This window comes from Agromyces sp. Y182 (assembly GCF_059445385.1).
Genome location: NZ_JCAIUF010000001.1, coordinates 684,578 through 796,036 on the forward strand (window position 1 = coordinate 684,578; position 111,459 = coordinate 796,036).

Consider the following 111,459-nt stretch of genomic DNA (forward strand, 5'->3'; position numbering starts at 1 on the left):
TGGCCGGGTTCGCCGCCGGCGTGCGGCGAAGCAGCACGAGCAGCGGGAACGCGATCGCGATGATCGCCAGCTGCACCGCCTCGATGCCGAGGTTGAACGCGAGGAGGGAGCCGAGCAGCTCCCACGACCACTGCTCGTCGATGCCGAGCGCGCTCGCGAAGCCGAGCCCGTGGAGGAGTCCGAATGCGAAGACGACGGGCATGCGGAAGCGCGCCGGCACGTCGCGTCGGAAGAACACGGCGACGGCGGCCGCGACGATCGACAGGGCGATCACGGGTTCCACGATCGCGGCGGGCACGCTGACGAAGCCCATGCCCGCGAGCAGGAAGGTCACGCTGTGCGCGACGGTGAACGTCGTGGCGGTCACGATGATGCCGCGGAGGCTGCGGGCGCCGAGCAGCAGAGCGACGAGGAACAGGATGTGGTCGAGGCCGAACAGCAGATGCTCGGCGCCGAGCACGAAGAACTCACCGAGGTGCGGTGCCGCGGCACCGAGTTCGATCGTCGGCGAATCTGCCTTCAGCAGCCCGCTGCCGGCGACGTCGCCGAGATCCCACGTCACGAGCGTCTCGGTATCGTGCACGAACCCCTCGATGTCGGGGAACAGCGCACTCGACGCGGAGAGTGTCGCCTCCGTGCCTCCGCCGCAGTCGGCGGTGTAGTGGAGCACGGCGAACGCCCGGTCGTTCCGGTCGCGGATGCCGCCGGCACCACGTGGCTCGAGCACGCACCGATCACCGTCGGCGTCGATCGCGAACCGCTCGGTCACGTACTCGTCGACGGCGTCGGCGTTCTCGGCCAACTGCTCGATCTGCTCGTCACGATCAGTGGCCTCGTACGCCTCGGCGTACAGCCACGCCGATTTCATGAGCAGGTCGTACTCGAGCTCCAGCTCGACGACGACCGTCGCGCCCGAGCGCTCGACGTCGGCGGCGGCTGAGGTCGTGGCGTCGTGCGCGGCGGCCGGCGCTGCCGGCAGCATGACCGGGAGCACGACGGCGAGCAGGATGGTGCCGATCGCCGCCGCGGTCCGAGCGAACGGACCACGGCGGCGGGGTTGGTCGTACGTCATCCGGCTGCTGGCTCACTCGGCTGGAAGTACGGGAAGAGGGGCGAGCCCTCGTCCCACACGCCGGGCTTGCCCGTGGCATCCTTCGTGATGAACACCGCCGGCTCCGAGGCGGTCTCGCCGCCGCCCGCCGAGCGCGCGGTGACGATCCACCCGTACGCGTTGCCTGGCTTGCGCTTCGGCCAGTCCACCGTGGCAACCTCGCCGGAGGCCACGGTCGCCTCGCCGATCACCGCGGTCGGCGCGTAGATGGCGACCGAGTCGGTCTGGAAGCTCGTCGTGCGGCTCGTGAGGTCGACCGGCAGCACCATGTTGTCTTCGGTGCCGTCGTAGCGATGCCGGTCGTCGTACTCGGTCGCACCGAACTCGTCGAGCAGCGGCGAGTAGGTGTCGACGTTCATGATGCCCCGGTCGACGTCGAACTGGAGGAGCCGAAAGAAGCTCGCGCCGAACTGCAGCTGGTCGGTCGGCTGGTAGCCGCCGATCTCGGTGAGACCGAGCCGGTCGGCTGCGACCGTGTAGAACTGGTAGTCCGCGAGCAGCTCGACGACCCCATGATCGATCTCGCCGACGTGCGGCTTCACGTTGGTACCGACGCCGTGCTCGTGGCCCGCGAGGATCAGGAACACGTTGGCGTTCTCCTTCACCACCGTGTTGTACAGCATCGAGCCGTCGGGCGCGGAGAACGGCGCGTTCCGACCATCGGGCTGGGTGCTCGGCGCGAGGTAGTCGTGCGAGAGCAGGATGCCGTTGCGGCCGGGGAACTGCGCGAACACGTTGCTCGCCCACTCGGCCTCTTCACGCGTCACGCCGTACGAGAGGCCGACCACGACGAAGTCGAGGCCGCCGGCCGAGAACAGGTCGTAGTGATTCTGGTTGTCGCCCTCCTGCCACGGTCCGCCGTACTCGGCCTGCTCCCAGCCGGTTGCGGCGGCGCTGTAGCGGTCGGGACCGTAGTAGCGGTTGAAGATCGCCTCCGCGCCGTTCTCGGTGCCCGACTGGTTGTCGTGGTTGCCCGCGATGACGCCGTTCGGAATGCCGGCGCCGTCGAGCACGCCCTGCTGCTTCGACGACACTTCGAACTCGCCGACGACCTGCTGCGCGAGCTCCTCGGTAGCCGGCTTGCGGATGTTGTTCTCGATGATGTCGCCGGTGTGCGCGACATACGAGATCTTGCGCGACTCGGCGTTCTCGGCGATCCAGTCGACGACGCCGGAGTACGCCGACTCCCAGACTGCGCGCTCCTCGGGCGTCTCCTGCTCGACGGCGCCCTCCGAGATGTACTGGGTATCGGTGAAGTGCGCGATCGAGAAGTCGTAGCTCGCGGGATCGGCGAATCCGTTGGGGTCACCCGCGACGAGGTCGTCGGCGAACGGATCCTCGCCGGTGACCATGACGTGCACTCGCCGTCCATCGAGGTAGCGGTCGTCGACATCGGCGGTGAGCACCGTGTCGCCTTCGGCTGCGCCGCGGGCGCTGCTCAGCACGTCCCAGGTACCGGCCGCGACGTTCCAGGCCCGAAGCGACGCGAGACGGTCGGGGTCGATGATGCCGGCCCACCGCAGCACCGGCGCCCGCACATGGCCCTTGACCATCACGTCGAAACGCTGGAATGCGACATCGCGCGATGCTTCGGTGTCGAGCGTGAGTCCGTCGCCCGGCTCGAGGGGCGATGGGCCGTGGACCTTCTGCTCGCCTTCGACCTGCAGCGTCGTCGGCACACCGTCGGAGGTGCCTTGCCAGACCTGGTTCGGGGTGAGGATCTCAGCCTCCGAGAACGTCGCAGTGACCTCGCCGCCATCGGGCTCGGCGACGCGTGCCGAGAGACTGACGGTGTCACCGATATCCGTGGCGCCGGAGGCGGGGGCCAGCTCGACCGGGACATCCGGAATGCCGGCGGAGGTGAAGACGATCTCACGAGTGGCCGCAGTGCCGAGCCCGTCGACCGCGGTCACCGCGATCGTGTGCTCGCCGGCGCTGAGGCCGGGCCCGATGGGCTCGGCGAGCGCCACGGCGGTGCCGTCGAGCGTGACCTCGGGTCCCGACAGGATTCCGGAGGCGTCGTCGATCTGCACGTCGAGGGCCACCGTCGAAGTGATGGTCTCACCGGCCGCGGGAACGCTCGACACCACAGCGGGGCCGGAGTTGTCGGTGACGAACGCACGCGTCGCCACCTCGCCGGTGGTGGATGCCGCGGCGATCGTGTGCTCGCCGTCGGCGAGGGTCGTCGTGTCGAGATCCGCCCGAAGCCCCTGCTGCGACCCGTCGACCGAGAACTCGAAGCCGGCCCCCTGGAGCAGGTTGGGGTTCGTGCCGCAGCTGCCGTCGCCCATGGCGTACGACGGCTTCAGCCCGATGCCGGCCGCAGTGCCGACTGCCGGTGTCAACGCGAGCTTCGAGATCGTGAAATCGTCGAGATTCACGCCGCACGCCGAGTCCACGCCGCCGAGCACGAGCTCGATGGTGTTGGCGCCCGGCCGCAGCCATTCGTTCGGGAAGACCACGTCGACGCGACTGCTGACGTAGTCGCCGCCGAGCTCCTGCTTCATGCCGTTCACGAGCAGGTAGCTGCGGTAGCGCGCCTCGATCGAGTTCGACCCGACGTTGAAACTGAGCGCGGCGTCGCCCGACCCGAGCGTCGGTACGGCCCCCACCTCGGCGTCGTCGACGGTGAGGGAGGCGACGCCGCCGTCGGCACCGACCGGTTGCGTCGCGAAGATCTGCTGCACGCCCTTGGCGATCGTGCCATCGGCGGGTGTCACGGATGGCGCCCCGGCCGGTGCGTTGTTCACGGTGACGGTGCTCGTGGCGCTCGCGCCCGACGCGGTGGTCGCCACGATCGCGTGCTGGCCGTTCTCGACGGTCGTCGTGTCGAGCTCGGCGGCGAGTCCGGTCGTGCCCTGGGGGTCGCCGAGCACGAAGAACGAGAGCTCGGCGTCGAGGCGCAGCGAGGTGTTCGACCCGCAGTTGCCGTCGCCGAAGGAGTAGCTGTACTCGTTCTCTTCGCCGTCGGCGATCTCACCGAGCAGCTCGAGGCCGATGTTCGAGAGCACGAAGTCGTCGTGGTTGGTCCCGCACGATGTCTCGATCGTGCCCGTGACGAACTCGATCGAGTTCTCACCCTGCACGAGATATTCGTTCGGGATCTCGAGGTCGACCCGCTCGTCGACGATGTCCCCGAGGTCGATGCGGTGGTCGCCGTTCACGAGCACGTGGTTGCCGTAGCGGGCCTCGGCCCCGTTCGACCCGACGTCGAAGCGCAGGTACGAGACGCCGACCGTCGACGTCGCGTCGAGTTCGGCGCCGTCGAGCGTGAGGCTCGTGACGTCGTCATCGACGACGACCGGGGTCGACGCGATCGTCGCGACGCCCTCGAGGAACGCGCCGGATGCCGGAACGAGTTGCGGTGGCGACGCCGGCGGTTGCGGCGGCTTCGGCGTCGGCTTGGGCTTGGGTTTGGGCTTGGGCTTCGCGGTAGCAGCTGTCGCTGCGGTCGTATCGGCGACTGCGGCAGCGACGGTGCCTGCGGACGGCGCGACGACCGCGGCCTGCGCCGGAGCCGGAGCGGTCACCAGCCCTCCCCCGAGCACCGCGGCGATCGCCAGGGCGATCACCCCCGTCGATGAACCGCTGACCCTGCCCCGCGTGTTCCTCCACCGCATACCCGTACACCCTCTCTGGCGTCGCCGTACCCGACCTCGCAGCATCCGCGAGGTGATCCCGGTCAAACGCTGGCGGGGCAGGGTGAACAATCGGGGTTCGCAAGCCGACGAGTCAGCGACGGAATGCCGAACGGTCGCGGTCACTTGCTCAGCGCAGCCCAGCCGCCGGCATGACCTCGCCCTCGAGCGTGCGCACCCAACGGTCCCCCGTCGCCCTGAACTCCGCATGCGTCGCGAACCGGTAGTGGTAGGCGCGGGCGCGTACCCAGCGAGGCGGAGCCCCGTCGAACGGGTCGTGCGCGAGCAGCGCGAGCGTCGGGGCATCCGCTTCGAGCAATCGCAGGAGGAAGACCTCGAACCACGGTTCCCACATACGCCCCAGCGGCAGGAACCACATGAGCCAGTCGAGCCGCAGATGGTACGGAGCCCACTGCCGCGGCACGGCGCTCAGCGCTCCGGGTTTGCCCTTGAAGCCGTACTCGCGCCAGTCGGCGTCGTCGTCGGGGTCGCCTTCGAGCGTGCCCTCGACGACGATCTCTATGCGCCGCTTCGTCACCGTGCCGAACGCACCGTAGGCGTTCACGAGCATCCAGCGGTTGAACGACGCGTTCATGAGCTGACGGCGCGAGAAGAGGTTCTTGATCGGCCAGAAGCTCAGCACGACGAGCAGAGCGGATGCCGCGAGCACCACGATCGCCCACCAGAGCGGCGTCGCCGCGGCATCCGTGCCGAGCTCGGCCGGAATCGCCGGGATCAGCCAGTGCCAGGCCGAGTCGGTGATGGCGGATGCCGCGAGCACGACCGTGATCCAGTTGAGCCACGCGAAATTGCCGGTGACGATGAGCCAGAGCTGCGTGAGGATGACGATCGCCGCAGCCGCCCCGCCCACGGGCCCCGGCACGAACAGCAGGAACGGCACGATGAGCTGCGCGAAGTGGTTGCCGAGCACCTCTCCGCGATGGAACCACGCGGGCAGCAGGTGGGCCTGGCGACTCAGGGGGTTCGGCATGGGCTGCGTCTCGTGGTGGTACATGAGCGCGGTGAGGTCGCGCCACTCGCGCCCGCCGCGGATCTTGATCATGCCGGCACCGAATTCGAGGCGGAACACGAGCCACCATACGGCGACGATGATCGTGACGGGCGGCGGCGACTCGTTCGAGCCGAGGAACGCGACCGTGAAGAGCGCCTCGCAGAGCAGCATCTCCCAGCCGAAGCCGTAGAAGGTCTGGCCGACGTTCACGATCGAGAGATAGCCGATCCAGAGCGCGAGGAAGACGAGCATCGGCAGCCACGGCGGGCCGAGCTGTGGAAGCCCGAGCACGACGGATGCCGCGAGCACGAGCCCCACGACGGCGAGCGCCACGAGCCGCCGGTCGGTGTACCCCCAGCGGAAGAGGCTCGGCCCGCGCAAGCGCGGCGCGAGGCGGAGCAACTCGGGCACGGGCAGGAAGCCGTGCTCGCCGAGGAGCGCCCGGAACTGGTTCAGCGTCGACAGGAACGCGACGAACGCGAGCGCGCCGACGCCGCGCTGCAACACTTGGCGCGCAACCTCGTAGTCGCGCGCGTCGAACCAGTCGAGCCAGTCCACACCCTCACGCTACGCCCGCCATCGTTCGTCGAGTAGCGCCCGACGAAGGAGGACGCGTATCGAGACGCCCCCGAGAAAGGTCTCGATACGCTCGCTTCGCTCACTACTCGACCAACGAATGCCGTGCCCGCCACCGCTCGTCGAGTAGCGCCCGACGAAGGAGGACGCGTATCGAGACGCCCCCGAGAAAGGTCTCGATACGCTCGCTTCGCTCACTACTCGACCAACGAATGCCGTCCCCGCCACCGTTCGTCGAGACACCCCCCGACGAATGCCGTGCCCGCCACCGCTCGTCGAGTAGCGCCCGACGAAGGAGGACGCGTATCGAGACGCCGCCGAGAAAGGTCTCGATACGATCGCTTCGCTCACTACCCGACCAACGAATGCCGTCAGCGGATGCCGAAGCGCTCGCGCAGTGCGAGCTTCGCCGCGAACCAGCCGTTCATGCCGTGCACGGCCGGCCCGGGCGGTGTCGCGCTCGAGCAGAGGTAGACGCCGTCGACCGGCGTGCGCCACGGCGCGGTCGAGACGACCGGCCGTTTCACGAGTTGCGCGAACGTGAGCTCACCGGCGTAGATGTCGCCGCCGAGGTAGTTCGGGTTGTACCGCCCGATCTCCGCCGCCGAGCTCGCCGCGGAGGCGAGCACGACGTCACGGAATCCTGGAGCGAACCGCTCGACCTCGGCCGTCACGAGTTCGGTCGCGTCGAGCGTCGAGCCGGCCGGCACGTGCGTGTACGCCCAGAGCACGTGCTTGCCCGCCGGCGCACGGCTCGGGTCGACGACGGTCGGCTGGGTGACCAGCACGTACGGATGTCGCGCCGCCCCGCCGCCCGCACCTCCGGCCGGCAGCCCGGGCTGGAAGCCCCGCGACACCGCGTTCTCGGCCGCGGCGATCTCGGCCCTGCTGCCGCCCAGGTGCACCGTCGGCGCGAGCCCGACCTCGGCATTCGCCCACGGCACCGGGTCGCTCAGCGCGAAGTCGACCTTCGCGACTCCCGATCCGTAGCGGTAACGACGCAAGGCGCGCGCGTATCGCACGGGAAGCTCGGCCGTGAAGAGCAGCTCGGGCGAGGTGTCGAGCAGCACCGCGCGCGAGCCCGCCACCTCCGAGAGGGAGGTCACCGCGGCATCCGTCACGATCTCACCGCCGCGCGCGACGAGCTCGTCGGCGAGCGCGTCGGCGATCACCTGAGATCCGCCGACGGGCAGTCCCCATCCGACGCCGTGCCCGTGCATCGCGAGCAGCAGGCCCGCGCCCGCCGAGGCGAGCGAGGGCATGCCGCCCGCGGCATGCGAAACGGTCCCCGTGAAGAGGGCGGGTGCGACGTCGTCGCGGAAGCGCGTGTTCCATGCCGCTGTGCCCTGCTCGAGGGCGCGCAGCCCGAATTGCACGGCGGCGATCGGGTCTCGTGGCACACGCAGCAGTTGCGATCCCGTGAAGTCGACGACGCCGCGACTCCGCGCGAGAAGCGGCGCGATCAGCTGCCGCCACGCCGGTCCGTCGCGGCCGAGGCCCTCGACGGTTCGGTCCAGATCACGCCAGGCGAGGCCGGCTCGGCCTCCGTCGAGCGGGTGCGCGTACGACAGCTCGGGCACGATCCACTCGATGCGATCGAGCAGACCGAGCTTCTTGAATACCGGCGAGGCGAGTCCGGCCGGATGCACCGCCGAACACACGTCGTGCCGGAACCCGGGCAGCGTGAGCTCGGCGGTGCGCAGCCCGCCACCGATCGTGGGCGCGGCCTCGAGCACGCGCACCGAGAGCCCGGCGCGGGCGGCGAGCACGGCGGCGACGAGCCCGTTGGGCCCGCTGCCGACGACGGTGACGTCGGTCATGCGCTCAGGTCGATCATGCGACACGTCATGGGTCAGAACGAGTTGAGATAGACCCACGGCAGACGATCCATCATGAGTCGGTGCCGGTTGCCCTCGGCGTCGGGGGCGTCGTCGGGTACGGCCGGCTCGCGATCGCGGATCTCCTGCTCGTCGGCGTACTCGTCGTCCTCCTGCCACACGATCGTCGATCCGCCGTGCCTGACCTTCGCCACGTACGGTCGCACCTCGCCACTGCGCAGTTCGGCGAGCGCTTCGTCGACGGATGCCGCGTGCGCCAGGCCGTGCAGGGTGACCCAGGTGGGCGGCCAGAGCGTCATCGAGCCGGCGGTGTGGCGATCGAGTGCGTCGACCGGGCGCAGCCACTCGGCGGCGGCGACCTCGTCGGGGGCGAGTCGCAATTCGCCGTCGGGCACCCGCACTGCGAAGAAGGTCGTGGTGAGCTGCTTGGGTGCGCCCTTCGGCGGCGTCCAGTGCGAGAACGGCACGAGCTCGGCGGGGTCGAGCACGAGGCCGACCTCTTCACGCGTTTCGCGCACGGCGGCGCGGCGAGCGGCGTCGATTCCGTCGATGGGGTCCCCAGCGGCATCCGTGTCGTCGACTGCGCCACCCGGGAAGACCCACGCACCGGCGAACGAGCCGCGATCGCGGGGCCGCTCGGCGAGGAGCACCTCGAGCCCGCGCTCGCCGTCGCGCAACAGCACGACGGTCGCAGCCGACCCGGTGGTCGCCGGGGCGGTCAAGGATTCGAGATCGCTGTCCATGCCCTCAGACTAGGCCGCGGAGTGCGATGGCGCACCGCTCGCCTACGCCCCCGCCGAGCCGCGGGATACACTGCCCGGATGGATCAGGATGCCGGCCCCGGTGAGCGCGTGTCGACGTTCGCCCGGCTCGTGCTCGCGCCCAACGCCGGGCCGATGACCCTCGATGGCACCAACTCCTACGTGCTGCGAGCGCCGGGTTCGGCGGGTGTCGTCGTCGTCGACCCGGGCCCTGCCGACGCCGCGCATCTCGCGGCGCTCGCGAGCACCGGCCCCGTCGAGCTCGTGCTCGTCACGCACCACCATGCCGATCACACCGAGTCGCTCGAAGCGTTCCATGCGATGACGGATGCCCCGGTGCGCGCGATCGACCCGGCTCTCTGCCTCGGCGGGGCGCCGCTGGCCGACGGCGAACGCATCCACGCCGCCGGACTCGAGATCGAGGTGATCGCGACCCCCGGCCACACGGCGGACTCGGTGTGCTTCGCCCTCCCCGCCGACGTCGTTGCAGGTGAGACTGCGGTCGCGCCTGCCGGCCCGACCGGAACCGTGCTCACGGGCGACACGATCCTCGGCCGCGGCACGACGATCATCGCCGATCCCGACGGCGCCCTCGGCCCTTACCTCGACTCGCTCGAACGCCTGCGTGCCGCCGGCATGCCGGGGCCCGTGGGGGTGCTGCCCGGTCACGGACCCGCACTCCCCGACCTCGCCGCGATCTGCGATGCCTACCTCGCGCACCGCGCCGAGCGACTCGAGCAGGTGCGCGCCGCCCTCCGCACGCTCGGGGCCGGCGCCTCGGCGGGCGCCGTCACCGACCTGGTCTACGCAGACACGGATGCCTCGGTGCGAGGTGCAGCCGAGGCATCCGTTCGAGCGCAATTGGCCTACCTGCGCAGCGCCGGCTGACTCAGGCGGCCCGCGCGGGGGTCAGGCGACGAGTGCGAGGCCCGCGTTCCAGCCGACCTTCTCCTGCACGGCGAGCGTGAGCTGCAGGAAGCCGATGGACTCGAGTTCGCGCGCCCGCGAGAGGCGGCCCGCGTCGACCGCCACCACGCCGCCCGCCCGCACGACCTCGGCGAGTGCCTGCTTCGCGGCGTCGTCGTCGCCGGCGATGAGCACGGTGGTGGGGTTCGAGCCGACCGACCTCGATGCCAGGGTGGCGGCGAAGTTCGTGTTGAAGGCCTTGAGCACCTTCGAGTCGGGCAGAGCGGCGGAAAGCTCGCTCGCCGAGGAACCGTCGGCCGGCACGACGAGTCCGTCGAAGGTCTCGAAGTTCAGCGGGTTCGTGATGTCGACGACGATCTTGCCGGCGAGTTCGGCGCCGCGTGCGGCCACGATCTCGGCGAGGGCGGGGTGCGGCACGGCGAGCACCACGATGTCGCCGGTGATCGGCTCGGCTGTGTCGCGGCCGACGTACTCGACGGTGTTTCCCCCAGCGGCCACGATGCCTCCGATGGCCGTACCCATGTTGCCGTTTCCGATGATGCTGACGGTCGTCATGTTGATCCTCTCGGCGCCGTTCGACGCGATTACTTGTTCCGACAACTATCACCATACGCGCCATCAGTTGTTGCGTCAACTAATGCGATAGACTCCCAGCATGACGGATGACACCCGGTGGCTCGCCTCCGAAGAATCCGCCGCGTGGGTGCGCCTCGTGGCGCTCGCCGAGCTGCTCCCCGGCGCCCTCGACGCGCAACTGCTCCGCGACGCGGGGCTCACTCACTTCGAGTACGCCGCCCTCATGGCCCTCGCCCAGGCGCCCGGCCGCACCATGCGCATGACCGCACTCGCCTCCGCCACGAACGCGACGCTCCCCCGACTCTCCCACGTCGCCCGTCGGCTCGAGGAGCGCGGCCTCATCGAGCGCTTCCCCTGCCCCGAAGACCGCCGGGCGACGAACGCCAAGGTCACCGATGCGGGTCTCGCACTGATCGCCGAGGCCGCCCCTGGCCACGTCGAGACCGTGCGAACGAAGGTGCTCGACGCGCTCGCACCCGAGCAGCTCGAACAGCTCTACGACATCGCCGGCGCCGTGCTCGCACGACTCGACCCCGACGGGCGGCTCGCTGCGACCTCATGCCAGTTCAGCGAGGGCCCCGTCACCCCCGCCACCCCCGTCAACTGACCCGCGCCGTTCCGCGCGTCCCTTGACCCACACACTCCCGCGCCCCCATCACTCGCCGATGCGGTCTACCCGCGCATCGAGAGTGCGCTAGATGTCGGAATCCGGCGCCGAAAACGACAGTTGGCGCACTCTCGACGGGCGGCGGGCGCGACGGGCGGCGGGACGACGGGCGCGATGGGCGCGCGGTCGGAGAGTAGTGACGATGTGCGCTCGGGAACGCGTGCTCAGCGCGGCTCGTAGGTGAGGCAGTCGGCGTCGTCGCTCCCGGCCCCGATTCGCACCGACGGCGCGGTGCACTCCAGTGACGAGTTGTGCACGCACTCCGCACGTTGACACGCCCCGACGTGCGTCACGACCTTGTCGAGTCCGCCCTTCTTTCCGAGCGGGATGAACGTGGCGCACTCGGCATCGCCGACGGAGCCGCCGATCGTGACCGCGGCCGCGTGGCAGTGGGAGTGGTCGTTGTAGGAGCATCCGGCCACCGAGCATTCGGCGACGGCGGGCAGTTCGTCGAGCGTCATGCTCATGGTGACCTCCAGTGCGGTGCGCGGCTGTTCGTTGGGGCGATAGTACGCCCGCGCGTGTCGACCGCACAGCATCTCCGGGACGAGTTTCCGCAGATCATCGCCACTTTCTTCTGAGGCGAGGCTACCTATCCACCAGCCGGGCTCGAATGTCGGAGGGGTGCGGGAGGCTGCCTCCATGGCATCCGACGACTTCGAATTCCTCTACGGCGCGTGGCACGTGCGCAACCGCAAACTCCGCGACGTCACCGACCCCGACTGCACCGAATGGGTCGAGTTCGATGCGACCGCCGAGGTGTACCCGATCCTCGACGGCTTCGGTCACATCGACCGCATGAGCGTGCCCGAAGCGCCCGACGGCGGTGCGTTCGAGGGGTTCACGCTGCGCCTGTACGAACCCGCCGCCGATCTCTGGCGCATCTGGTGGAGCTCCACACGGTTCCCCGGAGTGCTCGACACCCCCGTCGAGGGCCGGTTCACCGATGGGCATGGCGTGTTCGAGGCCGACTTCGAACTCCGCGGCGCGCCCGCGCGCGAACGCTTCGAGTGGCTGACGAGCGACCCCGAGCATCCGCACTGGCAGCAGTCGTTCTCGCTTGACGGGGGTGCGAGCTGGCAGCCGCCGAACTGGCACATGCACCTGACGCGCCGCGCGTCGTAACTCAGCACATGCCCTGACACCCGCCTGCCAGAACAACCGCGGCTCGGCTCAGCTCACCCCGGGTCACCCCAGGTCACCGCGAGACGGTGCCCATGCGGCTCGCGATCGGCTTCAGCACGGCCGGCCGCACGGCGAACCAGCCCGCGACCAAGACCACGAGCGAGACCGCGAAGATGCCGAACCCGAGCCACGATGCGTCGTCGCGGCTCGCGTACATCGCATCGAGGTTGCGCAGCGCGCCGGTGGTGAAGACGAGCGTGACGTGCACGATGACGAACACCACGAACACGAGCATCACGGGGTAGTGCACCGCACGCGCGAGCGAAGCCGGGTAGACCCGGTTCAGTCGCCCGGCGCGCTGCGGCCACACCGACGAGAGACGCAGCCCCGTGATCACGGCGAGCGGAGCCACCACGAAGACGATCACGAAGTAACTGAGCAGCTGCAGGCTGTTGTAGTTCACCCACGCGTGCTCGATCGGCCAGTCGAGCGAGGCGAATTGCAACCCTGCCGACACGGCGTTCGGCCAGATGTCGGCGCTCGTCGGCACGATGCGCATCCATTGCCCGGTCGCGAAGAGCGCCGCGATGAACACGATTCCGTTGAGCACCCAGAGCACGTCGACGGCGTAGTGCAGCCAGAGGTAGATGCCGATCTTCCACGGCGGGTTCTTCGTGCGCACGAGACCCTCGTTATTGCGGACCCACCGGGCCGGCGGCCGGCCTCCCTTGCGCAGCAGCAGCCCGGAGCGCACGAGCAGCACGAGGAAGAACCCGTTGAGGAAGTGCTGCCACCCGAGCCACGCCGGAATACCGACGGGCGCGCCCTCGGGCAGCGGGGTCGTGCCCGGGTACCGCGTGATGAAGTCCTGCACCGACGGTTGCGCCCGCAGCCAGATCGCACCGAGCACGACGGCGGCGAGCAGCGTGACCCCGACGAGTACCGCCCAGACGAACGGCAGCCACCCACTGCGCCGACGGGTCGCGTGATGCGCGGTCGGGTCGGTCAGACGGGTCACCGACACATTTTGTCACGAGGGCCGGTGCGACCGCCGACCACTGCGTCCCAGTGGCGCATGGATGCCGCAGCACCAACGCAGTCCGGTGCAGCGGCACCCGGGCAGCGCTGCCCTGAGCGGCTCTGCTCAGGGCAGCTCCGCTCACGGCAGCACTGCTGTGAGCGGCATCCGCCCCACCGGTGACGGCCCGCACGCACGCTGGATGCATGAGCGATAACGACTCCCCACCGATCCAGCCGATCGACGCCGAACTCACGAAGCGGCTCTTCCACGAGCGCATCATCGTGCTCGGCGACAGCCTCGACCAGCAGGTCGGCAACCGGCTCTGCGCCCAACTCATGACGCTTGCGGCCGACGACCAGCGCCGCGACATCCGCCTCTGGATCAATTCGCCCGGCGGCTCGGTCTCGGCCATGCTCGCGATCGCCGACCTCATGCGGTCGATCCCGAACGACGTGTCGACGATCGCCGTCGGCATCGCGGCGAGCGCGGGGCAATTCCTCCTGAGCGCCGGCACGAAGGGCAAGCGGTTCGCACTGCCGCACGCACGGATCCTGATGCACCAGGGCTCGGCCGGCATCGGCGGCACCGCCGTCGACGTCGAGCTGCAGGCCGACGACCTGCGCTACACCCGAGACACGGTGCTCGGCATCACGGCCGAGAACACCGGCCAGCCGATCGAGCGCATCGCCGAGGACTCCTTGCGCGACCGCTGGTACACCGCCGCCGAGGCCGTCGACTACGGCTTCATCGACCGCATCGCCGACGGCTTCGGCGAGATGTTCCCACAGGGACGCGATCCCCAGGTCGGACTGCGGGCGCAGACCGGAATGCGAGTGCCGGCATGAGCAGCTACACGATCCCCTACGTCGTCGAGAAGCGCGGCAACAGCGAGCGTTCGCTCGACGTCTACAGCCGCTTGCTCTCGGACCGCATCGTCTACCTCGGCACCGAGATCGACGACGGTGTCGCGAATGTGCTGATCGCGCAGTTCCTGCACCTGGCCTCGGAGTCGAGCGAGACGCCGATCAGCCTCTACCTGAACTCCCCCGGCGGCTCGCCCGGCGCTGCGCTCGCGGTGTACGACACGATGCGGCACATCCGGCCGGATGTCGCGACGACGTGCGTCGGCCAGGCGGGCGGGCCGGCCGCGGTGCTGCTCGCCGGTGGAGCGAAGGGGCAGCGGGCGATCCTGCCGCACGGGCGGGTCATCCTGCACCAACCGTCGACGCAGGGGCGCGGCACGATCCCCGACCTCATCCTGCACGCCGACGAGGTGGTGCGCGTGCGGGCCGAGCTCGAGGCGGCACTCGCCGCCGACACCGGTCGCGACGCGGCGACGCTCCGGCACGACACCGACCGCGACCTCATCCTGCCGGCGAGCGCAGCGGTCGAGTACGGGCTCGCCGACCACGTGCTGACGACGCAGGTCGAGGTGGCGGCGTCGCGGGGTTACGCGGCGAGCAGGTAGGCGCCGGGCTCGGCGGGCGCGTACAGCCCGCCGGGCATGACGACGGCCAGCGGATGCTCCGCAGCCGCGCCGACCGGATCGACCACGTGGATCGTGTCGACGTGGTCGACTGCGTCGACCACGTCGGCCCGGAAGGCGAACGACGCCTCCACTCGCAGCAGCTCACGCCGCTCGGCTTCGCGTCGCTCGGCTTCCTGCCGCTCGGCGAGCAACGAGCCGACACGGTGCACGACGTCGACGAGCTCGAGTCCGAGCGACTCGGCGACCGAGCCGAGCACCTCTGACGAAGCCTCCTTGCGTCCGCGCTCGATCTCGGAGAGGTACTGCGGCGAGACACCGGCGGTCGCTGCGACCTCCGTCAGGATCCGCTCCTGGCCGAGTCGTTCGCCGCGCAGCACCTCGCCGAGCGCGTGTCGCCACAGTGGCTTCGGTGCATTCGGCTTCGCCGCGTTCGGCCTCGGAGCGCTCGGCTCCGTGGCGCGTCGGTCAGTGGCCCGTGTGAACTCGACGACCTTGCCCATGGCCCGAGGTTAGCCGCGGCATCCGCTCGCCGTCAGGCCGATCCGCTCAGAGCAGAACGCATCGACCCTGCTCGGTCACGCCGGCGGGTTGGCGGGATCGACCGTCTCGATCGTGTCGGCCTCGACGGCGTTGTCGGCATCGAGGTCGTTCGGGTCGTCACCCTGCGATGCTCCGTTCCGGGCGGCGTCTGATTCGGCCGTCTCCGTGTCGTCGGCCGCGTTGCGCTGCTCGGCGTCGAGGTCGTTGGCACTGGTGTCGACGATGCCCCGAGCTTCGTGTCGTCGTGTCGTATCTCGTGGATCGGTCATGATGCCTCCGCGGTAGGGATGCATCCAGCGTGAGCGGGGTCCGCGGCATCCGTCAAGAGCTTGACGTGGCGCCGAATTCGTTCATCGAACTGAGCTACGCCGCTGGCAGCCGCGGGCGCTCTTCACCGTGCGGGTGAGCCCGAACGCCTGCAACTCGATCATGCTCGGCTGAACGCGACGCGCTGCGATGCTGGCGCTCGAGCCCGCCCGCGGGCAGAATGAACCCACTGACGTGGAGGTGCACGATGACGATTGATGCAGTGCTGTGGTCGATTCTCGGAACGTTCATGACGGTCGGCGGGGTGCTGCTCCTCGCGGCACTCTGGTCGCTCATCCGCCGGCCACGCGAGCACTGACCCGGCGCGAGGCCGTGCGCGGCAGCGCTCGCTCAGCCGAGGGCGTCGGCGATCGGCGTGCCGCCGCCGTTGAACCGGATCGTGCGGCGCGCCGTCTGCGCGCGGTGCAGCACTTCGGCTGCGACCGCGGCGACATCCGCTCGGTCGACGGTACGACTCTCGGATGCCTCGGTGTCGATGCGTCCCGTGCCGTCGCCGTCGGTCAACCGGCTGGGGCCGAGAATCGTCCAGTCGAGTGTCGTGGTCGCGAGGTGTTCGTCGGCCGCCGCCTTCGCCTCGGCGTAGGCGTGGAACGAGTTGTCCTCGGGCACCGTGTGGTCGGGCGATTCGAAGTACGACACCATCACGTAACGCCGAACGCCCGCGCGTTCGGCCGCGGTCATCGACCGGATTGCGGCGTCGCGATCGACGGCGTACGTGCGTTCGGGACTGCCGCCGCCGGCACCGGCCGACCAGACCACGGCATCGTGTCCGTGCAGCAGTTCGGCGAGCGTGTCGACGTCGAGCTGCTCGATGTCGGCGACGACCGGGTTCGCTCCGGCCGCCTCGACGTCGGCGGCGTGATCGGCGTTGCGGATGATCGCGTCGACGACGTCGCCGCGATCGGCGAGCAGCCGTTCGAGTTTCAGGGCGACCTTGCCGTGGCCCCCGATGATGATGATGCGTGCCATGTGCAGCTCCTTCACGTCGTGCAGTCCACGCTACCCCCGACACGCGACGACTCGGGCGGCGAGCGATGCCGGTGACGAGCGCGGGTCTGCTGCTGTTCCGCGAGTCACCCGGGCTCGAGGTGTTCATCGCGCATATGGGAGGGCCGTTCTGGGCGCGGAAGCAGGCCGGCGCCTGGTCGATTCCGAAAGGCGAGTACGCCGACGATGAAGCGCCGCTCGCGGCGGCGCAGCGCGAGTTCGCCGAGGAGATCGGCAGGCGAGCGCCCGAGGTCGACGTCATCGATCTCGGCGACTTCCGGTATTCATCGGGCAAGCGCGTACGCGTGTTCGCCGGCCGGGCGCAGGGCTTCGAGATCGCCGAGGTGGCTTCGAACACCTTCGAGCTCGAATGGCCGCCACGGTCGGGCCGGCTGCGCGAGTTCCCCGAGGTCGACGACGCGCGATGGGTGCCCGTCGCCGAGGCGCGCGAACTGCTCGTCGCAGGCCAGCGCCCCGCGCTCGACGCGCTCCGGGCGCACCTCGACGCGCAGCACGAGTGAGCGCGACATCACGGCGATCACGCTCACGGTGTTCAGGCCATCGCGTCGATGATCCCGTCGACCCACTCGGGCACCACGTGGCTCGCGGGGCCGTGCCGCACCTCGTCGAAGAGCATCGTGATCTCGCTCGGTGCGAGGTTCAGCTCGACGGTGCGCGCGCCGTACTCGGCGGCCGTCGAGACGAACCCGGCAGCCGGATACACGGCGCCCGAGGTGCCGATCGCGGCGAAGACGTCGCACGTGACGAGCGCGCGCTCGATGTGGTCGAGCTCGTAGGGCATCTCGCCGAACCAGACGACATCGGGGCGCAGCATCCGCTCGCCGCAGGCCCGGCACTGCGGCCATTCGATGAGGTCGGCCGCGACGGGCGCCCGGCCACCGCAAGCGGCGCAGAGCGTCGAGCCGAGCTCGCCGTGCATGTGCACGACACCGCGTGACCCGGCACGCTCGTGCAGGTCGTCGATGTTCTGCGTGACGATCAAGAGCTCGTCGTCGGGTCGGTCGTCGAGGCGCTGTTCGAGCCGTACGAGCGCGTCATGGGCGAGGTTCGGTGCGACCGTCGCGACCGCGTGTCGTCGCGCATCGTAGAACCGCTGCACGGTGTCGGGGTCACGTTCGAACGCCTCGGGAGTCGCGACATCCTCGACGCGATGGTTCTCCCACAGCCCGCCGGCGTCGCGGAAGGTCGCCACCCCGCTCTCGGCGGAGATGCCGGCTCCGGTGAGCACCACGATTCGCATGCACCCAGTACATCGCACCCGCGTGCGCCGCGCGCGCCGCGCCGGTTCTTCCTCCCCGACCCGCGATCGGCGAGGATGAGGGCGTGCCCGGGCAATCGCTGACCGACATCGCCGAGGAGCTGTACGCGCAGCTGCCCGATGCGTTCACCGCGGCGCGCAACGAGCTGGCGAAGTCGGTCGCCGCCGACGATCGCGAATTGGCGGCCGGCATTCGCGAGCTGCGTCGCCCTTCGCCTGCGGCATGGCTCGTGAATCAGCTCGTACGGCAGCGCGCAGACCAGGTCGACTCGATCATCGATCTCGGTGCCGAACTCCGCGACGCCGGCGACGACCTCGACGCCGGCACGCTCGCGCAATTCGCCCGGCAGCGGCGCCAGCTCGTCTCAGCACTCGCTCGCGACGCCGGCGAGCTCGCCGAGTCGCTCGGCAACCCGGTGCGCAGCCCGGTGCTCGATGAAGTCGCCCAGACGATGCAGGCGGCGATGTCGGATGCCGCTGCCGCCGCTGCCGTGCGCACCGGACGCCTCGTTCGCGGCCTCGAGGCCGTCGGCCGCGAGGTCGATCTCGATGGGGCGGTTGCCGGCGGCGATGCGGATGCCGCGTTGGGCGTGCCCGGCGGCAGCGAGAGCGGAGCGGACAGCGGAGGCGCCGGTGGACGCGCCGACGGAGGCACCGGTTCGAGGGCGGAGACGCGAACCCGATCGGCAGAGCAGGAGCGCGCGGAATCGGCACGACGCGATGCGCGAGAGCGCGACGCGCGCGAGCGGGCCGAACGTGCAGTGGAGGAGGCCGATGCGCGAGCAGCGGAGGCCGAACGCTCGCTCGACGAGCTCGAGCAGCGCATCGCGACGCTCAGCCGACTGATCGACGATCGCGCCGAGCAGCGCGACGACCTCGAGAAACGGCTGCGCGAGGTCGAGACCGAACTCGGCGATGCCGAGCGCGAACTCCGCCCGCTCGGCCGGGAGCACGACCGCGCGGCCCGGTCGGCGAGCGAGGCTCGCGCCGCAGCCGATGAGGCGCAGGCCGCGCTCGAGTGACGGGCCGCAACCACAACTCGGAGTTCGGGACGTGCGCGTGCATCCACGACGCGTGCGCCGGCGGGATCAGTCGATCCCCCTCGCCCTGCACGAGCAGCACGGGCGCTGACACCTCGGCGAGGTCGAACCCCCACGGCGAGCACCGGGTCGAGCCGTCATCGACGACCGCGAGTTCCCGGGCCGCACGCACCGCCTCGTGAGCCGAGACGGTTGGCCGGAGATCGCCGAGTACGCCCTCACGTGGGCGACTGAGCACGCCGAGGCGGTGGCGCGCACGGCGTGACCCCGCACGGCGTGACCCCGCACGGGACCACTCGAGTCGCACAGGACCGCGGATATCGCCGGTCCGGTGCGAGACGGGTGGTCCCGACGCGAACGGCGCGGATGCTCCGGCTCCGCGCCGTCGCCATGTCAGTCGCTGGACTGATCGAGCAGATCGGCGAGGTACGGCGTGATGTCGACGGCCTCGGTGGGCGGCAGCGAAACCGCCGCGGGGTCGATGGAGTTCGCAGGCATTCGATTCCCTTCGTGCGCGGGTGCGCGCACTCAGGAATGTCCGGCAGCCGACCCTCGGTTCCCGGGTTGTGGACGAATGGCGCTCAGCGCTCGATCGAGCCCTGTCCACCGGAACCGCGGCGCGCGAACACGCTTCGCAGCACGAAGTACACGATCACGGCGACAATGGCGACGATCACGAGCTTGCCGATGAACCAGAGCAGGCTGAACAGCACGTCGACGAGGAACCAGGCGATGACGACGGCGACGATCACGCCGATGACGGTCCAAACGGTGCGGCTCATGGTTCAAGGGTAGTCGAGGGCGACGGATGCCTCGCGGCGGGCGCGACCCGACCCGGCGCGAGCCCGACCCGGCGCGACTCGAACGGCGACGCCGTCAGGGCGCATGCCCGTCGAAGAGCAGCGTCGGCACGGGGCCGAACGGCATCGAACGCACTCGGAGCGGGCGCACGTCGTCGCCCACGAACCCCGCATCGGCAAGCGCCCGCCCGGTGTCGCGGTCCCAGTGGCATCCGTGGCAGAACCTCGCCGTGAACGGCGTCGCGACGCGCTGCAAGGCGCGCTTCGCGGTGCGCTGAGGCGCAGCCACGTGATCGATGAACACCACCCTGCCGCCGGGCGCAAGCACGCGCCGCACCTCGGCGAGCGCGACCGCGGGGTCGTCGACCGAGCACAGCACGTAGGTGGCGACGACGGCGTCGACCGAGTGGTCGGGCAACGGAATGGTCTCCGCCCGCGCGTCGAGCGGCGCGGCGTGGTGACCCCACTCGCGGGCTCGCGTGGCGAGCTCGGCCCGCCGCGCGGCATCCGGTTCGAGGCCGACCCAGTCGACGTCGGGATGCATCGCACCGAAGTTCTCGCCCTCCCCTGCGCCGATCTCGAGCACCCGGCCACGCACGCGACCGACGAACTCGCGCTCGAGGTCGTCGAGTTCGTCGTCGTCGATGAGGCCGGATGCCGCGGCCGGGCGTCGTTGTTCCATGCCGCCATGCGAGCACGTCGGCGGGCTCGCGTCAACTCGCCGGCGTAGTCTCACTCGCCGGCGTGGTCTCACTCGCCGGTCGACGCGACCACTGCGACGGCAGCCGCCGAGTTCGCCTGTACGACGAGCAAGGCGAATCCACTCAGCGCGAGCCCGAGGGCGGGCTGGGCGAGCACGACCATCGCCCAGACCGCGACGACGACGAGCGAGAGCACGCTCAGCACGGGCCGCCGCACGGCCACGACGAGTCCGGCCCTCGCGGCGGCGAGAGCGCCCACCCGTTGCGGCCCGGCGATCAGCACGAGCGCGTGCAGTGTGCCGACCACGGCGAGCGCGGCGACCACCACGGTCACCGGACCGATGAGCGCGGCGAACGGCGAACCCCAGATCACGCCGATGTCGACGACGAGCACGCCGGCGAGGGCGAGGAAGCCCGCCCACACCGCGAGGGCGGGCAGCACGAGCGCGCGCCAGGCACGGAAGAAGTCGCGGAACGGCGCGACATCGCTCGCCGTCTTCGCGGCGCCGAACACCGTGAACGCCGCCGCGAACGCAGGCCCGATCGGCAGCGCGCACACGAGGAGGAACGGCCAGGCCTCGAGCGGGCGCGCCACGGAGACGAACGCGGCGACGAGGGGAAGAAAGCCCGCCGACACCGCGCTGAGCCCCACGCCGAGCGCCAGGTACACGGTCTCGAAGGCCGTCTCGAACGCCGACGCCGACGGCGAGAACAGTCGCCGCAGCGGCCCGCCGGTCATCCCTTCAGCCCGCTCGTCGCGATGCCCTGGATGAAGTGCTTCTGCCCGAGCAGGAACACGATCACGATCGGCACGACCGAGATCACCGAACCGGTCATGATCATCGCGTACTGGGCGTCGAACTGGCCGACGAAGGAGCGGAGCCCGAGCTGCACCGTCCAGAGGTCGTTGCTCGTGAGGTAGATGAAGGGGCCCATGTAGTCGTTCCACACGCCGACGAAGGTGAGCAGGCCGAGGCTCGCGAGGGCGGGCTTCGACAGCGGCAGGATGATGCGGGCCCAGATGCCGTACTCGCTCATGCCGTCGATGCGGGCCGCCTCGCATAGTTCGTCGGGAATGGTCAGGTAGTACTGCCGCATCAGGAACACGCCGAACGCCCCGAATGCCTGCAGCAGGATGATCGAGAGGTGGGTGTTCACGAGGCCGGCCTGCTGCATCATGATGTACTGCGGAATCATGTACGCCTGCCACGGCACCGCGATCGTGGCGATGTAGGCGACGAAGAGCACGTCGCGACCCGGGAACTTGAGCTTCGCGAACCCGTACGCGGCGAAGCTGCCGGTGACGAGCTGCAGGAACGTGATCACGATCGCGAGGAACAACGAGTTCTTCAAGTAGTTCGCAAGCGGGATCCTGCTCCAGATGTCGACGTAGTTCGACCACACGAACTCGGTCGGGATCCACTGCGTCGGAATCTGGAACACCTGGTTGTCGTGCTTCAGCGACGAGGAGATCATCCAGAAGAAGGGCACGAAGACGAGCCCCACGACGATGACGAGCAGCACGTAGAGCAGTACCTTGCGTGCGGTCGGTGTCGCGCCGCCGCGTTGCGGCCGCCGACGGCCGACGGTCGGTTGGGGTGCGGTGAACGCCGCCGTCGCAGTGGTCTCGAAGGGGCCGAGCCTGCTCTCCTCGTCGATCCGGGTGTCGGTCATCATCGCTCCTTCCGCTTCTGCAACGTGAATTGGGCGGCGGTGAAGGCGAGCACGATCACGAACAGCACGAGCGCGATCGCCGAGGAGTAGCCGAACCGGTTCTGCACGATGCCCTCGCGGTAGATGAGCTGCGACAGCACGGTGGTGGCCCGCCCCGGCCCGCCGTCGGTCATGACGACGATCAGGTCGAAGACCTTGAAGCTCGAGATCGTGATCATCACGAGCACGAAGAACGTCGTGGGCCGAAGCGACGGGATCGTGACGTTCCAGAAGCGCTGCCAGGCGTTCGCGCCGTCGACCTCGGCGGCTTCGTAGTACTCGGTCGGGATCGCCTGCAGCCCGGTCAGGTAGAGCACCATGTAGTACCCCATGTCGCGCCAGACGCTCGTGATGATGACCGCCGGCATCGCCCACGCCGAACTCGTCGTCCAGCCGGGCGGGTCGGTGACGCCGAGGAATTCGAGCACCTGGTTGATCGGGCCCGCGGTCGGGTTGAAGAGCATGTTCCAGACGACGGCGACCGCGACGAGCGAGGTGACGTAGGGGAAGAACATGGCCGTGCGGAAGAAGCCGAGCCCCCGGAGTTTGCGATTCAGCAGCAGGGCGAGACCCAGTGACGCGGCCATGGTGAGCGGGATGTGCCCGAGGGCGTAGTACGCGGTGTTGCCGAGGGCGATCCAGAACGACTGGTCACCCACCATTCGCTCGAAATTGTCGAGGCCGACCCACTCGGGCGGGGTGAACGAGTCCCACTCCATGAACGCCAGCACGAACGCCCCGGCCATCGGCACGAGGGTCAGCACAGCGAAGCCGAGGAAGTTCGGCAGGATGAAGCTCCAGCCGACGGCGATGTCGCGACGCTTTCGCTTCGCTCGCTCGCGCGTCGCGAACCGCTGCGGTGCGGGGGCGGTGACAGCCATGATGGTCCTTCCAGACGAGGCGGATGCTGCAGCCCACGACGAGGGCCGGCGGGCCCGTTCCTTCGCGGGAACGGGCCCGGCGGCGTTACTCGCCGAGGACCTCGCTCTTCACGCGGTCCTCCATGGTGGTGATGCCGTCATCCACCGACGATTCGCCGACCATGACGAGGTCGTGCTCCTCGTCGAGGATCGTGTTGACGTCGGCGGTGAACTCGCTGACCGGCATCTCGAGCACGACATCCTTCGGTTCGTTGAAGGTCGTGACCGAGAGTTCATCGGTGGGCAGTGCCGTGAACGCCTCGGTGACGGCGTCGGAGCCGAAGGCGGGAACCACACCGATCTCGGCGATCGCGATGGCAGCCTTTTCACCGGCGGCGAACTCGAGGAACTTCGTCGCGGCCGCGGGGTGCTTCGACTTCGCGTTCACGGCGAACGCCGTTGGTGCGCCGAACGTGACGGTCTCGTCGCCCGAGTCGATCTGCGGCATGGGGGCGACGCCCCAATCGATCGTCGAGGTGCCTGCGTCGATCGCGGCCTTGATGCCGGCGATATACCAGGTGCCCATATGCATCATCGCGGTCTGGCCGGTCTCGAACATGGTGCGATAGCTCATCTGCTGCGACTTCGCCGTGGCGTAGTCGAGCGAGAAGCCCTGCTGCTGCAGATCGAGGAAGAGCTCGTACTGGTCTTTCATGAACCCGTAGTCGCCGCTGACGAGGTCGCCACCGGTCTGCGCCGCCGCGATGGCCTGCGCCGTGGATCGCCAGATGTGCTGGTAGCTGCCGAACACCTTCGGGCTCGCCGCGTCGTCGGTGAGCTGCTCGGAGAGCTCGGCGTACTCGTCCCACGTGATGTGGTCGGGGTAGTCGAGCCCGGCCGCGTCGAAGAGGCCCTTGTTGTAGTAGAGCAGCCAGAAGTCCTGCCGGTAGGGCGCCGCATAGTAGGCGCCGTCGACGTCGTACGGGTCGAGCCCGGCGATCTTGTCGGTCTCCATCGCCTCCACGTTGTCGGTGACGTCGAGCAGCTGGCCACGCTCGGCGTAGCGGAGGTAGTCGGTGACGGTCTTCATCGTGAGCACGTCGGTCGTGTCGCCGCCGGCGAGCATGGTGGTGACCTTCTCGGGGTAGTCCTCGGCGAGGATGTCGACGGGCTCGATCGTGATGTCGGGGTTCTCGGCCTCGAACGCGTCGAAGAGGGCTTTGAACTCGGGGGTCTGGTCGTAGTTCCAGACGGCGACGCTGAGCGTCACGGGGCCCTCTTCTTCGGCCGGTGCCGAGGGCTGGCCGGAGCATCCGGCGAGGGTGAGGGCCGCGAGGGCCGCTGTTGCGACCGCTGCCGTGATGGTGCGCTTCATTGCGTGATCTCCTTTGACTTGGCGATGGTAGTCGACGCCGGAAGCGTCGGTTTGCAGGTGGTCAGCCCGTGGTGGGGAGGGTGACCCGAGCTCGTACGCCGTCACTCCAGACGACGAGCACGTCGGTGTCGCTCGATGCGGTGACGGCGGGCGCCGGCGCGACCGTGCCTGCCGCGAGTCCGATCGCGGCGATGTGCCAGCGCCCGTCGTCGCGGAGCGGTGCGGTGAGCCAGGGCGTGGCAGTGCGTCGCCCGAGGAAGGTGGCGTCGCCGTCGAGCTGCACACCCGATGCGGTGAAGCCCGCGATCGAGCGGATGTCGGTGACGAGATCGTTCGCACGGCCGGTCGCGCTGCCCGTCGACACGTCGACGACCGGCTCATCGCCCGACACGGGCCATCCGCTCACTCGAAGCTCGTCGCCGCGCACCGCGGTGTGCTCGTCGAAGCGGAGGCGCACGAAGCGCACCTCCCAGGCGCCGCGCACGAGCGAAGCCGTCGTGATGCTCGGGCCGTGCCGCACGACTCCGCCGGGCCAGGGCGTGCCGTGGTCCGGGCGGTCGGGAGCCTCGCTCACCCAGTGGGCGCGAGCCGTCGAGACGGCCCACCCGGCGGCCCCGCCGTCATCGCACTCGATCGTCTCGAGCGCGTCGGTCGTGAACCCCGACCGGTCGCTCGCGACGCCGTCGACGAGGACGCCGACCGATTGGTCTGGACGTTCGCCGGCGGCGCCGCCGGCGAGCAGCGGCGCAGTCGCGGTCGAGTAGCCGAACCTCGCGTACAACGGCGCGTCGATGCCGAGCTCGCCTGCCGTGCCGTGGTCGGTGCCGTGGTTCGTGACCCTGATGATGCCGTCGGCCCCGGTGGCGGCGACGAGCCAGCCCGGCGCGGTGAGGCGGCGCACGAAGTCGCCCTGCTCGACGGGCAACGGCTGTTCGACGGCGGTCCAGACGGGGTGCGTCTCGGGCAGGGCGATGCCGAGCATGCCCTTCGACGCCCAGTACGGCGAGCCGGTGCCCGAGTAGTGCTGGGCGATCGGGCGCCACGCGCCGTGCCAGCCGAGCGAGAGTCGCCCGTGCTCGTCGGGCGCACCACGTTCGACGAAATGCGACACGATGCCGCTGGCCGCACGGCGCAGCAGACCCGGTTCGACCGCCGTGGATCCGGCCATGGCGCCGGCCCAGAACGGTGCGGCTGCGGCGAAGCGGTAGGTGAGGCTGCGACCCTGGATGAGCGGGCCGCCGTCGGCGCCGACGAGCGCGACCGCATCGACGAGGTACCGGTCGAGCGACGCCCGGTACCGAGGCAGGCGATCGCGGAACGGGTCATCGGCGGCGAGCATCGTCTCCCAGATCACGGGATAGAGATGCAGCGCCCACCCCGTGTAGTGGTCGAACGAGCGACCGGCGCCGTCGGCGATCCATCCGTCTTCGCGGAAGAAGCCGTCGAGCAGTTCGAGGTCCTCCTCGATGTCGGCACGGGAGTACGGCGCACCGACGCTGCCGAGGAACTGCTCGACGACGATGCGGAACCAGGCCCAGTTGTTGGGCGGGTAGCTGCCGCCGATGAAGGTCGAGAGGTAGTCGACGATCTGTCCTTGCACGCGAGGCGCGAGGTTCGACCACAGCACCTCGCGGGTCAGGTGCAGGCCGATCGCGAGGGCAGCCGCCTCGACCTTGGCCTGGTCGACCTCGTCGGGCCGCGGCCACCGCTCCGGCGACGACGGGTCGGTGCCGGCGTCGAGTCCCTCTCCGTACCAGGCGGCGAGGTCGCCGGTCGCTTCAGGCGCCCCGGCGATGCGGAAGGCGGCGAGCATGAACGTGCGAGTGAACCCCTCGAGCGCGTCGACATCCGTGCCGTAGCCGCCCGGAGTACCCGGGAAGGACAGCTTCGCGTGTCGCGGCGAGGCCACCTGCCGCGCCGCGTCGAGCATGCGGTCGGCGAGTTGAAGCCAGTCGCGACGGCTCCACCCGGTGAGGGGCGCCAGCGGGTCTGCGGTTGCGTTTGCGTTTGCGTTTGCGTGCCCGCTCATGCGCTCACCCCGAGGTCGGCGAGCACCACTTCGCTCTCGAGCGGGAGCCCCTTGGTCCAACGGGAGAGCTCGTCGAGCGCCGAGTCGGACATGCGGCGAGTCTCGGTGCCGACGGATCCGGCGATGTGCGGCGTGATCGACACGTTGGGCAAGCGGTAGAGCGGCGAGTCGAGCGGCAGCGGCTCCGGGTCGGTGACGTCGAGCACCGCGTCGAGCCGGCCGGCGGCGCATTCCGCCGTGAGCGCCTCGGTGTCGATGAGGCTCCCCCGCGCCGTGTTGACGACGGTTGCCCCGTCGCGGAGCAGCGCGAGCTGAGCGCCGCCGATCATGTGCCGGGTCTCGGGCAGCTCGGGGGCGTGCAGGCTCAGCACATCGACCTGCCCGAGCATCTCTTCGAGGTCGACGAGGCGAGCACCGGCTGCGGCGACGGCCGTGGCGTCGGCGTGCGGGTCGGCGACGAGTACCACGACGTCTTCGAGTTGGTGGAGCAGGGCGACCACGCGGCGGCCGATGCGGCTGAACCCGACGACCCCGATCGTGCGGCCGAGGTTCGAATAGTCGTCGGTGACGAAGCGCGTCTTCCAGGCTTCGCGATGGGCGAGCGGCTCGCGCGAGAGGAACTGCGCTCGCTTGTCGGCGAGCACGATCGACGCGAACGTGAACTCGGCGACGGGGATCGAGTTCGCTTCGGCGGCGCTCGTGACCGTGATGCCGCGTCGCCAGAATGCGTCGGTCGTGAGGCTGCGCACCGTGCCTGCTGCATGGAAGACCGCGCGAAGCGCGGGCATGCGATCGAGCCGTTCCGACGTCAGTTGAGGGGCGCCCCACGAGGTGATGAGCACTTCGACGCCCGCGAGCCGAGCGGCGAGGGCCGGATCGTCGAGGTCCGCCACTGGGCCGGAAATCATGAGGTCGACGAGTGCATCGATGCGCTGCATGCGTGTCTCGTCGAACTGCTGGAAGAACACCTCGGGCGACATCGCGATCAACGCAGCTGGTCGTGGCTCGCTGGTCATTCGTCTCCTCGGTGAGTTCCGTGCCCGTGGTTGCGGCCGGGCTGAAACATAGTGAATACTCCATTGCGATCGCAGTCAAAGTGTTCGAACACAAACGAACACTCTCGATCGAAGAACGTCTACTTGTCGGAACGTCTACTGGAGGTCGCGTGCCGCGTCAGAGAACGACCCTCGCCGATCGCGACGACCTCAACCGCGCGTGGGCACGCGCCGAGTGGCACCCTGATCTGCTCTCACCGGTCGCCTCGATCGACCCGGCTGCGGGAGCGGTCGCCGCATTCGTCGAGCGAGCGGATGCCGCGATCGGTGCGCCATGGCCGCAGCCGCTGCTCTCCGACTACGCGAGGTACCCGCGCGAGGGCGATCGCGCGACGTACGAAGGCACGGTGTTCGCCCTCACCGACCGCGTCGCCACCGCCGCGGTCGCCGCCCACGCCACCGGTTCGGTGCACCACCTCGATGAGGCGGCCGATGGACTCCAGTTGCTCTTCGAGCAGTCGACGTGGTGCTGGCCGGCACACGACGACGTCTTCGACCGCACCGGCGGCGTCGCGCCCGATCCGAGCCATCCGTATCTCGATCTCGGCGCCGGTGAGGTCGCCGGTCTCCTCGCCTGGACTCGTTTCGCACTGGGAGACCGCCTCGAGGAACGCGCTCCCGGCCTTCTGGCTCGGCTTCGCGCCGAGCTCGAACGCCGAGTGCTCGCGCCGTTCACCGAGCGTCGCGACTGGCGGTGGCTCGGACTCGACGGCAACCTCGACAACTGGAATCCGTGGATCCATGGCAACGTCATCGTCGCGGCGGCGGCGGCGGCGGCGGCGGCGGCGGGTGACGATCTCGCCCGTGGGCGCGAGATCGTCGACCTCGCGGTCGACGGCATCGACCGCTACCTCGCGGCCCTGCCTGCCGACGGCGGCATCGACGAAGGGGTCGCCTACTGGTGGAACGGCGCAGCACGCGTGCTCGACGCCCTCGAGGTGCTCGAGCGCGCGTCGGGCGGCACCTTCGACTCGGCCGCCGCGCTGCCCGGGCTGCCCGAACTCCTGCGCTTCCCGCTGCGCATGCAGCTCGGTCGGGGTTGGGTGTTCGCCTTCGCCGATGCCACGCCCCGCCCGGCTGAGGCGAGCACCTGGCGGATCCCCCATGCCTGGGGCCGGCGCCTCGGTCTGCCCGAGGTGGTCGCCCATGCGAGCGGCTTCGACCGCGGCGCCCCTCCGGCGACCTCGCCGAACAACGGCCTCGGCCGGATCCTCGCGACGCTCGCCGACACGGAATGGGCGACGGCACCGGCACCTGCGTCGAACGCGCCGCTGCCGGCATCCGTCGTGCTCGACTCGCTCTCGCTCGCGCTCGCGAGGGAACACGCCGGCGCTGGCCTGACGATCTCGCTGAAAGGCGGGCACAACGACGAGAGCCACAACCACAACGACCTCGGCAGCGTGACCGTGTCACTCGACGGCGTGCCGGCCGTCATCGATGTCGGGCGCCCCGAGTACGACCGCCGCACGTTCGGCCCCGAGCGATACTCGCTGTGGCCGATGCGCAGCGACTGGCACTCGGTGCCCGAGCCGCGCGGCGCATTGCAATCCGCCGGAGCGCACTGGCGCAGCGGGCCGATCACGGGCGGGGACGACGGCACCGTCGCCGAGTGGTCGCTCGCGCTCGACGATGCGTGGCCGCTCGCGGACGGCGAAACCTGGAGCCGATCCATCCACCTCGACCGGCAGGCTTCGACCGCCGAAGTCCGAGACGCGTGGAACCTCGACGACGACCCCGACACGCGCACGACCCTGGTGCTCTGGGGCGAGACGACCATCACCGCCGACGGGCTCATCAGGGTGCACCGACCGCAGCCGGGCACCAGGGACCTGCTCATCGAGCACGACGCCGCTGCCGTCGAACTCGACGTGCGCGAGATCGACGACCGCGTGGTCGCTCGCTCGTGGGGCGAACGCATCACTCGACTGCGCCTCACTCCCGCGGGCGGCGCCCGGTCGATGATCACTCGATTCCGAGCCGCAGATGAGGTGACCCGATGAGCGATCCCCATCCGCTGTTCGCGATCGAGCGACGCGAGCACATCCTCGACGAGTTGCGGCAGCACGGGTCGGTCACCGTCAAGCATCTCGCCGAGTCGCTCACCGTCACCGAGATCACGATCCGGCGCGACATCACCGCCCTCGCCGAGCGAGGGCTCGTCACTCGCGTGCACGGCGGGGCGACGCTGCGCAGCCCGCTCGACCGCACGGTCGCCCGGGCCAATGGCGGAAATCACTCGCGCTACCGCATCGGCATGGTCGTGCCGTCGCTCGGCTACTACTGGCCGCAGATCGTGACGGGCGCCCGGGCCGCCGCCACCGCCGCGCAATCGCAACTGGTGCTGCGCGGCGCCTCGTACGATCCGGCAGACCAGCGTCGTCAGATCTCGGCACTCGTCGATTCGGGCTCAGTGCACGGGCTCCTCGTGGCGCCCGAGACCGCCGGGCATGACGGCGCCGCCATTCTGACCTGGCTCGAAGAACTCGACATGCCGGTCGTGCTCGTCGAACGCCGGGCGCCGACGGCGCTCGCGCTGCGCCGACTCGAGTGGGTGACGACCGACCACGAGTTCGGCGCCATCCTCGCCGCACACCACCTGTACCAACAAGGGCACCGCCGCATCGGCATCGCGGTCGCCAAGGACTCGCCGACGTCGGAGCACTTGCGGCGCGGATGGTCGCGAGGGCTCTCGGAACTGGGCCTCGACTCCTCATCGTTACTCGAACACCCGCTCGAGGACCCGGAGAGCGAGCTCCGCGACCGGAACCTGAGCGAACTCGTCGACCGATGTATCGCCACCGGCACAACCGCCCTGTTCGTGCACTCCGATCCGCAGGCGATCCACCTCGAACATCACGTGCTCGATCGGGGGCTGCGGATCCCCGAAGACCTGGCGATCGTCGCGTACGACGACGAGATCGCCGAGAACGGCGAGCCGCCGATCACGGCGCTGCGTCCGCCGAAGGCGCACATCGGCCGGCTCGCGGTCGAGACACTCGTCAACCGGCTCGCCGAGGGCCCGCGCCGGCCGGTGCAACGCGTGCAGGCCCTGCCCGAACTCATCGTGCGGGCGTCGTCGCAAGCGGCGGAGGGCGGCTCCTCGGACTGAGCGAGCGTGACGACCACGAGCTGCCCACGCCATCGGCCGAGATAGATGCGCGCCGTAAGCTGGTCCGATGCTCAGGCGATTCCTCTCGGGTGCCGGCCTGCTCATGCGCGGGTTCGGATTCTGGCGGCGGCGACCCGGCGTCATGCTGCTCGGGCTGATCCCCGCGGCGATCGTCTTCGCAGTCGTCGTCGCCGCACTCGTCGCGCTCGGCATCCAGCTGCCGGCCATCGTCGACTGGGCGACGCCGTTCGCCGATGCATGGCAAGAGTTCTGGGCTGCCTCGCTGCGCATCGCCATCGCCGCGGTCACGTTCGCGGGCGCGGTGCTGCTCGCCGCCGTCACCTTCACGGCCATCACACTCGCGGTCGGCGACCCGTTCTACGAGCGCATCTGGCGAGCCGTCGAACTCGAGCTCGGCGGGGAGGTGCCCGATCGCGGCGCCGGATTCTGGCGCGCAGCCGCGGATGCCGCAGTGCTCATCGCCCTCGGTGCCGTCTCAGCACTCGTCGTCGGACTCATCGGGCTCGTGCCCCTGGTCGGGGCGATCGCCGCGCCGGTGCTCGGCGTCGGACTGTCAGGGTGGCTGCTCGCCCGCGAACTCACCGCGCGAGCCTTCGAGGCCCGGAGCATCACGCCGGCGGCACGCAAGACGCTGTTGCGTGAGCACCGTGCCCAACTGCTCGGCTTCGGCGTCGCCACACAGCTGTGCTTCATGGTGCCGCTCGGCGCCGTGGCAACGATGCCGGCTGCAGTGGCGGGCTCGACGATGCTCGCCCGGGCCGCGCTCGACGCGACCATGCCGCGGCCACCGGATGCAGTCGCGCCTCCCCGCTGACCCCATGAACGGGAGGTCCCGGAGCCGATACGGCTCCGGGACCTCCATTCATTCAAGGTCGAGGCTGCTCGCCCGACCTTCTCGTGTCAGCTCTCGATTCGAGCGCGTCGACGGCGCAGCATCACGAACACCGCTCCCGCGGCAATGAGGATCACCGCGATGCCTCCGAGGATGGTGCCCTCGAAGCCGGTGCTCGCCAGGTCGGCCGAGTCGCTTCCGGCCTCGCCGCCGGCGTTGCCCGAGCCTCCGTTGCCGTTGCCTCCGCCGTTGCCTCCACCCTCGTTGCCCCCGTCACCTGAATCGAACGCGATCGAGAACGAGCCGCGCACCGGTTCGGAAACCCTCGCGCCGAACCCCTGCCTGACTTCGAACACGTAGCTTCCGGATTCGAGCGCAGCACGGAATGGACCGACGGCGGTGCCGGCGGGCCCCGAGCCGGACGCCCCTCGCCCGGATACCTCGATCTCGCCGAGCGGAACCGACCACGTGCCATCCGCCGCCACGACCGCCGCACCGGACAGATCGCCCGTCAACGTGATGGTCGCGTTCGGCGTTCCGGTGCCGCTGAGTTCGTCGACGACGGTACCGGCGGGCAGTTCGCCGCTCGGTGCGGTCGTCGAGAACGACCCCAGGTCGGGACGCGCGGTGAGCCACTGCTCCGGTGTCGTGGGGTGGTCGATCACTCGGGTCTCGCCGATGCACCCCGCCCATCCGTTCAGGGCGTGGTCGTCGACCCAGTCGGCGCCGAAGACCCACGGCATGTCGCCGTTGAGGCTCTGACCCAGCGTGTCGGTGGTGTTCCGCAACACGGGAGCCCCGTCGACGTACATCGTCGTGCGCGAGGTCTCGGGGTCGTTCACGAGGGCGACATGCACCCACCGGTCGAGGATGATCTCGCCCGACCATGAGGTGCGATCGCCCTTGGTCGTCTCGGCAGGCACCTCGGTCCACTGGAACTCCTTCAGGTTCGAGAGTCCGAGTGCGGCCGGCGACGCCGTGTAGTCCCAGCGCGACCAGGGCATGCCGGGGATCGTCGACCGGTTGCCGGAACGCGTGATGGCTTTCATCCAGCCGTTCTGGTCGGCCGTCCACGATCCATCGATCTTCAGGAACGTCTCGACGGTGTACCCGTTCTCGAGGTGCGCGTCGTTGACCGCGGCATCCGCTGCCGTCTGCAGGTAACTGAACCGGCCAGTGGTCTTGTCGGAGTCCGCGAAGCAGACCGCCCCGCCGTCCGACGAGAACGGGTTCGCATCGGTCGAGACCGTGACGTCCTCGACCGTCGCGGTCGGTGAGCCGGACTCGGCGATCGCGACCCGGTGAAGGTCGGCGTCACCGGCGATGTCCTCGAAGACCTGGCCCTCCTGCACGACACCGGGCGTGTCGCCGAACCGCCAGTGGGCGAGCGTGCCGTCGACGGGCACGAAGTCGTCGCGTGAACCGGGCTGCTCGAGCTCGGTCGGGTCCGGGCCTTCGAATCCGTCGAGCAGGATGTCGCGGGCCCGCTGCGTGAGCGACGGCTGGTCGGCCGCGCCGGGGCCGAACTCCGGTGCGAACCCCGCGAAGCGTGCTGCGAAATCGAGGTCGAGGGTGAACTGCTGGTTCGGCCCCTCGAGGAACGGCTGGTCGTAACTCGTGAGCTCATCGTTCGGCTTCTCCACGACCCACGGCGACGCGGTCTGCACCGAAATGCGGTTGTTGCTGAGGTCGAACTCCAGCAACCCGAGGTAGCCGTTGCCGCCCTCGTAGGCCATCTGGTAGTCCATCAGCACGTTCGTGACGGAGTGGCCGGCGTCGTTCAGGCGGGTGAGCTGGGCGGCTCCGTGGAAGTGGCCGTTGAACGTGAGGAAGATCTGGTCGTTCCCGCGGATGAGTCGCTCCCACAGGCGCGCGCCGTTGGCGTCCTCCTTCGGGGTGACGGTGTCGGGCTCGACGTTCAGCAGGGAGTGAGTGGTGAGGATCGCCGGCAGCGTCGGATGCTCGTCGAGCACCTGCTGCGCCCAGGCCAGCGTCGCGTCCGACGCGCGCCAGCTCAGCGCGAGCACCAGGAACTGCTGCCCTGCGGCCTCGAACACGTGGAACTGGTTGAAGCCGGTCGGGTCGCTGCCGCCGTAGGTGGCGACATCCGCTGCTCGCGTCGGGCCGAACCATCGCAGGAACGGCTCGTTCGCGAGGTCGTAGTCCGTGTCGAACCAGTCGTCGGCGGAGTTGAGCACATCGTGATTGCCGGCGAGGATCGAGTACGGCAGTGCGTCGTCGTCGAGCGCGGCGATCGCATGGTCGGCAGCCTGCCATTCGGCTTCGGTTCCGACACGGTCCACGACATCCCCGAGGTGGGCGACGAACGGGATGTTGAGCTCATCGCGGTGCTCCGCGAGCCATTCGGTCTGCGTCGCGAACGGATCGGAGCCGTAACGCGGCACGAACTGGTCGGCCGAGTACCGGGAGTAGAACTGGGTGTCGGGCAGCACGGCGAGCGTGAAACGGGCGGCGAGGTCGGTCTCATCTTCCGCCGCCGCGGAGAACGCAGGCACGGCGACGAGGGCGGCGAGCATGGTGACTGCGGCCACGGCGGCGGCGAATCGACGAGGGCGTTGCCAGTTGTGCGTCGCGGCGGACGCCGGTTCGGGTGGTGCGAGGCTCACTCTGATCCAATCAGCGGACGGACGCCGCCGCCGGGAGATCGGCAGCGGCGTCCCCACCGTGGCGTCGACGGGTGAACGGCTCCCCCACCCCGTGCGACCCGCGGCTGAACGCGGTGCGAAGCGCGGGTGCCCGCGCGGGTCGCCGACTTCGGCGCAATGCGGCGCATGCAGTGAGCGGATGCCTCGGAGCCGGATCGGCTCCGAGGCATCCGCTCACTCGTTCGAGCCTCGCGTCAGGCGGAGCGCGACCCGCCGAAGAAGGCGCGGATGTCGTCGGCGACGAGTTCGGGCACCTCGAGCGCCGCGAAGTGGCCGCCCTGCTCGAAGCGGCTCCAGTGCACGATGTTCGAGTTGTCGCGCTCGGCGAAGACCTTGATCGTCTGGAAGTCGTCCTTGAAGACGGCGACTCCCGTGCGTGCGGCGCTGACCTGCGGCTCGGCTGCAGCGCGGGCGTTCTCGAGATAGCTTCGGCTCATGCCCGCCGCGGCATTTGCAAACCAGTTGACGCTCACCTCGGTGAGGATCTGCTCGAGCGACACGAGCGAGGTGCCGTTGCCGAACGAGTTGAAGAGCTCGCTGTAGGCGAGCAGTCCGATGGGCGAGTCGCTCAGGCCGACCGCGACGGTCTGCGGACGGCTCGCGTTCATCGTGTTGTACCCGCCGACCGACTGGAACCATTGCATGTGCTCGAGCCCGGCGTAGTCCAGCGGTGTGAGGTGCTCGAACTCGGTGGGGTCGCCGCTCGGGAACGAGAAGAGCTGCAGTACGTGCAGGCCGAGGAAGCCCTCCGGGTCGAGGAGCCCGAGTTCACGGGCGACCAGCGCGCCGTTGTCGGAGCCGTGGATGCCGTACTCGGCATATTCGAGGCGGCGCATGAGCTCGTCGTAGGCGCGGGCGGCGCGGGCGACGGTCCAGCCCGCCTCGGCGACCGGGTTCGAGAAGCCGTAGCCCGGCGCATCCGGAATCACGACGTCGAATGCGTCTTCGGCGCGGCCGCCGTGGGCGACCGGGTCGACGAGCAGGTCGATGAGGTCGAGGTAGTCGACGGATGACCCGGGGTAGGTGTGAGCGAGCAGCAGCGGCGTCGCGCCGGGGTGCGGCGAACGCACGTGGATGAAGTGGATGTCCTGCCCGTCGACCTCGGTCACGAAGTGGGGGAACGAGTTGATGCGGGCCTCCACAGCACGCCAGTCGAGGGTGCGCCACGCGTCGAGCGCCTCGCGGAGGTAGGAGTTCGGCGTGCCGGCATCCCAGTCGTCGGTGGGCGCGGGCTGGGGCAGCCGGGTGCGGGCGAGTCGCTCCATGAGGTCATCGATCTCGGCCTGGGCGACCTCGATCTGGAAGGGGCGGAAGTCGGTGCCGGATGCGGTGGTGTTCGTCATGTCTTCGACGGTACGGTGCATATAGGCACGTTCAGTTCCTAATCAAAACAGTTCCCGGAGATTGTTTCCCGGAGCCCTCCGAGAGGCTCTCGTCATCGCCGACACCGCCACACGACTGCTCGCCCTGCTCGCCCTGCTGCAGACGCGGCCCGACTGGACGAGCACCGAACTGGGCGCACGACTCGGGGTGACGCCGCGCACCATCCGCAACGACATCGACCGATTGCGCGAGCTCGACTATCCGGTCGACGCGACGCGCGGCGCCGCCGGCGGCTACCGGCTCGGCGCCGGTGCGAAACTGCCCCCTCTGCTGCTCGATGACGAGGAGGCGGTCGCCGTGGCGGTCGGCCTGCGTGCCGCGACGGGCATCTCGGGCGTCGAGGAGTCGAGCTCCCGTGCGCTCTCCAAGCTCGAGCAGGTGCTGCCGTCGCGGCTGCGGCCGACAGTCGCAGCCCTCGCGACCGTCGTCGAGCGCGCGCCCGAGAACAACGGCACCGACGCACCGGATCCCGAGGTCGACGCGGCCGTGCTCACGGCGATTGCGGGCGCCGTCCGTGACATCGAATGGTTCCGGTTCGACTACCAGGGCGCATCCCGCCTCATCGAGCCGTATCGGCTGCTCAGCTGGCAGCGCCGTTGGTATCTCGTGGGGCGCGATCCCTCGACCGACGAGTGGGGCACGTTCCGGGCCGACTGGATCGAACCGCGCATGCCGACCCGGCGCCGCTTCTCGGCCGTGTCGTTGCCGGGCGGGGACTACACGGCGTTCGCGATGCGTTCGATCGCCGCGAGCGGGTGGAAGGTGCATGCGCGCCTTCGCATCGCGGCACCCGCCGACGCCGTGCTCGCGCGCATCAACCACACGGTGGGGGTCGTCGAAGCGGTCTCCGACACCGAATCAGTGCTCGTCACCGGCGCCGACAGTCTCGATACGATCGCCGCCTACATCGGCATGCTGGGCATGGACTTCACGGTCGATTCGCCGGCCGAGCTGCGGCCGCTCCTGCTCGCATACAGCGAGCGGTACGCCCGCGCGGCTCGAACGCCCGACTGATCCCGTCAGCTCAGCGACACGACATCGATCGCTGGATGAGCTCGTCGGAGGGGTGACCGTAGAGCCATTCACCATTTCCGTTGGGGTCGGTGTGCCCCATGCCGATCGCCCACGCGACGGCCCACAGCTCGTTGTCATCGGCGTACTCACCGACGATGTCGTAGCACTTCGAGGTGATCGCGTGACCCACCTCGTGAGTGACGAGCGCGACCATGATCGGGTCGCCCCACTGCTCGGCGATGCTGTTCGAGAGCGTGATCGTCGAGAGTCCGCCCTCCCAGGTGTCCCACGTGGCCGTTCCACCCGCCGAGCCGTTGTCTCCGTAGCCGATGACGATCGGCGCCCAGTCGAACTCGAGCAGCACACCGCCCGCGATCGAACGCGCGTACGCCTCGACGGCGACCCGCTGCCCGTACAGCGGCCCGGCCTTCTCGGCTTCTTCGGCGGCGTGCGTCGACTGCAGCGCAGTGGCGGCGACCACGTATTCGTCGACCCGCGCGGGAGCGTCGTAGCCCCAGGTTCCACCCGCGAGCTGCTCGACCGCGTTGCGGAAGTCGATGCGCTCGATATTGCGGGCCGAGCCGTTCGCCGCTTCGATCGAGGCGGCGACGGGGGCGATCGCCTCGACGAACACGAGTCCGGAATCGGCGGTGGCACTGTCGGCCTCGGCTACGGATGACGCGTGGCGCTCCGATTCGTCGGCGCCGTCGTGCAACCGCTCGGTCTCGGCTGTGAGCGCTTCGGAGGCGGCATCGAGATCGGCGTACCAGACCGGGCGCGGCAACGGCCCCGTCGGTTCAGCTGATTCGACCTCGAAGTCGGGGGCCCCCTCGATCAGCGCGCCGAGCTCGCCGGCCACGGCCGACAGATCGGCTTTGGCGACGGTGTCGACGAATCCGTCGGGTGCGGCGAGCAGCGACGTCGCGATCTCGGCGGTCTCTGCGGCATCCGCTTCGACGACGCCCGTCGAGTCGCTGACCACCTTCGCCTCGGCCACCGCTGTACGGTGGGCGGCGACCGCCGACGTGAACCTCAGGTTCGCGATCGTGTGGGTCGTGAGGATCGCTGCAGCGGCGAGGAGGAAGAACGCCGCGCCGATCACCAGCCACGTGATGGTGCGCTGCGAGTGGGGCGCGGCAGAGGAGGAGGGCACGACGGCTTCGGGCGCCGGGCCCGCGGTGGGTTCGAGGGTCACCCGTGCAGTATCGCTGTTCACGACGGGGTTGGGCAATCCGGGTCGTCATGGTTCCGGCCTGAGCGAACAGATGTCGTCGCCACGTGCCCGCGACATCTGCTCAGCGAATCGCGGCGCCGACCATCGCCTCACCGAGTGGCGTGCGGGAGTGCAGCACTCGAGCACCGTCGCGCACACTCGCGATGAGTCCGCTGTCTCGCAGCACCGAGAGGTGATGCGAGGCCGTCGAAACGGCGATGCCACGATCGGCGGCGACTTGCGAGGTCGTGCGAGGGTCGTGCGAGCTCAGCAGGATCTCGGCGCGCGCTGGGCTGATCAGGGCGCCCAGCGAGCGGGATGCCGCGGCGGGATCCTGCGCCCAGGTCTCGGTCACGCCGTGCGCCGGGTAGAAGAGGGTCGGCTGCGCCGGCCGCTCGGTGAGCACCGCGCATCCCAGGCCGCTCATGACGGAGGGCACGAGCACGAGCCCGCTTCCCCGGCAGTCGACGAGTTCGCTGTGCTGGCGCATGCGGACGCGCACGGCGTCGCTGTGCCACGTGACCGATTCGTGCAGTCCGGCGACCATCACGGCGATGCCCTCGGCCGTGATGCGGCGAGCCTGCACTGCGATGTCTGCGCGCAGGAGTCGCTCGAGGTGCGGCCAGACGGGGTCGAGCAGCGACTCCCAGAGTTCGCCCCACGCGTCGGCGATCATGCCGCGGGCGCGGAGCGGGTGCTCGATCATGCGCCCGATCGCCTCGTGCCGGTGGCCACTCGAACGGGCGAGCATCTTCGTGAGGTCGGCGCGAAGCAGTTCCGGGCGCACGGCCCGCAGCCGCGCGGCCTCGTCGGCCGGGCTCATGTCCCAGCTCGGCGTCGCGGTGAGGAAGTCGGGGAAGTACCCCGCCTCGCCGACGATCACTGCCATGAGCTCGAACGGCTCCTGCGGCACCCGTTCGCGCACGCTGCGCAGCCAGCCCCATTGCCTGGGCTGCTCGGCGGGCCGCTGCAGCACGCGGATCGCGTGACTCAGTTCGTGCCCGGGCGAGACCCCGAAACGGATCGCCGAGATGTCGTCGGGTGCCAGCCGGAAGTCCACGAACTTTCGATCCACATCGAAATGCTATCGAGTCGGATGCCGCGGGCGGAGCCTGTTCTCAGCGACTTGCCGATCATCCCCGATGGAAGGACACCCCCGATGGACCTCCCAGCACCGACCACCGAAATCGCGCCGACGCCGCCAGTCGTCCCCGCGGAGCTCATCCGGATCGGCACCGGCCGCACCCTGCGCTTCGTGGGGCGCGAACATGGCGCCGCGGTCTCGTACTTCTTCGTCGACAACGAGCCTGGGCAGGGGCCGGGCCTGCACCGCCACCCGTACCCCGAGACGTGGATCGTGCTGGAGGGCGAAGCCCACCTGACGATCGGCGACGAGCAACTCGTGGCCATGGCCGGCGACACGGCCACCGCTCCGGCCGGAGCGTGGCACCGCTTCGTCGCAGGCGGAACCGGGCGGCTGCGCATGGTGTGCATCCACGCGTCGGACGTCATCGAGCAGGAGTTCGCCGAGTGACCACGGGGACTCCCGCAGAACGTGACGAGGGTCAGCACTGACACTGAACAAATCTCAGTGTGCTGCACGGATGCGGCGCCGATCGAACGCGCGCACGCTTGCCGCACCCGATCCCATTCGAGTGCGTCAAGGAGACGACGATGACCGATTCACCCGCAGTTCAGACCGCATCCGCCCCGGCCGCGCCCGACGCGATCGCCTCCGCGGATCAGGCCCTCAAGGCGAAGCACCGCAACATGTGGGCGTCGGGCGACTACCCGACACTGGCATCCGACCTGATCTGGAGCCTCGGCGCCACTCTCGTCGACGAGGTCGGGGTGAACCCGGGCGACCGCGTGCTCGACGTGGCAGCCGGCTCCGGCAACGCAGCGATCCCCGCCGCACTACGCGGTGGCACCGTCGTGGCGAGCGATCTCACGCCCGAGCTCTTCGACGTCGGCCGACGACGTGCACAGGAGGCGGGCGCTGCGCTCGAGTGGCGTGAGGCCGACGCCGAGTCGCTGCCGTTCGACGATGCGGCCTTCGACGCGGTCGTCTCCTGTGTGGGCGTCATGTTCGCACCGCATCATCGGCAGGCCGCGGGCGAGCTGCTGCGCGTCACCCGCCCCGGCGGACGCATCGGCCTGCTCAGCTGGACACCCGACGGCTTCATCGGCCAGATGTTCCGAACCATGAAGCCGTTCGCGGCCCCCCTGCCGCAGGGCGCCGAGCCTGCACCACTCTGGGGCGACGAGCACCACGTGCGCGATCTGCTCGGCGACGACGTCGACGAGTTCGCCGCACGACGCGAGAGCGTCACCATCGACCGGTTCGACTCACCCGAGGAGTTCCGCGACTACTTCAAGCGAAACTACGGTCCGACGATCGCCGTGTACGGCCGCATCGCCGACGACCCCGACCAAGTGCGAGCCCTCGACGACGCTCTCGTCGAACTCGCTCGATCCCACGGCCTCCGCTCGGCCGGCGACGCGATGCAGTGGGAATACCTGCTCGTCACCGCTCGCCGAACCTGACGCGGTCAGGGCCTCACCCGAAGGAGCTGTCATGTACCAGAGCGAGGACTACTTCGTCTTCGAGTTGCATCACCGAGGCGAGGAACGCCTGATGCGGGAGCTCGAGCAGCGCCGCGTCATCGCGGAGCGCGCCGCAGAAGAGGCGGAAGTGCAGGTGACGGATGTCGCGCGGCCGCCGTTCCTCGTGCGCTGGCGGCGCCGCCTCAGTTGGGCGGTGCACCCCACGAGCCACGCATCCCCGAGCGGCGGCCCCACCCCGATCGCCTCGTGACACTGGCCGATGCCGATTCCCGGGCGGAAGCACCGATGCGGCGCGCGACACCCGGGCATACACTGGGCGTCGTGGTCGGCCACCCGCTCACGCCACGTGAAAGCGCGGTGCTCGCCGCCATCGAGCGGCGCCTGAGCAACCCCGAGATCGCCGCGGAGTTGTTCATCTCCGTGCGCACCGTCGAGAGCCACGTGGCGAGCCTTCGCCGCAAGCTCGGCGCCGACAGCCGGGCCGCGCTCATGGCCGCGGCGGGCGACCGGCACGAGGCATCCGTTCGGTTGCCGCGCAACGCATTCGTGGGGCGCGCCGCCGATCTCGGCACCGTCGCCGATCTCGTCGATCACCACGGGTGGGTGACCATCGTCGGCCCCGGCGGGGTGGGCAAGACTCGGCTCGCGCTCGAGTTCGCGAGAAGGCGCCACGGCGAGCGCGCACCCGTCATCGTCGAACTCGAGCACGCGGAGCCCGACGACGTCGTCGCCCGCATCGCGCGGGCGCTCGACCTCGAGTCGGCGCCGGGCGCCGACGTCTCGGCTTCGATCGCCGTCGCCCTCGGCGCCCGCCCCTACCTGCTCGTGCTCGACAACATCGACAGGGTCGGCCCGATGGTCGGTGAGGTCGCTGCGTTCATGCAGGCGACGACCCCGAGTCTGAGAATCCTGACCACCTCGCGCACCCCGATCGGCGACACGGCCGAGCAAGTGCACACCCTCGCGCCGCTCGCGATCGAAGGTAGGGATGCCGCGGCGACCGAGATGCTCCTCGACCGCCTCGGCGATCGGGGGCAGCTCACCACCCCCGCCGAACGCGACCTCGCCGGCGAGATCGCGACACGGCTCGACGGGCTGCCGCTCGCGATCGAGCTCGCGGCGGCCTGCGCGCGGCACCTCTCCCTCGCCGAACTCGCCTCGCGCCTCGAACGGGACTTCGCGACGCTCGACCGCGCGGTGCCGATGGGCCGTCATCGCACGCTCGACACGGCGTTCGAATGGACGTGGGACCTGCTCACCGACGATGAGCGAGAGGTGCTCTGCCGACTCGGCGCACTCCCCCGAACGTTCGACGTCGATCTCGCCGCGGCCGTCACGCACCCGGGCGCCGAGGGGGTCGTGCTGCGTCTGCTCGACCACTCGATGCTCGTGCCGACCGGCGGGCACCCACGCCGGTTCCGGCTGCTCGCGGTCATGCGGGAGTTCGTGCTCGCACGCACCGATGCCGCCACCGTGCGCGAAGTGCTCGAACGCCATGCGGTGTACTACGCCGCCCTCGCATCTCAGTTCATCGTTCGTGCACGCATCGATGACAGCGCCGAGGCGATGAGCCTGTCGGCCCGCGTCTGCCCCGAGGTGAACGCGGCACTTCGTTGGGCGCTTGCGGCGGGGCATCCGTGCGCCTTGGTGCTGGCCGCCGACCTCGCGATCGGCATCGAACAATACGGGTCGGATGTCGACAGCGTGCGCACGCTCGCGATGGCGGCACGCGACGAACGACTGCTGCCCGCGGCATCCGCCGAGCAATTGCTGGTCATCGGCAACGGGCTCTCGTACTACGACGTGCAACTCGTCGACGAGCTCGCCGAGCGGGCACTCGCGATCGCCGACGACGACCGGTCGCAGCTCGCCGCCCATCATCTCGCCGGAATCGCCGACGCCTACCGCAGTCGCACCGACGCCGCGATCGTGCATCTCGCCGTGGCGGAGCGGCTCGCGGAGGCCCTCGGCGACGAGTGGGAGCTCGCCGCCGTGCATCAGATGCGCGGCATCGCGCTGCGCGGCCCGTCGAACGCCGAGGCATCGCGTGCGATCGCCGAGTTCGACGCGGCCATGCGCGGGTACGCGCGGGCGGGCGACGCGACCCATGTGAGCAATGCCCGATACATGATGGCTCACACGGCCGCCGTGTCGGGGATCGATCGAGATCGTGCCGTCGGCTGGGCGGCCGAGTGCGCCGAGTATGCGCGCGCCGCCGGCAACGTGCATGAGCTCGCGCACGCCGAGCTCGTGCAGCAGACGCTCCAGGTACCGGATGTCGCGAGCGGGCTCGACGAACTGGTCGACGTCTTCCGCCGGCTCGGCGACGTGCGCTGCACGACGCGCAGCCTGATCCTGCAGGCCGATCGGGCGGAGCCGGCTGAACGGAGCCGCCTGCTCGAGCGGGCGCTCGAGTTCGCCGACTCCGCCGGTGATCAGGCGAACCAGACCGCGATCCGCGAGCGCCTCGCAGTCGCCGGCTGAGCACGCGTCGGACGCGCACGCGGTTAGGCTCTGACGATGGGCATCTTCGTCGTCGTCATGGGCGTCTCAGCAGTCGGCAAGTCCACGGTCGGCCGAGCGCTCGCCGACCGTCTGGGTGTGCCCTTCCGCGACGCCGACGACCTGCACCCCGAGGCGAATCGGCGGAAGATGGCGTCGGGAGTCGCCCTCGACGACCTCGACCGCGGGCCGTGGCTCGACCTCGTGGGCGCTGAGATCGGGTCGGTGAACACGGGCATCGTCATGGCATGCTCCGCCCTGAAGCGCGCCTACCGCGACCGCATCCGTGCCGCCGCGCCGTCGACCGTGTTTCTGCACCTGCACGGCTCGCCCGAACTGCTCGCCGCGCGCGCGGCCTCCCGCACCGGTCACTTCATGCCGCCGAGCCTGCTCGCCTCGCAACTGGCGACGCTCGAGCCCCTTGCGCCAGACGAGGCAGGCTTCACGATCGACGTCACCGGCGACTCCGCTGCGATCGTCGAGCGGGCCCTCGTCGCGCTCCGCCCCGACGTCGAGGCGCTCACACCCAGATCGTGAGCGCCGCCGTGTGGCCGCCTGCTCTGGGTTCGCTCTCACACCGGTCAGAGGATGCCGTGACCGAACGTGTTCAGGTGACCCGTCGCATCGGGGCACGTCAGCGCCCGCCTTCCGCTGCGTCGGTGCGGAGGTGCATGCGCTCGCCCTGCACGCTCAGCAGGTTGAGGATCTCGGCGGGCTCGCTCGAGGCGCTCACGTGGCCGTGCGGAACTCGCGTGTCGAATTCGGCAGCTTCGCCCGCCTCGAGGATGATCTCCTCGTCGCCGAGCGCAAGACGCACTCGGCCGCTCAGCACGTAGATCCAGTCGTAACCCTCGTGGGCGCCCTGCGTGACGGGCTGATCGCTCGGATACCCCGGGAGCACCATCTTGAAGGCGCGCAGCTCGGGGTTCTGCCGGGTGAGCGGGATGATGGCCCGCCCGTCGCGGTAGAAGGGCTTCGGGTGGATGCGCGGGTCGGCGATCTGCGGAGCACCGACGAGGTCGTCGAGGTTCGCTCGGTAGGCGGTCGCGATGCGGATGAGCAGTTCGAGGGTGGGCCGGCGCAGGCCCGACTCGAGCCGCGAGAGCGTGCTCGTCGAGATGCCGGTCTCGGCGGCGAGCTCGGCGAGTGTGTAGCCGCGGCGACGCCGCAGCTCGCGAAGCCGCGGGGCGACCGAGTCGAGCATGGCGTCGATGTCGTCGGCCATGTGAACTCCTCTTGCCGCTTCGGCAACGTGCGTTGCGTCGCTTGCAGACTATCGCGAGGGTGGAGGCATGCAACGTGAATCGTGGGATGTCATCATCGTCGGCGGCGGCAGCGCCGGTCTCAGCGCCGCACTCATGCTCGTGCGCGCCCGGCGGCGGGTGCTCGTGCTCGACGGCGGTGCACCGCGCAATCGCTTCGCCGCGCACATGCACGGCGTGCTCGGCCGTGACGGCTGGTCGCCGCTCGAACTGCTCGCGCGGGGCCGCGACGAGGTCGCGCGCTACGGCGGAGTCGTGCGCGCCGGCGAGGTCGCCGCGGCCCGGGTCACCGACGCAGCGGGCGGCGATCGCGGCTTCACCGTGACGCTCGATTCCGGCGAGGAGCATTCCGCACGTCGCCTGCTCGTGGCGACCGGCCTTCGCGACGAGCTGCCCGAACTGCCCGGCCTCGCCGAGCAATGGGGCACCGGCGCGGTCGTCTGCCCCTACTGCGACGGCTGGGAGGTGCGTGACCGGCGCATCGGCGTGCTCGCGACCGGCGAGCGCAGCGTGCACCAGGTGCAGTTGCTGCGGCAGTGGTCGTCGTCGGTCGTCTTCTTCACGAACGGCACGGATGTCGCGGCCGACGACCTGGCCGGCATGACCGCTCGGGGCATCGCCGTCGAAGATCGGCCGTGGGCTGAGGTGCTCGCCGACGATGACGGGCGACTCCGCGGCATCCGCCTCGCCGACGGCGCCGTCGTGCCGCTCGACTCGATCTTCCTCGGCCCGCGTTTCGTGCCGAACGATGCGTTGCTGCTGAGCCTCGGCGCCGCCTCGGCTCCCGCCTTCGGCGAGGGCGACTGGGTCAGCGTCGACCCCACCGGGCGCACGAGCGTGTCCGGGCTCTGGGCGGCGGGCAATGTCGTGAATCCGATGGCCTCCGTGCCGCTCGCCGCAGGCGCCGGCAACTTCGCCGGCGCGGCGATCAACGCCGACCTGATCGAGGAGGAGATCCGCGCCGCGCGCGCCGCGTGATCGTGCCGCTCTGCGTGTCGCGGACTCGGCTCGAACTCAGATCTCGGTGTGGCCCAGTTCAGCCTCCGCGAGCGTGCGGATCACGGGCTCGGCGATCGCCTCGAACTCGAGCACCGCGACCTCGTTGCGACCGGCGCGCGTCACGGGCCCCGGCACGAACAGGGTGCGCTGCGGTCCGCGGCGCCAGTACCGGCCGAGCAGGAACCCGTTGACCCACACGAGGCCCTTGCCCCAGTGCAAGGTGTCGAGGAAGAGGTCGGCGGGCACCTCGAGCGTGAACTCGCCGGCGACGAGGAACGGGCCGGCCGGGAACCGAGAGGCGACTGCGTCGGCCTGCGAAGTCTGCGCACCGAGCACCGCGGCGGCGAGCCCGGGCACGGCCTCGAGGTCGAGAGGGCGCGCCGTCCAGCCGGTGAGCTCGACCCCGTCGAGCGCGACCCCGCCGATGAGTCCTTTGTGCTCGCCGATGCGCGGGCCGTAGTCGACGCGGCCCTGGTCTTCGACGAGCAGCGCGAGCTCACCGCGGGCGTCGGGCAGCGCGATCGCCCGCTCGTGCGCATCGCGGGCGAGCACGCCGACCGGTGCGCCGTCGACGAGCACCCAGGCGCGGTCGCGCACCTCCTCGCCGATCGTGAGCGTGCCGGGGCCGCCGCGCTCGAGCGTCGTCGAGAACAACACGATTCCGCGGTCGTGCTCGAGTTCGTCGAAACTCGGCATCGTGTCGAACGCGCGGGTGCCGCCGAGCGACGGTGCGAGCTCGAGCAGTGTCTGACCGGCGAGCAGCGGCGCCTCGATCTCGGGTGCGGGTTGGCGCACGGCGGGGGTCTCGTCGGGCACGTCGGCGTAGCGCGCGATGACCTCGCGGAACGCCCAGAACTTCGCCGTCGGGTTGCCGGCCTCGTCGAGGGGAGCGTCGTAGTCGTAGCTCGTCGTGATCGGCGCGTACCGACCCTTGTCGTTGGCTCCGGTCGTGAGGCCGAAGTTCGTGCCGCCGTGGAACATGTAGATGTTCACGGAGCCGCCCGCCGCGAGCAGCGTATCGAGTTCGTGAGCGGAGCCGTCCGCATCCGTCGTGTGATGGTGCGAGCCCCAGTCGTCGAACCAGCCGCACCAGAACTCCATGCACATGAGCGGCCCGGTCGGCTGGAACTCGCGCAGCGTCTCGAGACGTTCGGTGACACGAGAGCCGAACGACCCGGTGAGATGCAGGCCGGGCAGGCTGCCGTCGGTGAGCATCTGCGGTGTCGGCTGATCGATCGTCGTGAGCGGCACGGTGATGCCCGCCTCGCGAGTGACCCGCACGAGTTCGGCGAGGTACGCCTCGTCGGAGCCGTAGGCGCCGTACTCGTTCTCGATCTGCACGAGGATGACAGGCCCGCCGGCGTCGATCTGGCGCGGCGCGACGATCTCGTAGACGTGACGCAGGTAGTCGCTCACCGCGGTCAGGAAGTGCGGTTCGGAGCGTCGCACGCCGACCTCGGGGTCGCGGAACAGCCAGGCGGGCAGCCCGCCGTTGTCCCATTCCGCGCAGATGTACGGGCCCGGCCGCACGATCGCGTGCATGCCTTCGGCGGCGACGAGGTCGAGGAAGCGCCCGAGGTCGAGCCCTTCGCCGGCTCGCCACTGCCCGCGGTGCGGTTCGTGCGCGTTCCACGCGACGTACGTCTCGATCGTGTTCAGGCCCATCAGCCGCGCCTTGCGGATGCGGTCGGCCCAGAGGTCGGGGTGCACACGGAAGTAGTGGAGCGCACCGGCGATGATGCGATGCGGCCGGCCGTCGAGTTCGAAGTCGGTGGCGCCGATGGCGAAGCGGGAAGGGGCGGTCACGGGGCATCCGTTCCTGGGTGATGGGGCGGGTCGGCCGCGCTGGAAGTGGGACGAGCGGGGCCGACCGACCTCACCCGGCCGGCCCCGCAGCGGTGCGGCTACTACTCGGTGACGGTGAAGCCCTGCTTGTTGCCGTAGTCGACGAGCTTGCCCTGCCATTCGGCGAGGCCGTCGTTCAGGTCGGACTTGTTCGCGTACGCCTGTCCGACGGTATCGCCGAAGATGCTGTTCGCGTACACCTGGTAGGGCAGGTACGACCAACCGGATGCCACATCGGCCGAGGCCTGCGTCAGCACCTCGTTGATCTTCTGGCCGCCGAAGTACTCCGATTCGAAGCCCGTGAACGCCGGGTCTTCGAGCTCGGCCGTGGTCGACGGGAAGCCGCCCGACTCGAGGAAGACCTCGATCGACGCCGGGTCGCTGTTCAGCCAGCGCAGGAACGCCGCGGCGAGCGCCGGGTTCTTGCTCTGCTTCGTGACCGACTGGCCGCCGCCGCCGTTCTCGGCGGTCACCGGGGTGCCGTCGTACGTCGGCAACGGCGCCACGCGCCAGTCGCCCGCGGCATCCGCGACGCTCGACTCGAGCACGCCCGGCATCCAGGCGCCGACGGGCAGCGTCGCGATCGAGCCGTCGGCAAGGCCCTTGAACCATTCGTCGGTCCACCCGGGGGTGGCGGCGAGCAGGTCCTCTTCGACGAGCTGGTTCCAGACGCCCGTCCACTGCTGGGTGCCCTCATCGGCGAGGTTCACCGTGATGTCGGTGCCGTCAATGGCGAACGGGCGGCCGCCGGCCTGCCAGATCATGCTCGTCGCGAACCCGGCGTCGCCGGTGTCGTTGGTGATGTACTTCGTCGGGTCGGCGGTGTGCAGCTGCTTCGCCGCGGCGATGTACTCGTCCCAGGTCGTCGGCACGGCGATGCCGTACTGGTCGAACACGGTCTTGTTGTAGAAGAGCGCCATGGGGCCGGAGTCCTGCGGCAGGCCCACGAGCTCGCCGTCGACGTTGACGCTGCCCCAGGTGGACGCGGCGTAGTCGTCTTCGAGTTCGTCGAGCCCGTACTGGCCGAGGTTGACGAGGGCATCCGACAGCGCGAACTGCGGCATCGCGTAGTACTCGATCTGCACGACGTCGGGCGCACCCGAGCCGGCCTTGATCGCGTTCTGCAGCTTCGTGTACTCCTCGGTGTTGGTGCCCGCGTTGACGAGCTCGACGTCGACGTTCGGGTAGGCCTCCTCGAACGCGGCGACCTGCGCCTCGGCGCTGGGCGTCCAGCTCCAGTAGGTGAGCTCGCCGCCGGCCTCGAGGGCTGCGTCGAGGTCGTCGGCGCTTCCGGTGCCGGTATTGTCGCTGCCGCCTCCGGTCGAGCACGCGGCGAGCGCGCCGATCGCGAGCGCTGCGGTCGCGGCGACCGCCATGGTCCGCCGAAGGGCGGTTCGGGCGATGATCATGTTGCTTCCCTTCACTTCGTTGTGGTTTCGGTTCCGGTGCAGGACGCTCCGGGTGAGCGTGTGGGTGCGTTCGTCAGGCAGCGCTGCTCGGTCACTGCTTGACGCTTCCGGCGCTGAGCCCCGACTGCCAGAACCGCTGCAAGCCGAGGAATGCGACGACGATGGGGATGATCGTGAGGAGCGACCCCGTGATCACCAGGTTGTAGATGGGCTGTGCTGCGACGCCCGTGGCCTGCGCATTCCACTGGTTGAGCCCGACGGTCAGCGGGTACCAGGTGGGGTCGCTCAGCATGATGAGCGGCAGGAAGTAGTTGTTCCACGTCGCCACGACCGTGAAGAGCAGCACCGTGACGATGCCCGGCGCGAGCAGCCGGATCGAGATCGTGAAGAAGGTGCGGAACTCGCCAGCGCCGTCCATGCGCGCAGCCTCGAGGATCTCGGTCGGCACGGAATCGACCGCGTAGACCCAGATCAGGTAGAGGCCGAACGGGCTGATCAGCGACGGGATGATGATCGCCCAGGGCGTGTTCGTGAGGCCGAGCTGGCTGAACATGAGGAACGTCGGCACCGCGAGTGCCGTGCCCGGCACCGCGATCGCGCCGAGCACGACGGCGAAGATCGCCCGCCGGCCGGCGAAGCGGAACTTCGCGAGCCCGTACCCGGCCAGCGTCGCGAGCAGGGTCGCGCCGCCCGCGCCGAGCACGACGTAGAGCAGCGTGTTGCCGAGCCAGCGCACGAAGATGCCGTCACGGTAGGTGAGGGTCTCCCAGATGTTCTGGAAGAGCACGAAGTCGTCGTCGAACCAGAGCCCGAAGCTCGAGAAGAGGCCGCTCTGGGTCTTGGTCGCGTTGATCACGAGCCACAGGATGGGCACGAGGCTGTAGATCACGAGGATCGACATCAGCAGCGTGAAGGCGACCGACTTGCGTGGCCGCAGTGAGGATCCGCGTCGTCGCGAGGTGCTTCGGCGCGAGATATCCGAGCGGATGCCGCGGCCGCGCGCCGGCGGTGCGGTGAGGGCACGCGTGGCCGAAGTAGTCATCGCTCCTCCTTTCGTGCGCCGCGAAGTTGCACGACGTAGGCGATCACGGCGGTGATGACGCCCATGACGATCGCAACGGTGGCCGAGGCGTTGTACTGCTGCCCAGCGAAGGAGAGGTTGTAGGCGTACATGTTCGGGGTGAAGTACGTGGTGATGATGTTCGGCGCGAGCGTGCGCAGGATGTTCGGCTCGTTGAACAGCTGGAAGCTGCCGATGATCGAGAAGATCGTGGCGATGACGATGGCTCCGCGGAGCGCCGGCAGCTTGATGCCCGTGATGACGCGCATCGGGCCGGCACCGTCGAGCTCGGCCGCCTCGTACAGGTCGGTGGGGATGGTGCGCAGCGCCGAGTAGAAGATGAGCATGTTGTAGCCGACGAACTCCCAGGTGACGATGTTGCCGATGGAGACGAGGATCCAGTCGCGCGCGAACGGCGCGATGACGTCGGAGCCGAGCCAGTCGTTGAGGTTCGCGACGAGGCCGAAGTTGTCGCCGTAGATGAAGCCCCACATGAGCACGGCGACGACCGCGGGCACCGCGTAGGGCAGGAAGATCACGATGCGGAAGAAGCCCGACGCGTGCAGGCGCGCGCTGTCGATCGCGAGCGCGGCGATGAGTGCGAGGGCGAGCATCACCGGCACCTGCACCACGAGGAAGAGCGCGACCCGCCCGAAGCCCTCCCAGAACTGCGGGTCGACGAAGAGTTCGGCGTAGTTCTCGAGGCCGACGAACGCGTTGCCGCCGATGAGCTGCTCGCGGAAGAGGCTGAGGTAGATCGAGTAGACGACGGGCGCGATGAACACGAGGAGGAAGACCACGAGGAACGGCACGACGAAGGCGAGGCCCTTCCACTCGCTTCTGCCCCGCGATCGGATGCCCCGAGGCCGAGATGCGGGGGCCTCGCGGGTCGGTGTCGGGAGGGACGTCGTTGTCATCTGGTTCCAATCGGTGCATGTTCACGTCAACATGACTCGTCGTCACCGTAGCATGTTGACGTGAACATGCGCCATCGTGGGCATGGTCCAGACGAAGGAGCAGCGATGACGGTCACCAGCACGGCAGATGCCGCCCCGGGGCGACGCCGCGGCCCTTCGATGGCGGATGTCGCGCGCGAGGCCAACGTGTCGGGCCAGACCGTCTCCCGCGTCTCGAACGGGCGTCACAACGTCGATGCCGACACGAGGCAGCGCGTGCTCGCCGCGATGAGCAAGCTCGGGTACCGGCCGAACAGCGCGGCCCGGGCCCTGCGCAGCGGCCGTTTCCACAGCATCGGCGTGATCATGTTCACCCTCTCGAGCTTCGGCAACATGCGCACCCTCGACGCCATCGCGATCGCCTCGGCCGACGCCGGCTACTCCATCACGCTCATCCCCGTGTCGCATCCGACCCAGGGCGAGGTCTCGGGGGCGTTCGATCGACTCAGCGAAGAGGCCGTCGACGGGGTGATCATCATCATCGAGGCGCACCTCCTCGACGAGAACGACGTCGTGCTCCCGCCCGAGCTGCCCGTCGTGGTGGTCGACTCCATCGGCAGCACTCCCTATCCGGTCGTCGACACCGACCAGGCGCTCGGCGCGCGACTCGCGACCGAACACCTGCTCGAGCTCGGCCACCGCACCGTCTGGCACATCGCCGGGCCCGATCGCTCGTACTCGGCCACGAGTCGCAGGGAGTCGTGGGAGCAGACCCTCGTCGCCCACGGTGCCGAGGTGCCGCCGCCCCTCGTCGGCGACTGGTCGGCGGAGTCCGGCCACGAGCTCGGGCGCGCCCTCGCGGCCGACCCCGAGGTCACGGCGATCTTCGCCGCGAACGACCAGATGGCGCTCGGCGTGCTTCGCGCGCTGCACGAGGCCGGCCGCGCCGTGCCCGGTGAGGTGAGCGTCGTCGGCTTCGACGACATGGATGAGGCGGCGAGCTTCTGGCCGCCGCTCACGACGGTGCGACAGTTCTTCGGCGAGGTCGGCCGGCTCTCGGTCGAGGCCCTGCTGCACGAGGTCGAGAGCGGCGATCGCCGCGAGAACACGCTCGTCGCCACCGAGCTCGTCGTGCGCGCGAGTTCCGCGAGCCCGCACGGCTCGTCGTCGACCGACTGATCTCGCGGGGTTCCGCTCCCCGGGCTCGCGGCGAAGAATGGGACGAGCGGACGCGGCATCAGCCGCTCTCCCGAACGACATCTCCAGCGGCGGCATCCGGTCGCCGGTCATGCGAAGGAGCACTCCATGGGAATCATCGTCGTCGACCTGTTCATCACCCTCGACGGGGTCTACCAGTCGCCGGGCAGCCGTGAGGAAGACCTCGAGGGAGGGTTCCCGTACGGCGGTTGGCAGGGTCCGTACATGGACGACGAGTCGGGCGCGGCGATCGGCGCCGATATCGAGCGCGTCGATGCCCTGCTGCTCGGCCGCAAGACCTACGACATCTGGGCCGCCTACTGGCCGTTCCAATCACCAGACGACCCGATCGCGAAGACGTTCAGCGAGGTGCCGAAGTTCGTCGCGTCGCACTCGCTGACCGACCCGTCGTGGGCCGGCACGACGGTACTCACCGATATCGCGACTGAGGCACGCGACATCCGCGACCGCTTCGACGAGACGCACGTCATCGGCAGCGGCGATCTCGCGCGCACCCTCTTGCAGGAGAATCTCGTCGACCGACTCAACCTCTGGCTCTACCCCGTGACCTTCGGCACCGGAAAGCGGCTGTTCGCCGAGGGCACGGTTCCCGCGGCGTTCACCCTCGCCCAACCGCCGGTCGCCTACCCCAAGGGGGCGATCTCGCTCGTCTACGAGCGCGCGGGCGAACCGGTCACCGGCTTCGACATGGCGACGATGGAGCGCTCAGAAGCCTGACCCCCGAGCGGATGCCTCAGCACCGATCCCTGGAGTTCGCTGTCGCAGCGTGCAGCGCGGGCTACGCGATGCGCAGCACCACGTTGCCGCGTTTGCGCCCGGTGTCGACGTAGCGATGCGCTTCGACGATGTCGTCGAGGTCGTACGTGCGATCGACGACGGGCCGATAGCGCCCGGCATCGGCGAGCTGCACGATGGTCGCGAGGTGATCGGCCGAGACGTGCGCGCCCGTCGCCGTCACGGTCTTTCCGCTCCTTCGGCTGTTGCGCGCGGCGCCGAGCATGCCGGCGAGGTCGCTGACGACCATGAGCAGCGCCCCGCCGGGCTTGATCGAGCGTTCGACGCGCGCGAACGACGCGTTGCCGACGCAGTCGACGATCGCGTCATAGACCGTGCCATCGTCGGCGAAGTCCTCGACGCGGTAGTCGATGACACGGTCGGCCCCGAGCGATCGCACGAGCTCGGCGTTGCCACCGCTGCACACGCCGGTGACCGTGGCGCCACGCAGTTTCGCGAGCTGCACGACCGCCGTGCCGACCGCTCCGGATGCCCCGTTCACGAGCACCTCGTCGCCCTCGCCCACTCCGGCGCGGTTCAGGAACGCGAGCGCCGTGTGACCGCCGAAGACGAGGGTCACCGCGTCTTCCATACTCAGGTTCGCGGGCTTGCGCGTCACCGCCTTCCGCTCGGAGACGCAGACGTACTCGGCGTGCCCGCCGAACTGCCCGCCGAGCATCGCGACGACCTCGTCGCCGGTGGCGAGCCGCGTGACTTCGGCGCCGACGGACTCCACGACGCCCGCGACATCCATGCCGAGCACCGGCTTGCGCGGCCGGAACACGCCGATGGCGATGGGTCCGTAGAACCCGAGGCCCTTCGGCAGGTCGCGACTGCGGGTGCGATGGTCGGCGATGCTCACGGTGCTGGCGTGCACCCTGATGAGCACCTCGTCGCGCCTCGGTGCGGGCTTCGGAACCATCTCCACTCGCATGACCTCTGGGCCGCCGAAGCGGCCGGCTACTGCAGCCCGCATACGGGTGCCGTTCACCACAGCTGTGCTGCTCATCTCAGTCTCCTACCTTACGTTGTACGACTTACAACGTAAGGTAGCGTGGATCCGGGTGAATGTCGAGAGCTGCGGCCTCGAATTGTCAGCAGACTTGTACCGTGGTCAGAAGGGAGGGCGAGCACATGTCATCGACGACCGAACGAAGCGCCGAGCGTCGCCCACCGTTGACGCGCGATCGCGTACTGCAGTCGGCGGTCGACCTTGCCGACGCCTCCGGCATCGACGCCCTCACGATCCGCCGCATCGCGGAGCGACTCGGCGTCGAGCCGATGTCGCTCTACTACCACGTGCCCAACAAAGGGGCGATCCTCGACGGAACCATCGACCTCGTCTTCGCCGAGGTCGAGCAGGCGGCCGGCGGATTCGCGGTACCCGAGACCGATGCCGAGTGGAAGTCGAGCCTGCGCGCCCGCATCCTCGCCGCGCGCACCGTGATGCTGCGGCATCCGTGGGCCCCCGGGATCTTGGACTCGCGTACCGATCTCGGCCTCACCACCGCGCGCTACGTCGACTCCGTCGTCGGCACGCTCCGCGCGGGCGGGTTGTCGTACGACCTCATCCATCACGCGATGCACGCCCTCGGAAGCCGCATGTTCGGCTTCTCGCAAGAGCTCGGCGAACCCGACGACGAGTCGGCCGATGCGACCGCGATGGAACAGATGTCAGCACATGTACCGCATCTCGCCGCGATGCTCGCGGTCGTGCGCCACGTCGATCCCGACTCCACCCTCGGCTGGTGCGACGATCAGTTCGAGTTCGAATTCGGGCTCGACATCATTCTCGACGGCCTCGAACGGCTCCTACCCGCGGAGCAGCCCCCGCAGCGTCTGGATGGTGTCGGCCTCGGCCGCTGACTTGTCGTCTCGGTACCGCTTGACGCGCGCGAAGCGCAAGGCGATGCCGCCGGGGTAGCGACTCGAGCGCTGCACCCCGTCGATCGCGATCTCGACGACGATGGTCGGCTCGACCCACACGGTGTGCTCGGTGCGTCGGGTCTCGATCTGCGGGAACCGCTCGGTCTGCCACCGCAACAGTTCATCGGTGAGTCCCTTGAACGTCTTGCCGACCATGACGAACCCGCCGGGCTCGCCGAACTCGCCGACCGCATCGAGCGCGCCGAGGTGCAGGTTCGAGAGCCATCCGGTGCGCCGCCCCGAGCCCCACTCGCACGCGAGCACCACGAGGTCGTAGGTGTGCACGGGCTTCACCTTGATCCAGCTCGACCCGCGCCGACCCGCCGCGTACGGCGAGCCGATCGCCTTGACGACCACGCCCTCTTGCCCCGCGGCGAGCGCCTCGCGTGACACGCGCTCGGCGACCTCGGGGTCGGCGGTCACCTCGCCCTGTATGCGGTGCCCGGGAGCGATGCGATCGAGTTCGGCGAGCCGCGTCGAGAGGGGTTCGTCGAGCAGGTCGCGCCCGTCCACATGCAACACATCGAAGAACCACGGATGCAGCAGGGTGTCGCGCGCGGCATCCGCACCGAACCGCGACATCGTCTCTTGGAACGGCCGTGGCACGCCGTCTTCGTCGAGTGAGAGCGTTTCTCCGTCGAGGATGACGTCGCGCACCGGCAGGCTTCGCACGACATCGACGACTTCGGGCAGGCGATGCGTCACGTCGGCCAGGTTGCGGGTGAAGACGCGCACGTCGTCACCAGCACGATGTACCTGGATGCGTGCGCCGTCGAGCTTGAACTCGACGGATGCCTCGCCGGTGGTCTCGAGGGCGGCCGCCGCACTCGACGCGGTCGCCGCGAGCATCGGCAGCACAGGCCGCCCGACGACGAGCCCGACGGCTTCGAGTTCGGCCTCGGTGCCGGTGAGCGCCAGCCGCGCGGTCTCGCCGAGATCGCCCGAGAGCATGGCGGCGCGGCGCACCATCTCGCCCTGCCGGTCGGCGGCGCGTGCGATGGCGTCGGTGACCACGCCCTCGAGGGCCCCGGTGCGCACTTCGCCGAGCAGCACGCGGCCGATGAATGCCTGCTCGCGTTCGGTGGCTTGCGAGGTCAGCTCTCGGAGCTGCCTCGCTCGTTCACCCGCTGAGCCGGCACCGGATGCCGCGGCGAGGCGTTCGAGCATCGCATCGAGCTCGCCGATGGTGATCGTCGGCTCGGCAGCGGGTTCGCCGGTCGCCGCGGCCACCCCGCGCCATCCGATGCCGACGCGCCCCTGCCTGGGCTTGCCCACCAGAAAGCCGACCGCGGGCGCGATCTCGTCGGGTTCGAGCCGGCGCAGCAGTTCGGCCAGTGCGTCGACCTTCGCGAGGCGCGAGCGGGTGGACGCAACGGTGTCGGCAGTCAGCACGAGTTCGTCGAGCAGCACACCGGCAGTCTCCCACCGACGACCGACATACCCGCAGCCGAACGAGTCACGAGCCCGAAGTCGAGGTGCTCATCTCGCGAGGCTTCCGCGCCCGATTCGTGCTCGCCAGGTACGCGCTGGCCGACGGGCTGAACATGGCTGCAGTTGCAACGATGACAAGCAGGATGTGCGCGATCCGAACGACGAGGAAGACGCCTCCGAGCGGCCCTCCGCTCCCGAAGGCCTCGAGTACGGTCTGACCGTCTGCGAGCGCGAGCGCGGCGGGAACGACGAGAGATGCGAGTCCGATGACGCTCAGAAGCACGGTCAGCCCGATGCGGGCGGCGCGGCTTCCGCGGAGCAGACGGGTGATCATGACGATGGCGACTACGTACACGACGACGCGGAAGCCGAGACTGAGCCAGGCTCCTGCGTCCAGCCCTCCCTGCCCGGCGATCTCGCTGACGGCGAGCACGGATTCGATGACTCCGGCGGCGACCGCCGCGAACCATGCTGTCGATGAGACTTTCACGCTGGTTGGTGTGTTCATGCGGCGACCCTACGAACGGCATCGCGCTCATCGCATCCCTCTGGGGAGCCATCTCGACCCGTACCGCGGTAGGGGCGCTCGGATGGTGCCGGCGCAGTGCATCGGCCACCCGGCCACGCAGATCAGCGGGGCGTCGTCTCCGGGGCATGATCCCAGCGAGTGGGCGACCTCACCCAGGTTCGTGTGAGCGTCATCGGCTGAGGTGCTGCCGAAGCGGTCGGATGCCGCGCGCGGGCGTCAGCTCGCGGGGTCGCCGTCGACTTCCCGCTTCAGTCGTTCGAGTTCGGCTCGGCGCTCGTAGTACTCGATCTCGCGGTCGAGGTCGGCGAGCTGCTGCTCGGTGGAACCCACCTGCGGCACGGGGCCACGGTAGCCCTGCTGCGGTCGCTGCGCCATGAGCGAGCCGATGCCGTCGGTGGCCGACGAGCCGCCGTATTCGCGACCCAGCACGAACCACAGCAGCGTGCCGATGAGCGGCAGCAGCACGACGAGCAGGATCCATCCGAACTTCGGCAGATGCCGCACTTGGGACTCGTCGCGCATGATGATGTCGATCAGTGCGAACACCATCGCGGCGACCACGATGACGGGAAAGACGGCGGCCATGGCCGTCAGCATATTGGGCCGGGCGGATGCGCCGCTACGGCGCGAGCTGACGGGCGACCTCGCCGACGTGTCGCATGAACACCCCGAGGTCGGGCTCGTCTGAGGTGGGTTGCAGCACGACCGAGTCGACACCGGCCGCGAAGAACTGCTCGGCGGCCTCGGCGACGGCGGACGCATCGCCGACGGCGGCCAGGCGCTGGTCGTCGGGCATGTTCCACTGCGTGAGTTCTCGTGCAACCCGCTCGTCGGCCTCCTTGCCGCCGAACGCGGCCATCAGGTAGACGACCACCTCATTGCGCCCCGCGCGCCCCGCGACGCTGCGCCCGGTCGCGATCGTCGCCACGGCTTCTGCGGCGCGTTCGACCGTCGTGCCGCCGGTGAGCACTGTGCCATCGGCCACCTCACCGGTGAGCTGCAGCGTCTTGGGGCCTTCACCAGCCGCGTAGACGAGCGGCGCCGTCGCCGGCGGCCAGTCGAGCTTCACTCGATCGAGCTTCAGGTATCGCCCGTCGGTCGTAACCTCATCGCCGGCGAGCAGCTGCCGCAACGCCGGAACATACTCGCGCATGAGCGTCAGCGGCGATGCGACACGGCTGCCCGTCTGCGCCATCCATCGCTGCACTCCATGGCCGACGCCCGGCAGCAGGCGGCCCGGGAACATGCGCTCGATCGTCGCGATCTCCATGGCGGTGATCGCGGCGTTGCGCAGGGGCATCGGTGCGACACCGATGCCTACCCGCAGGTGCTCGGTCCACGCGAGGGCCGCGGCGGCGGTGGCGAAGGAGGACTGCTGGAAGCAGTCCTCCCAGAGCCAGAGTTCGGGCACGCCCCCCGCTTCAGCCGCCTCGACCGCGGGTCGGAACTGCTCAGGAGGGAAGGCTGGCTGGAAGATCGCTCCGATTCGACGCATACGGCAACTCTGGCAGCACCCACCGGCTTGCGCCCACTGTCATATACCGAGCGGATGCTTCGATGCACGCGAAGGTGGCGAATTCCACGACATCCTCGTGATGCAAGTGGAATCCGTCACTCGTCGCGGAATGTGCGGATCTGCGCCCTGGTGCTCCTCAGCGCTCTCCTTCTCTCTAAGGGGCCTTGCGGACGTCCCGACCGGAGGGGTAACCGAAACCAACGACTGACGGCCATCAGCCCGGTTGCGGATCGCTCACCTTCAGCAGTCGCATCCAATGAGGTTATGAGCCTGACGACCGCGGTCCGCAGAATGTTGTCGGACCGTGACACCCAGAGACGTCGGCCATCAGACACAACCGCTCAGCGTGCGGTGGGCTTCCCGTCCGCGGCCCACGCCACACCCAAGGCGAACAATGTCGACACACCGTACTGCTCCATCGCCGCCGCAATGCGACGCCGACCGGTTCGCGGGTTGATCCCGAGCCTGCGAGATGCCGCGTCGAGAGTGACGCCCTGCTTCATCAGCACAAGAAGCGGCGCCCACGGCTGCTCCACACCACCGATCGGCTCGCCGCGACGCCAGAGCTCGCGGAACAGGCTTCGGCCCAGCTCGGCGAGGGACGCGCTACGGACACCGACCACGCTGGACGGCCACCCCTCGCCCCATTCGATCGGCAATGCGAGCACATCGCCGTCGATCCAGAACCAACTCGGAAGGTCGTCGAGAAGGCGGAACTCCACCCCGACGGCCGCGTAGCGCTCGGCGATCGCCACGAGCCGGGCGTCCTCTGCCATCGAACGCGGGAGAAGGGCTCGCACAGACCGCTTGCCGGCGAACATCTCCGCGAAACGGCTGGCGCGCGCGGGATCGGTCTGCAAGTAGCGTCCGAGATCGGGAAGCACTGACCAGGCGGTCTCGCTCTGCTCCCGCGCGATGTCATACCAGAGGTCTTCTGCTGCCTGTGGCCCGTGTCGCACGAAAACGGGAACGAGATCACTGGATGCCTCGCCTACAGCCCAGTGACGCAGCAGACCCGGTAGGTCTGCAACGAGCGCCTCGATTCGCGAGGCAGCCTCGTCCGCCGTCTGCCGCATCGCACGCACTTCGCGTTCGACGAGGTCGGCCGTCCACATCGCCGGCGTCGCGTACGCGATCGTGCCATCGCGCACCGAGATCGCACCACCCCGCGCGAGACGCGCAACGGCGTCGGCGGCCTCGCCCCCATCCGCGTGCGCGATGGTGGCGAGCTCCGCCACCGTCTCGGGGCGGCTGCGGTAGATCAGTTCGAGCAGTGCCCTGTCTTCCATGTCCACCTCCGGAGCGCGTGTGGACACCATCATGACGCATGTGGCCGATTCCGGACGCCCTCTAGAGGCTGTGGCCGGAAGCGGAGGTTGTTTTGTCCGCTTCTGTCCATACACACTGATTTGAGGGGGACCGGGGTCCTTGGCTTCGTATGCGTCCGCGTAGGAAGCCATGGGTCCGCTATCAGATATGTCATCGGGGGCAGCGATATGAACGGCATGAGCAGCACGAACAAGGGCATCGCACGCGTTATCGCCGTTTCGACGGTGGCAGCACTCACGCTGGGAATCACGGCGTGCACCGCGGGGACGACGGAACAGGCGTCCTCGAGCGGGCCCGCCGTCGCACTCGGCGAAGACCCCAGCCAAGACGCCGTCGATCTTTACACGGATCGCGATACGGCAGTGGCCGCTGCCGTCGATGCGCTTCCCGAGTTCATCGAGAAGGCGCTCGAGCAGACCGGAGTGCCCGGCGCGGCAGCCGCGGTCGTCTCGAACGGTGAGGTCGTGTTCGAAGAGGGATACGGTGTGCGGGACGTGACGACGGAGGAGCCCGTCGACGTCGACACCGTGTTTCAGATCGCGTCCTTGTCCAAGCCCCTCTCGTCGAGCGTTGTGGCCAGAGCGATCACCGAAGACGCCGATCTGTCCTGGGAGGATCCGGTCGTCGAATACCTCCCCGACTTCGCGCTGAACGATCCGTACGTGACCGAGCATGCAAAGATCGCCGACTTCTTCTCGCATCGCACCGGCCTTCCGACCGGCGGCGGCGATGAACTCGAGGACATCGGCTTCGACGCCGACTACATCATGGCCCACATGAACCAGATTCCTCTGGCGTCGTTCCGCGACACGTACCAGTACTCCAACTTCGGGCTGACGGTGGGCGCCGAGGCGGTCGCGGCGTCGCGCGGGCAGACGTGGCCGGAGACCGCGCACGAACTGCTGTTCGAGCCGCTCGGCATGACTTCGACGACCACCCTCCACGACGAATACCTCGCCGCAGATGATCGCGCGGCGATGCACGCGCGCACCGGCGAAGGTGAGTATGAGCAGCTGTTCGACCGGGATGCTGATGCCGAGGCTCCTGCCGGCGGTGTCGCCTCCACCGCCGGCGACATCGCGAAGTGGATGAATATGGTGCTGGCTGACGGTGAGGTCGACGGCGCGGAGTTCATCGACCCGCTCGTGCTCGCAAAGACCTATTCCGCCCATTCGATCACCGGCGGCGATGCCAAGAACCTGGTATCGCGCACGTCGCTTTACGGCTTCGGAACGAACGTCGGTGCCACCGTGACCGGCCGCGTCAACATCAATCACTCCGGCGCGTTCGGGTGGGGTGCCGCCACCAACGCCACAATGATCCCCGATCTGAACCTCGGGATCGTCGTGCTCACGAACGGAGCGCCGGCGGGAGTCCCGGAAGCGATCGTTTCGGAGTTCCTCGACCTCGTTCAGTTCGGTGAGGAGACGCGACCCTGGTTGGACCTGTGGTCTGGCAGGTTCGCGCGCTTCGCCGACCCGGCGGGCGACCTCGTCGACGAGGAGCCCCCCACAGGTGCCGCGGCAGCGGGTCCGGCCGGCGACTACGTCGGCACGTACACGAGCCCCTACTTCGGCAACTTCGTCGTGACCGAGGAGAACGGCACTCTCACCGGGGCGCTCGGCCCCGAGGGCGGCTACACGTTCGAGATCGAACCGTGGGATGGCGACACGCTGTCCTTCGTGCCGACCGGTGAGAATGCGCTCCCCGGTTCACTCTCCTCGGCGGTCTTCGTTCGCGAGGGCGAGCAGATCACCGGAGTCACCCTGACCTACTTCAACAAGTTCCCCGAGGAGGGGCAGGAGCCGAACGGGCTCGGCGTCTTCACTCGGGCCGGCTAGACCTCATCGTCGGCGCCGCCGCACCGAAGGGGTTCGCTGCTGCCGGCGCTGCACTCGGCGGCGCCGAGCTGTTCGGCGCCCTGGTCGGGCTCGCTCAGACGGCTGCGTACTACTCGGGCGGTTGACCTGCGGAGCCGCTAGCATCCACAGCAAACGCAGAGTGCGACTCCGGATGCCGCCGACGCCGCCGACGCTCCGGGGGGAAGCCGCATGTACGAGCTCGACATCCGCGACGACCATCGACTGATCAACTCGATCTGGCGAGCACACGTCGACGAACCCGACGAGTATCTCGAGCCGGCGAACGAGCATTGGGGGCTCGCGTTCACGCGACTTCCCGACGGGTCGATGACCGCCGAACTCGCCGGCCCGACGCCGAAACCCCGAATGCTCGTCGGCATCGCCGGCGCGAGTCATTGGGGCGTCGAACTCCACCCCGAGGTCACCATCGCACGGCTGCCGAAGTCGCAGCTCATCGGCCGGTTCGTCTCACTCCCCTGTGCAGACGGCGTGTTCACGATGTCGGGCGAGTTGCTCCCGATTCCCGCGTTCGAAGAACTCGAACCCTTCGTCGAGACACTCGAGCAACGCGGTCTGGTGCGGGTCGATGCGCATGCGGCGCGCGCTCTGCGCGGCGACCGCACCGGGTACTCCACGAGAAGCTGGCAGCGCCGGGTGAAAGCGGTCACGGGGTTGAGCCCGACGCGCATCACCCAGTTCGCGCGGGCGAGGGCCGCCGAGGTCGCGCTGCGCCGGGGCGACACGGCGACCGAGGTCGCAGCCGAGCTCGGCTTCGCCGATCAGGCGCACCTCACCCGCTCATTCGTGGCGCTTCGGGCGGAGCGGCCCTCCGACATCCGTCAGACGCCCTGACCTCTGACCGCTCGCCGCGATTCAGGCGCCGCTCGCGGCTTGTCGCAATTGTCCAAGGCACGCACGAGAACGTCGCCGATGCTGAGGGTGAGCGAAAGGTACCGATGTGAACAACATTCCAGCTGCCCCTGAGGGTTCGAACACCGTGAACCCATTCATCATGTCCGACGGCGCGGCCGCGCTGATCGACTTCCTCGTCGAGGTGTTCGGCGCGAGTGATGTCGCCGAGGCGCGCACTCTCGACACCGACGGGCTCATTCTGCACTCCGAGCTGCGGCTCGGCGACTCGACTCTGACGGTCGCCGACCGCAAGCCCGACTGGCCGTTCACTCCCGCGTTCACGCGCGTGTACGTCGACGACGTCGACGCGACGCTGGCTCGCGCAGAGCAGCACGGTGGCACCGTCATCACGAAGCCGACCGATTTCTTCGGCGACACGCTGTCGCGCTTCTCAGACCCGTCGGGCAACATCTGGTGGGTCTACAAGCACGTGCCGGCACCGGCGTGGAACGGCGGGGGCGAAGCGGATGCCGCTGACTGGTCGGAGTCCGGCGGTGACGACGACTGGTCGAGCTTCACGAGCCCTGAGCTCGAGTACATCCACAACACCCTCATGGATGCGATGGGCGCGCTCACCGACCCCCGCGGCTGACGCGGCCGGGTACGTGCTGCGTCAAGGCACGCGGTACCCGGCGGTGCGGAACAGCTCGTACCACTCGGCGCGCGTGAGCGGCACGTCCGACCCCTGAGCCGCGCCGGCCACGCGCTCGGGGGTCGTCGTGCCGAGCACGACCTGCATGTTCGCCGGGTGGCGGGTGATCCACGCGGTCGCGATCGCGATCGCCGGCACGTCGTACTTCACGGCGAGACGGTCGATCGCGGCGTTCAGCTCGGGGTACTCGGACGAGCCGAGGAACACGCCGGTGAAGAACCCGGCCTGGAACGGCGACCACGCCTGGATGGTGATGTCGTTGAGCCGGCAGTAGTCGACGATGCCGCCGCCGTCGAGGGTGATCGACTGGTCGAGCCCCTGCATGTTCGCGGCGACGCCCTCGGCGATGATCGGTGCGTGGGTGATCGACAGCTGCAGCTGGTTCGCCACGAGCGGCTGGCCGACCGACTTCTTCAGCAGGTCGATCTGCCGCGGGGTATGGTTCGAGACGCCGAAGGCGAGCACCTTGCCGGATGCCTCGAGCTCGTCGAATGCGCGGGCGACCTCGTCGGGCTCGACGAGCGCGTCGGGGCGGTGCAGCAGCAGCACGTCGATGCGGTCGGTGTCGAGCGCGCGCAGCGAGCCGTCGACGGACTCGATGATGTGCTCGTACGAGAAGTCGAAGTACGGGCCGTCTTTGACGATGCCGGCCTTGGTCTGCAGGGTGATCTCGTCGCGCTGCGTCGGAGTCAGCTGCATCGCCTCGGCGAAGCGCCGCTCGCAGCCGTGCAGTTCATCGCCGTAGACGTCGGCGTGGTCGAAGAAGTCGATGCCGGCGTCGCGGGCTGCGCTGACGAGTTCGCGCACGGCCTCGTCGCTCTTCTGCTGGATGCGCATGAGTCCGAGCACGACGTTGGGTGCGGTGAGGTCGCCGCCACCGAGGGGAATGGTCTTCACGGGCTGCTCCTGAGCTGTCGGTTCCGGATGTTGCGGATTCACCCTATGCCCACACGAGACTCGGCCACACCGCTCGCGCTCGCGCCGAACGCCCGAAACCGTCGGACCACTCGACCTTCGATCCACGTCGAAATGATGGCGATCGGATGCCGCGAGCCGCAGTCTGGACTCAATGGATGCCACGCGGCATCCGCCCGCGAAAGGAAGCACCGCATGTCATTCCAGGCCTACCTCGACACCATCGAGAAGAAGACCGGACTCACGCCCCGGCAGCTCGTCGACCTGGCAACCGAGCGGGGCTTCGGCCCGGGCACGAAGGCGACGCCGATCGTCGAGTGGCTGAAAGCGGACTACAGCCTCGGGCAGGGGCACGCGATGGCGCTCGTGCACGTGATCACGAAGGGCCCGCAGATCGCCGCGAAGCACGTCGGCACCGACGGTGTGCACCGCGATGTCACCGACACCCTCTGGCTCGACGGCGCCGCGACGAACCCGAACGGGTAGTGCTTCGCCTTGCTGCGCCTCTGCGACGCAGCGCCTCACCGGCTCAGGTTGTCGGGCTCCACGGTGCGTTCGGTGTCCCACGGCTCCGACCAGCCGAGCTCGTCGAACATGCGGGCGAGCACCAGGGCGGTGAAGCCCCAGATGAGGCGGCCTCCGACGGTGAACGCCGGCGAGCGGTAGGTGCGCGAATCGAGCGTGAACTGCGTGTTCGCCCGATTCGCCGGGTCGAGCAACTCGCCGACGGGCACGCGGAACACGTCGACCGACTCGTCGTGATCGACTGCCGCCACCTCGGACGGGCGGGTCCACCACGCCGGCACCGGCGTGACGAGATGGTTGCTGATGGGCACCGGCATCGTCGGCAGCGTGCCGAGCGGCTCGATGCCGTCGGGGTCGACCCCGGTCTCTTCACGGGCCTCTCGGAGTGCCGCAGCGATCGGTCCGTCATCGGATGCGTCGAGCCGGCCACCCGGGAAGGCGATCTGTCCGGCGTGGCTTCTGAGGGTGGCCGCACGTCGAAGCAGCAGCACATCGAGGTCTCGCGGCACCGCCGCGGCCGTGCGGGCCGGGATCGAGTCGAGCACCCCGAACAGCACGAGCACCGCCGCCGGGCGCGCTGCCGCGGCATCCGCTCGCCCCTCTGGCATGTCGGAATGCCACTCGAGGCCGCGCTCGCAGAGAGCGATGAGGTCGGCGCGGGCATCGGTGATGGCGGGCATGGCTCCACCCTACGGAGCCCCGACGTCAGCGCCGCGGCTGTGCGCTATTCCTTCGAGAAGACGTTCGGTGCGATCTCAGTCGAGCCCTCTGGCGCGGGTGCTCCATCAGGCCCATCGATTCTGACGACGTAGCTGCCGCTCTGCGCGCCGACTCCGAACTCCTGCCCTCCACCACAGCCGATCACCCAATCCTCGGAGTTCGAATAGACGAGGAGGCAGACACGATCAGCTTCCTTGCCCTTCGCCAAGTAGAGGGTGTTGCCGTCGTGTTCGGCCACGAGGCGGCTGCTTTCCGGGTTCAGATCGTCGTAGGCGTACTCCGGCAGATCAGTCGGGAGAACATCACCCTCCTCGGCGGCACGCTCGAGGGCGGCGAAGCCGGACCCCGAATGGATGCATCCCGCCAGTGCGAGCACGGCGAACAGTGCGACGCCTGTCGCCGATGCGAGCTTCCCGTTCGATCTCATAGCCGAATACTGGCACGTGGGGAACGAGGATGGGCCGCACTGGCGGCAATGAATCCGCTCTTGCTGCGAACGTCAATGGATGTCGAGCCGCTGAGGACGTCCACGTATCCGGCCTCCCGCAAGGTCGCCACATGTGTGCTCACGTTCAATGTGAGATCGCACGTTCAATGAGGACGGAAACCGACCGGGACGAACGCCAGTATCGGTGGCACAACCCACCCACAGAGGAGCCAACCGAACACGGTCGCCGGGTGGGGAGAGCCGAGCGCGGTCGGCGCGCGCCGGCGAGTTCTGCTACGGTCGATCCGATGGGTACTCTGATTTACTCCTAGTGGCGAGCCGTGTCGAGCAATGCTCCACGGCCTCTGCGTGATCACAACCGCGTTGATCACAACCGCGCTGATCTCAGCATTGCGCTGAATCCCGCGCGTTCGACCACTGATCATTCGGCCTGAGCCGTCGACGCTCCGTCGCCTCCGCCGCATTGCGGCGCGTGCATGCGACCGAGCGCACGTGCACTGAACAGGCCGGGAAACGGAGTTCCACATGTACCCGAGCCAACTCTCACTCCGCGCCGCGACGAAGCGATTCGGCGACCGCATCGTGCTCGACCGTGTCGACCTGGCGGTGCGTTCCGGCGAACGCGTCGGCATCATCGGCGACAACGGGTCGGGCAAGTCCACCGTGCTGCGCCTCATGAGCGGCGAACTGCTGCCCGATGCCGGCGAGGTGACCGTCGCCGTCGCGGGCGGCATCGGCGCACTCAGCCAGTTGCTCGAGCTGCCCGACGGCGCGACTGTCGGCGACGCGATCGATGCGTGCTCGGCCGAGCTGCGCGCGCTCGAACGCGCGATGCGCGAGGCCGAGCACGGTCTCGCCCGCCTCGACGGTGCAGCTCTCGAGGCGGCACTCGCCGGCTACGCCGATCTGACCGACCGGTTCGACGCGCGCGACGGCTACGGCGCACCGGCACGACTCGACGCGGCGCTCGAGGTGCTCGGCGTCGGCGGCATCGCCCGCTCCCGTCCGTGGGTAACCCTGTCGGGCGGGGAGCGTTCACGCGTCGCCCTCGCGGCGACGTTGGCGTCGAATCCCGAGTTGCTGCTGCTCGACGAGCCGAGCAACGACCTCGACGACACCGCATGGCAGTGGCTCGTCGAGCGGCTCCGCGCCCATCACGGCACGGTCGTCGCGGTCACCCATGATCGCGCCTTCCTCCAAGCGTTCACCGAGGTGATCCTCGAGGTCGACGCGGCATCCGTCACGCGCTACGGCAACGGCTATGCGGGGTACCTGATCGCGAAGGCGAACGAACGCGAGCGCCATCGACTCGCGTACGAGATGTGGAAGTCCGAACTCGCGCGCAATCGCGAGCTCGCCGCCGCGAACGCCGTGCGACTCGATGCGATCCCCCGCAAGCTCGACAAGGCGGGCATGGGCGCGGGCGCGTTCCGGGCGCGTGGCCGCGATCACGGCGCCATGGGACGCATCCGCAATGCCAAGGAACGGATGGCGCGCCTGCTCGACGAGCCGGTCGGGTCACCGCCGGTGCCGCTCTCGTTCACCCCGTCGCTCGAGCGGCTCGCAGCCGCCGTGCCGAATGAGGCGGTCGACGTGAACCCACGAGCGTCGGATGCCCCTGACGAGGCGGATGCCCCGCTGCTCGCGCTCGTCGGGGTGCGCGTGGCCGGGGCATCCGTCGACGAACTGCGACTCGTCGCGGGCGACCGACTGCTCGTCACCGGCCCGAACGGCATCGGCAAGACGAGCCTGCTCCGGGTGATCGCAGGTGAGCAGCGGGCGGATGCCGGTGCGGTGACGGCGACCCGCAGCGTCGGCCATCTTCGCCAGCACAGCGAGATCGCTCCGAGTCGGCGCACCCTGCTCGAGGCGTATGCGGCGGGCATCCGCGAGGATGCAGGCACCGCCGAACGGCGGCTCATGCGTCTCGGCCTGTTCCACCCGCGCGATCTCCTCGTGCCGGTCGACGGGCTCTCGTACGGTCAGCGGCGGCGGCTCGAACTCGCGCTGCTCGTGAGCGAGCCGCACGAGCTGCTGTTGCTCGACGAGCCGACCAACCACCTCTCCCCCGATCTCGTCGAGGATCTCGAGCGGGCGCTCGAGGAGTTCAGGGGTGCGGTGGTGCTCGTCTCCCACGACCGGCTGATGCGCGAGCGGTTCCATGGCGAGCGGCTCGAGCTGGCCGGGTGACCGATTGCGCGGGCGCGGTGCGGCGGCGCGGCGCGGCCTTGCCGAAATGGCAAACCGGTGTGCCATCCGCGGGTCAGGTCCGTACGCTCGGTCAACAGCGGAAGGAAGTACATCGATGAGTCGACACGAGCACGAGCCCACCGAGGCCGAGGCGGCAGAGCTGTTCGAGCCCTCGAGTTGGGAGGAGCGCTACTCCGGCGAGCAGACGGTGTGGAGCGGCAATCCCAATCCGCAACTGTTGGCCGAGACCTCTGCGCTGACCCCGGGCACCGCGCTCGACGTCGGCTGCGGTGAGGGCGGCGACGTGATCTGGCTCGCCCGACAGGGGTGGAAGGTCACGGGAGCCGACTTCTCGGCCAACGGCCTCGCCCGCGCGGCCCGGCATGCCGACGAGGCAGGCGTCGCCGACCGCACCGACTGGTGGCAGGTCGACGCCCGCACGTTCGCCGCCGAGAGCCGGTCGTACGATCTCGTCACGACGCACTTCCTGCATCCACCCGACGGCGGGATGGTCGAGGTGACCCGCCGGCTGGCGCAAGCCGTCGCACCCGGGGGGCACCTGCTGGTGGTCGGTCATGCGCCGTCGGAGGTGTTCACGCACCTGTCGACGAGTCATCGCAAGGCGATGTTCCTCGCCGAAGAGCTGCTGCCCGCCCTGCCCGACGACTTCGAGGCGCTCGTGGTCGAGCAGCGCCCGCGCACGATGGTTCGCGACGGCGTGACCATCGACGTGCACGACGCCACCCTGCTCGCGCAACGGGCGTCATGACGAGGGTCGCCGGCTTCGTGTCCTGACTCTCGCCGCATCGGCCGATCGGCCGAGGGAAGTCGAGCCCGCCGGCCGATGCCGCGCGTCGGCGCGCGCGCGAGCATCGAGGCATGACCGATGCATCCGGCGCCCGCGGCAACGCCACCGACTCTGCGCGCGACCTCCAGCTCGTACCCGGCCCCGCCCCGACTCCCGCTGCGCCGGCAGCGCCCGCGAAGCGGCGGCGGCGAACCGAATGGCTCGCCCCCACGGGCCTGATCGCGCTCAGCCTGGTGCCCATCGCAGGCGGCGCGTTCCGCCTCACCGAGCTCACGAGCGGCGCGACCGTGACCGCCGAGAACGCCCGCTTCTTCGACTCGCCGGTGCCGGTGATCGTGCACATCGTGGGGTCCGTCGTCTTCCTCGTGCTCGGCGCACTGCAGTTCGTACCGTCGCTGCGCCGGCGCCGATGGCACCGCATCGCCGGGCGAATCGTGGCGCCCGCGGGCCTCGCCTCCGCCCTGTCTGCAGTGTGGATGACGCTCTTCTACGACATGCCGGCGTCCAGCGGCACGGCGCTCTTCGTGATGCGCCTCGTGTTCGGCACGGCCATGGCGGCCGGCATCGTCATCGCGTTCCTCGCGATCCGCCGGGGAGACGTGCGCACGCACAGCGCGTGGATGACACGTGCCTACGCGCTCGGCCTCGGTGCCGGAACACAGGTCTTCACGTTCCTGCCGTGGACGCTCGTGCTCGGCGCGCCCGACGTGACCATGCACGCCGTGCTCATGGGCGCCGGCTGGGTGATCAACCTCGCCGTGGCCGAGGTCATCATCCGGCGGAGAGCGCGGCAATACGGTCGCCAAGCTCGTGCTTCCGGCCGATCCGCGGTGGCCAGTGCCCGCCTATCATGAGGGAATGACGAGCCCCGTCCGGGCACTGTGGCAGGCGCCGGCCGCCTTCCCGCCACCGCCGCGGCGGGTCTGGCGCGACTGGGTGCTCGTCGGTGTGCTGCCGCCGCTCGCGCTGATCGAGGCGCTCGCCCGGCCCGAGGTTCCCTGGCGGTGGCTCTGGGCGATCGTGCTGGTCGCACTCGTGCCGACGTTGCTCTGGCGCCGCACGCGCCCGCTGACGATGCTCGGCATCGCGTTCGCGGCCGGGTCGGTCGTCGGCTTCGCGACCGGCGGTGACCCGCAGTTCTTCACCACGGCGTACCTCCTGATCTTCGTGTACGCGGTGATGCGCTGGGGTTCGGGTCGGGCGATGATCGCGGGTGGCGCGATACTGCTCGCGAGCTCGCTCCTCTCGCTGCGGTTCGGGCCGCCCACGGTCGGCGATGTCGTCGGCGGACTCGCCGTGGTGGTGACGACGGGCTCGCTCGGCCTCGCCTTCCGGTGGCGCGCCGGTGCGAGGGCCCGTGAGCTCGATCGCATGCGGCTCCTCGAACGAGAACAGCTCGCGCGCGACCTGCACGACACGGTCGCCCACCATGTTTCGGCGATCGCGATCCAGGCGCAGGCGGGCACGGCGGTCGCGGCGAGCGATCCGGATGCCGCGGCCGAGGTGCTCCGCATCATCGAGGGCGAGGCGTCACGCACGCTCGAGGAGATGCGTTCGATGGTGCGAGTGCTCAGGCGAGCGGATGCCGCCGAGCTCGCGCCGACCCCCGGCATCCCCGAGCTCGGGCTGCTCGCCCGACCCGTGGGCGGAGGCCCCGCGGTCGAGGTGCACGTCGACGGCGCGTTGGATGCGCTGCCACCTCCCGTCGGTGCCGCGGTGTTCCGGCTCGCCCAGGAGGCCGTGACGAATGCGCGTCGGCACGCGCGGGGCGCGACGCGTGTCGAGGTGCGCGTGTTCGTCGACGCGTCCGGTGTGCGGCTCGACGTTCGCGACGACGGCGAGCCCGCGGCATCCGCTCTGCCGGGCTATGGCATCACGGGCATGATCGAACGCGCCGCTCTGCTCGGCGGCACGTGCGAGGCCGGCGCCGTTCCCGGCGGCCACGGCTGGGCGGTCACCGCGGACCTCCCGAGGGCGGGGTGGGCGCCGTGAGCGTGCGCGTGCTCATCGCCGACGACCAGGCGCTCGTTCGCACCGGGCTGCGGATGATCCTCGACGCCCAACCCGACATCGAGGTGGTCGGCGAGGCCGCCGACGGCGCCGAGGCGGTGGCGCTCGCGCGGAGCATCCGGCCCGATGTGTGCCTCTTCGACATCCGGATGCCGGTGATGGACGGTCTCGACGCGACGCGAGCGCTTGCCGGCCCCGACGTTCGCGACCCGATTCCCGTGGTCGTGATCACGACCTTCGATCTCGACGAGTACGTCTACGGTGCACTTCGCGCGGGCGCGCGCGGGTTCCTGTTGAAGAACGCCGGCGCGACCCTGCTGCGCGAGGCGGTGCACGCGGCCGCACGCGGCGACGCCCTCATCGACCCGAACGTCACGGTGCGCCTGATCGAGGCATTCGCGGGCTCGACGCCCGAGCCGCCGTCGGGCCCGGCGACCCCCCCTCACCGATCGTGAGGCCGACGTGCTCGCCGCGGTGGCGCGCGGCCTCGGCAACACCGAGATCGGCAGCGAACTGCACATCTCGCTCAGCACGGTGAAGACGCACATCGCGAGCATCATGGCGAAGATCGGTGCCCGCAATCGCGTCGAGCTCGCGATCTGGGCGCACGAACGGGACCGCGGGACCGCGGCATCCGCTCGGCCGAACTGACGCGCGTCGCGCTCAGCCGGCCGTCGCGAGAGCCGGAAACCAGATCTCACATTTCGTCGGGCTGCGTCGTCAACACTTCGGGCGCCGATCGGCGCGAGTGCACGAGTGCACGTACAGCAGAGAAACAGGAGACACCATGCGGATCGTCGTCATCGGAGGCACGGGCTTCATCGGACGGCAGGTCGTCGAGCTGTTGCGGGCGGTGGGGCATGAGGCCGTCGTCGCTGCACCGTCGACCGGCGTCGACACCGTCACGGGCGAAGGGCTTGCCGAGGTGCTCGTCGGCGCGGATGCCGTCGTCGACGTCAGCAACGCCCGCACCAGGGATCCCGACGGGCCGCTGGAGTTCTTCTCGGTCTCGGCACGCAACATCGCCGACGCCGAGACCGCGGCGGGGGTGCGCCACCACGTGCTGCTCTCGATCGTCGGCATCGATCACGTGCCGGGCAACCCGCACTATCGCGGGAAGATCGCCCAGGAACAGGCCGCCCGCTCGGCCGGCGTGCCGGTCACCATCCTCCGGGCGACGCAGTTCGCCACCTTCGGCCGCCAGATCGCCGATTGGACGACCGTCGACGGGCGGGCGCACGTGCCGCACGACCTCGTGCAGCCGATTGCGCCCTCCGACGTCGCCGCCGAGCTCGTGCGACTCCTCGTCGACCAGGCTCCGGCCGGCACGGTCGAAATCGCCGGCCCTGAGCAACTCCACCTCGACGACCTCGTGCGCGGCACCTTCGAGATGCTCGGCGATGACCGCGGCGTCGAGACGGTCGCGAGATCGCCGATCATGGGCACCGAGGGCGCACCGGAGGGCGTGCTCACGCCGAACCCCGAGTCGGGGCATCCGCTCATCGTCGGCCGCGTGACCTGGCGGGAGGCGCTCACCGAGGCGGCCGCGCATGCGGCATCCTGAGTTGGTGAGCGACGAAGTGCTGGGCGAGCGGCGGCGGCTCGTCGCCCTCGCCTACCGCATGCTCGGCACCGTGGCCGACGCCGAAGACGCTGTGCAAGAGACGTACGCCCGCTGGTTCCGCCTCTCGGAGCAGGAACGGCGCGGCGTGCGGTCACCGGCCGCATGGCTCACCCGGGTCGCCGGTCGAGTCTGCCTCGACGTGCTCGGGTCGGCACGCGCGCGGCGTGAGCAGTACGTCGGCGAGTGGCTGCCGGAGCCGCTTCCGGCGGGGCGACTCACGGATGCCTCTGCGCCGACCGATCCCCTCGATCGCGTGACCCTCGACGACGAGGTCGGCGCAGCACTCATGGTCGTGCTCGACTCGCTGTCGCCGGCGGAGCGGGTGGCATTCGTGCTGCACGACATCTTCGGCATGCCGTTCGCCGAGGTCGCCGAGGTCGTCGGTCGCACCCCCGACGCGGTGCGCCAACTGGCCTCGACGAGTCGCCGGCGCATCCGCTCGGCACCGCGTGCGCCGTCGGCGACTCACCGTGACGATCTCGTGCGGGCGTTCGCCGCTGCGGCGAACACCGGCGACCTCGCGGGCCTCGTCTCGATGCTCGACCCGAGAGTCGAACTCCGTTCCGACGGCGGCGGAGTCGTGAACACCGCGCGCAAACCGGTGCGCGGGGCCGACCACGTCGCCCGCTTCCTCGTCGGCGTGCTCGCGAAGAGCCCGGGCCGGGAGTTGCGGCCGCTCGATCTCGTCGACGGCCCCGGCCTCGCCCTCGCCGACTCGCGGCAGATCTTCGCCATCATCTCGCTCGGCGTGGGCGATGGTGCCGTCACCGCGGTATGGGTGATGCGCAACCCCGACAAGCTCACCGGCTGGCGCTGAGAACGCCCGGCCCCCGTGATGGGAGCCGGGCGTTCATGAGCCGAATTCAGCCCTTGCCGGGGCGGTGCGCCTCGATCGGGAAGCTCCACGCGTTCACGCCATCCCCCGATGTCGAGTCACCCGAAGGCTCCTCGGCGTAGGAGACGAGGATCTGCGCGTCATCGGCGAGCGCGGAGCGGATGCTCGCGTCGATCGGCACCGTCAGCTTGCCCTTGCCGGCGTCGACCTCCTGCTCGAACGACGTCACCAGCCGACCGCTCATGTCGGGTGCCCACGGCGGCGCCGCACCATCCGACGGGGAGCAGGCTTCGAAGCCGTAGACATCGCCGGCGCAACTCGACGTCCAGACGGGGATGAATGACGTGTCTCCCTTCCAAAGGAAGACGCGCACCGTTCCGGCCTCGCTGGACCGGTATGAGATCTGCACCTTCTTCTGCTGGATCTTCACGTCGCCGATGCTCATCGCATCGCTCGGCTGCACTCCCGAGATCGTGCCGCCCCGCGTCGCCGACTGCGCGATCGTCTGGGGCGACTGCACACCCTGCAGGGCGGTGTCGGGGATGATCGGCTCGGCCGATTCGACCGACCGGTCGGCCGGCGGCGCGTACCCGTCGAGGTAGGCGTGACCCCATCGATACGGCTCCGACTGCTGGCTGCCGAAGGCAGACCATGCAGTGCGAGTCTGACCGATGAAGTCCTGCGTGTCGGAGTCGTACGGCGTGACGTTCAGCCCGAGGTACTCGGGGTCGAGGTCATTGACCGTCGCGTCGCCCTGCGGCACCGCGCTCGTCGGCCCGACGGCTGCCGGAAGCGTGGCGAGCGGCACCTTCACCTCGATGTCGTATCCGCCACCTGCGAACGTGCCGTCGGCCTCGCGTGCGACCTCGACCGCGACCTCGACGCCCTCGGCGTTCAGGCCGCCCTCGACGGTCTCGGCGAGCGGACCCGTCGAGAACCCCTGGTGGTTGTCGGCGTCGCGAGACCAGCACGGCCCGTCTGCCCCGTTGCCGTTCGTCGCCTCGGCGTCGTCGGTGAAGGGGAACATGCCGAGCTTGAAGGTCGACGAGGTGTCGATCGAGTCACCCCGCGGGTCGAGCAGCAGTTCGACCGAGTCGACCAGCCAGTGGCCGAAGCAGCGGTCGGGCGTCGAGGCGGCGCTCGCCACGTCGTCGGTCACATGGATCTGCGCGTACAGCGCATCATCATGCCAACCGAGCCGGGCGATGCTGCCTGCACCGCAGTCCACGCCGTCGGCGGCGCAGGCCGCTCCCTCCCAGCGCGTGCCGACGTTCACCGGCGTGCCGGTGTAGACGTCGTCGGCGGTGCCGTCGATCGTCGGCGCGGCAGCGAGCTGCGGGATGACCACGGTGGGCACGACGTACACGGTCTCGTTCTCGCTCGACGTGCCGGCACCCGACGTCGTCGTTGCGGTGAACGTCGCCGTTCGGCTGCCGGGGTCGGTCGGATCGGTGTGGGTGACGACGAACTCGATCGTCGTCACCTCGCCCGGGGCGAGACCCGCGAAGGGCTTCACCGCCGCATCGGCGACGAAGCCTGCCGGCACCGTGAGGGCGATCTCGCCCGACTCGGCGCCGGCGCTGCGGTTGGTCACCTCGACCGGCACCGTCACCGTCTCACCGGCGCCGACCTGGGCGACCGCCACTGAGCGACCGCCGACGTAGGCGTCGTGATCCTGCGTCCACTGCTCGTACTCGGCCGCAGTGCCCCAGCGCTCGAAACGCCCCTCGACGGGCGCGACGAGTTGGATTCGCGTGTCGTTGTACGCGGTCACTCCGTTGCCCGCGAACTCCGCCGCGATCTTGTACGTGGCAGGGGCCGCGTCGGTCGCGGGAGTGACGGTGAACGTCGCCTGCGCGGCATCCTCATCGCTGATCTCGTCGATCTCGACCGGGTCGGAGACCTGCCAGCCGTCGGGCACGACGAGACTCACCGCGCCGCCACCGAGCTCGCCGTCACCCGAGCGCAACGCGACGGTCGCGGTGAACGGCTCGCCTGCAGCCTCGAAGTACTCCTCGGCCGAGAGCGAGAACTCCGAACCGAGCGGCATGCCGCCCGGGTCGGCGACGACAGCGCCGTAGAGCACGGCATCGTCGTTCGCCGCGTCGGGCGAGGTGTTCGGCTGCATCGGCACGATCGACTGCGAGACGCCGTAGCGCTGGCACGTCGGATCGACGAGCGCGGTCTGCATCGTGCGCGCCTGCGTCGGGTGCGCCCTGCCGCCCTCGCGGCCGACCTGCGCCCAGGTCTTGGCCGATCCGGCCGCCTGGCCGGCGAGGTTGCCGTCGGCCCACACGTAGGGCGACTTGTAGCCGGTCCACGTGCCGACGACGGTGAACGGGTTCGTCGCCGCGGGCACGAAGCCCGCGTTGCAGGCCGGGCCGGCGGTGCCACCGGCGCCCGTCGTCAGCCCGCCGGCGAGCACCTTCTTCACCTGCCACGGCTCGACCGCACTGACACCGGTGAGCTGCTCGGGGTACATGTTCGGGTCGGCGGCCGCTGCCGCGGCTTCCCAGACCATGCGGCCCTGCGCGTACTGGTGGTTGCCGTGCCCGACGGCGAGCGACGGCGTGCTGCCGACGAGGATTTCGGGCTGCGTCTCACGGATGATCCGCACGGTGCGGCTCAGCGTCTCTTCGGCGTTCCACACCTTGGCCGTGAGCGGCGCCGAGGTGTTGTAGAAGAAGTCGACGCGGTCGAGGTTGAAGATGTCGATGGTGCCGGATCGAACGTGCGACGTGCGATCTTCATTCTCGCGGCGCACGCCGAGGTCGGGGCCCGCCTCGGGGCCGACCGAGTTCGAACCGCCCTCGCCTCGCGTCGCCATGATGATGCCGCACCGCACGCCGTAGAGGTCGTGCCAGACGCCGCACGGCGTCGTGAACCCGGCGTCATCGTCGGGGTGGGCGTAGATGCCCATGATGTCGATCTTCTCGCGCTCGGTCTCGGTGGCGATCGCGGGATCTCCGACGTCGAACTTCAGCGCCGCGTCTGGTGGGCCGGAGTTGCCGTTGCCCATCGTCGCGGCGATCGCGTTGCCCGGCGCCATGAGCGCGACGACCGTGATCAGCGAAGTGAGCAGGATTGCGTGGTGACGTTTCATGCGGTCCTCCGTTGGACGCTCGGGACGACGGACTGCCACCCCGAATTCCGTCCCACGCTAGAGCAGATTCGATCATGCACGCAAGCATGTGCGTGCAGATTCGCGCAGCTTGGCTGCGCGAATCTGCTCGCTTACTCGCGCACTGCGCCCTCGATCATGCCCTTGATGAAGTGGCGCTGCAGGAAGATGTACAGCGCGACGACCGGCAACGCGACCATCACGGCACCCGCGGCGAGAAGGGCCGTGCCCTGCGTGTACTGCCCCTGGAAGAACGCGAGCCCGAGCGGCGCCGTTCGCACATCGCCGTTCGGCGACATCACGAGCGGGATGAGGAACTCGTTCCACGTCCACATGAAGACGAGCAGCACGAGGGTGAGGATCGCGGGTCGCCCGATCGGCACCAGCACCTGCCAGAGGATGCGCATCGAATTGGCGCCGTCGAGACGAGCCGCCTCGATGAGCGCCCGGCTCGAGGAGCGGAAGTACGTTCGCATCCAATACGTGCCGAAGGCGATCGACATCGCGATCTGCGGCGCCGCGACGCCCCAGACGGTATTGGTGAGCCCAACGACGCGCAAGTCGAAGTAGAGCGGCACGATGAATGCCTCGGTCGGCACCATGATGCCGAGCAGGAACACGTAGAAGACGAGCGTCGCCCCGCGAAAGCGCATCGTGCCGAGCGCATACCCGGCGAGGATCGAGGCGAGCACCGAGACGACGACGACGATCGCGGCCACGACCACGGAGGTCAGCATGTACTGCCCGAATCGGCCGACCTCCCACGCCTCGGGGAAGTTCTCAGGGTGGAAGGTGCCGCCGTCTCTGGCAGCAGAGGCGTCTTTCGGTCCGAACGCGAGCGTGATGATCACGCCGATGGGGCCGAGCACCACGAGAGCGAACACGATGAGCACGACGTAGTTCGCGCCCCGTTCGATCGGCGAGACCTTCATTTCCGCTCTCCGATCATGTTGACGACTCCGTTGATGGCGAACACGATGATCGTCAGCACGATGCCGACGGCAGTGGCGACACCGACATCCCCGAGCTCGAAGGCTCTGCGGTAGATCTCGTAGCTCGGCACGGTCGTCGAGGTGCCAGGGCCTCCGCTCGTCGTGACGTAGACGAGGTCGAAGGTCTTGAGCGCGGCCACGATCGTGAGGGTGAGCGCCACCGTGATCTCACCGCGCACGGTGGGCAGGGTGATCGCGAAGAACTCGCGCACCGGGCCGGAGCCGTCGAGACGTGCCGCCTCGTACAGCTCGCGCGGCACCCGGCTCATGCCGGCCATCAGCAGCACGGTGACGAGGCCGGTGCACACCCAGGTGCCGATGAGCCCGACGGCTGGCAGGGTGAAGGTGTAGTCGCCGAGCCACGGTCGGGTCAGCGAATCGAGCCCGATGAGACGCAGGAAGCCGTTGAGCGGGCCATCGGGCGCATAGATCTGCCGCCAGGTCACGGCGACGACGACCATGGCGATGACCTGCGGCAGGAAGATGACGCTGCGGAAGAATCCGATCCCGCGCACCTTCGAACGAGTCAGCAGAGCCGCGAGCACCAGCCCGATGACGAGGGGCAGCACGGCGTAGAAGAAGACGAGCACGAGGGCGTGCCAGAACGCCTCGCGCAAGCGCTCGTCGTAGAGGATCTCGACGTAGTTGTCGAGGCCGACGAACGTCGATTCGCCGAGGCCGTCCCAGTCGAAGAGGGAGTACTGTGCGGCGCGGCCGAGCGGAAAGAGCAGGAATCCGCCGTAGATCAGCAGTGCGGGGGCGAGGTACGCCCACGCCACCCAGCCCGATCGGGCGGGGCGCCGAGTGGCGCTCCGCCCGATCGTGGTGTTGCCGTTACTCATTGCTTGCGACGAACTCCGCATAGTCGGCCTCGAGCGCCTCGGTGAACTGCTCGGGAGTCACCTGGCCCGCCAGCAGGTCTTGCAGCGACTGCCCCATGGTGTCGGCGAAGGTCGGCGTCGCGTAGTCGAGGTACGGCAGCAGACTGCCCTCGCCCGTGACGTTGCCGAACACGGTGAACACGTCGGCCATCACGCCCGAGGAGGGCGCGAGCTCGGCCGTGCGGTTCACCGGCAGGTTGCCGGTCTCCGCGAGCACGTCCATCGCGTCGTCGCTCGTGATGAAGTCGATGTACGCGGCCGCCACATCGTTGTTGTCGGCGGCCGAGGTGATCGTGAAGGGCAGCCCGGTGCCGCCGGTGGTCGCCGGCGTGCCGTCGGCCGTGTGCGGGATGAAGAACCCGACGTCGTCGCCCATCGCATCAGCCAGGTCGGCTGCCAGCCATGAGCCGCCGATGAGGAAGACCCCGTCGCCCGCGGCGAGCGCCTGCCACGCCGCGTCGTAGTCGGTGCCGTTCACGCCGTCGTTGAAGTACCCCGCGTCGACCCAACCCTGCAGCGCGGCGGCCGCCTCGACGTTCTCGGGCGTCGTCCAGCTCTGGCCGGCGTTGCCGAGTCCGAGGTCGGTGATCACCTCGGCGTCGACGTAGTCGCCCTGCAGCGGGCCGAAGACGTGCAGCGCCGGCCACTGCTCGATGTTGCCGAGCTGCATCGGGGTCTCCCCCGCTGCGGCCGCCGTCTTCAGTGCGGCGTCGAACTCGCTCCAGTCGGCGGGCACTTCGAGGCCGAGCCCTTCGAGCTTGCTCTTGGAATAGAAGACGCCCACGACCTCGCCGACCTGCGGCAGCCCGTACAGGTTGCCGTCCCCGAAGACCTTCGCATCCTCGCTGTAGGTCGAGTATTGCAGCACCGACGGCGAGTACCGGTCGAACCATCCGTAGGCCTCGGCGTAGTCGTCGAGCGGGCGCAGCTGGCTCGCCCCGACGAACTGCCCCATCGTGTTGCGGCCGTTGTTGGCCTGCACCACGTCGGGTGCGTCGGCATCGGTGAGGGCGAGCCGAAGCGTCGTCGCGAGGTCGTCGAACGACTGCGAGTTGCGATCGATCGTCACGTTCGGGTACTTCTCCATGAAGGCGGCATTGAGTTGCTCCATCTGCTCGTTCTGGCCGCCGCGCACCTCCTGGTCCCACACAGTGAGGGTGACGTCGCCGACGTCCGAGATGTCGGTGCTGATCTCGCCGGTCTCTGCGGCGTCGCCGTTGTCGCCGCTTCCGGGCGCACAACTCGTGAGGGCGACGATGAGCGCAGCACCTCCCAGGGCCGCTGCGGTCAGTCGGATGTTTCGCTTCATGATGTACCTCTCTTGTCGTGGAACGATCGCCGGGCTGCTGCTGCCCGGTAGTCGGCGAAGGGGAACGTGAATTCCGATCTGCGGCGGCCGGATGTCTCGGGCAGCACGTCGTTGAGGAACGAGAAACGCGCGACGAGCTCGCGATCGCCGGCTCGGCGCGTCCGATCCCACCAGTCGGCGAGGTCGCCCCATCCGGGCGCGGCGAGCGCTCCGCCCGGGAATTCGACGGCGAGGGCGGCGCACAGTGCGGCGAACGAGAGGCTCTGCTCGAGCGGCCATTCGCGCAGCGTTCCGAGCACGAGTGATGCACCGAACACGTCGCCGGCGCCCGTCGCATCGCGCCCGTTCGCGGGGACGGCGGGCACCGTCACCTCCTCGCCGCGCGCTGAGTCGATCGCGACTGCTCCGGCTTCGCCGCGTGTCACGACGACGAGCGGCACACGGCCCGCGAGGGCTCGTGCCGCGGCGACGGCGGAGTCCGTGCGTGTGTAGGCCACGGCCTCGGACTCGTTCGGTGTGAACGCGAAGCAGTCGTCGAGGGGCTCGAGGTCGGCAGCATCCCACCGCTCCGACGAGTCCCAACCGATGTCCGCGAAGATCTTCGTGCCGGCGTGCGCCGCCGCCCGCCACCAGACGCCGCCTGCACGAGCCCCGCGGGACATCGCCCCCAGGTCGGCGAACGTCGCACGCGCGGTGACACCGTCGCCGACGAGCTCGCCGGGCGTGACAGGGGCCGCGACCTCGTGCGTGATCATGCTGCGATCGCTGCCCGACGCGATCGAGACGGTGACCGGCGTGGGCCAGTTCGGCACCAGCCGCGACGAGCTGAGGTCGATGCCCTCCCGATCGGCGAGGAACTCCCAGCACCAGCGGCCGTAGACGTCGTCGCCGAGCGTCGCGGCGAGCGCAGTGCTCAGGCCGAGACGGGCGGTCGCGACGGCGAGGTTGGCGACCCCGCCGGGGCTGGCGTCGAGCGCGTCGGCGTGCACTTCCGTGCCGGGCCGAGGCGTTGCGTTCACGTCGGTGAAGACCAGATCGAAGAAGACCGGCCCGGTGAGGAGCACGTCGACGGCATCGCCGGCAGCTCGTTCAGCCACGAATCCTCCTTGACTGCGACCACGTGCGCGATCGCCGATCGGGTTTGACTGAACATACTCTCGAATGAACGCTCCTGCGTCAATTCATGCTCGAAGTTGACTGCTACGATCGTCGACATGCTCACAGCAACGCGACAGGCGCACATCCTGAACTCCCTGCGCAGCGACGGCGAAGTCACCGTCGAAGAGCTCGCAGAACAGTTCGGTGTGTCCCTGTCCACCATCCGTCGCGACCTCAACGCGCTGAGCGCCGAAGGCCTGCTCCGACGCGTGCGCGGCGGGGGCAGCATCGAGCCCGACCAGATTCCGTTCACCGACGTCGAACGCCAGCATCACCCCGAGAAGGCGCGCATCGCTGAGCGGGCCGCCGCACTCGTGGCCGATGGAGACGTCATCATCATCGACATCGGCACGACGACGGCGCTCCTCGCCCGGCAGCTCCGCGGCCGACGCATCACGGTCATCACCTCGAGCCTCGCGGTCATCGATGAACTGCGCGACGACGACGTGGTCGAACTCATCGTGCTCGGCGGAGCGGTTCGCAAGAACTACAACTCGATGATCGGCACCCTCACCGAGCAAGCGCTCGCGCAGATTCGCGCAACGACCTGCTTCCTCGGTACGAGCGGCATCAGAGCAGACGGCACCATTTCCGACACCACGGGCATGGAGGTTCCGATCAAGCGAGCGATGATCGAGTCATCCCAGCGCACCGTCGTGCTGGCCGACTCGTCGAAGTTCCCGGGTGTCGGGGTCTTGAGCGTCTGCGGCCCCGAACAGATTTCAGCAGTCGTCACCAACGACGATGCGGATGCCGCGACGCTCGGAGTATTGCGCGAGGCGGGCGTCGAGGTGAGCGTCGCGTGAAGCTCACCATCATCGGGGGCGGCGGGTTCCGTGTTCCCCAGGTCTTCGAGGCCGTCTCCGCAGATCACGCTCCCGTGCGCATCGATGAATTGCGCCTCTACGACGTCTCGGAATCGCGCCTGCAGACGATCGGCGCGATCCTCACGAGCCTTGCGAAGCAGCGTCGGCATGTGCCGACCATCACGCTGACGACCGACCTCGAAGAGGCCCTTCGCGGCACCGACTTCGTGTTCAGCGCGGTGCGTATCGGCGGCACCCAGGGGCGCATCCTCGACGAGCGCACCGCCCTCGACCTCGGCGTGCTCGGTCAAGAGACCGTCGGCCCCGGCGGGCTCGCGTACGCGCTGCGCACCGTGCCGTTCATGACCCGACTCGCCGAGACGATCCGCAAGGTCGCCCCCGAGGCGTGGGTGATCAACTTCACGAACCCGGCGGGCATCGTCACCGAGGCGATGCAGCGGGTACTGGGCGACCGCGTCGTCGGCATCTGCGACACCCCGATCGGGCTGATCCGCCGCGCGGCCACCGCCGCCGCCGGATCCCCCGACAACATCGGATTCGACTACGTCGGCCTGAACCACCTCGGATGGCTCCGCTCGCTGACGGCCGGCGGCGAAGAGCTGCTGCCGCGGCTGCTCGAGTCCGATCAGGCGCTCGAGAGCATCGAAGAGGCCCGCCTGATGGGCTTCGACTGGGTGCGGGCGCTCGGCGCACTGCCGAACGAGTACCTCTACTACTACTACTTCACGCGTGAGGCGACCGAACGCATCCGCTCGGCCCCTTCGACCCGGGGCGAGTTCCTCGACCGCCAGCAGTCGGCGTTCTACGCCGCCCCGGGCGAAGACCCGCTCGCGACGTGGCTGGCCGCTCGGCGCGAGCGCGAGTCGAGCTACATGGCCGAGAGCCGAGCCGCCGACGAAGAGCGCCACGAGTCCGACGTCGACGGCGGCGGGTACCACGAGGTCGCGCTCGACCTCATGGCCGCCCTCGCGACCGGTCGATCCTCGACGATGATCCTCAACGTGCGGAACAACTCGCTCGTGCCGCAGCTGCCCGACGACGCGGTCGTCGAAGTGGGCTGCGTCGTCGACGGCGACGGCGTGCACCCGTGGCCGATCGCTCCCGTCACGGGAGAGATGCTCGGACTGATGACGCAAGTGAAGTCGGCTGAACGGCTCATCATCAGCGCCGTGCACGAGCGGTCGCGCGAGCAGGCCTGGCGGGCGTTCGCGGCGCATCCGCTCGTCGATTCGGTCGGTGTCGCGCGTTCGCTCCTCGACCGCTACCGCGAGAACATCCCGGAGATCGGCGCACTGCTGCCCTGAGCTCGACTCACGGTCACGATGGCGCATGTCTGAGCTGCTGCCCGCCTGACCCGCAGGTCCGGAACGTCTTGTGGGTCGGGTGCACGTCGTCTATAAGGGTGGGATCACCCGAACAGGAGGACAGGCATGAAGGCCATCACCGTCACCGACCCGAACGCCGGCACCGCCGGTATGGCGGTCACCGAGCAGCCCGAACCGCACGCGTCGGAGAACGACGTCGTCGTCCGCGTCCACGCGTCCGGGTTCACCCCGGGCGAGCTGACTTGGCCGGGCACCTGGACCGACCGGGCGGGCCGGGACCGCACCCCGAGCATCCCCGGTCACGAACTCTCCGGCGTCGTCACCGAACTCGGTTACGGAACAACCGGACTCACCGTCGGGCAGCGCGTATTCGGACTCGCGGACTGGACCCGGAACGGCACCCTCGCAGAGTTCGCCGCCGTCGAGGCCCGCAACCTCGCCCCGCTGCCCGCGGACATCGACTTCGTGACCGCCGCGAGCCTCCCCATCTCTGGACTCACCGCCTGGCAGGGACTGTTCGAACACGGTCGTATCCGACCCGGGCAGAGCATCCTCGTGCACGGGGCCGCCGGCGGCGTCGGGTCCATCGTCACCCAGCTGGCCCGAGAGACCGGTGCATACGTCATCGGCACCGGCCGCACTGCCGACCGAGACGCCGCGACCGGGTTCGGCGCGAACGAATTCGTCGACCTCGGCAGCGACGACCTCGAGACGGTCGGGCAGGTCGACCTGGTTTTCGATGTCATCGGAGGCGATATCGGCGAACGCTCCGTCGCTCTCGTTCGCGCCGGCGGTACCCTCGTCACGATCGCCGGGCCGCCCGCACTCCAGCCCGTCGACGGCCGCTCAGTGTTCTTCGTCGTCGAAGCGAACCGAGATCAGCTCACGCAGATCGCGAACCGGGCCAGGGACGGGCGCCTGCGCACCCGCGTCGGCGCCGTATACCCGCTCGATGGCGCAGTCCAGGGGTTCAACTCCACCGAACGACCCACTGGCAAGATCATCGTCAGCGTCGGTTCGGGCGCTGAGAGAGGCCGCGTGATGCCGTTGCCATGAGCCTTCGCATCCGTTGCGTCGAGGTTCCGACGGATTCATCGACTTCAGCGACAGAGACGGGGTGCCATGATCCGACATCGCGCGCGCTTGGCTTGCGATGCAGGTCGCGCACGATCTCGCCGCAGAACGGGCCGCCGGAACCCCGCAGGTCCGCAGGTCCGCAAGCTCACCACGGCGACCTGACCGCTGCACATGGGCGACTTCATCCACGGCAACGATGCGGGCTACCAGGCCCCTCGCGGCATCCGTCGACCTCTCGCTCTTCGACTGATCCGAACGGTCATCCGATGTGACTGGCGACGTTGATCACGCCGATCTGCAACGATCGTTGGATGACCGATCGACAGCTCGACCGAACATTCGCGTGGCACGGTCGAACCGTCGCGTGGCAGAGCTTCGGCGAAGGCCCTGCACTGGTGTTCCTGCACGGAACCCCTTGGTCGTCGGCCCTCTGGCGGCCGCTGGCCGAAGCGCTCTCGGCGAGGTTCACCGTCTACCTGTGGGACATGCCGGGGTATGGCGCATCGTCGAAGCATCCGGATCATGCCGTCGACCTGGGGCTGCAAGGCGAGCTGTTCGCGCATCTGTTGCAGCAGTGGGAGCTCGATCGCCCGCACGTGATCGCGCACGACTTCGGCGGCGCCGTCGCGCTCCGCGCCCGGCTCCTGCATGGTGCCCGGTACGCCTCGCTCTGCCTCGTCGACGTCGTCGCGCTGCGCCCGTGGGGCTCAGCGTTCTTCACCCTCGTGCAGCAGCATGCAGACGTCTTCGCCCGGCTCCCGGCGGCGATCCACCGCGGCGCCATCGAGGCCTACATTCGGGGCGCGAGCCACCGGGGCCTCAGTGAAGCGGAGCTCGAGATGCTCGTCGCCCCGTGGACCGGGGAACTCGGCCAACCCGCCTTCTACCGGCAGATCGCGCAGGCCGACGAACGGTTCACCGAGGAGGTCGAGGGGCTCTACACCGCCCTGACCGAGCCGACGCACATCGTCTGGGGTGTCGACGACACCTGGATTCCCGTTGACCGGGCTCACCGTCTTCACGCGCTCATTCCGGGTTCGACGCTCGCACTCGTCGAGGGAGCCGGGCATCTGATCCAACTCGATGCCCCCGCGCACCTGTCGGCCGAACTCACCCGGTGGACTGAATCTGTGCGCGGCTCCGGTTTGTGACACTTGCCGATATGGGTATATGTTTGTCGTCATGGCACGAGCAGCGACCACGTCGGACGTCTTCAACGCCATCGCCGAGCCCCGGCGTCGGGACATCCTGACGCTGCTGCGGGCAGGCGAACGACCGGTGACGGAGGTCGCCGAGGAGCTGGGGATGTCCCAGCCCGGGGCCTCGAAGCACCTGCGTGTGCTCCGAGAGGTCGGGCTGGTGCGGGACCGCAAGGCCGGCAAGCAACGCCTGTACGACGTGGACGCCCGTGGGCTGCAAGCGGTTCACGAGTGGACCGGCGGGTTCGAGCAGTTCTGGAACGAGAGCTTCGATCGGCTGGACGCATACGTGCAAGACCTCAAACAGGAAAGACAAGAGGAGTAGCTGAATGACGACGACTGGACGAGAATCGCGGGCGCACTCCGCGACAGCCGACCGCGAGACCGTGATCTCCCGAGTGATCGACGCCCCGCGGGAGCTGGTGTTCGAGGCGTTCACCGAGGTGCGGCACTTGTCGCAGTGGTGGGGGCCGGAAGGATTCACCACCACCACGCGGGCCTTCGAGTTCCGCGTCGGCAGCGAGTGGGACTTCGTGATGCACGGGCCGGACGGAACGGACTACCAAGAGTGGATCACCTGGACCGAGATCGTCCCGCCGGAGCGGATCGCGATGCTCCACGGCGAGTACCGCGGTGACCCGAATGCGTTCGAGTCGGTGCTCACATTCGCGCCCGACGGGGAGAAGACCCGGATCGAGATGCTCACGGTGTTCCCCACCAAGGAGCTGCGTGACGAGGCGATCGAGAAGCACGGTGCGATCGAGGGTGGTCAGCAGACCCTGGGCAACTTGGCTGCCTACGTCGCAGAGATCGCCCGTGGGAGCGGCAGGGCGGAACCACCTTATTGACCTGGTCGGTGCAGAGCCTTCACCGAAGACGACGCATCTCAGTTACACCGTGCATCCGCGTTAAGCGCCGGATACGCCATCCAAGACCGCCTCGTCGAACGGGGGATAGCTTTGATTGCTCATGCGCTCGGCCGCAGCGATGTATGTGGTGAGCGCCTCGCGTGACTTCGTGATGCTGGCCATCTGATCGTCGAGTCGCTGCAGACGTGAGCGCATTGCGGCCAGCAATTCCGGGCAACCCTGCAGCTCGGGAAGCTCGCCGACTGCGCAGGGCAGCAAGTACGCGATGTCGTCCGACGACAGGCCAGCACCAAGCAAATGCCTGATCTGTTTCACACGCAGAACGGCGCTCTCGTCGTACTCGCGGTAGCCATTCGCACCGCGGTCAGCTTCGAGCAGTCCTCGGGCTTCGTAGTACCGCAGCTGGTGGGAATTGACGGCTGCCCGGCGACTCAGTTCGCCAATGTGCATGATGACCTCGCTTGACCTTCACATGGGTATCAACGTTAACGATGGTGCCATGAGCACAACTGATACGAAATCACCGGTAACCGTGATCGGGCTGGGACTGATGGGACGCGCACTTGCCAGCGCCTTTGTGCAGGCCGGGCATCCGACGACCGTGTGGAATCGCACGACAGGCAAGGCGGATCAGCTGATCACCGAGGGCGCCGAGCTGGCACGGACTGTCGGCGACGCGCTCACGGCGAGCCCCCTCACAATCACCTGCCTCACCGACTACGACGCTGTGGCCGAGCTGATGGCGACAGCCCCGGATGCACTGAGCGGCACCACGCTGGTCAATCTGACCTCCGGCAGTTCCGCCCAGGCTCGAGAGGCCAGCGAGTGGGGTGCGCAGCATGGCGTCGCATACCTGGACGGCGCGATCATGGCGATCCCCTCAACCATCGGGACACCCGACGCGATGATCCTGCTGAGCGGATCGAACGCGGTCTTCGATGCCCACCGATCGACATTTGACGCCCTCGGCGTGACAACCTACGTCGGCGCCGACCCCGGGCTGGCAGCGCTCTACGACGCTGGCGGACTCGTGATGATGTGGAGCATTCTGAACGCATGGCTCCAAGGCACGGCCCTCCTGGAGACTGCTGGGGTCGACGCCGCGACATACGCGACATTCGCACAGCAAATGGCGGCCGGCGTCGCGACCTGGCTGCCGGGCTATGCCAACCAGATCGACGACGGCTCATTCCCTGCCTTCGTATCCACCCTGGATACCGACGTGCGCGCGATGGGGCATCTGGTCGAGGAGAGTGAGACGGCCGGTGTCAACGCCGAGCTCCCGAAACTGATCAAGGCGATGGCCGATCGAGCTGTCACGGCCGGTTATGGAAATGCGGCCTACCCCGTGCTAATCCAGGAGTTTCGCGGCCAAGAAGAGTGACCCGCCATGCGCGCGACCGCGGTGAGGTCACAGGAGCATCGGCCTTCGGGGCACCGAAGGAAAATGCGATGGCTCCGGGCTGTAGACGACGCATCCCACCTACACCGTGCACGCGCGGTAGGCGCGGAGGGCGGCGCGGGGGCTCGCATTGCGCCGCTCGCACGGCGGCTTTACACTGTAAACAACGAGAGGAGCACGCGATGGCAACACGCATCGACGCCGATGCGATCGCCGACGCGGCCATCGTCATCGCCGACCATGACGGGTTGAGCGCCGTCTCGATGCGCCGCGTCGGCGCCGCACTCGGCATCTCGGGCATGGCCCTCTACCGTCACATCGCCGACCGCGACGACCTCGTCGTGCGCATGGCCGCACGCGTGGCGACCGAACGCGCGCTGGTTCCGCGCGGCGACGCGAGCTGGCGCGATTCCCTCGAGCACCTCGCATTGCACATGTGGCATGCATTCGAACGCCATCCGTGGCTCCTCGGCGCCGTGATCTCCCCCGGCCGCGTGCTCGACCTCGCGAGCGTCGAGCAGACGGGCCTGGTGCTGCACCGCCTGAGCGAGGCCGGATCCGACGACGACTCCGCGGGTGACGTGTTCATCGGCACCGCCGCGATCGTGATGGGTGCGGCCGCATTGACGCTCACCCCGCTCCCCCATGAGCGCGATGTCGACTACAGCATCGATCGACTCTCGACTCTTGCCGACGCCGACGCCGCTGACGTCAACGCCGACGCCGCACTTGCATCCGACCCGCAGGTCTCGCGATTCCGCGCCCGTCCGCTCAACGCGGCCCGCGGGCGGCACATCCTGCAGACCACACTGACCCGCTTCCTCGACGAGGTCGAGGCAAGCCTCACCCCGCCTCCGACTCGGGGGCATGACCGAAAGGAACCCCAAAATGCGTCTCTCTGAGAAGGTCGCCATCGTCACCGGCGGTGCCGGCGGCATCGGCCAGGGCATCGTGCGCCACTTCCTCGACGAGGGTGCTTCCGTGCTCGTCGTCGACCTGATCGACCAGGCGGCGGGTGAAGAGGTCGTCGCGGGCCTCGCGAAGGGCCGCCCGGCCCGCTACCTGCAGATGGACATCTCGAATGCCGAGAACGCTCCCGTCATCGTCGCCGCCGCGGTCGAGGCGTTCGGCAAGCTCGATGTGCTCGTCAACAACGCCCACGCGTCGCAGCAGGCACCCATCATGGAGACCACACAGGAGATGTGGGATCTCTCACTGGGCAGCGGCATGTACGCGACGTTCCATCTCATGCGCGCCGCGCACCCCGAACTCGTGAAGACCAAGGGCGCGATCGTGAACTTCGCCTCGGGCGCCGGCATCAAGGGCATGCCCACGCAGGTCACCTATGCCGCCGCGAAAGAGGCGATTCGCGCGATCTCGCGCGTCGCCGCGCACGAGTGGGCAGCCGACGGAGTACGCGTGAACCTCGTCTCACCCGTGGCGCTCACGCCGGGCATCCGCCAGTGGTCGGAGTCCTTCCCCGCCGAGTACCAGAAGGTCGTCGACGGTGTGCCGCTCGGTCGACTCGGCGACCCCGAGCACGACATCGCCCCGGTCGTGGCGTTCCTCGCGAGCGATGACTCCCGCTACCTGACCGGCCAGACCCTCATGACCGACGGCGGATCGACCATCATGCCCTGAGCAAGGCAGAGCAGAGTCAGAGCATCGTGCTCCGATTCCTGCCCTGAAGAGCACGCGGCGATTGTGCACGGCTGTCGACCGGAGCATCCTGAGACCATGAGCGACCGTGAGGAATTCTTGGTTTGGCTTCAGAGCGAGTTCGTTCGAGCCGAACGCGCCATGTTCGACGGCGACGACGGCCCGCGCCGAGCAATCTGGTCGGTGGATGACCCGGTCACCGTGCTCGGCGCGTGGCGCAACGCCGCGAATCGCGCCGAGCTGATCGAGGCGTTCGAAGAGCTCTCGACGAGCTTCTCGAACTGCACCGAGTACGCGTTCGACCTGATCGCCTTCAACGTGCTCAGCGAGATGGCCTACACCGTGGGCTACGAGCGCGTCTCGTCGTCGATCGACGGCGAGCCCCGCAGGTTCACGCTGCGCGCCACCCAGGTGTACCGCCGCGAGTCCGACGGATGGCGCGTCGTGCACCGGCACGCGGACACGGCCGGGTAGTTCGACGAAGACCGAGTGCGATTGGCGCTAGTCGTCGCCGTCGAACAGCCCGCCATCGAGCAGCCAGTGGTGACGCAGGCGGAGCGCGCGTTCGGTGCTGGCCAGGACGGTGGCCACCAGGAGCGTGATGTTGAACGCGACCGGGAGCTGGATCGGAGAAGTGAAGGAGCCGACATTCTCAGCGACGGGTGGGATCTGGGAGATCTGCTCCACGATCTGCGGGACACCGAGGATCAGGGCGACGATGAGCACAGCGATGGACGCGAGCCCGATGGCACGGCTCATAGCCGGGTGCTCGCGATCCAGGCGCGCACGCCGGCCCTCGGCTGAGGCGGAATCGGGTACCAGCTGCTGCTCGACCCCGGCATCGCTCAGGTAGTGGCAGCGCTTCAGCCCGTAGCTGCTGGCGACCACCTCGACGGTACCGCCGGGCACCGGGAACGCCGCGGGGAGCTTGGATCCGGCGTGATGCAGACCGTCGCGGTAGAGCTGCGCCCAGACTTCGCCGTTCGAGTCGCCCGCGAGCCGCACGTCGACGGACCAGATCTGACGCAGGCCGTCGTCACGAATGAGGCGAAGATGGAACAGCGCGCGAGAGAACATCTGCCACCACCGAAAACGATTGAGCGCGTGCCCATCACCAGGCTTGACCTTGCGCGCAGCGCGCCGACGCTTCCGATCCGAAACCACACCCGCCACCCTAGCGACTCGCTCTGCGGCAGCGACCGAGCGCCATGACCACCTCGAGTGCGGTCGGCGCCATTCGAGCTCGTTGCGGACGAGTCCGGGGGTTTTCCGGATTCCCCGTGTTGCACGCGCTCTCTATGTTCGAAACATGCCTCTCGCCGCCCTCCTTCGAACGTGGCTCGCCTCCGTCGTCGCCTGCCTTCCGCTCTTCGCCTTGCTGCTCATTCCCGAACTCATGCGCAGTCGGGCGGGCAGCGAGCAGCTGCTCATGATCGGCATCGTCGCCATGCTTGTGCTCGTCGTCGCGGCGTTCACGTTCGCGCCGGTGTTGAGTGCGATCGCAGCGCCGAGCGCTGATGGATGGACGCCGCGGTCGGCCTTGCGGGCGACACGAGCGGTGTGGCACTCACACACCGCCCGCGCCTGGCTGGCCATCGGTGTTGCGGTGCTCATCTACGCGATCGGGCAGGCCGTCGGCTACTGGGTCGGCGCGCTCGTGCCATCGGTGAGCGACAACCCGGCGGCGTTCGGCACCGATCCATCTGAGCCGCGGTGGCTGATCGACTACCCCGCATACGCGCTGCAAGCCGTCGTGATCTACACCTTCACGACCCTCGCGATCGCCTGGTACGGATGCCGCATCCGCTCGCTCTCCCTCACCCTGGCCGCTGGTGCTGTGTCCCTTCACGGTTCTCGGCCACCCCGTGCGGCGTCCACAAGCTGAGCTTCGCCGAGTGGCAGGCGATGGGCGCGCCGACCGCCGTCGACGAAGCTCGGGTTCCCGACGCCTCAGGTCGTGTCGAAACTCCCGTAGCCCGCAGACGCGCGGATCTGGAACTGCGGCCCGTGCCCGCGGCCTACCCGTTCGGGAAGCTGAGCTCACCGTCCCTCGACGACCGGGTCGAGACCAGCGCCCAAGGCCCTCAGAAAGACGTGCGTATGCTCCAGTTCATCGGCTGACGGCCAACCGTGAGCGGCTTTGGCAGCACTTGCAGCGACGTCTCCCGGATGCCGCTCGAGGGCCGTCAGCAGCGTCGGTATCGAGTGATGCTGGTCATCAAGGAGCGAGCTCGTCACTCGCAGGCGGAAGAGGGGGTCCAACTTCGGACTGCCCGCGGTCAGCGCGATGAGCAGAATCGTTGCTTGGTCGACGAGCTCATCCGCCTTCTCGTTACTGAGTCCGAACCTTGTGAGAAGTCCGGTTCGCATCGCCGAGTCGGCGAGCTGACTGGGCTCCGTGACTCCGATGGCCTTCAACGATGTTCGGTGGATCGCAAAGACACCGATCTCCCAGCCGGTCTTGAACGGCTTGAGCACTGCGTCCCTCATTGCAGGCTCGTTGCCGAGTCCTTCGAGTTCGGGGTCCTCGAGGGCGCTGGCGCGGTAGTCATCGAGCCAACACACACCCTTGAGATGCTCGGCCGCTTCGCCGATCGTCGATCTGCGAGCCGATTCGTCCGCCGTCGCGAGGGCCTTCCGCGCGAGATAGCAGGCGTACGAATACCGCGTACCGAAGTCGATCGACTTCGCCGCCTCCTCCGCCCATTTCTCCGCCAACTCGCGGTAACTCTCGGCAGCCAGCGGCTCCCGGAGTGCCAGCGTGATCGTCTTTCGATCTCGACCGTCGGTCAGGATCAGGTAACACAGACCGGCTCGCTCCCGTACACGAGCAACAGCCTCCCTGATGGGTTCCTGCTCGTCCGGGGTCAACTCCTGGAGCACATCAAGGAGGGCACCGACGATTCGCGTCGCCCGATCGCGCCGCTCATCCGAGGGCCAGCCGTGCGCCGAGTAGTTGCGGGCAGCGGTCGTGTAGAGGGTCATCAAACGAAGGAGGAGAAGGCGCGGTTCGGAGTATTTGTGCGCATCCGACTCCTTCGCTGTGTGCCACTTCTTGCCAGGCACGTCCGAAGCAATCTCAGCTCGCCCGCTCAGCACTGCAGCACGGTTGATCATCGGCTCGAGTCGGTCCATCAACCCCTCGGAGTCCGTGTTTTCGTCGTACCGCAGGAAGACGTCTTCATACTCGATCAGGATGCTCTGAGGGTCGACCTGGATGGCCTCGCGAATGTACGCATGCCGGTTCGCACCCGCAGATGCACGGGCAACGGAGAGCAGACCGATGCCGCGCCACGACTGGGGTCGGTAGAAGCCCACGACATCGGGGTACTGCTTCGCGAGGATGGTCGCGGCGAAGCCGGCAGCGAGCTTCAGGAGCTCCGCCGGATGGCTCGCGTCCGACGGGTCGAGAGGGAGCCGGAGGGGGGTCTCTTCGATGACGCGGCCGTTTCGGCGAAGCGTCGCCACGCCGTCTTGTGCGTCGAACACGGTGACCTCGAGTCGCCAGGGTGTCAGGTTCAGCAACAGGTTGAACCCGTTCCCGATCAGTTCTACGAACCAATGACTCGATCCGGATGCCACCACGACGACATCGTTCAGATCTCCTGCGCTTGGCCGTTCGATGACTCGACCTTTCGGGGCATCCGCGTTCATGGACCGCAGCTGGGTGAGCAACTCGGTGGACCATGCGCTGTTCGCTGAGCCGGACGGCTGCACGACCGTCGCATCGAGCCGCGCAGTCGTCGCCATGCCCCACGCGAGGCAGATGGTGCCGCCGATTCCGAGCATGGCTGCGATCACGAGCATCACCGCCAGGACCTGCGTCGACGTGTCGGGTAGTGAGACGATCCAGGCGAAGAGCGCCGAGGTGCCACCGGTGACCACGTATCCGAAGATCTTGGCTGATCGGCTCTCACCTCGTGTGATCCTGGCCTTGGCCCATGGCGCGACCGCAACGATGATCCGCGCCGTGACGATCAGCGCCAACCAGCAGAGTCCCCCGCCGATGACGAGGTGAGTGGCAGGCTGTACCCACTCGGTATTGAAGTCGTTCCACTCTTTTGGGATGTCGCCGAGCGGCGATACATCGAAGATGCTTGTTCTCGCCGCGATCGGCTGCACGTCTCCTCCCAACAACGACCTCGAGCGATAGCGTCCTCCCCCGCGCGGAGCGCAGCAAGGGAGCATCACACCCCAGTTCAGGGTGCACAGTGCAGCGATCAGTCACTCGCGCCCGTCTGGCATCCCCCGAACTCGGGGTCTCGGGCTCGGCCGCGCCGTGAGTATGCTGCGGGTGTCCGCGCAGCGCCGCAGGGGGCGACCGGGCTCATCCGCACCGCGACGCTTGGGGGACACGCATGTCGAATCAGGATCAGCCGCTCGAGAAGCTCAGCTTCTCGGGAGGCGTCATCACGTATCGGATCGCGAACGCGCCGACGACGCAACCGGCGCTCACGCCGGCCGAGGTCGCCGCGCAGCTCGCCGAGGCGTTCGCCCGATGGGAGGAGGTGTCCAACTTCGACTTCCAGCAGGTCGACACGAGCGACGCGCTCTTCGACCTCTCGTTCACCGACTTCGACCGCGCGGACTGGGCGGACTGGCGCAAGGACAATCCGAACGCGATCGCGCGCATGACGCCCGGCAGCGGTGACCATCGCAACATCGCCTTCGACGACGGAGAGAACTGGACGAAAGCCGAGCAGGACCTGGCGGGCAACCCGGTCAACCCGGTGCTGTGGCTCCTCACGACCCTCGTCGGCAACCCCATCGTGAAGAACCTGGTCGCGGTGGCCGTGCACGAGGTCGGGCATGCGTTGGGGCTGGAGCACACGAACGATAAGCAGTCGATCATGCAGCCCTCGGTCACCGTTCGCGACGGGTCGCTCTTCTACTACCTCAGCGACCAGAGCCTGCGGCAGGTCGACATCGAGACGCTGGAGCGGCTCTACGGCGATCCGCACGTGGCGGCGCCACCGCCCGCGTCGCCCGCCGGGTACGCGATCGTCGGCTCGACGTTCAGCGTTGCCAAGCAGGACTCGTCGTCACCGCACACGCTCGTCGCCGCCTGCTGGGGCGAACGCCAGGGCTCCTCGGTCGAACTGATGCGCGCATACGCCTGGGACCAGGAGCGCGGCGCGCAGGGCTATGCGCAGTGGATGCTCTACCTGCGCAACACGAACGACCTGTACAACCGGTGGTTCGTGGTGGGCGGAGGCACGTACGTCGCGAATTCCCCCAACGTGCACCTCACGATCAGCGAGCAACCGGACGGCAGCAGCGTGATGGTGAACGCGTCGGACTACAGAGTCACGGACCAGTGGGGCGATCAGAATGGAGTGCAACGGCTCGTGGCCCGGGCAAGAACGCACAACGATGCGGCCAAGGCCGACTGCGACAGCATCATGTACTTCTCAGTGCATCAAGGGCTGGGAAAGGATCCGGCGGCGTTCGTCGGCAGCTTCACGGATATCGGCACCAAAGGCTTCAACGACAAGTACCGGGCGCGGGTGTGGGGCGAATCCTCCGGCGCGCACCAGCACCGACTCGCCCGCGCGCGCACTTGGCCCGACGGTGGCAGCCGGCCGAAGTACGACAATGCGTTCTCCGAGACCTACGGCTGGTTCGCGACCTGACCCGATGGCGCCGGGCGACGACCTCCCGGCGCCACGAAGGCCCGGCCGCTCGTGAGCGGCCGGGCCTTCGGGTTGCGGGGTCTCGATACGGCGCTGGCGCGCCTACTCGACCGACGATTACGCGGCGAGCTGCACGGTCGCGCGGGGCACGGGTGCGACGACGAACTCGCCGTCGACCGCATCTACCTGCACGCCTTCGCCGTCACCGACGCCGCCGCTCACGAACAAGTCCGCGATGCGGTCGTCGATCTCGCGCTGGATGACCCGGCGCAGCGGGCGAGCACCGTATTCGGGCTCGTAGCCGCGTTCGGCCAGCAGCGACACCGCGGCATCCGTCACCTCGAAGGCGACCTCGCGCGATGCGAGCCGGCGCTCGGTGGCACCGAGCATGAGGCGCACGATCTGCTCGAGCTGCGGCTGGTCGAGCTTCTTGAACAGCACGATCTCGTCGATGCGGTTCAGGAACTCGGGCCGCATGGCCTCGCGCAGCTTGCCCATGACGCGGTCGCGCAGGTCCTTCTCGGAGGCGAAGCCCGAGGCATCCGCCCCGGCGACGAAGCCGAGCGCACCCGACCGCGACGCGAGGAACTCCGAGCCGATGTTCGAGGTCATCACGATCACCGCGTTGCGGAAGTCGACCGTGCGACCCTGGCCGTCGGTCAGGCGTCCGTCGTCGAGCACCTGCAGCAGCAGGTTGAACACGTCGGGGTGCGCCTTCTCGATCTCGTCGAACAGCACGATCGAGTACGGGTTGCGCCGCACACGCTCGGTGAGCTGGCCGGCCTCGTCGTAGCCGACGTATCCGGGAGGGGCGCCGACGAGTCGCGACACGGTGTGCCGCTCGCCGAACTCGCTCATGTCGAAGCGAATGACGGCGGTCTCGTCGTCGAACAGCGACGACGCGAGCGACTTCGCCAGCTCGGTCTTGCCGACACCCGTCGGCCCGAGGAACAGGAAGCTGCCCACCGGGCGATGCGCGTCGCCCATGCCGGTGCGGTTGCGTCGCACGGCCTTGGCGACCGCGGTGACCGCGTCGTCTTGACCGATGACGCGCCCGTGCAGCTCGCCCTCGAGGTCGCCGAGGCGCTCGCGCTCACTCTCGGTGAGGCGGTTCACCGGAATGCCGGTGGCCCGCGAGATCACGGCAGCGATCTCGGCCTCATCGATGACGGTCTCCCCCGCCGGTCGAGTAGCGAGCGAAGCACGCGTATCGAGACCCCCGCGACTCGACGCCTCGTCGAGCTTCGCCTGCACCTTCGAGATCTCGTCGCGGATGCGCGAGGCCTCTTCATAGTGCTCGCCCGTGACCGCGGCGTTCTTGTCGGCCTCGAGCGACGCGAGCCGCTCGATGAGCGCCGACACGTCGACCTTCACGCCGAGCCGCAGGCGCAGTCGCGCCCCGGCCTGGTCGATGAGGTCGATGGCCTTGTCGGGCAGCACCCGGTCGGTGAGGTAGCGCGCGCTCAGTTCGACGGAGGCGCGCAACGCGGCATCCGTGTACTCGACACCGTGGTGGTCTTCGTACGCCGACTTCAGGCCGTGCAGAATCAGCACGGCGTCTTCGATGTTCGGCTCGCCGACCTTCACGGGCTGGAACCGGCGCTCGAGAGCAGGGTCCTTCTCGACGACGCGGTACTCCTTGAGCGTCGTCGCACCCACGAGGTGCAGGTCGCCACGCGCGAGGCGCGGCTTCAAGATGTTGCCCGCGTCGGTGCCGCCGTCGCCAGAGCCGCCCGCACCGACCACGGTGTGGACCTCATCGATGAAGATGATGAGCTCGCCCTTGTGTGCGGCGATCTCGTCCACGGTCTTGGTGAGGCGCTCCTCGAAGTCACCGCGGTAGCGGGTGCCGGCGAGCATGCCGGGCAGGTCGAGCGAGATGACGCGCTTGCCGAGCAGTGCCTCGGGCACCTGCTCTTCGACGATCGCGCGGGCGAGGCCCTCGACGATCGCGGTCTTGCCGACGCCGGCCTCACCGACCAGCACCGGGTTGTTCTTGGTGCGGCGGCTGAGGATCTCGATGGTCTGCTCGATCTCGTCGGCGCGCCCGATCACGGGGTCGAGCTCGCCGTTCTCGGCCAGCTCAGTGAGGTCGGTGCCGAACTTGTCGAGCATCGGGGTCTCGGATGCCTCGGCGTTGCCGCCCGCGACATCCGTCATGCCCTCGACGTCGTCGCCATCGGCCGTGACCGTCTCACGCATGCCCTGCGTGAGCGCCTCGGCGGTGACGCCGGCGCGTGCGAGCACCTGGCCGGCCGGAGCATCTTGCCCGAGCACGAGCGCGAAGAAGAGGTGCTCGGGGTCGATGTACGTCGATCCGCTCGAGCGCGCGACCTGGTAGCTGTGGAACAGCGCGCGGCTCGCGCTCGGCGTGATCGTGGCCGAGTTGAGGTCAGCGACATCGGATGCCGCGGGCAGGCGCGCCTCAGTCGCAGTGATGAGCCGCTCGGGGGCGACGCCGACGCGGGCGATCGCCTGCTTGACGGCCTCGTCTTCGACGATCACGCGCAGGATGTGCAGCGCGTCGAGCTCGGTCTGGCCGCGCTCGAGCGCGAACTTTCCGGCGCGCTGCAGGATGCCCTGCGTGCGCGCGGTCAAGAAACGGCTGAGGTCGATCGAACGCGCCTGGCGCGAGCGCTCGCCCTCGAGGTAGCGGTTCAGAAACTCGTCGAACGAGTTGGTTTCGTCACCGTTCTGGGGTGTGAAGTCTTCGGGCACCAATCCTCCTGAAGTAGAACTTGAGTTGGGTACGCTCAAGTTCAACAAGATGGGGGCGTGGGTATTCCCACGCGTCAACACGAGTCGGGTCAGCATCGAGACTCGGTTCGTTTCCCCGCATTTGCCTTTGAGACCTACGCTCTCGCGGCCTGACAAGACCCCTTGTCAGCGCCGCTGGCAAGGTCCACCCAGCCCGCACGGGCAACCATGGAAAGGCAATACAAATGACGAACACCAACTACGCCGGAGTTCTCCAGAAGTTCCAACGTGACCTCAAGAGCGCGGTGAGCTTCCACAACGAGGACTTCACGCACTCCGCAGCGAAAGCTCCTCCCCCGTCGCCGTGTCGCTCGCCGACCGTATCCTGAGAGAACAACAACATGGAGGCACATAATGCGCGTTGTCTTCGTCGACGACTCGAAGCAGGCTGGACGTCGCACAGGGATGGGCGAACTTGTCGCGCTCGGGGGCGTCGCGTTCAAGGAGGACCAGCTCAAGCCATTCGCCGATGCCTTCTACGCCGCGTACGACAAGGCGGGCATCCCGCACGATGTCGAAATGAAATGGGCGCTCGGCAACGGCACGAAGAATTGGTTCGTGGCCAACGATCGGCGCGAAGCGCTCACCCCGCTTCGGAAGGCGATCATCGACGCGGCCGTCGACTGCCGGGGGCGCGTCATCGTGACGATCTGGGACCGCAACCGTGCATCAACTGCGAACGGCAAAGGCCCCGAAGAAGGCGTTATCGACTTCATGTTCGAGCGCGTCACAATGATGCTGGAAAAAGCCGAAAGCCTCGGGGTGCTCGTATTCGACAAGCCGGGCGGTGATCACAAGCAGGAAGACGAGTGGATCGCGGGGACGCGTTATCTCACGGACCTTGGCACCGACTATGTGAAGTCCAGCGCGATCGTCATTCCGATCTTGACAGCACCGTCACATCACCATCCGCACCTGCAGCTGGCTGACCTCATTACGGGCAGTGTCACCAACGCGGTGGCAGGTGGGACATACGGCATGGAACTCATACCCCATGTGAAGCCGATGTTCCACCTGAACTGGCGGGCCAACATCGGGGGCACAGGCCTAAAGCTCTACCCAGACAGCCTGAACAACCTGCAGCATTGGGTCCTCGGCGAGGCTGAGTTCACGCGCGGAATGGGCGGGATTCGCCTGCCGCACAAGCACTGGCTCTACTTCGAAGACGACGGCATACCAGTTTGATCTAGTCCTCACGCGCGGCGCGGTCACTCCCTGACGCTTCTCCTGCCAGTCGTTGAAGGTCTGCCTCCACCTCGGCACGGGCTTTTCGGAGGGTGTAGCGGTTGCCCGCCTTCCATGCGCTCTTGTCCGGGTAGCTCACGACCTCCCAACATTCGCCGGAGAGCTTTCTCATTTCCTTGTCGCCGATGATGTTGACGATGACCCATTCGGCGGTCGGTGCGGTCTTCTTCAAGAGCTTGGCTACGCGCTTCCTCTCCTGTTCGGCGATGTTTTCGCGGTACGTCTCACGGAAGGTCTTTCGTTCGGGCTTGGCCATGCGCGGCGCATAGCGGGCGAGAGCCTTCCTAAGCGTCCCCTCGCCTGTGCGCGGTCGACTTATCCGGCAAACACGGTTGTTGGTCCGCCACCGAGCCTGCTGTCTCAGCCATGATGGACCGAAGGAGGGTATCGAATGTGGAGTCGGCGCGTAGACGATCGAGCTCGTAGAGTGCGCTTACTAAGCGACGAACTCGATACGCTGCGAGCGCATGCGCTCGAGCGGACCAAATCTATCGACACCAAGAGTTCGTTTGTTGTTGTCGCAGCGGGAGTAATTGCGGCGGCTACCTTCGATGGTTTGGTCGATGACCGCACCCTGTATCTCGGATTGCTCCCACTGGTGCTCACAATCGGCACCATCTTCGTCGCGACCATCGCGCTGAGACCCGTTTCTCTTAGTACGCCGTCAGCGCGCGAAATGGTGAACACATGGGTCGACGCCGAACTGACCCCGATTGAGGTCGAAGATCACCTATTGGAAGTCAAGGCCCAGGAAATCCAGCTTCGCGATAAGAGCAACGAATCGAAGGCAGGTGCCACGAAGGCTGCCTTCGTCCTGCTTCTCGTGAGCATCACGACCGCCCTTCTCGTTGTCGCGTTCAATGCAATCATTCCCAAAGGAGGAATCTCTGATGGCCGATCCAGCTATACCACCCCCGCCCCCACCCCCACCGAGGCGCCCTGACGTGAGCATGGTCATGAAGACGCTCACGCACTCGGACGACACCCCGTACGAGAAGCGCGTTGATGGCTGAGGCGTCAGATAAGCGATCGAAGAAGCCCACACCCAAACCGAGCCCTCAGCGGCCGAACGTCGACCCGCTCTTCAAGCCTCTGCACGAGGGTCGCGAGGTACGCAAGGAGCCCAAGCCGGGCAAGGTGATCCGGAAGAACCCGGGTAAGGGCAAGGATCTCAAGGGGTAGTTGGCAAGGGGCATCGACATCCGGGTTGGAAGCTACGCCGTACGCGGGTCACTCCGCGCCCACCAGTCATCAACGGGCGGTCGGTCGCTTGATGGGAGAATCTCGGAGTACTGCCCTTGAAAGAGGTTGTTGACGGGCGGCAGGTTGAAGGCGCCGTCGGCGTGAACCAAGAATCGGTCGTGCCAGTCTCTCGAAGGGTCGACTCGCCATTCGACTGACACGCTCTTGAGCTTCATCTCCTCCGCGAATCGCGAGTAGTCCTTGAAGCTCTTTGGCGTGAGCACGCTTTCGTGGTTGCCAGAGATTATTCGGATCTCCTTAACCCTTGCTGGGTCGATCTCGTCTGCCAATTCCTCGAAGGCGCGCGCGCCAAAGTGTGGGTCAGCCCACGTCACAATGCCGCTTGTCGCGCGAAGAACCCGCCGCAGCCGGGCAAGATTCGAGAAAGGGGTGCGAGGCGAGATTATTGCCGCCAGCTCCGGGGCCTCGCCGGGCTTTGCTGCGCCCGGATCATCCGGGATGAAGCGAACTGTTTTGGCCTTTCGCGAATAGACGATGACCTTCAAGTCGTTCAGCCATCTAAACGTCGCCCGCGCGGTCTCGATCGCGAGATCGTGGGGCACGACGCCATGCAATGCGAGGAGATTCGCTACGCCGTCCTCGGGAACAGCGCCGAAGTTCCGAAGCTCCTGCGCCATTACTTCGACTGGCAACACTGACCGCAGAGCCTGACCCAGAAGTTGGCGTGCCGTGGTGAGATCCTTGCTAACCCATGCCGCCCGGAACAGGGTGGCTCCAATTTCGGTCAGCTTGGCATCCTCGACAAGCTCCGCGTCGTAGAGCACCTCCATGGCCTCGTCACGTACGATACCGCCGCCTACCCCCAGTTCGCGGATGGCATCGAGAAGCTCGGTCGCGTCAACCTTGAAGAGGTTGTCTGTGTGGCTCACGATGCCCTGTGGTCGCCGTACCCGAGCACCCGGAGCACTGCGAGCACATCGGCGACGTCCCATTTGGACATGTTGAGCGAGACAGCGAGGTCCCCTCGCCCAGTTGCAGGAACCGGAGGATTCACCCGGACGTGTGACGAATCGACGGGAGGCTCAGTGGGAGGCGGAGTCAAGTCTTGATGTAGAGGAACGCCGACCTCCTCGTCATCGTATGTGTCTGTGCCGACGTCCTCGTCCTCCTCGTCCTCTTGGTCCTCCTCGTCGGAAGCTTGCGGGGGCGAATAGTCGCCGTCGAGAAGAATCACTCCACTCTCATCGACTAGCTCAGCGAACGCCACAGAGTCGGTGAAAGCCTTCGTCGCGATCCTCGCGTCCGCAGCCGACAGAGCGTAGTCGTACTCGAAGATGCCAGCGAGTGAGTTGACAGGTGGCAGCTCATGGCCATCGTTGTTGTTCAGAATCGCAGCGTAGGACTCGACACTCATCACAGCTTCGCGGCGACCCCGCCGCTGCTTGTTGAGATCTGCCTGATTCACGACGCCGAGACCCGCAGAGCTGAGCTTCAAGTTGTCACTCTTGAGTTTCTCAATCAGGTGGAAGACCCGAAGCGCCGTGACCTTCTTTCGCCACGCGCCGCCGCTCGGCTTCGTATCGGTCTTCCCACTGATGGCACGAGCAACGGCTACTGGCAGCGCCTCGCCGGAGCGTGCTGCGTCCCAGACACCACGAGCGAGCTTTTCCGCCACTTCGAGGCTCACGCGAGGAACACCCTGTTTGGATCGGGGACGAACCACCGTCTCTTCTGCGCCGCCTTCTTCTTCAGCCATTGACCTTGTCCTTCTGTCGCCGCGATTAGCCCTCTCGTGGGGTGGACTCTATCAGCGGATGGGCGGAAGTGAGCGGAACTCGAGCGGCCCATGAACTCCCTACCCCCTGATGAGGGCCATATTCCTTCCGCGCTGTGTGCGTGGCGCCTTGGAGGCGTATCGCCCGGTCCGAGCTCGATGGTGAACCGCAGGCCCCGACCCGCGCAGGTCAGGAGCCTCACCGTGTCGAGCGTTTTCCCCGGGCGCAGCATGACCGTTTCCCCTTGGTGGGTAGGCACCGCCGCTTCTCCTGTGTCGTTCTCGGCCTAGCCTTGTCACAGCAACACACCACTAGGGCGGCGAGTGCTGCAACCTCACCCGTCTATTGCTAGGCCACCTAGACTCCCAACATGACCCACCCCCGCGCCGCGATCATCGGCGGCACCGGGTTCGTCGGACGCCACCTGGCCGAACGGCTCGGGCCCGAGGCATCCGTCGTCATCTCTCGCCGCACCGGCGTCGACACCCGCGACGTCGACGCGCTGACGCGCGCGTTCGAGGGATGCGAGGTCGTCGCGCACTGCGCGGGCATCAACCGCGAGATCGGCGACCAGACCTACCAGCGGGTGCACATCGACGGCACCGCGAACGTGATCGAAGCGGCCAAGCGCGCCGGCGTGCGCAAGATCATCATGCTGAGCTTCCTGCGGGCCCGGCCCGACTGCGGATCCCCGTACCACGAGTCGAAATGGGCGGCCGAAGAGCTGATCCGCGATTCGGGCCTCGACTACACGATCCTCAAGGCCGGCATGATCTACGGCCGCGGCGACCACCTCATCGACCACCTCAGCCGCACCGTGCAGACCCTGCCCGTGTTCGCGACCGTCGGCTTCCGCGAGAAGCCGATCCGGCCCATCCCGATCGACGACCTCACCGACATCCTCGAAGCCGCAGTCGACGGGCGGATGCCGCGAGAGACCGTCGCCGTCGTCGGCGCCGAGCAACTCACACTGTCGAAGGCCGTGCGGCGCGTGGCATCCGTTCTCGGACGCCGCGTGGTCGTGGTGCCGTGGCCGGTGTGGGCGCAGTACGCGCTCGCGCAGCTCACCGAGTGGACCATGAAGGTGCCGCTCGTCGCGAAAGCCCAGGTACGCATGCTCGCCGAGGGCGTGACGGATGCCGCGCCGCCCGCAGCATCCGTACCCGACGACCTCCGACCGCGACGCAGGTTCACGGCCGAGCAGATCCGCGAGAGCCTGCCCGATCCCGGCGGGTTCGGGTGGAGGGACCTGCGGGTCAGTCGCTGAGCGCTCTCGCCGTTGTGGTCAACCGATTCGGGCGACATGCTTTCGGATCAGCGCGACGAGGCGCGGTCCGCTGATCTCAGCAGATCGCAGGGCTGGATTAGCCTGAGCGCTGTCAGCGAACCCGTGGAGGATGCGCGCGGCATCTGAACGGCTTCCATTAAGCGAAGCGTCATCGAGGCGCCATCCGCCGATCTCAGCCGCAGGCCATGAGTCGACAATCGTCAGGAGGTTGTGCAGATCTACGGCATCCTTCGCGGCGAATCGACCTTGTATCGCGTATACCTTCAAAATGACGGCAACCTCGGGCGAAGGCACGCGGGCCGTGAACGAGAGCAGCGCTCCATCGAGCATCGTCACGTTCGCGTCGACGATGATCGGTGCGGCCGCCAGGGCCAGCCGAATACCTGGTGCCGCGTCGAACGCACGGCCACCGTGCTCCTCCTGAGCGAAGTGGCCCGCAGGCGCCGGGATCAAGACATCGATGCTGCGGCCGGAGCGACGGTAGTTGTTGCCTGCAGTCGCCTCGTATCCGGCGGCCGTGAGCTCCTGATGCAGGAGTCCGCTGCCTGCGACCACCGTCGAGACCGCTGCGTCCGCGTCAGCGGTACGTCTGGGAACGACACCTTCCGACGGGAAGGCTCCGAGCAGCAGTGCGACCATCTGGCCGCCCACGATCCTCGCGTCCTCGACTTGCTCGAGGACGCCGGAGACATCCGCGAGTGCGTGAAATGCCAGGTCGTCGGCCCGTGAAGTCGAAACGGTCTCGACGGCGCGCCGGATCACCGTTGCCATGCCTCGAACACCCGGTTATGGAGTTGTTCGACGGCCTCTGCGACGTCGGAACCGCCCGCGCTCATCACGTCATGCGCGATGATCAGCGGATCCGCGGTACTGGCGGGCGCTCCTCCATCTTCGGCCCATGCGGCGGAGGTCGCCCAGATGGTCGGGTCTGCCGGAACGACCAGCGTGAGCGTCGCCTCATCGGGTCTCGCCTCGGCGAAGCCGAGCGAGGCGAGGTCGATGCCTGCGTGGGAGTAGACGCGCGCGCCCGTCACGACGCGCCACGGCGCGATGCGGTCAGCGCCGGTGTCACCAGAGACGAGCACCGCGGGGTATGCCCGTTGCACGGTCTCCACCTGCCGAACCGGCGGATCGAGCGAGTACCAGTGCGAGCGGATGCCGCGCGCACCTGGATATTCATCGAGGAACCTCGCCCAGAGTTGCTCCGCGGCGGGCAAGGAGCCACGCCTTGCTTCGAGCGCGGCATCGCCGATCTCGCGAAGCGCTTTCGACACGGCCGCCTGCGTGATGCCCGACTCGCTCGCGAGTTGCCGTTGCGTGCGCGGCTCTGGCGTGCGAATGAGTGAGCGGATGAGCGCAAAGCGACCCCAGCCGACGCGCGCCGGAGCGGCGCCGCGCTGCGTGACGAGAGAGTTGCCCAATTGCACCAAGTGGCCGTCGTTGACCAGTGTCGCGTCGTCGACGCCGATCAGGATGATCGTCGGCTCCTCCATTGCCACGGACACCAGCGATGGCGTCGCACGCGGCACGACGTATGCGAGCTTGCCGACGGCAGCCCGTTTGCGCGACCGCGAGAGTTCGCGCCGAAGGTCGGATGGAGTCGGCCGTGTTCGCACTTTCACGTCGACCGGTATGCCGTCGAGGACGAGATCGCCGACGCTCTCGATGCGCACTGCCGTGCCGGCCCGCTTCAGCAGGTCGATGGCCGCATCCATCGTGACATCCATCGCCTCAGTATAACCGTGCATACGTAATTGTCTGCAAAGTTATCGACCGAGCGAAACCTGTACCGGTTCGAACCGGAAGGGCCCGGTGCACTGGCCGAATATCCCGGTGCGTTCCACGGCCACGGGGATCTCGAACTCGTCGTCGACCAAGGTGCCAGTGCCATCGACCACGACGAGTCGCAACGTCTGTACGGAACCGTCACCGAAGACGCCCGGTCCAAGGTACGGCGCCTCCTGTGGCACGGTCCACTCGCCGCGGAGCTGGTCGACTCCGGCGGGCTCGCAGTCGGCACCGAAGCATGCCGTCACCACCGCCGACTCCGGTGGTGCGGGGTCGAATTGAACCACGGCCGGACCGTCGTACAGATAGCCGATCGCCGGGCATGCGTCGAGCACGAGCCCCGGCATGCACCCCGTCAGGGAAAGACCAGCACACACCGCGAGAGTCGCGCTCATGATCGCCCGGGAGCAGGCTGCTCGAACACCCATGATCGGATACTGGCAGCGTCCGATGCTCCGGTCACCGCCCACCGCAAGTCGTTATCCAGGTGTTGCCGGAATGTGACCGAAACGCGACTCCACGACCCCGACGCTAGGTCGGAAGCAGCTCCTGAGACAGAGGGTTGACAGCGCGCCGGTGGGCGGGGCTGATCCAGGGGGATCGCTCACCCCTCGCGCAACGCCGTCGCGATCGCCTCTCCCAGCACACGCGCGCCCTCCGCCGACGGGTGCAGCCCGTCGAAACTCATCCCCTCGCCGAATCGTCCGTCGGCGGTGCGCAGGCCAGCAGATGCGTCGACGAACCGCCAACCATGATCCGTCGCCAAGTCGTGGAGGCGCTCGTTGTATGCCTCCGCTCCCGCGGGCAACGCGTGCATCGGCGGGATCGAGACGACGACGACGTCTTCGATGCCGACGACCTCGACGATGCGGTCGAGGTTCGCCGCGGAATCTTCGAACGGGATGCCGAACGCGACGTCATTGGTGCCGGCGAGCACCACGAGCACGCCCGCATCGACCGGGCCGACCGCGTCGGCCATCATCGCCGTCGTCGCACCCCACTCCGCCCAGCCACCGGCGAATGCGAAGCTGTCGTCCATGACGTACCTCGCCCACGACGCGTAGCCGATGTCGCCCGCGGCGAAATCGGGACTGTCGGCGTCGGTGATCGAGTCGCCGACCGCCGCGAAGGTGCCGTGAGCGGCCAGAGCGGATGCCTCGGGCGAACCGGTGCCGTCAGCGGGGTTTGGCGCGGAGCATCCGATGATCATGCTCGCGCACGCGAGGACGACGGCCGCGCCGACCCACCGCGCAGCCGTGCCGACTGTCGCTTCCCCGACCATGGGGCCAGTCTAGGAAACCCGCCCGCGTGCGCTGCGGCACACGTCGGATGACGCGAGGTCCGTGCCCGATGACCTGCAGCCGCGGCGGATGTTCGCAGCCGAGAACAAGGACGACCGTCGCGGCGAGCGCGTCACCCCTCGACGATCGGATGCCCCACAACTTCGGCGAGCGCGTTGCCGATGAAGACGGCCGGGTCGGCGCAGGTGCCGGTGGTGCGGCCACCGGCAACGGTGCCCACGCTCTCAGGGCACTCCCCCGACTTGATGTCGCTGTTGGCCATGACGATGAGCGTGGTGCCCGACTCGAGGTGGTGCTGCAGCACGGTGTTGAAGCCGGGCATCGTGCCGTCGTGGCCGTACCAGCCGAGCGCCAGGCCCATGCCGAGGCCGTAGGCGCGAGCCGGGGTCTGCGGCGCATCGGTGTCTGGGCCGACGTACACAGGCAGGGAGAAGTCGAACGAATCGATGCGCTGCTCTTGCCACTCCGGTGCGAGCAGCCCGTCGCCGGTGGCCAGCGCCTCACTCCAAGTAAGCAGGTCGTCGAGGTCGGAGATGATCGAGCCCGCGGTCCAACCCCATGACGGGTTCCAGTCAGTCGTCTCGACGGGCACCCCGTCGTCGACGCCCTGGAGCGTGTACCCGTCGGCGTGCGGCTCGGGGAACGAGGCATCCGTTGCGAAGATCGTGCCGTCGAGGCCCAGCGGCTCGATGATCTGCTCCTGCAGCACGTCTTCGATGGGCTCGCCCGTGACCTGCTCGATGACCATGCCGAGCAGCACGGTGTTGGTGTTCGAGTAGAAGGTCTTGGTGCCCGGCGCGAACATGGGCTCCTCGCCCCGCACGATGTCGACGAGGGCCTCGGGCGTCCAGACGTAGTTCGGGTCGTCGAACAGCTTCTGCTCGAACGCCTCGTTGAACGTGTACGAGGGGATGCCGCTTCGCATGGCACCGAGTTCGTAGAGCGTCGCGTCGCCGTTCGGCATGCCCGGCACGTACTTCTCGATCGGGTCGTCGAGTGAGAGGTCGCCCTGCTCGGCCAGTTGCATCAGCGCCGTGACGGTGAACGTCTTCGTGACGCTGCCGACGCGGTGGTTGACGTCGGCTGCCATCGGCACCGTCTCATCCCAGTCCTCGAAGCCGATCGTCGCGGCCCACGTGCCCTCGGGCGTTCGCACCCCGATCACGGCGCCGGGCGCACTGATGCCGGCGAAGGCCTCGGTCGCGGCGGCTGCGAGTTGCTCGCTGAGCTCGCCGCCGAGCTCGTCTTCGACGACGACGAGTCGGCCATCGGATGCCTCGGCAGCGGGTGTCTCGGACGGCGGCACGTCACTCGATGCGCCCGCGCAGCCGGCGGAGCCGACGACGAGCGCACCGAGGGTGAGGGTCAAGAAGGCTGTGCGGATGTTGCTCGGCATGTCGTCCCCATTCGATCAAGCGCGGCTGAGGCTCACTCTATGGGAGTGCGTGTCGGATCGCGTCGAGCACCGCCTGCAGGGCGGGCGATCGCGAACGATCAGCGCGGCTACAGCGGGTAGCCGACACCGGTCAGCTCTTCCGAGGCCCGGCATCGGCTCGGTCGCCGCGTAGAGCGTGGGGGCGGCTCCTCTCGTGGCGTCGTGTGCAAACAGGCGCAGGGCGACCTTCGAGACCGCGGTCAGAACGGGATTCGTCATGCTCGACCCGAGGTTGGTGGCGGCCATGCCCGGGTGCGCGGCCGTCGCCAAGACGTGCGACCCAGAGGCATCCAGTCGCCGTTGCAATTCGAGCGTGAAGAGCAGGTTCGCGAGCTTCGACTGGCCATAGGCCGCTGATCCCCCGCCGTAGCGCCGGGTCACCCAGTTGAGGTCGTCGAAGTCGATCGTGCCCGCTCGGTGCTCACCGCTGGCGACGGTCACGACGCGGCCCGTGATGTGCGGAAGCAGGAGGTTGGTCAGCGCGAAGTGGCCGAGGTGGTTGGTGCCGGAGTGCAGCTCGAAGCCGTCGTTGGTGAGGCCGAACGGCGGCATCAGCACGCCCGCATTGTTGACGAGGATGTCGATGTCGCCGCTCCAGTCGGCGGCGAACCGGCGCACCGACGCGAGGTCGGCCAGGTCGAGCCGGCGCACCTCGGTGGATCCCTCGACGTTCGCCGCGGCATCCCGGCCGCGCTGCCGTCATGGCGGTCATGATTGCGACGCGAACGTGCGGAGGGCGACTGGCGCGATGGGGGCGGTGGTCGCCGCGGGGTTGAAGCCCTTCGCGATGAGCCAGACGGCGAAGAACAGCTCGAAGAGCCCGCCGGGGATGGTTGACACGAGGCCGGCGCCGGCGAACCCCAGGAGTTCGAGGATGCAGCCCAGAGCGAACGACGCGTAGCCGACGAAGCCCCACACGGCGAGGAAGCGCGGCACGAGGCGCAACCGGAAGAGCGCGACGCAGAAGAAGAGCTGCCGATGCCGAGGCCGGCCATGGCGACGTTGTAGGCGAGGAAGTTGCCCGCCACGGCACCCGCTGACAGCGCGAGCTGGCAAGAGCGGCATCGCCGCGTGGAGGCTGCCGCGCCTCTCACGGATGACACTTAGAGTCTGAGCCGATCCCGATCAACGGCCTCACGCGCTCGCGCAAGTCACCGGCGTGCGAACCATGAAAGTGCCGCTCAGAATTGGAATCATGCATCGGCGAATCGCAAATCTTTCTTCCAAGCTCGGGACACAGTTCCGCAGGATATAGCTGATTTCAGCACTTTGACGTAAAATACGGACCATCATGACCGCAAATACTCGCGTCGAGTCGAACAACAATGAGTTCACGTTTCCGAGCTTCGAATTCGATTCGCCACTCGCTGCCGCTGTTGTCGAACTCGAACGACTGCGAGGAGAGATCGAGGTCGGGACGACCCCCGCCCAGGTCTTCCGTGAGCTGCACGGGCTCTTCCAATTTCTCTCGAGCATGGTCTCCGCGCGCATCGAAGGCAATCGCACGACGATCCTCGATGCAATCGCCGGGGCACAAGCCGCAGAGACTGAGCCTGACCAGGTCGACGAGACCGTTCGCGAGATTCTGAACCTCAACGACGTCATGGAGTTCATCGACGAGACCGACCACGACCGACCGATCACACATGCCTTTGTGCGTGAGTTACATCGCCGAGCGGTTGACGGGCTCATTCGCGAGGGTGACCCGAGACCGGGCGCCTATCGCAATCGCGATGTCGCAATTCAAGGCGCGACGCACCGACCGCCGCTGGCGCAATCAGTACAGAGTGAGATGGACCGATTCCTCGAATTCGCGAACCGGCCAGTGCAGACGCACCAGCAGCTCCTGCACGTCGCCATCGCCCACCACCGTTTCCTCTGGATCCATCCATTCCAGAATGGCAATGGGCGTGTATCGCGACTTCTCAGCTACGCCATGCTCGGCCGCCATGGATTCGTCAGCCCGATCGGTCTTCGCGCCGTCAACCCCACTGCGGTATTCGGGGTATCGCGTACCGGGTACTACGACGCCCTCGCAGCGGCCGACGACCTCAGCGACGCCGGCACGATCGCATGGTGCGAGTTCTTCATCAGCGGACTCCTCACCGACCTGCGCCGACTTCACCGCCTGCAGAACATCGAGTTCGTGCGCGCGGAGCTCATCTCACCGGCCCTCGAACGATTCGTACGTTCTGGAGGCATCTCCGCGCGAGAACGCGAGGTGATGCTATTCGCGTTCGATCAGGAGCTGGTCAAGGCGGGCCAGCTCGAGCATCTGCTCCCGGGCAGCCCGTCCATCAGAAGTCATGCGTTGCGTCCGTTGCTCGATCGTGGGCTGCTCAAGCCGACGCATGTCGGTGGTCGTTCGTACTTCGTTTCGTTCGGCCCGAATGAGCTGACGCCCTTCCTGATCCGCGAGCTCGACCGGGCAGGATTCCTGCCACCGCTTCTGAAGGAGTCAGCATGACCGCGACCGCGATCACCGGCGGCACCGGATTCGTCGGACGCCACCTGGCCGAACGGCTCGGGCCCGAGGCATCCGTCGTCATCTCTCGCCGCACCGGCGTCGTAGACGCACTGACGCGGGCATTCGAGGGGTGTGAGGTGGTCGCGCACTGCGCGGGCATCAACCGCGAGATCGGCGACCAGACCTATGAGCGGGTGCACATCGAGGGCACCGCGAACGTGATCGAAGCGGCCAAGCGCGCTGGGGTGCGCAAGATCATCATGCTGAGCTTCCTGCGGGCCCGGCCCGACTGCGGATCGCCGTACCACGAGTCGAAATGGGCGGCCGGGTCTCGATACGCGTCGCTTCGCGGAGCTACTCGACCAACGGGGTAGGCGGCTCGGGACTCGACTACACGATCCTCAAGGCCGGCATGATCTACGGCCGCGGCGACCACCTCATCGACCACCTCAGCCGCACCGTGCAGACCCTGCCGGTCTTCGCGACCGCCGGCTTCCGCGAGAAGCCCATCCGGCCCATCCCGATCGACGACCTCACCGACATCCTCGTCGCCGCCGTCGACGGGCGGATGCCGCGAGAGACCGTCGCCGTCGTTGGCGCCGAGCAACTCACACTGTCGAAGGCCGTGCGGCGCGTGGCGTCCGCACTGGGGCGCCGCGTTGTCGTGGTGCCGTGGCCGGTGTGGGCGCAGTACGCGCTCGCGCGGTTCACCGAGTGGACCATGAAGGTGCCGCTCGTCGCGAAGGCCCAGGTGCGCATGCTCGCCGAAGGCGTGACTGATGCCGCGCCGCCCGCGGCATCCGTGCCCGACGACCTGCGCCCGTGGCGCAGGTTCACGGCCGAGCAGATCCGCGCGAGCCTGCCCGAGCCCGGCGGGTTCGGGTGGAATGACCTGCGGCGCCGGCGGATCCAGCAGCCCATCCACGAGGATGCGCTCGACCATCGACCATGTCGCCGACTGCATGCAGCTCCTCGACAAGCTCCCGTAGGCCGTCGATCAGGTCGTCGCGGTCGAAGAGGATCACACGCTCTCCAAAGAGTCTGGCCAGATCAAGACGCCGTGCTCGAGGAACTCGGTCGGCACATCGCCGCGAGGCGGTGCAGGATCGGCAGGGTCGATCTGAAGCACACGGGCGCGTTCGAGGCTCCGCTCGGGCGCGTGCACCCAGCTCGGTAGTGGGACACGCTGCGCATTCAACCGGTACGCGACGAGAGCCGCGATCGCCGAGTCCCACGTCTTCGACCCCGTCGTCTCGGGCTCCGTGATCGCCAGCACGCCACGGAGCAGCCCCCGTTCCGCGACGAGATTGTCATTCATCTGGATGAAGTACCGGAACGCCAGCCGCGCATCGTCACGCTTCACGGCGTTACGGATGGCTGCTGCGACCGTGGCGACATCGTCACGCGTCGTCGCGGCCGCGTACAGCCGATGGCCGCCGGCGGCGAGCAGCCGGCTCGCCGTGTCGAAGCGCGGAGTCTCGTGGCGCCCCTCGACGAGCGCCACACGACTCTGCGAAACCCCCGACCGGTCGGCAAGGTCACGCTGCGTCAGCTTGCGAGCACGCCGAGCGGAGCGCACGAGCGTCGAGATCTCCGCCATGCGTCTCCCCCTTCGCCTTGTATGATGCGGTGATCGCAATTATCACCGATTTAGCGAACCCTCGGGGCGTGAATGCACCCGCCCTCGCCGAAGGCCTGACCGATGCGGCGGCGACTCGTAGGCTGGATGCGTGCCCCGACTTCACGCAGAGCCCGATCTCTCCAAGTGGGTGCCGATCACGGACTCCCTCGGATTCCGCGGCCGCCGCCACCGCAAGGCGGCGATCGGGATGCTCCTGTCGCAGGCCAAGGGACCCGACGCCGCACCGCCCGGCGCGGGCACCGGCTTCAGCGCCTGGGCGATGAGTCAGGCCGTTCCGTTCCTGATGCGCAAGGCCGCGGGCCGGGTACTCGTGTGGGTCTGGAAGGCGGAGCCGGAGCTGCTCGTCGTGATGGCGCAGGTGCAGGAAGCGACACCGCAGCTGCGGACGGCGCGGGCGTCGATGCCGATCGAGTACGACGACACCGAAGAGTTCCGCGGCAGCTACCTCGGCATCGGTGAGAAGCTCGCCATGCCGCTGCCGCCGGGCGGTCGCCCGCCGTTCGCCACGTACACGTGGGACCTCGGCTCGCACTTCGTGAGCGTGACGGCCGTGTGCAGCTATCGCGAGCGGTTCGGCACCGTCATCGGAGCCGTCGACGAGCTCGCGCGCGGCATCCGCGTCATCGACGATCTCACCATCGGGGAATCGGCGACGG

The 111,459-nt window shown here is 68.5% G+C and carries 108 protein-coding genes and 1 pseudogene (2 of these 109 only partly in view); 51 read left to right on the forward strand and 58 right to left on the reverse strand.

All coding sequences use genetic code 11. The features are described from left to right. The 5 genes from AC1C2R_RS03080 to AC1C2R_RS03100 form a co-directional block, all read right to left on the reverse strand. On the reverse strand, positions 1-1,072 hold the 5' portion of the coding sequence (locus AC1C2R_RS03080) for a HupE/UreJ family protein (RefSeq protein ID WP_495378908.1). Its footprint begins 74 nt before the window's first position; 1,072 of the gene's 1,146 nt are visible here — the first part of the coding sequence; it begins with the start codon at positions 1,070-1,072; the stop codon falls past the left edge of the window. Next, positions 1,069-4,731: a metallophosphoesterase gene (locus tag AC1C2R_RS03085; RefSeq protein ID WP_495351075.1), complete on the reverse strand. Its 3,663-nt coding sequence runs from the start codon at positions 4,729-4,731 to the stop codon at positions 1,069-1,071. The genes AC1C2R_RS03080 and AC1C2R_RS03085 overlap by 4 nt, the downstream gene beginning before the upstream one ends. Positions 4,732-4,879: 148 nt before the next feature. Continuing rightward, positions 4,880-6,319: a lipase maturation factor family protein gene (locus AC1C2R_RS03090; RefSeq protein ID WP_495378909.1), complete on the reverse strand. Its 1,440-nt coding sequence runs from the start codon at positions 6,317-6,319 to the stop codon at positions 4,880-4,882. Between the two features lie 389 nt (positions 6,320-6,708). Continuing rightward, complete coding sequence (locus AC1C2R_RS03095) at positions 6,709-8,157, reverse strand: phytoene desaturase family protein (RefSeq protein ID WP_495378910.1); 1,449 nt, start codon at positions 8,155-8,157, stop codon at positions 6,709-6,711. Between the two features lie 32 nt (positions 8,158-8,189). After that, on the reverse strand, positions 8,190-8,918 hold the full coding sequence (locus tag AC1C2R_RS03100; protein ID WP_495351078.1) for an NUDIX hydrolase: 729 nt from the start codon (positions 8,916-8,918) through the stop codon (positions 8,190-8,192). Between the two features lie 78 nt (positions 8,919-8,996). Here AC1C2R_RS03100 and AC1C2R_RS03105 point away from each other — a divergent pair, with 78 nt between their 5' ends. Continuing rightward, the gene (locus tag AC1C2R_RS03105; protein WP_495378911.1) at positions 8,997-9,824 is read left to right on the forward strand and encodes an MBL fold metallo-hydrolase; all 828 of its coding nucleotides are present in this window, start codon (positions 8,997-8,999) and stop codon (positions 9,822-9,824) included. A 21-nt stretch (positions 9,825-9,845) separates the two neighbouring features. Here AC1C2R_RS03105 and AC1C2R_RS03110 read toward each other — a convergent pair whose 3' ends face one another. Continuing rightward, positions 9,846-10,418 carry an NADPH-dependent F420 reductase gene (locus AC1C2R_RS03110; protein WP_495351080.1) on the reverse strand — a complete coding sequence of 191 codons (573 nt, stop codon included), beginning with the start codon at positions 10,416-10,418 and terminating at the stop codon, positions 9,846-9,848. A gap of 100 nt (positions 10,419-10,518) precedes the next feature. On the opposite strand from AC1C2R_RS03110, the gene AC1C2R_RS03115 reads away from it, so the two are divergent. Continuing rightward, the gene (locus AC1C2R_RS03115) at positions 10,519-11,046 is read left to right on the forward strand and encodes a MarR family winged helix-turn-helix transcriptional regulator (RefSeq protein WP_495378912.1); all 528 of its coding nucleotides are present in this window, start codon (positions 10,519-10,521) and stop codon (positions 11,044-11,046) included. 224 nt (positions 11,047-11,270) lie between these two features. Here AC1C2R_RS03115 and AC1C2R_RS03120 read toward each other — a convergent pair whose 3' ends face one another. After that, the gene (locus AC1C2R_RS03120; protein WP_495378913.1) at positions 11,271-11,573 is read right to left on the reverse strand and encodes a DUF1540 domain-containing protein; all 303 of its coding nucleotides are present in this window, start codon (positions 11,571-11,573) and stop codon (positions 11,271-11,273) included. 175 nt (positions 11,574-11,748) lie between these two features. Between AC1C2R_RS03120 and AC1C2R_RS03125 the strand changes: the two genes are divergently transcribed. Continuing rightward, positions 11,749-12,231 (forward strand): hypothetical protein, encoded by a 483-nt coding sequence (locus AC1C2R_RS03125; RefSeq protein ID WP_495378914.1) that lies wholly within the window; start codon positions 11,749-11,751, stop codon positions 12,229-12,231. Positions 12,232-12,304: 73 nt separating this feature from the next. On the opposite strand, the gene AC1C2R_RS03130 is transcribed toward AC1C2R_RS03125, so the two are convergent. Further along, positions 12,305-13,240, reverse strand: a complete 936-nt coding sequence (locus tag AC1C2R_RS03130) for a cytochrome b/b6 domain-containing protein (protein ID WP_495380367.1) — start codon at positions 13,238-13,240, stop codon at positions 12,305-12,307. A 215-nt stretch (positions 13,241-13,455) separates the two neighbouring features. Here AC1C2R_RS03130 and AC1C2R_RS03135 point away from each other — a divergent pair, with 215 nt between their 5' ends. Together AC1C2R_RS03135 and AC1C2R_RS03140 are read left to right on the forward strand one after the other, a co-directional pair. Beyond that, positions 13,456-14,097: a ClpP family protease gene (locus tag AC1C2R_RS03135; RefSeq protein ID WP_495378915.1), complete on the forward strand. Its 642-nt coding sequence runs from the start codon at positions 13,456-13,458 to the stop codon at positions 14,095-14,097. Further along, positions 14,094-14,720, forward strand: coding sequence for a ClpP family protease (locus tag AC1C2R_RS03140; protein ID WP_495351085.1), 627 nt, complete (start codon positions 14,094-14,096; stop codon positions 14,718-14,720). The genes AC1C2R_RS03135 and AC1C2R_RS03140 overlap by 4 nt, the downstream gene beginning before the upstream one ends. Here AC1C2R_RS03140 and AC1C2R_RS03145 read toward each other — a convergent pair. The 3 genes from AC1C2R_RS03145 to AC1C2R_RS03155 form a co-directional block, all read right to left on the reverse strand. Next, positions 14,702-15,241 (reverse strand): helix-turn-helix domain-containing protein, encoded by a 540-nt coding sequence (locus AC1C2R_RS03145; protein WP_495378916.1) that lies wholly within the window; start codon positions 15,239-15,241, stop codon positions 14,702-14,704. The two genes, AC1C2R_RS03140 and AC1C2R_RS03145, sit on opposite strands and share 19 nt — an antisense overlap. Before the next feature lie 75 nt (positions 15,242-15,316). Further along, a complete protein-coding gene (locus AC1C2R_RS03150; protein WP_495351087.1) occupies positions 15,317-15,550 on the reverse strand; it encodes a hypothetical protein in 234 nt (77 codons plus the stop codon). Positions 15,551-15,938: 388 nt separating this feature from the next. Continuing rightward, positions 15,939-16,577, reverse strand: coding sequence for an NAD(P)H-binding protein (locus AC1C2R_RS03155; RefSeq protein ID WP_495378917.1), 639 nt, complete (start codon positions 16,575-16,577; stop codon positions 15,939-15,941). Between the two features lie 65 nt (positions 16,578-16,642). Between AC1C2R_RS03155 and AC1C2R_RS03160 the strand changes: the two genes are divergently transcribed. After that, entirely contained in the window at positions 16,643-17,116 is a 474-nt protein-coding gene (locus AC1C2R_RS03160; RefSeq protein WP_495351089.1) for an NUDIX hydrolase, read from the forward strand. A 32-nt stretch (positions 17,117-17,148) separates the two neighbouring features. Here the strand turns inward: AC1C2R_RS03160 and AC1C2R_RS03165 are convergent, their stop codons facing one another. After that, entirely contained in the window at positions 17,149-17,856 is a 708-nt protein-coding gene (locus AC1C2R_RS03165; protein WP_495378918.1) for an NAD-dependent deacylase, read from the reverse strand. 83 nt (positions 17,857-17,939) lie between these two features. Between AC1C2R_RS03165 and AC1C2R_RS03170 the strand changes: the two genes are divergently transcribed. Further along, positions 17,940-18,896: a transposase gene (locus AC1C2R_RS03170; protein WP_495378919.1), complete on the forward strand. Its 957-nt coding sequence runs from the start codon at positions 17,940-17,942 to the stop codon at positions 18,894-18,896. A gap of 599 nt (positions 18,897-19,495) precedes the next feature. Here AC1C2R_RS03170 and AC1C2R_RS03175 read toward each other — a convergent pair. The 8 genes from AC1C2R_RS03175 to AC1C2R_RS03210 form a co-directional block, all read right to left on the reverse strand. Further along, on the reverse strand, positions 19,496-19,696 hold the full coding sequence (locus AC1C2R_RS03175; protein WP_495378920.1) for a hypothetical protein: 201 nt from the start codon (positions 19,694-19,696) through the stop codon (positions 19,496-19,498). A gap of 94 nt (positions 19,697-19,790) precedes the next feature. Next, positions 19,791-20,396 carry a class I SAM-dependent methyltransferase gene (locus tag AC1C2R_RS03180; protein WP_495351093.1) on the reverse strand — a complete coding sequence of 202 codons (606 nt, stop codon included), beginning with the start codon at positions 20,394-20,396 and terminating at the stop codon, positions 19,791-19,793. A gap of 68 nt (positions 20,397-20,464) precedes the next feature. Further along, positions 20,465-21,154, reverse strand: coding sequence for a DUF624 domain-containing protein (locus AC1C2R_RS03185; RefSeq protein WP_495378921.1), 690 nt, complete (start codon positions 21,152-21,154; stop codon positions 20,465-20,467). Beyond that, a complete protein-coding gene (locus AC1C2R_RS03190) occupies positions 21,151-22,089 on the reverse strand; it encodes a carbohydrate ABC transporter permease (RefSeq protein ID WP_495378922.1) in 939 nt (312 codons plus the stop codon). Before AC1C2R_RS03190 ends, AC1C2R_RS03185 begins: the two co-directional genes overlap by 4 nt. Further along, positions 22,089-23,009: a carbohydrate ABC transporter permease gene (locus tag AC1C2R_RS03195; RefSeq protein ID WP_495378923.1), complete on the reverse strand. Its 921-nt coding sequence runs from the start codon at positions 23,007-23,009 to the stop codon at positions 22,089-22,091. The genes AC1C2R_RS03190 and AC1C2R_RS03195 overlap by 1 nt, the downstream gene beginning before the upstream one ends. A gap of 85 nt (positions 23,010-23,094) precedes the next feature. Then, positions 23,095-24,363 (reverse strand): ABC transporter substrate-binding protein, encoded by a 1,269-nt coding sequence (locus AC1C2R_RS03200; RefSeq protein WP_495351097.1) that lies wholly within the window; start codon positions 24,361-24,363, stop codon positions 23,095-23,097. 61 nt (positions 24,364-24,424) lie between these two features. After that, positions 24,425-26,392 carry a DUF2264 domain-containing protein gene (locus AC1C2R_RS03205; protein ID WP_495378924.1) on the reverse strand — a complete coding sequence of 656 codons (1,968 nt, stop codon included), beginning with the start codon at positions 26,390-26,392 and terminating at the stop codon, positions 24,425-24,427. After that, positions 26,389-27,408, reverse strand: coding sequence for a hydroxyacid dehydrogenase (locus tag AC1C2R_RS03210; RefSeq protein ID WP_495378925.1), 1,020 nt, complete (start codon positions 27,406-27,408; stop codon positions 26,389-26,391). Before AC1C2R_RS03210 ends, AC1C2R_RS03205 begins: the two co-directional genes overlap by 4 nt. A gap of 149 nt (positions 27,409-27,557) precedes the next feature. Here AC1C2R_RS03210 and AC1C2R_RS03215 point away from each other — a divergent pair, with 149 nt between their 5' ends. The 3 genes from AC1C2R_RS03215 (at position 27,558) to AC1C2R_RS03225 (ending at position 31,391) form a co-directional block, all read left to right on the forward strand. Next, the gene (locus tag AC1C2R_RS03215; RefSeq protein ID WP_495378926.1) at positions 27,558-29,447 is read left to right on the forward strand and encodes a hypothetical protein; all 1,890 of its coding nucleotides are present in this window, start codon (positions 27,558-27,560) and stop codon (positions 29,445-29,447) included. Continuing rightward, the gene (locus tag AC1C2R_RS03220; protein ID WP_495351101.1) at positions 29,444-30,556 is read left to right on the forward strand and encodes a substrate-binding domain-containing protein; all 1,113 of its coding nucleotides are present in this window, start codon (positions 29,444-29,446) and stop codon (positions 30,554-30,556) included. The genes AC1C2R_RS03215 and AC1C2R_RS03220 overlap by 4 nt, the downstream gene beginning before the upstream one ends. Positions 30,557-30,623: 67 nt before the next feature. Further along, entirely contained in the window at positions 30,624-31,391 is a 768-nt protein-coding gene (locus tag AC1C2R_RS03225; protein ID WP_495351102.1) for an EI24 domain-containing protein, read from the forward strand. Positions 31,392-31,477: 86 nt separating this feature from the next. Here AC1C2R_RS03225 and AC1C2R_RS03230 read toward each other — a convergent pair whose 3' ends face one another. Both AC1C2R_RS03230 and AC1C2R_RS03235 read right to left on the reverse strand, forming a co-directional pair. After that, positions 31,478-34,036: a LamG-like jellyroll fold domain-containing protein gene (locus tag AC1C2R_RS03230; protein ID WP_495351103.1), complete on the reverse strand. Its 2,559-nt coding sequence runs from the start codon at positions 34,034-34,036 to the stop codon at positions 31,478-31,480. Between the two features lie 233 nt (positions 34,037-34,269). Beyond that, positions 34,270-35,418, reverse strand: a complete 1,149-nt coding sequence (locus AC1C2R_RS03235) for an epoxide hydrolase family protein (protein ID WP_495378927.1) — start codon at positions 35,416-35,418, stop codon at positions 34,270-34,272. Positions 35,419-35,479: 61 nt separating this feature from the next. Here AC1C2R_RS03235 and AC1C2R_RS03240 point away from each other — a divergent pair, with 61 nt between their 5' ends. Next, positions 35,480-36,472, forward strand: coding sequence for a helix-turn-helix transcriptional regulator (locus AC1C2R_RS03240; RefSeq protein WP_495378928.1), 993 nt, complete (start codon positions 35,480-35,482; stop codon positions 36,470-36,472). A gap of 10 nt (positions 36,473-36,482) precedes the next feature. On the opposite strand, the gene AC1C2R_RS03245 is transcribed toward AC1C2R_RS03240, so the two are convergent. After that, a complete protein-coding gene (locus AC1C2R_RS03245; protein ID WP_495378929.1) occupies positions 36,483-37,667 on the reverse strand; it encodes a hypothetical protein in 1,185 nt (394 codons plus the stop codon). 100 nt (positions 37,668-37,767) lie between these two features. Beyond that, positions 37,768-38,760, reverse strand: a complete 993-nt coding sequence (locus AC1C2R_RS03250) for an ArsR/SmtB family transcription factor (protein ID WP_495351107.1) — start codon at positions 38,758-38,760, stop codon at positions 37,768-37,770. Between the two features lie 84 nt (positions 38,761-38,844). Here AC1C2R_RS03250 and AC1C2R_RS03255 point away from each other — a divergent pair, with 84 nt between their 5' ends. The 5 genes from AC1C2R_RS03255 to AC1C2R_RS03275 all read left to right on the forward strand — a co-directional run bounded on the left by AC1C2R_RS03255 (position 38,845) and on the right by AC1C2R_RS03275 (position 43,292). Continuing rightward, positions 38,845-39,219, forward strand: coding sequence for a cupin domain-containing protein (locus tag AC1C2R_RS03255; RefSeq protein ID WP_495378930.1), 375 nt, complete (start codon positions 38,845-38,847; stop codon positions 39,217-39,219). A gap of 140 nt (positions 39,220-39,359) precedes the next feature. Next, a complete protein-coding gene (locus tag AC1C2R_RS03260; RefSeq protein ID WP_495378931.1) occupies positions 39,360-40,232 on the forward strand; it encodes a class I SAM-dependent methyltransferase in 873 nt (290 codons plus the stop codon). A 31-nt stretch (positions 40,233-40,263) separates the two neighbouring features. After that, the gene (locus AC1C2R_RS03265; protein ID WP_495351110.1) at positions 40,264-40,503 is read left to right on the forward strand and encodes a hypothetical protein; all 240 of its coding nucleotides are present in this window, start codon (positions 40,264-40,266) and stop codon (positions 40,501-40,503) included. A gap of 71 nt (positions 40,504-40,574) precedes the next feature. After that, positions 40,575-42,737 carry an ATP-binding protein gene (locus AC1C2R_RS03270; protein ID WP_495378932.1) on the forward strand — a complete coding sequence of 721 codons (2,163 nt, stop codon included), beginning with the start codon at positions 40,575-40,577 and terminating at the stop codon, positions 42,735-42,737. Between the two features lie 36 nt (positions 42,738-42,773). Beyond that, on the forward strand, positions 42,774-43,292 hold the full coding sequence (locus AC1C2R_RS03275) for a gluconokinase (protein WP_495378933.1): 519 nt from the start codon (positions 42,774-42,776) through the stop codon (positions 43,290-43,292). A 97-nt stretch (positions 43,293-43,389) separates the two neighbouring features. On the opposite strand, the gene AC1C2R_RS03280 is transcribed toward AC1C2R_RS03275, so the two are convergent. Beyond that, positions 43,390-43,980 carry a helix-turn-helix domain-containing protein gene (locus AC1C2R_RS03280; protein ID WP_495351113.1) on the reverse strand — a complete coding sequence of 197 codons (591 nt, stop codon included), beginning with the start codon at positions 43,978-43,980 and terminating at the stop codon, positions 43,390-43,392. Positions 43,981-44,047: 67 nt separating this feature from the next. Between AC1C2R_RS03280 and AC1C2R_RS03285 the strand changes: the two genes are divergently transcribed. Next, a complete protein-coding gene (locus AC1C2R_RS03285) occupies positions 44,048-44,995 on the forward strand; it encodes an NAD(P)/FAD-dependent oxidoreductase (RefSeq protein ID WP_495378934.1) in 948 nt (315 codons plus the stop codon). 36 nt (positions 44,996-45,031) lie between these two features. Here AC1C2R_RS03285 and AC1C2R_RS03290 read toward each other — a convergent pair whose 3' ends face one another. The 4 genes from AC1C2R_RS03290 to AC1C2R_RS03305 all read right to left on the reverse strand — a co-directional run bounded on the left by AC1C2R_RS03290 (position 45,032) and on the right by AC1C2R_RS03305 (position 50,247). Next, positions 45,032-46,822, reverse strand: a complete 1,791-nt coding sequence (locus AC1C2R_RS03290; RefSeq protein ID WP_495378935.1) for a glycoside hydrolase family 35 protein — start codon at positions 46,820-46,822, stop codon at positions 45,032-45,034. Between the two features lie 101 nt (positions 46,823-46,923). Then, positions 46,924-48,270, reverse strand: coding sequence for an ABC transporter substrate-binding protein (locus AC1C2R_RS03295; protein ID WP_495378936.1), 1,347 nt, complete (start codon positions 48,268-48,270; stop codon positions 46,924-46,926). Between the two features lie 91 nt (positions 48,271-48,361). Continuing rightward, positions 48,362-49,312 carry a carbohydrate ABC transporter permease gene (locus tag AC1C2R_RS03300; RefSeq protein ID WP_495351117.1) on the reverse strand — a complete coding sequence of 317 codons (951 nt, stop codon included), beginning with the start codon at positions 49,310-49,312 and terminating at the stop codon, positions 48,362-48,364. Continuing rightward, positions 49,309-50,247 carry a carbohydrate ABC transporter permease gene (locus AC1C2R_RS03305; protein WP_495351118.1) on the reverse strand — a complete coding sequence of 313 codons (939 nt, stop codon included), beginning with the start codon at positions 50,245-50,247 and terminating at the stop codon, positions 49,309-49,311. The genes AC1C2R_RS03300 and AC1C2R_RS03305 overlap by 4 nt, the downstream gene beginning before the upstream one ends. A 105-nt stretch (positions 50,248-50,352) precedes the next feature. Here AC1C2R_RS03305 and AC1C2R_RS03310 point away from each other — a divergent pair, with 105 nt between their 5' ends. Both AC1C2R_RS03310 and AC1C2R_RS03315 read left to right on the forward strand, forming a co-directional pair. Further along, positions 50,353-51,405, forward strand: coding sequence for a LacI family DNA-binding transcriptional regulator (locus tag AC1C2R_RS03310; RefSeq protein WP_495378937.1), 1,053 nt, complete (start codon positions 50,353-50,355; stop codon positions 51,403-51,405). A gap of 126 nt (positions 51,406-51,531) precedes the next feature. Further along, complete coding sequence (locus tag AC1C2R_RS03315) at positions 51,532-52,161, forward strand: dihydrofolate reductase family protein (RefSeq protein WP_495378938.1); 630 nt, start codon at positions 51,532-51,534, stop codon at positions 52,159-52,161. A gap of 61 nt (positions 52,162-52,222) precedes the next feature. Here AC1C2R_RS03315 and AC1C2R_RS03320 read toward each other — a convergent pair whose 3' ends face one another. Next, positions 52,223-53,227, reverse strand: coding sequence for an NAD(P)-dependent alcohol dehydrogenase (locus tag AC1C2R_RS03320; protein ID WP_495378939.1), 1,005 nt, complete (start codon positions 53,225-53,227; stop codon positions 52,223-52,225). Positions 53,228-53,352: 125 nt separating this feature from the next. Between AC1C2R_RS03320 and AC1C2R_RS03325 the strand changes: the two genes are divergently transcribed. Beyond that, positions 53,353-54,084 carry a TetR/AcrR family transcriptional regulator gene (locus tag AC1C2R_RS03325; protein ID WP_495378940.1) on the forward strand — a complete coding sequence of 244 codons (732 nt, stop codon included), beginning with the start codon at positions 53,353-53,355 and terminating at the stop codon, positions 54,082-54,084. Here the strand turns inward: AC1C2R_RS03325 and AC1C2R_RS03330 are convergent. The 5 genes from AC1C2R_RS03330 to AC1C2R_RS03350 form a co-directional block, all read right to left on the reverse strand. After that, positions 54,031-55,554, reverse strand: coding sequence for an ATP-dependent DNA ligase (locus AC1C2R_RS03330; protein ID WP_495378941.1), 1,524 nt, complete (start codon positions 55,552-55,554; stop codon positions 54,031-54,033). The genes AC1C2R_RS03325 and AC1C2R_RS03330 overlap by 54 nt on opposite strands. A 46-nt stretch (positions 55,555-55,600) precedes the next feature. Further along, positions 55,601-56,083 (reverse strand): hypothetical protein, encoded by a 483-nt coding sequence (locus AC1C2R_RS03335; RefSeq protein ID WP_495378942.1) that lies wholly within the window; start codon positions 56,081-56,083, stop codon positions 55,601-55,603. Positions 56,084-56,320: 237 nt separating this feature from the next. Continuing rightward, complete coding sequence (locus AC1C2R_RS03340; RefSeq protein WP_495351125.1) at positions 56,321-56,689, reverse strand: PLDc N-terminal domain-containing protein; 369 nt, start codon at positions 56,687-56,689, stop codon at positions 56,321-56,323. A gap of 34 nt (positions 56,690-56,723) precedes the next feature. Beyond that, positions 56,724-57,599: an LLM class flavin-dependent oxidoreductase gene (locus AC1C2R_RS03345; RefSeq protein WP_495378943.1), complete on the reverse strand. Its 876-nt coding sequence runs from the start codon at positions 57,597-57,599 to the stop codon at positions 56,724-56,726. A gap of 362 nt (positions 57,600-57,961) precedes the next feature. Next, on the reverse strand, positions 57,962-59,080 hold the full coding sequence (locus tag AC1C2R_RS03350) for a hypothetical protein (protein ID WP_495378944.1): 1,119 nt from the start codon (positions 59,078-59,080) through the stop codon (positions 57,962-57,964). Positions 59,081-59,125: 45 nt separating this feature from the next. Here AC1C2R_RS03350 and AC1C2R_RS03355 point away from each other — a divergent pair, with 45 nt between their 5' ends. The 3 genes from AC1C2R_RS03355 to AC1C2R_RS03365 all read left to right on the forward strand — a co-directional run bounded on the left by AC1C2R_RS03355 (position 59,126) and on the right by AC1C2R_RS03365 (position 62,315). Further along, positions 59,126-60,790, forward strand: a complete 1,665-nt coding sequence (locus AC1C2R_RS03355) for a serine hydrolase (protein WP_495378945.1) — start codon at positions 59,126-59,128, stop codon at positions 60,788-60,790. Between the two features lie 210 nt (positions 60,791-61,000). After that, complete coding sequence (locus tag AC1C2R_RS03360; RefSeq protein WP_495378946.1) at positions 61,001-61,663, forward strand: AraC family transcriptional regulator; 663 nt, start codon at positions 61,001-61,003, stop codon at positions 61,661-61,663. Positions 61,664-61,769: 106 nt separating this feature from the next. Next, the gene (locus AC1C2R_RS03365) at positions 61,770-62,315 is read left to right on the forward strand and encodes a VOC family protein (protein ID WP_495378947.1); all 546 of its coding nucleotides are present in this window, start codon (positions 61,770-61,772) and stop codon (positions 62,313-62,315) included. 21 nt (positions 62,316-62,336) lie between these two features. On the opposite strand, the gene AC1C2R_RS03370 is transcribed toward AC1C2R_RS03365, so the two are convergent. Continuing rightward, positions 62,337-63,272 carry an aldo/keto reductase gene (locus tag AC1C2R_RS03370; protein ID WP_495378948.1) on the reverse strand — a complete coding sequence of 312 codons (936 nt, stop codon included), beginning with the start codon at positions 63,270-63,272 and terminating at the stop codon, positions 62,337-62,339. Positions 63,273-63,485: 213 nt separating this feature from the next. Between AC1C2R_RS03370 and AC1C2R_RS03375 the strand changes: the two genes are divergently transcribed. Further along, positions 63,486-63,776: a DUF4287 domain-containing protein gene (locus AC1C2R_RS03375; RefSeq protein ID WP_495351132.1), complete on the forward strand. Its 291-nt coding sequence runs from the start codon at positions 63,486-63,488 to the stop codon at positions 63,774-63,776. A 35-nt stretch (positions 63,777-63,811) separates the two neighbouring features. Here the strand turns inward: AC1C2R_RS03375 and AC1C2R_RS03380 are convergent, their stop codons facing one another. Continuing rightward, the gene (locus AC1C2R_RS03380) at positions 63,812-64,495 is read right to left on the reverse strand and encodes an NUDIX hydrolase (RefSeq protein WP_495378949.1); all 684 of its coding nucleotides are present in this window, start codon (positions 64,493-64,495) and stop codon (positions 63,812-63,814) included. A gap of 44 nt (positions 64,496-64,539) precedes the next feature. Beyond that, positions 64,540-64,962 (reverse strand): hypothetical protein, encoded by a 423-nt coding sequence (locus tag AC1C2R_RS03385; RefSeq protein ID WP_495378950.1) that lies wholly within the window; start codon positions 64,960-64,962, stop codon positions 64,540-64,542. Between the two features lie 546 nt (positions 64,963-65,508). Here AC1C2R_RS03385 and AC1C2R_RS03390 point away from each other — a divergent pair. The 8 genes from AC1C2R_RS03390 (at position 65,509) to sigJ (ending at position 72,432) form a co-directional block, all read left to right on the forward strand. Continuing rightward, on the forward strand, positions 65,509-67,173 hold the full coding sequence (locus AC1C2R_RS03390) for an ABC-F family ATP-binding cassette domain-containing protein (RefSeq protein ID WP_495378951.1): 1,665 nt from the start codon (positions 65,509-65,511) through the stop codon (positions 67,171-67,173). 115 nt (positions 67,174-67,288) lie between these two features. Beyond that, entirely contained in the window at positions 67,289-67,942 is a 654-nt protein-coding gene (locus AC1C2R_RS03395) for a class I SAM-dependent methyltransferase (RefSeq protein WP_495378952.1), read from the forward strand. 110 nt (positions 67,943-68,052) lie between these two features. Beyond that, positions 68,053-68,835, forward strand: coding sequence for a DUF2306 domain-containing protein (locus tag AC1C2R_RS03400; RefSeq protein WP_495378953.1), 783 nt, complete (start codon positions 68,053-68,055; stop codon positions 68,833-68,835). Positions 68,836-68,839: 4 nt separating this feature from the next. Further along, positions 68,840-69,973, forward strand: a complete 1,134-nt coding sequence (locus AC1C2R_RS03405) for a histidine kinase (RefSeq protein WP_495378954.1) — start codon at positions 68,840-68,842, stop codon at positions 69,971-69,973. Next, a complete protein-coding gene (locus tag AC1C2R_RS03410; protein WP_495378955.1) occupies positions 69,970-70,446 on the forward strand; it encodes a response regulator in 477 nt (158 codons plus the stop codon). Before AC1C2R_RS03405 ends, AC1C2R_RS03410 begins: the two co-directional genes overlap by 4 nt. 7 nt (positions 70,447-70,453) lie before the next feature. Continuing rightward, complete coding sequence (locus AC1C2R_RS03415; RefSeq protein WP_495378956.1) at positions 70,454-70,642, forward strand: response regulator transcription factor; 189 nt, start codon at positions 70,454-70,456, stop codon at positions 70,640-70,642. A 136-nt stretch (positions 70,643-70,778) separates the two neighbouring features. Continuing rightward, on the forward strand, positions 70,779-71,555 hold the full coding sequence (locus AC1C2R_RS03420; RefSeq protein ID WP_495378957.1) for an SDR family oxidoreductase: 777 nt from the start codon (positions 70,779-70,781) through the stop codon (positions 71,553-71,555). 4 nt (positions 71,556-71,559) lie between these two features. Next, positions 71,560-72,432 (forward strand): RNA polymerase sigma factor SigJ, encoded by an 873-nt coding sequence (sigJ, locus tag AC1C2R_RS03425; RefSeq protein WP_495378958.1) that lies wholly within the window; start codon positions 71,560-71,562, stop codon positions 72,430-72,432. 46 nt (positions 72,433-72,478) lie between these two features. On the opposite strand, the gene AC1C2R_RS03430 is transcribed toward sigJ, so the two are convergent. From AC1C2R_RS03430 to AC1C2R_RS03450, 5 genes are all read right to left on the reverse strand, one after another. Continuing rightward, the gene (locus tag AC1C2R_RS03430; RefSeq protein ID WP_495378959.1) at positions 72,479-75,553 is read right to left on the reverse strand and encodes a sugar-binding protein; all 3,075 of its coding nucleotides are present in this window, start codon (positions 75,551-75,553) and stop codon (positions 72,479-72,481) included. A gap of 131 nt (positions 75,554-75,684) precedes the next feature. Continuing rightward, a complete protein-coding gene (locus tag AC1C2R_RS03435; protein ID WP_495378960.1) occupies positions 75,685-76,503 on the reverse strand; it encodes a carbohydrate ABC transporter permease in 819 nt (272 codons plus the stop codon). Beyond that, a complete protein-coding gene (locus AC1C2R_RS03440; RefSeq protein ID WP_495351144.1) occupies positions 76,500-77,405 on the reverse strand; it encodes a carbohydrate ABC transporter permease in 906 nt (301 codons plus the stop codon). Before AC1C2R_RS03440 ends, AC1C2R_RS03435 begins: the two co-directional genes overlap by 4 nt. Next, a complete protein-coding gene (locus tag AC1C2R_RS03445; protein ID WP_495378961.1) occupies positions 77,398-78,753 on the reverse strand; it encodes an ABC transporter substrate-binding protein in 1,356 nt (451 codons plus the stop codon). The genes AC1C2R_RS03440 and AC1C2R_RS03445 overlap by 8 nt, the downstream gene beginning before the upstream one ends. Next, on the reverse strand, positions 78,750-79,850 hold the full coding sequence (locus AC1C2R_RS03450; RefSeq protein WP_495378962.1) for a carbohydrate kinase family protein: 1,101 nt from the start codon (positions 79,848-79,850) through the stop codon (positions 78,750-78,752). The genes AC1C2R_RS03445 and AC1C2R_RS03450 overlap by 4 nt, the downstream gene beginning before the upstream one ends. A 117-nt stretch (positions 79,851-79,967) precedes the next feature. Between AC1C2R_RS03450 and AC1C2R_RS03455 the strand changes: the two genes are divergently transcribed. The 6 genes from AC1C2R_RS03455 to AC1C2R_RS03480 all read left to right on the forward strand — a co-directional run bounded on the left by AC1C2R_RS03455 (position 79,968) and on the right by AC1C2R_RS03480 (position 85,187). After that, the gene (locus AC1C2R_RS03455; RefSeq protein ID WP_495378963.1) at positions 79,968-80,717 is read left to right on the forward strand and encodes a DeoR/GlpR family DNA-binding transcription regulator; all 750 of its coding nucleotides are present in this window, start codon (positions 79,968-79,970) and stop codon (positions 80,715-80,717) included. Continuing rightward, on the forward strand, positions 80,714-82,042 hold the full coding sequence (locus tag AC1C2R_RS03460) for a 6-phospho-beta-glucosidase (RefSeq protein WP_495378964.1): 1,329 nt from the start codon (positions 80,714-80,716) through the stop codon (positions 82,040-82,042). Before AC1C2R_RS03455 ends, AC1C2R_RS03460 begins: the two co-directional genes overlap by 4 nt. A gap of 126 nt (positions 82,043-82,168) precedes the next feature. Further along, the gene (locus AC1C2R_RS03465) at positions 82,169-83,119 is read left to right on the forward strand and encodes an NADP-dependent oxidoreductase (RefSeq protein ID WP_495378965.1); all 951 of its coding nucleotides are present in this window, start codon (positions 82,169-82,171) and stop codon (positions 83,117-83,119) included. 332 nt (positions 83,120-83,451) lie between these two features. Next, entirely contained in the window at positions 83,452-84,291 is an 840-nt protein-coding gene (locus tag AC1C2R_RS03470; protein ID WP_495378966.1) for an alpha/beta fold hydrolase, read from the forward strand. Positions 84,292-84,322: 31 nt separating this feature from the next. Continuing rightward, positions 84,323-84,664 (forward strand): ArsR/SmtB family transcription factor, encoded by a 342-nt coding sequence (locus AC1C2R_RS03475; RefSeq protein WP_495351151.1) that lies wholly within the window; start codon positions 84,323-84,325, stop codon positions 84,662-84,664. 4 nt (positions 84,665-84,668) lie between these two features. Further along, positions 84,669-85,187, forward strand: coding sequence for an SRPBCC family protein (locus AC1C2R_RS03480; RefSeq protein WP_495378967.1), 519 nt, complete (start codon positions 84,669-84,671; stop codon positions 85,185-85,187). A 60-nt stretch (positions 85,188-85,247) separates the two neighbouring features. On the opposite strand, the gene AC1C2R_RS03485 is transcribed toward AC1C2R_RS03480, so the two are convergent. Continuing rightward, the gene (locus AC1C2R_RS03485) at positions 85,248-85,658 is read right to left on the reverse strand and encodes a MerR family transcriptional regulator (RefSeq protein WP_495351153.1); all 411 of its coding nucleotides are present in this window, start codon (positions 85,656-85,658) and stop codon (positions 85,248-85,250) included. 49 nt (positions 85,659-85,707) lie between these two features. Here AC1C2R_RS03485 and AC1C2R_RS03490 point away from each other — a divergent pair, with 49 nt between their 5' ends. The 4 genes from AC1C2R_RS03490 to AC1C2R_RS03505 all read left to right on the forward strand — a co-directional run bounded on the left by AC1C2R_RS03490 (position 85,708) and on the right by AC1C2R_RS03505 (position 88,743). Next, positions 85,708-86,592 carry an NAD(P)-dependent oxidoreductase gene (locus tag AC1C2R_RS03490; protein WP_495351154.1) on the forward strand — a complete coding sequence of 295 codons (885 nt, stop codon included), beginning with the start codon at positions 85,708-85,710 and terminating at the stop codon, positions 86,590-86,592. Between the two features lie 200 nt (positions 86,593-86,792). Beyond that, positions 86,793-87,512: a TetR/AcrR family transcriptional regulator gene (locus tag AC1C2R_RS03495; protein WP_495378968.1), complete on the forward strand. Its 720-nt coding sequence runs from the start codon at positions 86,793-86,795 to the stop codon at positions 87,510-87,512. Then, entirely contained in the window at positions 87,499-88,251 is a 753-nt protein-coding gene (locus AC1C2R_RS03500) for an SDR family NAD(P)-dependent oxidoreductase (RefSeq protein ID WP_495351156.1), read from the forward strand. The genes AC1C2R_RS03495 and AC1C2R_RS03500 overlap by 14 nt, the downstream gene beginning before the upstream one ends. Before the next feature lie 96 nt (positions 88,252-88,347). Then, positions 88,348-88,743, forward strand: coding sequence for a YybH family protein (locus AC1C2R_RS03505; RefSeq protein ID WP_495378969.1), 396 nt, complete (start codon positions 88,348-88,350; stop codon positions 88,741-88,743). 27 nt (positions 88,744-88,770) lie between these two features. Here the strand turns inward: AC1C2R_RS03505 and AC1C2R_RS03510 are convergent, their stop codons facing one another. Then, positions 88,771-89,346: a hypothetical protein gene (locus tag AC1C2R_RS03510; RefSeq protein ID WP_495378970.1), complete on the reverse strand. Its 576-nt coding sequence runs from the start codon at positions 89,344-89,346 to the stop codon at positions 88,771-88,773. A gap of 232 nt (positions 89,347-89,578) precedes the next feature. Here AC1C2R_RS03510 and AC1C2R_RS03515 point away from each other — a divergent pair, with 232 nt between their 5' ends. Continuing rightward, positions 89,579-90,154, forward strand: coding sequence for a hypothetical protein (locus AC1C2R_RS03515; protein ID WP_495351159.1), 576 nt, complete (start codon positions 89,579-89,581; stop codon positions 90,152-90,154). 155 nt (positions 90,155-90,309) lie between these two features. Here AC1C2R_RS03515 and AC1C2R_RS03520 read toward each other — a convergent pair whose 3' ends face one another. Next, the gene (locus tag AC1C2R_RS03520; RefSeq protein ID WP_495378971.1) at positions 90,310-92,391 is read right to left on the reverse strand and encodes a hypothetical protein; all 2,082 of its coding nucleotides are present in this window, start codon (positions 92,389-92,391) and stop codon (positions 90,310-90,312) included. Between the two features lie 236 nt (positions 92,392-92,627). Between AC1C2R_RS03520 and AC1C2R_RS03525 the strand changes: the two genes are divergently transcribed. After that, on the forward strand, positions 92,628-93,902 hold the full coding sequence (locus tag AC1C2R_RS03525; RefSeq protein ID WP_495378972.1) for a matrixin family metalloprotease: 1,275 nt from the start codon (positions 92,628-92,630) through the stop codon (positions 93,900-93,902). A 117-nt stretch (positions 93,903-94,019) separates the two neighbouring features. Here the strand turns inward: AC1C2R_RS03525 and AC1C2R_RS03530 are convergent, their stop codons facing one another. Continuing rightward, on the reverse strand, positions 94,020-96,620 hold the full coding sequence (locus AC1C2R_RS03530) for an ATP-dependent Clp protease ATP-binding subunit (protein ID WP_495378973.1): 2,601 nt from the start codon (positions 96,618-96,620) through the stop codon (positions 94,020-94,022). A gap of 393 nt (positions 96,621-97,013) precedes the next feature. Here AC1C2R_RS03530 and AC1C2R_RS03535 point away from each other — a divergent pair, with 393 nt between their 5' ends. After that, positions 97,014-97,844 carry a DUF3800 domain-containing protein gene (locus AC1C2R_RS03535; protein WP_495378974.1) on the forward strand — a complete coding sequence of 277 codons (831 nt, stop codon included), beginning with the start codon at positions 97,014-97,016 and terminating at the stop codon, positions 97,842-97,844. 1 nt (position 97,845) lies between these two features. On the opposite strand, the gene AC1C2R_RS03540 is transcribed toward AC1C2R_RS03535, so the two are convergent. Beyond that, positions 97,846-98,160 carry a hypothetical protein gene (locus AC1C2R_RS03540; RefSeq protein ID WP_495378975.1) on the reverse strand — a complete coding sequence of 105 codons (315 nt, stop codon included), beginning with the start codon at positions 98,158-98,160 and terminating at the stop codon, positions 97,846-97,848. 171 nt (positions 98,161-98,331) lie between these two features. On the opposite strand from AC1C2R_RS03540, the gene AC1C2R_RS03545 reads away from it, so the two are divergent. Then, entirely contained in the window at positions 98,332-98,847 is a 516-nt protein-coding gene (locus tag AC1C2R_RS03545; protein ID WP_495378976.1) for a hypothetical protein, read from the forward strand. A gap of 271 nt (positions 98,848-99,118) precedes the next feature. On the opposite strand, the gene AC1C2R_RS03550 is transcribed toward AC1C2R_RS03545, so the two are convergent. Next, positions 99,119-100,036, reverse strand: coding sequence for a hypothetical protein (locus AC1C2R_RS03550; protein ID WP_495378977.1), 918 nt, complete (start codon positions 100,034-100,036; stop codon positions 99,119-99,121). Beyond that, the gene (locus tag AC1C2R_RS03555; protein ID WP_495378978.1) at positions 100,033-100,863 is read right to left on the reverse strand and encodes a hypothetical protein; all 831 of its coding nucleotides are present in this window, start codon (positions 100,861-100,863) and stop codon (positions 100,033-100,035) included. Before AC1C2R_RS03555 ends, AC1C2R_RS03550 begins: the two co-directional genes overlap by 4 nt. Before the next feature lie 389 nt (positions 100,864-101,252). Between AC1C2R_RS03555 and AC1C2R_RS03560 the strand changes: the two genes are divergently transcribed. Then, positions 101,253-102,149 (forward strand): NAD(P)H-binding protein, encoded by an 897-nt coding sequence (locus tag AC1C2R_RS03560; protein ID WP_495378979.1) that lies wholly within the window; start codon positions 101,253-101,255, stop codon positions 102,147-102,149. A gap of 18 nt (positions 102,150-102,167) precedes the next feature. On the opposite strand, the gene AC1C2R_RS03565 is transcribed toward AC1C2R_RS03560, so the two are convergent. The 7 genes from AC1C2R_RS03565 to AC1C2R_RS03595 form a co-directional block, all read right to left on the reverse strand. Further along, positions 102,168-102,941: a hypothetical protein gene (locus AC1C2R_RS03565; protein ID WP_495378980.1), complete on the reverse strand. Its 774-nt coding sequence runs from the start codon at positions 102,939-102,941 to the stop codon at positions 102,168-102,170. Beyond that, on the reverse strand, positions 102,929-103,897 hold the full coding sequence (locus AC1C2R_RS03570; RefSeq protein WP_495378981.1) for a hypothetical protein: 969 nt from the start codon (positions 103,895-103,897) through the stop codon (positions 102,929-102,931). Before AC1C2R_RS03570 ends, AC1C2R_RS03565 begins: the two co-directional genes overlap by 13 nt. Positions 103,898-103,936: 39 nt before the next feature. Then, positions 103,937-104,386, reverse strand: coding sequence for a hypothetical protein (locus tag AC1C2R_RS03575; RefSeq protein ID WP_495378982.1), 450 nt, complete (start codon positions 104,384-104,386; stop codon positions 103,937-103,939). A gap of 176 nt (positions 104,387-104,562) precedes the next feature. Next, positions 104,563-105,240 carry an SGNH/GDSL hydrolase family protein gene (locus AC1C2R_RS03580; protein ID WP_495378983.1) on the reverse strand — a complete coding sequence of 226 codons (678 nt, stop codon included), beginning with the start codon at positions 105,238-105,240 and terminating at the stop codon, positions 104,563-104,565. 131 nt (positions 105,241-105,371) lie between these two features. Further along, positions 105,372-106,655 (reverse strand): serine hydrolase domain-containing protein, encoded by a 1,284-nt coding sequence (locus tag AC1C2R_RS03585; protein ID WP_495378984.1) that lies wholly within the window; start codon positions 106,653-106,655, stop codon positions 105,372-105,374. 15 nt (positions 106,656-106,670) lie between these two features. Further along, positions 106,671-107,345: an SDR family NAD(P)-dependent oxidoreductase gene (locus AC1C2R_RS03590; RefSeq protein ID WP_495378985.1), complete on the reverse strand. Its 675-nt coding sequence runs from the start codon at positions 107,343-107,345 to the stop codon at positions 106,671-106,673. Positions 107,346-107,402: 57 nt separating this feature from the next. Continuing rightward, a complete protein-coding gene (locus tag AC1C2R_RS03595) occupies positions 107,403-107,759 on the reverse strand; it encodes a DUF4386 family protein (RefSeq protein ID WP_495378986.1) in 357 nt (118 codons plus the stop codon). A gap of 226 nt (positions 107,760-107,985) precedes the next feature. Here AC1C2R_RS03595 and AC1C2R_RS03600 point away from each other — a divergent pair, with 226 nt between their 5' ends. Genes AC1C2R_RS03600 through AC1C2R_RS03610 form a run of 3 tightly spaced genes read left to right on the forward strand, consistent with a single transcriptional unit; the run spans position 107,986 to position 110,338 of the window. Continuing rightward, positions 107,986-109,161, forward strand: a complete 1,176-nt coding sequence (locus AC1C2R_RS03600; RefSeq protein WP_495378987.1) for a Fic family protein — start codon at positions 107,986-107,988, stop codon at positions 109,159-109,161. Then, the gene (locus AC1C2R_RS03605) at positions 109,158-109,535 is read left to right on the forward strand and encodes an NAD(P)H-binding protein (RefSeq protein WP_495378988.1); all 378 of its coding nucleotides are present in this window, start codon (positions 109,158-109,160) and stop codon (positions 109,533-109,535) included. Before AC1C2R_RS03600 ends, AC1C2R_RS03605 begins: the two co-directional genes overlap by 4 nt. Next, positions 109,478-110,338 carry a Rossmann-fold NAD(P)-binding domain-containing protein gene (locus AC1C2R_RS03610; protein ID WP_495378989.1) on the forward strand — a complete coding sequence of 287 codons (861 nt, stop codon included), beginning with the start codon at positions 109,478-109,480 and terminating at the stop codon, positions 110,336-110,338. Before AC1C2R_RS03605 ends, AC1C2R_RS03610 begins: the two co-directional genes overlap by 58 nt. A 273-nt stretch (positions 110,339-110,611) precedes the next feature. Here the strand turns inward: AC1C2R_RS03610 and AC1C2R_RS03615 are convergent. Beyond that, a pseudogene (locus tag AC1C2R_RS03615) lies at positions 110,612-110,761 on the reverse strand (helix-turn-helix domain-containing protein); the annotation flags it as partial. 130 nt (positions 110,762-110,891) lie between these two features. On the opposite strand from AC1C2R_RS03615, the gene AC1C2R_RS03620 reads away from it, so the two are divergent. After that, positions 110,892-111,459: the 5' portion of a hypothetical protein gene (locus tag AC1C2R_RS03620; RefSeq protein ID WP_495378990.1), read on the forward strand. Its footprint extends 23 nt past the window's final position; the window shows 568 of its 591 coding nt (coding positions 1-568); its start codon is at positions 110,892-110,894; its stop codon lies beyond the right edge, outside the window.

What these genes read in the sequence shown, in the direction of transcription:
- AC1C2R_RS03105 (WP_495378911.1), top strand. Translation starts at nt 8,997, where the DNA reads ATGGATCAGGATGCCGGCCCCGGTGAGCGCGTGTCGACGTTCGCCCGG.
- AC1C2R_RS03435 (WP_495378960.1), bottom strand. Translation starts at nt 76,503, where the DNA reads ATGAAGGTCTCGCCGATCGAACGGGGCGCGAACTACGTCGTGCTCATC.
- AC1C2R_RS03255 (WP_495378930.1), top strand. Translation starts at nt 38,845, where the DNA reads ATGGACCTCCCAGCACCGACCACCGAAATCGCGCCGACGCCGCCAGTC.
- AC1C2R_RS03420 (WP_495378957.1), top strand. Translation starts at nt 70,779, where the DNA reads ATGCGGATCGTCGTCATCGGAGGCACGGGCTTCATCGGACGGCAGGTC.
- AC1C2R_RS03205 (WP_495378924.1), bottom strand. Translation starts at nt 26,392, where the DNA reads ATGAGCGGGCACGCAAACGCAAACGCAAACGCAACCGCAGACCCGCTG.
- AC1C2R_RS03285 (WP_495378934.1), top strand. Translation starts at nt 44,048, where the DNA reads ATGCAACGTGAATCGTGGGATGTCATCATCGTCGGCGGCGGCAGCGCC.
- AC1C2R_RS03150 (WP_495351087.1), bottom strand. Translation starts at nt 15,550, where the DNA reads ATGACCGATCCACGAGATACGACACGACGACACGAAGCTCGGGGCATC.
- AC1C2R_RS03565 (WP_495378980.1), bottom strand. Translation starts at nt 102,941, where the DNA reads ATGGCAACGGTGATCCGGCGCGCCGTCGAGACCGTTTCGACTTCACGG.
- AC1C2R_RS03180 (WP_495351093.1), bottom strand. Translation starts at nt 20,396, where the DNA reads ATGGAACAACGACGCCCGGCCGCGGCATCCGGCCTCATCGACGACGAC.
- AC1C2R_RS03525 (WP_495378972.1), top strand. Translation starts at nt 92,628, where the DNA reads ATGTCGAATCAGGATCAGCCGCTCGAGAAGCTCAGCTTCTCGGGAGGC.
- AC1C2R_RS03145 (WP_495378916.1), bottom strand. Translation starts at nt 15,241, where the DNA reads ATGGGCAAGGTCGTCGAGTTCACACGGGCCACTGACCGACGCGCCACG.
- AC1C2R_RS03235 (WP_495378927.1), bottom strand. Translation starts at nt 35,418, where the DNA reads ATGACGAACACCACCGCATCCGGCACCGACTTCCGCCCCTTCCAGATC.
- AC1C2R_RS03100 (WP_495351078.1), bottom strand. Translation starts at nt 8,918, where the DNA reads ATGGACAGCGATCTCGAATCCTTGACCGCCCCGGCGACCACCGGGTCG.
- AC1C2R_RS03560 (WP_495378979.1), top strand. Translation starts at nt 101,253, where the DNA reads ATGACCCACCCCCGCGCCGCGATCATCGGCGGCACCGGGTTCGTCGGA.
- AC1C2R_RS03300 (WP_495351117.1), bottom strand. Translation starts at nt 49,312, where the DNA reads ATGACTACTTCGGCCACGCGTGCCCTCACCGCACCGCCGGCGCGCGGC.
- AC1C2R_RS03510 (WP_495378970.1), bottom strand. Translation starts at nt 89,346, where the DNA reads ATGTTCTCTCGCGCGCTGTTCCATCTTCGCCTCATTCGTGACGACGGC.
- AC1C2R_RS03110 (WP_495351080.1), bottom strand. Translation starts at nt 10,418, where the DNA reads ATGACGACCGTCAGCATCATCGGAAACGGCAACATGGGTACGGCCATC.
- AC1C2R_RS03405 (WP_495378954.1), top strand. Translation starts at nt 68,840, where the DNA reads ATGACGAGCCCCGTCCGGGCACTGTGGCAGGCGCCGGCCGCCTTCCCG.
- AC1C2R_RS03535 (WP_495378974.1), top strand. Translation starts at nt 97,014, where the DNA reads ATGCGCGTTGTCTTCGTCGACGACTCGAAGCAGGCTGGACGTCGCACA.
- AC1C2R_RS03430 (WP_495378959.1), bottom strand. Translation starts at nt 75,553, where the DNA reads ATGAAACGTCACCACGCAATCCTGCTCACTTCGCTGATCACGGTCGTC.
- AC1C2R_RS03185 (WP_495378921.1), bottom strand. Translation starts at nt 21,154, where the DNA reads ATGACCGGCGGGCCGCTGCGGCGACTGTTCTCGCCGTCGGCGTCGGCG.
- AC1C2R_RS03495 (WP_495378968.1), top strand. Translation starts at nt 86,793, where the DNA reads ATGGCAACACGCATCGACGCCGATGCGATCGCCGACGCGGCCATCGTC.
- AC1C2R_RS03375 (WP_495351132.1), top strand. Translation starts at nt 63,486, where the DNA reads ATGTCATTCCAGGCCTACCTCGACACCATCGAGAAGAAGACCGGACTC.
- AC1C2R_RS03195 (WP_495378923.1), bottom strand. Translation starts at nt 23,009, where the DNA reads ATGGCTGTCACCGCCCCCGCACCGCAGCGGTTCGCGACGCGCGAGCGA.
- AC1C2R_RS03135 (WP_495378915.1), top strand. Translation starts at nt 13,456, where the DNA reads ATGAGCGATAACGACTCCCCACCGATCCAGCCGATCGACGCCGAACTC.
- AC1C2R_RS03575 (WP_495378982.1), bottom strand. Translation starts at nt 104,386, where the DNA reads ATGGGTGTTCGAGCAGCCTGCTCCCGGGCGATCATGAGCGCGACTCTC.
- AC1C2R_RS03600 (WP_495378987.1), top strand. Translation starts at nt 107,986, where the DNA reads ATGACCGCAAATACTCGCGTCGAGTCGAACAACAATGAGTTCACGTTT.
- AC1C2R_RS03610 (WP_495378989.1), top strand. Translation starts at nt 109,478, where the DNA reads ATGGGCGGCCGGGTCTCGATACGCGTCGCTTCGCGGAGCTACTCGACC.
- AC1C2R_RS03360 (WP_495378946.1), top strand. Translation starts at nt 61,001, where the DNA reads ATGTACGAGCTCGACATCCGCGACGACCATCGACTGATCAACTCGATC.
- AC1C2R_RS03390 (WP_495378951.1), top strand. Translation starts at nt 65,509, where the DNA reads ATGTACCCGAGCCAACTCTCACTCCGCGCCGCGACGAAGCGATTCGGC.
- AC1C2R_RS03440 (WP_495351144.1), bottom strand. Translation starts at nt 77,405, where the DNA reads ATGAGTAACGGCAACACCACGATCGGGCGGAGCGCCACTCGGCGCCCC.
- AC1C2R_RS03480 (WP_495378967.1), top strand. Translation starts at nt 84,669, where the DNA reads ATGACGACGACTGGACGAGAATCGCGGGCGCACTCCGCGACAGCCGAC.
- AC1C2R_RS03085 (WP_495351075.1), bottom strand. Translation starts at nt 4,731, where the DNA reads ATGCGGTGGAGGAACACGCGGGGCAGGGTCAGCGGTTCATCGACGGGG.
- AC1C2R_RS03120 (WP_495378913.1), bottom strand. Translation starts at nt 11,573, where the DNA reads ATGAGCATGACGCTCGACGAACTGCCCGCCGTCGCCGAATGCTCGGTG.
- AC1C2R_RS03200 (WP_495351097.1), bottom strand. Translation starts at nt 24,363, where the DNA reads ATGAAGCGCACCATCACGGCAGCGGTCGCAACAGCGGCCCTCGCGGCC.
- AC1C2R_RS03490 (WP_495351154.1), top strand. Translation starts at nt 85,708, where the DNA reads ATGAGCACAACTGATACGAAATCACCGGTAACCGTGATCGGGCTGGGA.
- AC1C2R_RS03380 (WP_495378949.1), bottom strand. Translation starts at nt 64,495, where the DNA reads ATGCCCGCCATCACCGATGCCCGCGCCGACCTCATCGCTCTCTGCGAG.
- AC1C2R_RS03325 (WP_495378940.1), top strand. Translation starts at nt 53,353, where the DNA reads ATGTCATCGACGACCGAACGAAGCGCCGAGCGTCGCCCACCGTTGACG.
- AC1C2R_RS03350 (WP_495378944.1), bottom strand. Translation starts at nt 59,080, where the DNA reads ATGGCTTCCTACGCGGACGCATACGAAGCCAAGGACCCCGGTCCCCCT.
- AC1C2R_RS03355 (WP_495378945.1), top strand. Translation starts at nt 59,126, where the DNA reads ATGAGCAGCACGAACAAGGGCATCGCACGCGTTATCGCCGTTTCGACG.
- AC1C2R_RS03455 (WP_495378963.1), top strand. Translation starts at nt 79,968, where the DNA reads ATGCTCACAGCAACGCGACAGGCGCACATCCTGAACTCCCTGCGCAGC.
- AC1C2R_RS03265 (WP_495351110.1), top strand. Translation starts at nt 40,264, where the DNA reads ATGTACCAGAGCGAGGACTACTTCGTCTTCGAGTTGCATCACCGAGGC.
- AC1C2R_RS03155 (WP_495378917.1), bottom strand. Translation starts at nt 16,577, where the DNA reads ATGGCACGCATCATCATCATCGGGGGCCACGGCAAGGTCGCCCTGAAA.
- AC1C2R_RS03280 (WP_495351113.1), bottom strand. Translation starts at nt 43,980, where the DNA reads ATGGCCGACGACATCGACGCCATGCTCGACTCGGTCGCCCCGCGGCTT.
- AC1C2R_RS03555 (WP_495378978.1), bottom strand. Translation starts at nt 100,863, where the DNA reads ATGGCTGAAGAAGAAGGCGGCGCAGAAGAGACGGTGGTTCGTCCCCGA.
- AC1C2R_RS03570 (WP_495378981.1), bottom strand. Translation starts at nt 103,897, where the DNA reads ATGGATGTCACGATGGATGCGGCCATCGACCTGCTGAAGCGGGCCGGC.
- AC1C2R_RS03275 (WP_495378933.1), top strand. Translation starts at nt 42,774, where the DNA reads ATGGGCATCTTCGTCGTCGTCATGGGCGTCTCAGCAGTCGGCAAGTCC.
- AC1C2R_RS03605 (WP_495378988.1), top strand. Translation starts at nt 109,158, where the DNA reads ATGACCGCGACCGCGATCACCGGCGGCACCGGATTCGTCGGACGCCAC.
- AC1C2R_RS03540 (WP_495378975.1), bottom strand. Translation starts at nt 98,160, where the DNA reads ATGGCCAAGCCCGAACGAAAGACCTTCCGTGAGACGTACCGCGAAAAC.
- AC1C2R_RS03400 (WP_495378953.1), top strand. Translation starts at nt 68,053, where the DNA reads ATGACCGATGCATCCGGCGCCCGCGGCAACGCCACCGACTCTGCGCGC.
- AC1C2R_RS03465 (WP_495378965.1), top strand. Translation starts at nt 82,169, where the DNA reads ATGAAGGCCATCACCGTCACCGACCCGAACGCCGGCACCGCCGGTATG.
- AC1C2R_RS03320 (WP_495378939.1), bottom strand. Translation starts at nt 53,227, where the DNA reads ATGAGCAGCACAGCTGTGGTGAACGGCACCCGTATGCGGGCTGCAGTA.
- AC1C2R_RS03190 (WP_495378922.1), bottom strand. Translation starts at nt 22,089, where the DNA reads ATGACCGACACCCGGATCGACGAGGAGAGCAGGCTCGGCCCCTTCGAG.
- AC1C2R_RS03580 (WP_495378983.1), bottom strand. Translation starts at nt 105,240, where the DNA reads ATGGTCGGGGAAGCGACAGTCGGCACGGCTGCGCGGTGGGTCGGCGCG.
- AC1C2R_RS03210 (WP_495378925.1), bottom strand. Translation starts at nt 27,408, where the DNA reads ATGACCAGCGAGCCACGACCAGCTGCGTTGATCGCGATGTCGCCCGAG.
- AC1C2R_RS03345 (WP_495378943.1), bottom strand. Translation starts at nt 57,599, where the DNA reads ATGCGTCGAATCGGAGCGATCTTCCAGCCAGCCTTCCCTCCTGAGCAG.
- AC1C2R_RS03160 (WP_495351089.1), top strand. Translation starts at nt 16,643, where the DNA reads ATGCCGGTGACGAGCGCGGGTCTGCTGCTGTTCCGCGAGTCACCCGGG.
- AC1C2R_RS03335 (WP_495378942.1), bottom strand. Translation starts at nt 56,083, where the DNA reads ATGAACACACCAACCAGCGTGAAAGTCTCATCGACAGCATGGTTCGCG.
- AC1C2R_RS03165 (WP_495378918.1), bottom strand. Translation starts at nt 17,856, where the DNA reads ATGCGAATCGTGGTGCTCACCGGAGCCGGCATCTCCGCCGAGAGCGGG.
- AC1C2R_RS03340 (WP_495351125.1), bottom strand. Translation starts at nt 56,689, where the DNA reads ATGGCCGCCGTCTTTCCCGTCATCGTGGTCGCCGCGATGGTGTTCGCA.
- AC1C2R_RS03175 (WP_495378920.1), bottom strand. Translation starts at nt 19,696, where the DNA reads ATGAGCCGCACCGTTTGGACCGTCATCGGCGTGATCGTCGCCGTCGTC.
- AC1C2R_RS03305 (WP_495351118.1), bottom strand. Translation starts at nt 50,247, where the DNA reads ATGACAACGACGTCCCTCCCGACACCGACCCGCGAGGCCCCCGCATCT.
- AC1C2R_RS03445 (WP_495378961.1), bottom strand. Translation starts at nt 78,753, where the DNA reads ATGAAGCGAAACATCCGACTGACCGCAGCGGCCCTGGGAGGTGCTGCG.
- AC1C2R_RS03140 (WP_495351085.1), top strand. Translation starts at nt 14,094, where the DNA reads ATGAGCAGCTACACGATCCCCTACGTCGTCGAGAAGCGCGGCAACAGC.
- AC1C2R_RS03125 (WP_495378914.1), top strand. Translation starts at nt 11,749, where the DNA reads ATGGCATCCGACGACTTCGAATTCCTCTACGGCGCGTGGCACGTGCGC.
- AC1C2R_RS03095 (WP_495378910.1), bottom strand. Translation starts at nt 8,157, where the DNA reads ATGACCGACGTCACCGTCGTCGGCAGCGGGCCCAACGGGCTCGTCGCC.
- AC1C2R_RS03395 (WP_495378952.1), top strand. Translation starts at nt 67,289, where the DNA reads ATGAGTCGACACGAGCACGAGCCCACCGAGGCCGAGGCGGCAGAGCTG.
- AC1C2R_RS03225 (WP_495351102.1), top strand. Translation starts at nt 30,624, where the DNA reads ATGCTCAGGCGATTCCTCTCGGGTGCCGGCCTGCTCATGCGCGGGTTC.
- AC1C2R_RS03295 (WP_495378936.1), bottom strand. Translation starts at nt 48,270, where the DNA reads ATGATCATCGCCCGAACCGCCCTTCGGCGGACCATGGCGGTCGCCGCG.
- AC1C2R_RS03385 (WP_495378950.1), bottom strand. Translation starts at nt 64,962, where the DNA reads ATGAGATCGAACGGGAAGCTCGCATCGGCGACAGGCGTCGCACTGTTC.
- AC1C2R_RS03220 (WP_495351101.1), top strand. Translation starts at nt 29,444, where the DNA reads ATGAGCGATCCCCATCCGCTGTTCGCGATCGAGCGACGCGAGCACATC.
- AC1C2R_RS03515 (WP_495351159.1), top strand. Translation starts at nt 89,579, where the DNA reads ATGCCTCTCGCCGCCCTCCTTCGAACGTGGCTCGCCTCCGTCGTCGCC.
- AC1C2R_RS03310 (WP_495378937.1), top strand. Translation starts at nt 50,353, where the DNA reads ATGACGGTCACCAGCACGGCAGATGCCGCCCCGGGGCGACGCCGCGGC.
- AC1C2R_RS03475 (WP_495351151.1), top strand. Translation starts at nt 84,323, where the DNA reads ATGGCACGAGCAGCGACCACGTCGGACGTCTTCAACGCCATCGCCGAG.
- AC1C2R_RS03315 (WP_495378938.1), top strand. Translation starts at nt 51,532, where the DNA reads ATGGGAATCATCGTCGTCGACCTGTTCATCACCCTCGACGGGGTCTAC.
- AC1C2R_RS03500 (WP_495351156.1), top strand. Translation starts at nt 87,499, where the DNA reads ATGCGTCTCTCTGAGAAGGTCGCCATCGTCACCGGCGGTGCCGGCGGC.
- AC1C2R_RS03505 (WP_495378969.1), top strand. Translation starts at nt 88,348, where the DNA reads ATGAGCGACCGTGAGGAATTCTTGGTTTGGCTTCAGAGCGAGTTCGTT.
- AC1C2R_RS03585 (WP_495378984.1), bottom strand. Translation starts at nt 106,655, where the DNA reads ATGCCGAGCAACATCCGCACAGCCTTCTTGACCCTCACCCTCGGTGCG.
- AC1C2R_RS03260 (WP_495378931.1), top strand. Translation starts at nt 39,360, where the DNA reads ATGACCGATTCACCCGCAGTTCAGACCGCATCCGCCCCGGCCGCGCCC.
- AC1C2R_RS03595 (WP_495378986.1), bottom strand. Translation starts at nt 107,759, where the DNA reads ATGCCGCTCTTGCCAGCTCGCGCTGTCAGCGGGTGCCGTGGCGGGCAA.
- AC1C2R_RS03485 (WP_495351153.1), bottom strand. Translation starts at nt 85,658, where the DNA reads ATGCACATTGGCGAACTGAGTCGCCGGGCAGCCGTCAATTCCCACCAG.
- AC1C2R_RS03115 (WP_495378912.1), top strand. Translation starts at nt 10,519, where the DNA reads ATGACGGATGACACCCGGTGGCTCGCCTCCGAAGAATCCGCCGCGTGG.
- AC1C2R_RS03470 (WP_495378966.1), top strand. Translation starts at nt 83,452, where the DNA reads ATGACCGATCGACAGCTCGACCGAACATTCGCGTGGCACGGTCGAACC.